The organism is Paenalcaligenes hominis, from assembly GCF_011927625.1.
GTDB lineage: Bacteria > Pseudomonadota > Gammaproteobacteria > Burkholderiales > Burkholderiaceae_B > Paenalcaligenes > Paenalcaligenes hominis.
This window is the reverse complement of the sequence record NZ_JAATIZ010000001.1, coordinates 172,375-287,717: the sequence shown is the minus strand read 5'-3', so window position 1 is coordinate 287,717 and position 115,343 is coordinate 172,375. Positions and strand designations below refer to the sequence as shown.

Below are 115,343 nucleotides of genomic sequence, written 5' to 3'. Positions count from 1 at the left end.
GGAGAATTCAGATATTTAGGTTCACCAGGAGCAATTAAGCGACCACCGAATGCAATCACATCACCTTTGCGATTGCGGATGGGGAACATAATACGCGCTCGAAAGCGGTCATATCTTCGCCCATCCTCGGCTTCTATCACCAACCCTGATTCAACTAATAATGGTTCTTCGTAGTTAGGATACACACGCGCTAAATCGCGACGATCGGCATTGGACCATCCTAAACCAAAACGTAACGCGGTTTGACCCGTTAAGCCTCGGCCTTTTAGGTATTCTTGGGCGGGTTTATGCTGTTTTAGCTGCCGCAGGTAATGTTCCTGCGCCGCATCAAGAATTTGCTGGTGTTGCGAACGTTGCTCTTTGCGTTGTTGATCCGCAATACGTTGACGTGGAGAACGATCAGATTCGGGCACAGTTAAACCGACCTCGCTTGCTAATGAGCGAACGGCCTCAGGGAAATTAGCCCCTGTATGTGCCATCAAAAAACTGATAGCGCTACCATGAGCCCCACACCCAAAGCAATGATAAAACTGCTTGGAGGGACTGACTGTAAAAGATGGGGATTTTTCGTTATGAAAGGGACATAGGCCAATTAGATTGGCCCCACCCTTGCGTAACTGTACGTAGCGCCCAACGACATCGACAACATCGACACGCGCTAGCAGTTCCTGAATAAAACTATCAGGAATCAATACAAACGCGGAGGCAACTGTTGGCTGCGAATACGTTTGTAGTGACGTTTAACAGCAGCAGCACGCTTGCGCTTGCGCTCAGCAGTCGGTTTTTCGTAGAATTCGCGTGAACGTAATTCGGTCAATAAACCAGTTTTTTCAATGGTGCGCTTAAAACGGCGCATTGCGACCTCGAAAGGCTCGTTTTCTTTCAGGCGAACAATTGGCATGTACTTTTGAAGCCTTGTGTAAAAAAATTAAACAATTCGTGCAGACACAAAACATGCACGATACGAAAAATAGGGTTAGACTCTGATACTAGCATGATTAAGCGCTAGTAGTCAAAATCAATCCTCTTGTTTAGTGCTCTTTCCCTTGCGGATCCAGGCCTCTAATTGCTGAGGACGAATCGTATCGTAGTCCTCGAAAGGCTGGTGAATCCATGGGTTAGTTGGCAGCTGCTCTACATAGTAGTCAGGGGTTACGGTAGAGTGTCCTTTCCACCACAATACACCGGTGCGTAACTCGGTGATGGCAGGAAATTGCGTACGCAAGTGATCGCGCACACGTTTGAAGGTCATCCCTGTGTCGACCATGTCGTCAATCAGCAACACATTGCCATCTAAGGTACCGCGAGTAATGGTAATAAACTGAGCAATATCTAGACTGCCTTGCTCGGTGCCAGCGGCTTCGCGGTAGCTGCTGGTCGCTAAAATGCCTAGTGGCACATCGTAAATACGCGAAATCACATCCCCTACGCGCATGCCGCCACGGGCTAGACAGACAATTTTGTCAAACTTCCAGCCTGACTCGTGTACCTGCAAAGCGAGTTTCTCGATTAATTCGTTGTACTGATCCCAGCTGACCCACAGGTCGCTGTCAGTATTGGGGGGCAGACTCATAGCCGATCCTAACTATTTGGTGAACAGAAGTATGGTGCATAATGTTAAACCAATCTGCCCTATATGGAAAGACGCTAACTAAAACAAAAGCGGCCCGTAGGCCGCTTTGTTGCGCATAAAGCTTGGTTAGCGTTATTTAGTGAAGGCGTCGCGCAATACAATGGTTTCATTGCGATCAGGACCGGTGGACACCATATCAATAGGCACCTCGCAGACCTCGGCAATGCGCTCTAGGTAGCGGCGCGCATTCACAGGCAGTTTATCGTACTCGGTGATACCCACTGTGGACTCGGTCCAACCTGGCATTTCCTCGAGGACGGGCTCGGCTTCGGCTACAGCGGCTGCGCCATAGGGAAGCACATCCAAAAACTCGCCTTTGTAACGGTAACCCACACCAATTTTAATGGTTTCTAAACCGTCTAATACGTCTAGTTTCGTTACGCATAAACCCGTGATGCCATTTAGCATGACCGTGCGTTTCATGGCAGCGCCATCAAACCAACCACAACGACGCGCACGACCGGTGACCGAACCAAACTCTTTACCGACTTCCGCTAAACGTGTACCAATTTCATCATGAAGTTCAGTAGGGAAAGGACCGGAACCCACACGTGTGGTGTAGCACTTGGCAATACCTAATACGTAGCTAAGTTGCTGCGGGCCTACGCCGGAACCGGCTGAAGCCGCACCTGCTAAACAGTTGCTGCTGGTCACAAAGGGGTAAGTACCGTGATCAATATCTAATAATGCGCCCTGCGCCCCTTCGAACAACAGTTTATGCCCAGCTTTAGAGGCCTGATATAAATTACTGGTGACGTCAGCAACCATTGGCTCTAAAGCCTCTGCGTAACGGACGGCTTGTTCTAGCACGTAGCCTGCATCCACGGTATCAGCATGAAGGTAATTCTTCAGAATGAAATTGTGGTAATCCAAGACCTCGATGAGCTTTTCTTCGAACAAAGGCATGTCGTAGAGATCTTGAACGCGCAACGCACGACGAGCTACTTTGTCTTCGTAAGCAGGACCAATACCACGGCCTGTTGTACCAATTTTTTTATCGGGACTTTTCTGAGCTTCGCGGGCCTGATCGACAGCAATGTGATAAGGCAGAATCAAGGGACACGCCACAGAGATCTGTAAACGCTCGCGCACGTTAATGCCCGCAGACTCTAACTCGTTGATTTCAGTTAAAAGTGCTTCGGGGGACAACACCACGCCATTGCCAATGTAGCACGTGACGTGGTCATGCATGATCCCAGAAGGAATTAAACGCAAAACGGTTTTGTGACCGTTAATCCATAAGGTATGACCGGCATTATGACCGCCCTGAAAGCGAACCACGCCTTTAGCTGACTCGGCGAGCCAGTCTACGATCTTACCTTTACCTTCGTCACCCCACTGGGTGCCAATCACCACAATGTTTCTGTTCATGTTACGTATCAATTAAAAAGGGCCGGATGTCTCTGGCCAGTTAATAGCTAAAAACCTGAAAATACGCTGCAACTACGCCTACAAAGGCCGTACCTGCCATTGTCCATCGATAGAAACAAGCTCTCTGTCAATGATGAACTCGTCTACCACTGGAGACTGGTCAGGCAACATTTGAATTACAACTTCACCCGACTCTCGTAAGCTATCTAGCTTGGCCTGCAACGCGTCGTCTACACCCCATGGGGCGCGAATAGCGAATACTGCTTTTGGCGCAGGCAAGCCAGCTGACAGCTTGCGTAAATCCATACTAAAACCCGTAGCAGGACGCTCTCGACCGTACATTTTTCCAATACCGTCATAACGCCCACCACGGACCAACGCATCATGCCAGCCATCGGCATAAATGCAGAAAACCACGCCTGTGTGGTAGCTAGAGCTACCACCCATATCTGCCAAATCAACGGTTAACTGATGCCCGTTTAGCGCCTCGACTAATGCTTGGAGTTGGTCAAGCGCAGCACTAATAGCGGCTTCGTTGGGCAAGGTGGCACGTGCTTTGGTTAGCACCGCCTGCGCATCACCATAGAGTGCGCACAAATCGAGCAAGGCCTTTAAGCTTTGCGTTTGTGTAGAGCCAAGTTGACGATGCAGCTCGATCAACCCAGGGATATCTTTAGCACTGAGTAAATCAAAAATATTTTCTGTATGGGAAACTAATACTGGATCCATTTGAATAATGGCCGACCCAATCGCTGGCACATTTAAATCCAACCGGGCATTTTTCACGCCAGCACGAGCCACACTAGCCAATGCCAAATGAATGATCTCAATGTCAGCTTCGACACCAGCGTAACCGAAGATTTCAGCACCAATTTGCAACAGTTCGCGATCAGCCAGCAGCCCTTGAGGTCGTGCGTGCAACACCGAGCCGCAATAGCATAAACGTGTTACCGTTTGGCGGTTTAACAAATGGGCATCAATGCGTGCCACCTGTGGGGTAATATCAGCGCGTATCCCCATGGTGCGACCAGACAGCTGATCAACGACTTTGGTCGTGCGCAAATTCAGTTTAGTCCCAGACACCGCTTGCAGTGACTCGAGGTACTCGGCGATAGGTGGTGCCACCTGCTCAAACCCATAAGTACGATATAAGTCCAATAAGTAGCGGCGTAACTCTTCGATACGACGTGCTTCGGCAGGCAACACATCCGCCAAACTTTCTGGCAGTAACCAATTTGACATAAGAATAGCCTTCGCTTTTTCTATGTTAAGGCAGTACAAAAAAAAACGACTTGGTTGGCGTAAGCCTTCCAAGTCGTCTGCGATATGGTGTAAAAACTTACACACTAGTATATACGAAGCAAATCGAAATAGCCAAGCCTAAAGCGCTTGGCCCCGTATTAATTCGCTGGCTGGGCCGCATCACTCTTCCAGAAGCGGAAGAATTCAGACTCAGGACTAATCACTAAAGTATCATTGCTAGAACCAAACGCGTTGCGGTAGGCTTCCAGACTACGATAGAAACGATAGAACTCTGGATCTTTAGAGTACGCTTTGGCATAAATATCCGCAGCTTCAGCCTCGCCCGTACCGCGAATGGCCTCGGCTTCAGCGTAAGCATCAGCAATAAGCTCTTCGCGTTGACGGTCGGCCTCAGCTCGAATGCGCTCACTTTCTGCAGCACCAGTAGCACGTAAACGGTTGGCTTCTTGTTTACGTTCGGCTTCCATACGGCGGAACACCGACTCAGAAATTTCAGGCGCAAAATCAATACGACGTAAGCGCACGTCAACCACACGCACCCCTAACGCCTCGGCTCGTTTTTGAACTGAGTTCAATACCTCGCGCATAATAGCGTCACGTTGGTCAGAAACCACCTCTTTTACAGTGCGAACGTTAACAGCCGCGTTGAGTGCATCACGAATTTGAGCCTGAAGACGCTCAATAGCACCGCGGTCAGACGCACCAAAGGTAACGTAGAACAGACGCGGATCCTCAATACGCCATTTGACGTACGAATCAATCAAGAGGTTTTTCTTTTCAGCCGTTTGAATGCGCTCGGGTTCTTTGGACTCGATGGTTTGCAAACGCTTATCTAAAAACACGACGTTTTGAAATGGCGGTGGCAATTTGAAATACAAGCCAGGAGCGGTCACACTTTCTTTGACCTCCCCCAGTGCAAATACCAGCGCCATATCACGCTCTTTGACAACAAACAGGGAAGACGACAGCACCGCTAGAGCAATAGCCAATGCGATCAGAGCAGGAAACAGACGTTGCATCATGACCTCCTAGCGGGAATAAGGTGAGTAGGGATTAGACAAGTTACCTAAATCGTTAGAGCTAGGTAAAGGCGTAGTTCGTGTAGGTGCAGAACGCGGAGTGCTAGCCGGCGTGGATGAGCTAGAGTTGCTCGATGCGTCCGATGCAGCGCCTGCCGCCGCTGCGTGTTCTGGATTAGAGCTCCGTGCAGCGTCACGAGCTACGTTCTTTGTGACTTGATCTAAAGGCAAGTACAGCATGTTGTTGTTCTTGCTATCTACCATTACCTTGTTCGTTCTGGACAAGATGTCTTCGAAGGTGCTGATGTAAAGACGATCGCGCATCACACCTGGCGCTTTAGCATATTCGGTAACGATACTATCGAAACGTGCGCTGTCCCCTCGGGCATCACCCAAGACTTTGGCCTTGTACCCTTCGGCTTGTTGCAGCATGCGAGCCACTTGACCGTGGGCCTCGGGCAAGACTTTGTTTGCGTACGCATTCCCTTCGTTAATTTGACGCTCTCGATCCTGACCGGCCTTGACCGCATCATCGAAAGCTGCCTGAACCTGCTCGGGCGGTTGCACGTTTTGAATGGCCACCGTGCTGATTTGAATACCTGTTTTGTAGCGATCCAATATGCGCTGTGCAAGCACCTGCACCTCGGAAGCTACCTCAGTACGACCAGAGTACAGCACAAAGTCCATTGGCTTGCGGCCTACGATCTCGCGCATGGCGGTTTCAGAAGCTTGGCGTACGGATTCGTCTGGGTTCACCGTATTAAAGAGGTAGTCAGGGGCACCATTTGGCTCTAGGCGATACTGCACCACAAACTGCACATCCACAATACTTTCATCCGCCGTCAGCATTAGTGACTCAGGCAATACTTTATTGCGTGAGCTGCCACGGAAACCAATTTCAAACGTACGCAACTGTGCAATATTTACCTCTTGGTGATGCTCAATAGGGCTAGGCAAGCGCCACTGTAAGCCTGGGTTTAGGGTCTTGGTGTATTTACCAAAGCGTGTCACTACCGCTACTTGACCCTCTTGGACGATCACAAAACCAGTGGCTAACCAAAAGCCAATGACTAGAATCATCAAGCCCGCGAATAATTTAGGGGAACCTTTGGGCACTTTTATGGGCGGTCGGTTTCCACCTGTGGGGGGTGGTGTTGGGCCACCGCCCTCTTTTTTGCCAAACATAGACCCTAGACGCTTGTTAAAGTCGCGCCATACCTCATCCAAATCAGGAGGCGAGTCTTGGTTATCAGGACGGCGTGGTGGTTGATTTTGATTACCACTCCCTTTGTTGTCACGCCCCCAACCGGGATCATTTAAGTTATAAATTTTCGTCATGGAATGTATTACTTTCCAGTGTTTGACCTGACTCAACAATTGCTGTGCGCAAGTCGTCTAAACCAGCTCTTTCTAGAGCGCTGACAAAAACTCGCACAATACGCCCATTTTCATCACGCTCTAAGCGTGGTGTGAGCCCTGCGGAGTCAATCTTGTTATAGACCAAAATGGTCGGCACTTGGTTCGCACCGATATCGGCAAGAACCTTGTTAACCTCGTGAACTTGTTCATCTTTTTGTGGACTAGATGCATCCACCACATGCAAAAGTATATCTGCATGGATGGTTTCTTCAAGCGTAGCTCTAAAGGCAGCGATTAACGTAGGCGGTAAATCGCGAATAAAGCCGACCGTATCCGATACGACGACTTGCCCTGCCCCTTCGATCCAGACTCGCCTGGTCGTGGTATCCAGCGTAGCAAACAATTGATCGGCGGCAAATGCACCAGCCTGAGTCAATGCATTAAATAGCGTTGACTTGCCGGCGTTAGTGTAGCCCACCAACGATACATTCAGTGTTTTACCACGCATACGAGCGCGACGCTGCGTTTGGCGCTGACGATTTAACTTTTCTAAGCGCTCGCGCAGTTTTCGCACCTTGATACCAATCATACGGCGATCTAGCTCAAGCTGCGACTCACCTGGCCCACGGATGCCGATTCCCCCCTGTTGTCGCTCGAGGTGAGTCCACATCCGGGTTAACCGGGTTGATAAATGCTGCAACTGAGCCAGCTCGACTTGAAGCTTTCCCTCGTGACTTTGGGCACGTAATGCAAAGATGTCCAAAATCAACAGCACACGATCAACGACACGGCGTTTAAACTCGCGCTCGAGGTTGCGCTGCTGAGCAGGACTAAGAGCTTGATCAAACAAAATCACTTCGACTTCATATTGATCAGCGAGCAGAACGGCTTCTTGGAGTTTTCCTTTTCCAATGAACAGGGCTGCATCGGGTCGCTCTCGCTTTACTACTACGGTGCCCATGATTTCCGCACCAGCCCCTTGGGCCAGCATATGGAACTCTTCGGAGTGGGCTTCGTAATCCAGCTCGCCCATGTTGACACTAATAATCAGCGCTTTCATGGGCTACTCCTACAAAAAAATAAATGCCCGCTCGACGCAAATTGCGTCTGAGCGGGTGTGCAAAAGGAAGTGCTCAACAATTTATTCAGTGTCTTCGTCCGCCTTGAGGTTAACAGGGCGTGCCGGAACCACTGTAGAAATGGCGTGCTTGTACACCATTTGCGTGACCGTGTTGCGTAAGAGCACAACATACTGGTCGAAGGATTCAATTTGGCCCTGAAGTTTGATGCCATTTACAAGATAAATAGAAACAGGGATATGTTCCTTGCGTAGGGCGTTTAAAAATGGGTCTTGTAGTATTTGCCCTTTATTACTCATTGGCTAGGCTCCAATTATGTTGTTATCTGAATTAGTTTTAATCAATTAGTGTAGAGTGGTTTTACTATACCACCCCACCAGCCAAGCTTGGCCTTTTCAATTAACTAGGCACTTAGTATTTCATGTACTGCAGTAAGTAGTGTAGCGCATTGCTCGGGGGTTCCGACGGTTATGCGCAAAAACTGTTCAATTCGTTCTTGTTTAAAGTGCCGAACCAAGATTTGACGCTCACGCAATGCCTGATGAAGATGGGCTGCATCAAACTCTGGATGTGAGGCAAACACGAAATTGGTCTTTGATGGCAGAACATGAAAACCTAAGGCCTGTAAGTCTTTTGTCAGTTTATCCCTGCTCGAGATAATAGCCAAACGTTTTTCATCAAAATAAGCATTATCTTGGATAGCGGCTAAGGCCCCCGCTTGAGCAAGGGTATCTAGCGGGTAAGAATTAAAACTGTCTTTAACTCGTTGCAAACCCACCACAATGTCTGCGCTAGCCACGGCGTAACCCACACGTAAGCCTGCTAATGCATAAGACTTAGACAGCGTATGAATGACAACAATATTGTCAAACTTTTTTAGTAATGCAATGGCACTGTCTGCACCGAAATCCACATAGGCCTCATCTACCACCACCGCACTGTCTGGATTAGCTTGGGCAATCTCAGCAATTTGGTCTAGGCTTAAGGCAATACCTGTCGGAGCATTGGGGTTAGCAAAAATAATCGCCGCAGGCTTGACTTCACGCGTACGGGTGTACTGGTCGACGTGAAGGGTAAAGTCATCAGCTAAAGGCTGTAGCTCGTAAGGGACGTTAAAATACGTGCAGTAAGTTTTATAAAAACTATAAGTAATGTCCGGCATCAGTAAAGGACGCCCGTCACGCAAGAACAACGTATTAAAAACGTGCGCCAGCACTTCGTCTGAGCCGTTACCTAGAAAAACCTGCTCGGGCTGCACCTGATGCAGCTCAGCTATAGCACGTCGTAGCTCGGTGCTATCTGCCGAAGGGTAAAGTCGTAAATCAGCCTGGTTTTTTGCCGCAATGGCCTCGAACACTTTGGGCGAAGGGCCATACGCATGTTCGTTTGTGTTCAGCTTCAACATCTTTTGCTGAGGTTGCTCGCCTGGCACATAAGGCTCTAAGGCGTGAATATGATCACTCCAAAAACGACTCAATTACTTATCCTCCACGTAGGGATTGCGTGATGATTTCAGCTCGACACGTAATGGTGTGCCTTCGAGGTCGAAGGCTTCGCGAATACGGCCTTCGAGGTAGCGTTTATAACTGTCAGAAACCGCCTCTAGGCCACTGCCATGCACCACCACAATGGGGGGGTTTTGGCCGCCTTGGTGGGCGTAGCGTAATTTAGGACGGAAGATGCCTTTGCGGGGCGGCTGTTGCTGCTCGACGGCATCATGAATAATACGTGTTAAGCGTGGTGTCGGCATGCGTCGATAAGCCGCAGCATGAGCCCCTTTCACAGCACGCATTACATGACTAATGCCCTGTCCTTTAAGCGCCGAGATCGTGCTGACTTTTGCAAAATCCAAAAAACGCAACTTACGCGCATACTCGCGTTTAGCCCACTCGCGCTTATAACTATCGAGATCATCCCATTTGTTAATAGCGACTACAAGTGCTCGGCCTGACTCCAGAATAAAGCCTGCGATGCTAGCGTCTTGATCTGAAATTTCCGTGGATGCATCAAGCATCAGCAGCACCACGTTTGAGGCTTCGATAGCCTGCAAGGTTTTAATCACAGAAAACTTTTCGATGGTTTCAAATACCTTGCCGCGCTTACGTAAGCCTGCCGTATCGATAAGTGTGTACGGCGTGCCTTTGTAATCGAACTCAATCTCGATGGCATCACGGGTGGTGCCAGGCATATCGAAGGCAATTACACGCTCTTCACCCATTAAGGCATTAATAAATGTGGATTTGCCCACATTAGGCCGCCCTACAATGGCCAGCTTGATACGGTGTGTTCTCCCTGCTTCTTCGGGTGCTTCGGGGTCGAACTCGGGCTCGGGCTCGACTTCAGGCTCGGGAATACATGCCAAGGCCGCCTCGATAAGATCAACTACCCCATCACCATGCGATGCAGAAATAATATGCGCTTCACCTAAGCCCAGCTCGTGGAACTCGAGCCCTGCTGTACCATAGCGCATGCCTTCGGCTTTATTAATGGCGAGGATAACCGGTTGTCCACTACGACGCAGTTGATTTGCAATATCAAAATCAAGGCGATTGAGACCTTCACGGGCATCAACCAGAAAAATAATGACATCTGACTCGGCAATAGCTTGTTCGGTTTGACGTGCCATTTCACGCACAATACCGTCTTTTACCACAGGCTCAAAGCCGCCCGTATCCACGATTAAATAGGGACGTGAACCCACACGACCCTCGCCGTAGTGCCGGTCTCGAGTTAAGCCGGGAAAATCAGCCACTAATGCTTGGCGCGATCGGGTCAGACGATTAAATAACGTCGATTTGCCTACGTTGGCACGCCCAACAATAGTGACTACAGGTTTAAAAGCAAGGCTTTTCAATTGACATCAACCAATACTAAATTACCATTGCCGCTTTGTACGAGCACACCAAAAGGAGTGCTAACTAAAGGCGAAACAATGGCTCCGGAACCAACGCCAACCCGACCTAACAGGCGGCCGTCGCTTCGAGATAAAAAATGAACATAGCCCTGGTAATCGCCCACGGCCACTTGATTATGAATTACAGCAGGCCCTGATAGTTTGCGATTACGCAACGCATCTTGGGACCACACCACAGTACCTTCCTCGAGTGCAAACGCTGTGACCACATCGCGTTGGTTTGAGCCAAATACCAAACGCCCATCAGTGGTAATACCGGTAGTGGTGGAGAAGTCGTTTTGCCACACTGGCACACCGCCATCTGATAAATCAAAACACACTACCCGACCTTGATACGACGAACCGCACAGCAAAGGCCCAACAATGACGGGCCCCCCTACTACGTCATTAATGCGCTCTAGGTCGGTCGCCCCACGGGATTGCGATACTACGCCCTCCCATTGCACCGCCCCAGACGCCGCATCAATCAGCATCATACGGCCATTAGGCATGCCAGCAACCACCAACCCATCAACAATTTCCATCTTGACGTTGGTTTTCAGGGCTAGCGCTGGGCCGGGTCGCTGGAGGCTCCAGAGCAGTTCGCCAGAGCGCACGTCAAAAGCTTGAATACGGTAATCAGAGCTACGCACCACCACTACACCGTGCCCGACGGCGGGCGGTACGTTCACTTCACTGCTGGCTTTCACCTGCCACAGCTCGTTGCCCGTATTATCAAAAGCCAGAACTGAACCGTCTTGAGAGGCGACAGCCACGGTAGTGCCATCTGCGCCCACCCCTGCGGATAAACGTTTAGCAACGTTCTTAGTCCAGAGCACACGACCGCTTTGCAAATCTATTTGGGAAAGCTGTCCTGATGGGGTGGCTGCGTATACTCGGTCTCCGGACACGGCTGGAATAAAACCAAAACCAGCGCCTTTACCAATTGACGTAGACCAACGGATTTGAGCGGCAGCACCTGCCTCGAAATCCACGAGCGGAGCGGGCTCAAACCGAGGGTCTTTAGCTGAAAACATAGAGCAAGCACCCAACAAGCTAACGCTTAGGGCTACTGCAGCAATACGAAACAAACGACGATTCAGAGATCTAGCCATCACTTTTCCTTGCTTAACGCATCTATTTTTAACTGTACGATTTGCACATAGGCCACATCAGCCAAGGCATTTACCGCACGCTCCCATTCCTTGCGCGCTTGCTCAAGCTGACCTTGAGCAAAATACACATCGCCACGACGATCTGCGTACAACCCCTCGTAAGCGGCTGTGGGCTGTTGCAATTGCTGCAAGGCCTCGTCATAGCTGCGCTGCTCTAATAACACCCCAGCAAGACGTAATTGAGCCACACCCACAATAGCGGGCTCGGGTGATTGGGTAGCAATCCAAGTTAATTGCTCTTTAGCTGCATCCAAATCGCCCTCTTTTTGCAAGAACTCAGCAGCAATCAACACACCTCGGCTTGTGTAAGCGGATTTAGCATGGTCTTTGCGTAACGCATCGCTAGCTGCTAGCAAACGCGTCTTGGACTGTTCGTCATTTTGCAATGCTGCTGTTTCTAACGCCTCGAAATACCCCATGGCTTTAGTGGCTTGATGTTGTTCGTACCATTGATAACCTCGCCATCCTAAAATGGAGGCGGCAATCAAAAAAGCAATAATGACGACGCGCGTGCCATTTTTATCCCACCAATCTTTTAGCGCGTCAATTTTTTCCTGTTCTTCTAGATCATATGCCATAACGAATTAGACCTTTGCGTGTAAGTAGGTGGCCAGTTGATCAAATGCAATGCTTTCCTGAGGCTGTTGTGTATCATCAGCGCGCAGCCATTTTACACTAGCGTGTTGCTGCTCGAGCTCTGACTCGCCTAGGATGACAGCCGCCACCGCACCGCTCGCATCGGCACGTTTAAATTGGGATTTAAAACCAGACGAGCCCGCATGCACTATGGTAGTTAAGCCTTGATCACGCAGCTGTTCCGCCAAGCGCATAGCCTGACGCTGGGCAGAGTCGCCTTGATGAATGACATAGACCTGACATTCTGGGACAGCTAGCTGATCTTGGTCTTGGGAGATCAAGTCAAGCAAACGTTCCATGCCGATAGCAAAACCCACCGCTGGAGCCGGTTTGCCGCCTAACACTTCGATCAAGCCATCATACCGACCACCACCACAAACAGTACCTTGCGCGCCGAGGCGATCAGTGACCCATTCAAATACTGTTAAATTGTAATAGTCTAAACCGCGCACCATACGTGGGTTAAGGGTATAAGCAATGCCCGCATCGTCTAAACGAGCACAAACAGCCTCGTAATGAGCCAGAGACTCTGGGCCTAAGTAATCAAACAGTTTGGGCGCGTTATTAGCCATGTCCTGCATGGACGGATTTTTTGTGTCCAACACTCGCAATGGATTGGTGTACATGCGGCGTTGTGCTTCTTCGTCTAACACGTCTTTGTGTTGCTCTAGGTACGCAATTAAGGCATCGCGGTGTGCAGCACGCTCGTCGGATTGGCCCAGCGAGTTTATCTCTAAACGCACATCGTTCAGGCCCAAAATACGCCAAAGGCGTGCCAACATAATAATGAGTTCGGCATCCACATCGGGCCCAGCAAAGCCTAATGCCTCAACGTCAATTTGATGAAATTGACGATAACGCCCACGTTGAGGACGCTCGTGTCGAAAGACAGGCCCAATCGAATAAATGCGATGCGGTCTATCGTAAAGCATATTGTGCTCGATGGAGGCGCGCACTAGACCTGCCGTGAACTCTGGACGCATCGTAAGCTTGTCACCGTTTAATGAATCCGTAAACGAATACATTTCTTTTTCTACAATATCGGTGACCTCACCAATACCGCGAGCAAACAGCTGCGTAAACTCCAACACTGGTGTGCGCATATTGCGGTAGCCATAGCTAGCTAACCACGTGCGCACGGTTTGTTCTAATTGTTCCCATTGGGCACTTTCACCGGGGAGTATATCCTTCATGCCGGTTAGGCCACGAAGTTTTTGTACAGACTTCGACATAAATCCTTTCCGTAGGCGCCAAGGCCTATTTTATAATTAAGGAGCGTACCTTTTTTGTACGTAATCCAATACTATTTGCTGAAACTCTTGTGCAATCGTATCACCTTTTAGCGTGACGACTCGTTGCCCATCCACATACACGGGAGCCGCGGGGGTCTCGCCTGTGCCAGGCAGGCTGATTCCAATATCGGCGTGCCGACTTTCACCGGGGCCATTGACTACACAGCCCATTACCGCCACGTTCATGGTTTCTACGCCAGGGTATTGATTCTTCCATACGGGCATTTGATCGCGCAAGTAGGCTTGAATGTCATTGGCTAGCTCTTGGAATACCGTGCTGCTTGTGCGGCCGCAACCAGGGCAAGCCACCACCATAGGAGTAAAGGCACGTAACCCCATGGTTTGTAAGATTTCTTGGGCAACAACAACCTCTTGCCGTCTATCACCACCGGGCTCAGGCGTTAATGAGATACGAATGGTATCGCCAATACCTTGTTGCAACAACACCGATAAAGCAGCTGTAGAGGCAACAATCCCTTTGCTGCCCATGCCGGCTTCGGTTAAACCCAAATGCAGAGGATAATCACAACGTGCAGATAAGTCTTGATAGACAGTAATGAGGTCTTGAACATGGCTGACTTTGCATGACAAGATGATTTTATCCCCTGCCAAGCCCAGCTGTTCAGCACGCTGTGCGTTTGAAATAGCGGACACCACCAGTGCCTCGCGCATCACGGCTTGCGCTTCCCACGGCTGGGCCATTTGTGCGTTTTGATCCATCATTTTCGCCATTAGCTCGTGATCTAAACTGCCCCAGTTCACCCCAATACGCACGGGCTTATCGTACTTGCACGCTACGTCAATCATTTGCGCAAAGTTATCATCACGCCGTTTCCCACCCCCCATATTGCCTGGGTTTATGCGGTATTTAGACAGGGCTTGCGCACACTCGGGGTAATCGGTGAGGAGCTTGTGGCCGTTGTAATGAAAGTCACCGACTAAGGGCACATGAATATTCATGCGATCCAGCTGTTCACGTATGGCGGGCACCTCTTTGGCTGCCGCCGGTGTATTTACCGTAATGCGTACCAGCTCTGAGCCAGCTAGCGCTAACTCTTTGACTTGGACTGCCGTCGCAATGGCTTCCTCGGTGGCGGTATTGGTCATGGATTGCACAACAACGGGGGCGCCGCCGCCCACCCTAACGTGATTGTGCTTCCATCCAATCGTCACCTGACGTGTGGATTTAGGGGCAGCAGCCCCTACAGGCAAGGCGCAACGACCTGACTGCGTGAATTCAAATAAATCAATCATGAACGAAACTCTTTAAGCCAGTCAAAGATCAGCCAGTCTTCAGGGATCCAGCCCTGATTTAAGGCATAAAACGCGGCAACCACAATGAGAATAAGAATAACTAACCACCATCCCCATGAGCGCGGTGCCGCATCTGAATATAACGGCCTGTCATTGCTACCCCAGTCAGCGCCTTGTCGTCTATCTGTGTGCAACACCTTAGGGGCTTGTCCTTGTTGCGGCCCTAACAAAGCTAACAATGCGTCGGCATCGGTATTTAAGACTCGCGCATAGCTTTTAACCATCCAGCGCAAAGGCACACCACTAGGTAATGCCTCCCAATCGTCTTGCTCTAGGGCCTCGAGTTGAGGAATGGAGTATTTGGTTTGAGTTGATACCTCGGCGAGACTTAACTGCTGCAATTGACGCAACTCGAATAATGCCTGCCCCAAGGTTTGTGAGGGAGTCTCTAGCGCTGCACTAGAGGTGGGAGAACTCATGCTCGCTCCGGTTTAATTAGAATCGTTCCTTGGTTAGGCAAGCGTTCGCGAATTCGAGTGCGATCACGAATATCGCCCGCTAATTGACCACATGCCGCATCAATGTCATCACCTCGAGTTTTGCGCACCGTGGTGACGACCCCACCCTCTTGTAAACGTTGAGCGAAGTCTCGTACCGTGGCAGCTGGCGAACGTTTAAGACCAGATTGAGGGAACGGATTAAAAGGAATTAAATTGAATTTACAACGGACTTGTTTAGCAATAGCTAGCAACTGCTGTGCGTGCTCGGGTTGATCATTGATGCCATCAAGCATAATGTATTCGAAGGTAATGAAATCACGCGGTGCGTACTGCAAGTAGTTATTACACGATGCAATGAGCTCGCGCAAGGGGTGCTTACGATTTAAAGGCACGAGCTTGTCGCGTAAGGCGTCATTCGGCGCATGTAAAGACACGGCTAACGCTACCGGGCAATCTTTAGCCAAACGATCCATCATGGGGACTACGCCCGACGTGGACACCGTAACACGGCGACGTGACAAACCATACGCGTTATCGTCAAGCATCAGCTGCAAGGCGATGAGCACTTGGTCGTAATTTAATAATGGCTCGCCCATGCCCATAAAGACCACATTCGAAATATAGCGATCGTCGACTACGGGCTGAGGGTTTGAGCCAACTCGCGCCTGCTCGGGGTTTTGGCGCAGTTGATCGCGTGCAAACCACAGTTGACCAATGATTTCGGCCGCACTGAGATTGCGGTTAAAGCCTTGATAGCCCGTAGAACAAAACGGGCAAGCTACGGTACAACCGGCCTGGCTGGAAATACATAATGTGCCACGGTCGTCTTCGGGGATATAGACCGCCTCGACAGAGTTATTTTGGCCTACATCAAAGAGCCATTTGCGTGTGCCATCCGCAGAGCGTTGCTCAACTTGGACCTCGGGAGTGCAAATTGAGCAGTGCTCTGCCAACTGCTCGCGAAACACGCGCGCCAAATCTGTCATTTGCTCAAAGTCGCGAATGCCGCGCTGGTGAATCCAACGTTGCAATTGTTTAGCCCGAAATGGTTTATTGCCCCATTGGGCGACCAGTTCGGCTAACTGTTCGGGCGTGTGACCCATGATATTCATACGAGTTTCTGACATAATGATTTGACGTGCGGTGGAGCAATTAACAATTAGCGGCTGTGAACTTCTGTTTCAGCAAAGAAATACGCAATTTCAACAGCTGCTGTTTCAGGCGCATCAGAGCCATGAACGGCGTTAGCATCAATGCTGTCAGCGAAATCAGCGCGAATCGTACCGGCAGCGGCTTCTTTGGGGTTAGTAGCACCCATAAGCTCGCGGTTTTTAGCAATAGCGTTATCGCCTTCGAGGACCTGAACAAATACAGGACCAGAAATCATGAACTCAACGAGATCATTAAAGAAAGGACGCTCTTTATGTACAGCGTAAAAGCCTTCGGCTTCGGCGCGTGATAGTTGGACTAAACGACCTGCTACGATCTTTAGGCCAGCAGCCTCAAAGCGAGCAATGATTTGACCGATTGCGTTTTTAGCAACAGCATCAGGCTTAATAATAGATAGGGTACGTTCAATAGCCATGTAAAATCCCAGTATAAACAAAAATAGATGTCGTGCCTGCATAGACAAAGACGACAATGACAAAGAAAATGTTGTTTTTATCAAAAAAAACAATCACTTTTGATGTTTTTAAGATAGCGAAGTATTTTAACATGCCCACAGCCTCATGCTGCATCTTAAAATACCGCTTTTAGACTTATATTTTTTTAATAGCGGCTTTTTGGGGGTAGCCCCCCAGATCCTGCCTTAACTCGCAACATAATGACCAACTCTTCCAATACCTCTCTACTTGATCAGCTCGCCAAAAGCTTTGAACCCAAAGACATTGAAAGTCAGCGTTATGCCCAATGGGAACAAGCCGGTTTATTTCGTAGTGGGCAGCATGTGCCTACTGCTGACGGCTCTAGCCCTGCTTTTGTGATTCAATGCCCCCCACCGAATGTCACTGGCACCTTGCATATGGGCCACGCTTTTAACCAAACCATCATGGACGGTTTAACGCGCTACCATCGCATGAAAGGCTTTGACACAGCGTTTATTCCTGGTACCGACCACGCGGGTATTGCCACCCAAATCATTGTAGAGCGCCAACTGGATCAACAAAATATTTCGCGCCACGATTTAGGACGCGAACGCTTTGTAGAAAAAGTATGGGAATGGAAAGAACAATCCGGCAGTGCCATTACCCAGCAAATTCGTCGTCTTGGGTCGTCATGTGACTGGGATCGCGAATACTTCACCATGGATGAAAACCTGACTCGCGGCGTCGCTGAAACCTTTGTGCGTTTGTATGAACAAGGCCTTATCTATCGCGGTAAACGCTTGGTGAACTGGGATCCCGTTTTAGGCACAGCCGTATCAGATCTTGAGGTAGAGAGCACCGAAGAGCAAGGTCATTTGTGGGAGATTCGCTACGCTTTAACTGAACCCACTGGCGAGTTAACCCATTTAGTGGTTGCCACTACACGTCCAGAAACTATGCTAGGCGATGTGGCCTTAATGGTACACCCCGAGGACGAACGCTACCAACACCTGATTGGGCAAAGTGTTATTCTGCCTTTAGTGGGCCGTGAGATCCCCATTATTGCTGATGATTACGTAGACAAAGACTTTGGCACAGGGGTGGTCAAAGTTACCCCAGCGCATGACTTCAACGACTATGCCGTGGGTGAACGCCATGGGTTAGAAAAAATCAGCATTCTTAGCCTGGATGCAAAAATCAACGAGAACGCACCTGAAAAATATCAAGGTATGGACCGTTTTGAGGCGCGCAAACGCATCGTAGAAGACCTCGAAGCCATGGGGGCTTTGCAGGCGGTTAAACCACACACACTAATGGTTCCACGCGGCGACCGCACCAACACCGTCATCGAGCCCATGCTTACCGATCAATGGTTTGTGGCCATGAGCAAACCTGCCCCTGAAGGCGCCATGAACCCAGGTAAAAGCATCACCGATGTCGCTCTCGAGGTCGTGGCCAATGGACAAGTTAAATTTGTTCCTGAAAACTGGAACACCACCTACAACCAGTGGTTAAACAATATTCAAGACTGGTGTATTTCGCGTCAGCTCTGGTGGGGGCATCAAATTCCGGCATGGTACGCCGAAGACGGCACCATCATCGTGGCGCGCAACGAAGCCGAAGCCCAAGAAAAAGCCAAGGCCCAAGGTATTACAGGCGAGCTACGCCGTGATGAAGACGTACTGGACACTTGGTTTTCTTCTGCATTGGTGCCTTTTACCGACTTAGGTTGGCCAGAGCAAACACCCGATTTAGCCAAATACTTGCCATCTAGCATCCTGGTTACCGGCTTTGATATTATTTTCTTTTGGGTAGCACGCATGGTCATGATGAGCATGCACATGACAGGCCAAGTCCCCTTTAACACCGTCTATGTTCACGGCTTAGTGTGTGACATGGAAGGTAAGAAAATGAGCAAGTCGCGCGGTAATACCATCGACCCCGTTGACTTAATTGACGGGATTGATTTGGAAACCCTAGTACAGAAACGCACTTTTGGGCTGATGAACCCCAAACAAGCCGACAGCATTGCTAAACGTACCCGCAAAGATTACCCCGATGGAGTTCCCGCCTATGGTACGGATGCCCTGCGCTTCACCATGGCCGCCTATGCCACGTTGGGTCGCAACATCAACTTTGATTTGAAACGGTGCGAAGGCTATCGCAATTTCAACAACAAGCTTTGGAATGCCACACGCTTTGTCTTAATGAATACCGAGGCCGACCTCCCGTTTGCCCAGCCAGAAGCCGCCGCCGAATACTCTACCGTTGACCTCTGGATCCGTAGCCAATTACAACGCTTAATTCAGCTAGTCGAACGCAACTTTGCGGAATACCGCTTTGATAATATTGCCAATGCTATCTATCATTTTGTGTGGGATGAGTACTGCGATTGGTACTTGGAAATGGCTAAAGTCCAAATCCAACAAGGCACGCCTGCTCAACGACTAGGCACGCAACGCACGCTAATTGAAGTGCTTGAAACGCTATTACGTTTAGCGCACCCTATCATCCCTTACATCACCGAAGAGCTCTGGCAAAAAGTTTCTTTAATTGCAGGGAAACGTCAGGTAGATCAAGAACAAAGCATCAGCGTTCAAGCCTATCCCGAGTTTATCGAAGCCGAGCTTAACGAGCAGGCTGAAAAACAAGTGAACGAGCTTAAAACTCAAGTTGATGCAATTCGCGCCTTACGTAGCGAAATGGGGTTGTCACCCTCTGAACGTGCGCCACTCTTGGCTCAAGGCGATGAAACCATGCTAGCGCAGCACACCCCTTACTTAAAAGCGCTAGCCAAGCTTACCGATGTGGAAATTCATGCGCAGCTTCCTGATTTAGGTGCACCAGTCCAAGTCGTGGGCACCACCCAGCTCATGCTGCATGTCGAAGTCGACATCGAGGCAGAAACCGCGCGTCTTACCAAAGAAATCGATCGTTTAACAACGGAAATCGCTAAAGCCAATGGCAAACTAACCAACGCTAGCTTTGTAGAGCGCGCCCCTGCTGCCGTGGTTCAACAAGAGCGTGATCGTTTAGCAGGTTTCACACAAACCTTAGAGAAAATTGAGCAACAACTACTGCGTTTACGTGCTTAAACTTATATAACAACGCAAAAAAAACGCCCCAAACGGGGCGTTTTTTTATTTTATTTGCGGCAGCCTAGTAAAAGCCCTTACTTGAAGCGTGAAGAGTTTACTTTTATCTTATGACTCTATCCTGCAATTCACATCAGGATATTTTTATAACATTAATAATATGTATCAAATCAGGAGACTCTTACATGCGCTATTTTTCTGGGCCTAAGAAAACTCTATTAGGCTTCAGCCTACTCGCTTGTTCGCTATTTCAACCAGTTAACGCTCAACTTCCAAATACAGTGACCATTCATCGTGATCACTATGGCATTCCTCATGTTTTTGCTGATCATCAATATGGTCTTTTCTATGGTTACGGGTATGCCGTCGCCCAAGACCGTCTTTTTCAAATTGATATGGCACGACGCTCTTTTGTAGGCACTACCGCTGAGGTCTTGGGTGCAGGAGAGAACGATATCTATTTAAATTACGACATCAGTGTGCGTAAGAACTTCAACCCCTCTTCTATTCATAAGCAAATTGCAGCTTTAAATAAAGACGACGCTGCTATTTTTCAGGGCTATGCCGATGGCTTTAATGCTTACCTAAAAAAAGTACAGCAAAATCCTGAGTTACTCCCAAAAGAGTATGTGGATTATGATTTTGAACCCACCCCATTAAGCAGCTTTGATGTGGTGATGATATGGGTTGGCTCCATGGCTAATCGTTTCTCTGACATCAACCTTGAAATGAGCGCTCTCAGCCTGCTACAAGACCTTGAGCAGCAGCATGGCAAGGAAAAAGCACAGCGCATTTTTAATGAGTTACGTTGGATTAATGATCCGGCCTCCCCCACTACCGTACCCACAGGCCATACGGCTGAGCTGAGCCAGGTAAGCCAACCCAAGCTTGCTCCAATCTCTACGCAATTAACTGCCGCAGTCCATGCACACCAGCAGCAACACTGGGGTGGCATCGGGCCAGACTTTGCTCCCAAAGCGAGTAACCTTTGGATTACCCAACCCCAACGTGTTACTGAAAACGCAACGGTGTTGATTAATGGCCCTCAGTTTGGTTGGTATAACCCCAGTTACACATATGGTATTGGTCTGCATGGCGCAGGCTTTGATGTCGTAGGAAACACCCCATTTGCCTATCCCATCATTTTATTTGGCACTAATGGCAAAATTGCCTGGGGCTCTACCGCAGGACCTCAGGACGTGGTGGACATGTACCAGCTTCAACTAAATCCTGCTCAGCCACACCAATATTTATTTAATGGGCGCTATGTAGATTTAACTGAACGCAAAGAACACATTCGCGTGCGCGATCAAGCAGATAAGACTATTTCAGTCTGGAGTGCACAGCACGGACTAATTAGTCATTTTGACAAAGAAAATCATGTCGCTTACAGCAAAAAAAGAAGCTGGGATGGCTACGAGGTTCAGTCGCTTTTGGCTTGGTTGCGGGTAGCTAAAGCACAAAACTGGGAACAATACCTAGAGCAAGCGGAAAAGATGGCCATCACGATTAACTGGTATTACGCTGATGCAAATGGCAATATTGGTTATGTGTCTCCGGGTTATCTTCCAAAACGTCCACCACACCAAGACATACGCATCCCCGCTAAAGGTGACGGTACGATGGAATGGGAAGGCATACAGGGCTTTGACGCTATTCCCAAAGCTTACAATCCGTCGCAAGGCTATTTAACTAACTGGAACAATCGTCCCGCTCCTGATAAGACCAATACAGATACGTATTTTTGGTCGTATGGCGATCGCGTTAACGAACTCAACGTTCAGTACGAGAAAAAAGATCGCTTCAGCTTAGAGGAAATTTGGGATTTTAACCGTATTGCCTCTTACGCTGACGTTAATTGGCGCTATTTTGCTTCACACCTAAAGCAGACTGTTGCCAGCATTGATGCAACCGCTCCCTACTTTGATATGGCCCAAGCCTTAATTCAATGGGATGGCGTGGAAAGAAATATAAATAGTCATAACAAAGGACCAGAACGACTGATTTTTCGCACTTGGCTAGAGGAAATGTACAAGTTAACTCTTGTGCCTCTTATCCCTAGCACCCATCAAGCTGCGTACACCAGTACCGGCTTTGCCTCAGAAACAGGCATGAATCCCGGTTCAATTAATTTGAGTATGGGTACCAAGGTCCTGTTACGCGCTTTAGATCTAGAGAAAAATCCGGATCCAAGTCGCTACGCTTTATTTGCAGACAAAAACTCCACTGCAGTGATGCGTGAAGCTTTAGCTAATACCTATGCACGCTTACAAGCCGAGCAAGGCTCTGACTTCTCTTCGTGGCAGCTTCCTACCTCAGTTCACCGTTTTAGTGATAAAAACTTTACTGGCACACCCCAAACCACATTGGGTAATACGTTTCAGTTCACAGGCTATCAAAATCGTGGCACACAAAATGATCGCGTCATCTTTTATGAAAATAAGGTGGAGTTTTGTGACGCCATGCCACCAGGACAAAGTGGCTTTATAGACCGAAACGGCAAACGCAGCCCACACTATGATGACCAACTAAGCCTATATGAAAACTTTGAATGTAAAATCGTCCACACAGACCCAAAAACCATTCAGGCCACTAGCATCAGCGATGCCGTACTGATTCTTCCCACCTCAAAGCCTTAAACTAAAAAGCCCCAGTCATCAAGGACTGGGGCTATATATGGCTCGCGTATTTTAATTACTTATTAACGCTGATTTGCCATTAATTCAGTTAAAAACAGTTCATCTTTTTTATCTAAAAGCCCTTGGGCACGTGCTTGCTCAATCAATTCCGGTCTACGTATAAAAGTGAGCCGTAATGATTGCTCTCTACGCCAACGTTCTATGTTTTTATGATTACCTGATTTCAGCACCTCAGGAATAGCCATGCCATTGTAGATCTCTGGCCGTGTGTAATGAGGGCTGTCTAATAAGCCATCTAGTCCCACATGAAATGAGTCACAGACGGCAGATTGCTGATCATTGAGGACGCCGGGCAAGAGACGGATAATGCTGTCCATCACAGCAAGTGCCGCAATTTCCCCACCAGACAACACAAAGTCACCTAGGGAGATCTCGTGGGTGACCCGAGTATCAATAAATCGCTGGTCAATTCCCTCGTAACGGCCACAAACGATGATAGCGCCATCGCTTTGAGCCCACTGCTGTGCAACGCGTTGATCAAAACGCTGCCCGGTAGGGCTCATTAAAATCACTGGCGAAGTTAATTGCTGTGCTTGCCGAGCAGCAATAGCTTCATCGACGGCCGCATCTAAGGGTTGCGCTAACATCACCATGCCCGGGCCACCCCCATAAGGGCGATCATCTACGGTGCGGTGTACATCCTGCGTATAAGAACGCGGATTCCAAAACTGTAAGTCCCAAATGTTTTTGTTACGCGCACGCGCGTTCACGCCATTATCAGTTAATGGGCTAAACATTTCAGGAAAAAGACTAACGACGTCGAAACGCATCGTTAATTAGGGATAAAAGGCCACGAGCTTAGAATCGTTTTTTTGCTCTGGTCGACCTCATTGATATAGGCCTCGACAAAAGGCACGAGTTCCACAACAGGACGTTGTTTAGCATCAAGCTGCGATATGAACTGGGCCTGATCGTTTAGGAAGCCGAGATGTACCTCGAGAACGGCGTGAGCTCCGTTATCAAAGACATTAGCAACTTGTCCTACCAACACGGACTGGCCATTGTGGTCGCCATACAATAGGCAGCCAATCAAGTCGACCCAGTAATGTTCGTCTTCATCCACTGAGGGAAACTCAGCACGCGATATCCAGACGGTATGCGCTTTGAGCTTTTCGGCTAGGTCACGGTCATCAAAGCCCTGAAACTGAGCAACAACTGTTGCACTATGAGGACGGGATTTAACCACCGTTAATAACTGCGCCGGAGCAGTTGCCAAGTCGCCCGCCTTGTTGGGAGGTACGGGCGCTCGGAGCCACCACTTTCTAACACTAAGCAATGCTTCGGCATCAGCTGAATAAGGTTGAACCTTGATCCAGCCACGAACCCCATAAGCAGATACCACACGTCCTACTTCAACCAAATCAGTAGGCAAATCCAATGACATCTGTTTTAAAGGCATAACGAAGCACTACCTAGGCAATTAAGCAGCTTGAGCTTTGGAGTATTCTTTTACTAGACGAGCTACAGCTGGAGATAGCTGAGCACCGTTGTCTACCCAGTACTGAACACGATCCAATTGTAGACGTAGGTTTTCTTGACCTTCACCACCAACTGGGTTGTAGAAACCTAAACGCTCAATGAAGCGACCATCGCGACGATCGCTAGAGTTGGCGGCTACTACAGTGTAAAACGGACGTTTCTTGGAGCCACCACGGGCTAGGCGAATTACCACCATTGATAATCCCTTCCTGTTAAAAAAGTGTAAAACCAAAGATTCTACCACTAAGACAGCCTTAGCGGAAATTGCTTGCCTATTTTACACGGTTTACGCGACAAATACACAACAACTTAGAATCTACCTTTATTAGCGACGACGAATGTAATGAATGACGCCGTCGCCCTCATCAAACTGACCAAGCAACGTGTTGCCTGTTTGATCAGTGAATGCTTGAAAGTCTTCTTTGGCACGTGGATCGGTGGTGATCACTTTCACCACCTGCCCACTTTGAACCTGAGCCAGTGCTTTTTTAGCACGTAAGATAGGCAGCGGACACAATAGCCCACTGGTGTCGACCTCTAGCTCAAATGAAATGGCATCTGACATATAAAACCCAGTAGTTAATTAAAGCTGAGACTCGACCCACGCTTGGACCGAACCGAGTGCAGCAGGCAAAGCGGCTGAGTCGCTGCCTCCGCCCATGGCCATATCAGGACGACCGCCCCCTTTACCCCCTACTTGGGCCGCAACCATACCAATTAACTCGCCTGCTTTGACCTTGGCATTGATATCTGCGGTTACGCCAGCAACCAAACTGATTTTATCGTCTTTAGCTGTGGCTAACAGCACCACGGCTGACTTGAGCTTGTCTTTAAGCTGATCTACGGTGGTACGTAATGATTTAGGATCGGCTGCAGGCAGATCGGCCACTAAAAGCTTGACCCCACCTGCTAACTCGATAGCCTGACTTACTAAATCTTGGCCTGCTGAGGCAGCTAATTTATCTTTAAGTTGATCGCGCTCGCGCTCTAATTCGCGCAATTGCGTTTGCAATTGCATTAAACGCTCGGCTAGTTTTTCTGGCTGAGTGCGTAGACTGGCGGCTGCGCCTTGTAAGGTGGCTTCGCGTTTTTGCACCCAAGCCAATGCATTTTCACCTGTGATGGCTTCGATACGACGTACCCCCGCCGCAACCCCACCTTCGGAGACGATTTTAAACAAACCGATATCACCGGTGCGCGCTACGTGGGTACCCCCACATAGTTCGCGTGAAAAACCAATGTCTAAAACACGTACCTCATCGCCGTATTTTTCCCCGAAGAGCGCCATCGCCCCACCACTGACGGCATCATCGAAGCTCATGAGTTGAGCTGCCACCGGCTGATTAGCGAGGATCTCTTGGTTAACAATGGCCTCGACCTGAGCAATTTGCTCGATGCTGAGCGCAGAGTCGTGAGCAAAGTCAAAGCGAGTTTTATCAGCGTCGACTAAGGAACCACGTTGTTGGACATGATCCCCTAATACTATTTTCAATGCTTTGTGCATTAAATGCGTAGCTGAATGATTGCGAATGGTATGCTGGCGATGATCGGCATCGACTTGAGCTTGGACTGAATCGCCGACCTTAAGATTGCCTTGAGTGACGACACCATGATGACCAAAGACCTGAGCCAGCAGTTTTTGTGTATCTTGAACCGTAAACGCAGCCGTTGCGCCTTGGAGCACACCCGTATCGCCTACCTGCCCCCCGGACTCAGCATAAAACGGTGTGCTATCTAACACAACGATGGCTTCCTGGCCTTCGTTGATTTGCTCTACAGCACTGCCATCTACGTACAAGGCCGTCACCGTAGCGGCTGTGGTTAGCTGCTCGTAGCCCTCGAATTGTGTTTCTACCCCGTCGTATTTCAGATCGGCAACGGCTGTTTTAAATTTACCTGAAGCCCGAGCCATTTCGCGTTGACGCTGCATGGCTTGATCGAAACCGGCTAGATCGACTTCGACCTCGCGCTCACGGCAAATATCGGCAGTTAAATCAACAGGGAACCCATAGGTGTCATACAACGTAAATAACGTTTGACCGTCAAGTACGCCGTCTTTGGGTAAGTTTGCCAACGCAGATTCAAGAATCTTCATGCCGTGCTCTAGGGTTTCACTAAAGCGCTCTTCCTCTTGTTTGAGAATTTGCTCGATACGGCTTTGCTGCTGGATGAGCTCTGGGTAGGCTTCACCCATATGCGTCGCTAAATCAGCGACCAAGCGGTAAAAAAAAGCTTGATTTTGACCGAGTTTATGGCCATGACGTAAAGCACGACGCACAATACGGCGCAAAACGTAGCCGCGCCCCTCGTTACTAGGGATCACACCGTCCACGATCATGAACGCACAGGCGCGAATGTGATCGGCAATGACTTTCAGCGAGTTATTACTGAGGTCTTGGGTGTGCGTTTCGCGCGCTGCTGCCTGAATTAAGTGTTGAAATAAATCAATCTCGTAATTGGAGTGAACATGTTGCAATACCGCAGAAATACGTTCTAAGCCCATACCGGTATCTACGCAGGGCTTGGGTAACGGGTTTAAATTTCCTTCAGCATCGCGGTCAAACTGCATAAAGACCAAGTTCCAGACTTCAATATAGCGATCGCCGTCTTCGTCCGGAGAGCCGGGAGGGCCGCCCCATACGTCTGGGCCGTGATCATAGAAGATTTCAGAACAAGGCCCACACGGCCCAGTATCTGCCATTTGCCAGAAGTTGTCAGAGACATAGCGCCCGCCTTTGTCACCTATACGGATAATGCGCTCGGCTGGCACACCAATCTGTTCATTCCAAATGGCATAGGCCTCATCATCCTCGTGATAAACAGTGACCCAGAGCTTTTCCGCAGGCAAGCCGTAAGTTTTGGTCAGCAGTTCCCAGGCGTACCGGATCGCATCCTCTTTGAAGTAATCCCCAAAGCTAAAATTGCCTAGCATTTCAAAGAAAGTGTGGTGACGGGCGGTATACCCTACGTTTTCGAGGTCATTGTGTTTACCACCAGCACGTACACAACGTTGCGAAGAGGTCGCGCTGGTATACGGACGGGTTTCCTTGCCCGTAAACACATCTTTAAACTGCACCATACCTGCGTTAGTAAACAGCAAAGTTGGGTCATTAGCTGGAATTAAAGAAGACGATGGCACGATTTCGTGACCACGTTCTTGGAAAAAAGATAAAAACTTTTGACGAATTTCGGATGTTTTCATTGAAAGCAGCACGACAAAAATAGGTAACAATCCATTATAGTAATAGATTAGTAAAACACCTAACAGCACAATTACGCTACGTCGCATTCCAACGACTTAGCTTTTGGCACAGCCATAAATTGAAATAGTCCGTGCCTCAGCTAAAAAACTGGTTGAGTGATAGCTTGGCAACGGCTTGGTTCCAATTAACATCGCGCCCGTCGAGGTCGGCGGACAGGCACAGGTTCCTACGAGTGGGTTGGCTAACCAACAAACGGGGGCTCTACGGGCTCCGACAGACAAACCATAATAGCCCCCTTGATATAAAGGCAAAGGGGGGTGGGTCATCTCTAATACCACCTCGAAAAACGCTTTAATTGTTAATGGGTCGGTTAACACATTTTTGGCGACCTGCACCCATTGACCCGCCTCACAGATAAACAAACGACTTTGTTCGCGACTCAATGCCCCTTCCTCTGTGCAGGGTGCCTGAGGCTGAGCCAATGGCGCTAAAAACAAAAACCCTTGCGTGTGAATATCTTGCTCTACCCGTAATGCCCCCGCTATGTCTACGTCTGCTTGAAAGTCAGGATTACGACGCTCTTTAAGCCGTAGATAGGCTGACTCTGCATTATCTGTAGTGGCTACTAGCGCTACACTGCCTACCGCTAATGCGTGAGTCATGTGAAAAGAAGGGTTAGCTAGACGACGCGCTGCCCCTGTTAGCCATTGGGGGCTATGCTCGTAGACCACGTAGCCTTTTCCTTGGGTTTTAGTTAACCACTGCGCTGTTGCTGCTAAATCTACCCCCCCTTTGTCCAATAGCAACGGGGCGTCGTAAACGATTAACGCTTCGATATGACACGTATCGGGACCACATCCTGCGGGTTCAATATAAATAGTAATGTGGTCACCGCCCTGAACCTCTGGCGCTAAAAATTGCGCCTGGATTAAATCAGCTATGGTTGGGCGCCAAGCTTGGCCGCCAGGCAGCTGTGTCTCTGAGCTAGAGGCGTGCAAAAGTTGGGTGGCATAGGTATCGATATAGCGTTGCACCCCCTGCTGCACCGTCAACATCAAATAAGCCAAATTTTCCGCTTTCTGCTGCTCTGCGGTGTGTTTTAGCCAGGTGCTTAACCCGGTGCCCAGCACAAGCAGTACAGCCAGTACGAGGCTCAACTCGATTAATAACGACCCCTGTTGCTTAGGCATAAGTCACCTAACTAATGACAAACTCAAAAGTGTTTGAATCACCGCGTTCGCACTGTTTTTGGGCATGAGCCGCGTTATACACCTTGCTCTCTGATTTGACGACCTCTGATCCTACGCTAATTGTGTTTGCAATACGCTGCAAGACTGACGATAAGCCAGGGCATGCCGCATGGCTTACCTTGTCTAGAGTGATTTTTAACTCTTGCCCACCTGTGATCTCTACCGTGCCCTCTTTACCTAAGCCATGCAGTATTTGTACCCCTGCACCACTGCCTATGATATTAAATACCCCAGCACTTTCTAGCTGCTGCGCAAACAAGGCATTATCTACCCCCTCGTAAGGTTGGGCTTCGTACAAAGGGGTATTTACATTGTGATTCACCACAAAACGCGCAATCCCTTCGCCTACCTTTGGCACACGGCTTTCTATAATAAAACTATTAATCGCAGGAATGCTGACAATAGCTATCAATAAAATAATGGCAGAAACCACGGATATTTCAATTAACGACAGGCCAGCTTGGCGTTGATTTTTAATTGGAGAGTGGACAAAAACAGGAAAAGCGAATGGAAAAGTTTTCATGGGTATGTCTCCGGCTTAATGGGAATAAAACATGAGCAATGCACGGCGCATTTCATCAATCACTACGTAATGCCATGCGCCGATAGCCAACATAACGCCCACACAAGTCAGTAAAAGCAACCACCGCCATACATGGGCTTTAATCAGTAATTCTTTTTTGAAGTGATCAAGCAGACGTTGATGCATTAGGCTGATGGCAGGCAGGAGACTTTGGCTTTGTTCTATGTCCTCGAAAAACCATTGCCAAGCACGCGGTAATAACCCCGTCGCAAACCCCCGAGCCCCGACCTCGCCTTGCAGCATACGGGTTTGAATTTTTTGCGCTTGCCAAGCCAGCCATCTGTCTGAGCCTTGAGCAATTTGCTGTATTGCTTGGCCAAGCCGTAGTTGAGCCACCTGCTGGTTGAGCAGTAACGACAGCAAGCCAAACAAATAAGTGACTTGAAATTTTTTATAGCTTGCCCAGGGCTCAAGGCAATCTACCTTGTCGCGCATGGGGCCGACTAACCAAGGCAGCGAGAGGAGCACTGCAGTAAAACCCAGACTGAAACATACCGCCATGATGAGCCCATACGAGCGCATTAAGTCAGCCATTTCAAATAATGCGCGAGTTTTAGCCCCATACAAGGCCGCAGGCAAGACAGCAAACGTAGACTTTAGCTCTGGCACGGTAAACAAAGGGATTAGGCTAAATACTGACCCCAGCAATAGCATGGCTAGAGCTACTGGCCACAAAATGTGGCTGAGTTGAGAGCGCAACGCTTTGAGCTCTTGGTGTTGCTGTGCCAGTAACTGAAGCGCAACGGCTAAGGCATTGTCGCCCCGTAACTGTCCTAGTTGAATAACGAGTTGGTCTACCGAAGACAACAGAGAGCCCCAAGTTTGGACTAAATCGCCCCCATTTTGCTCGTACTGCTGCCCCCAATAGGTAGCTAGCCGCCCTCTATAGGTGCTCAAGCCGTAGCGCTGACTCTCTAGGGCAAAAACTGCACGCAAGGTCAACTGCCCATTGGTCCCCTGTAAAAGCTGAGACAGGTAATTAAAATAATCAACACGTTGCCGCTTAAAACGACTGACGTCCCAATAACGTTGCCACCACATCCAGTATTGCTTTAGCATGGCCGCCCCTTCGGCCACCTGCCCTGCCAAGCAGGACTATCAAGCACATCAAAATAACGCTCTAAGTCAAAAGGATCTATTCGGCCTAGGCTTACTTGCTCTAAGGCATTAAAACGTAACGGTTTCCATCCGGCCTGCAGTAAGACGGGTAAAACGGGCTGGCGAGCCAATAGAGCAACTAGATAATCAGGATATAAAGCGGGGTCGAGAATCTCTGCACTGACTACACGTCCCTGCCAGCCTTTTAGTTCAGGTAACTCAGTATTAAAACAGTGCTCACACCCTGAGAGGCAACGCACCCGTACTTGGCTAAGATCCATGTTTTTCATTAAGCGCTTTAGTTGGCGAATCCATTGCGAAAAAGGATGGTGACGGCGTATAGCCTGAGGCGGATAATCCGTTAAGGTAATGAGCGGAATAGCGCAGTAAGAACATAAACGGGGCAATAAACACTGATGCACAAGTAGCTTTATGACGCTGGGTGCCGTTAGCAAATCCATTGATACTCCAATAAAATCAGAATGCAGACGGGCGGGAACCAATGCTGCGCTGGCGGCATGCACAGTGGTATACAAACGCACGCCAGATGAGCTTAAGTCAGTAAAGGCACGCCCTGTTTCCACATCGCGTATTTCCCCTAGCAACACATCTGTCATGGCGGCACGTTTCAAGGCGCGTAACTTGGCCCCAAAAACCTGATGCGACTCCTCGAAGAGGTCTCGGCTTAGAGCGACCTGAACGGCATTGGAAATTAAGTATTCAACGGGGTCTTCTAAACTGACTAATTTACGCCAAGCTGGCAACTGAGCAATGAGTGCGGCCAAGGTGGTGGACTTTCCCGACCCCACCGCACCAGAAAACACCACAGCCCCTCCGTCGCCTAGTAAACTGTTTTCCAGTTGCAATTGCTGTGCAGGCAAATACCCTAGCGATGCTAAATCTGGTAATACTGTGCCAAGCTGGCGTTGCAAAATGCGCAAGCAAATACTGGGACCGAGCTCTGCCGCTAACGAGCCCCAGCGCAGCATTACGCTTTTGCCTTCTATTTCGCAGTGCAGGCTTCCTTGTTGTTCTTTATGAGGATCAAAGACTGCGCCGTTGCCGCCACGAATACTCATCCAAACCACTGCCATCATATCAAGTAAAAAACGGGTGCTTATGCCCTGAAATTTAGGTGGGTGACTATAGCGCCCTGCAATAGAAAAACGCACCTCGGAATAGGGGCTGGCCGTTAAAATATTGATATGAATGTCTGTGGCGTGATGCAGTACCCCCCAACGCACTATTTCTAAAAAAGCATTAAATAAGTCGGCTTGAGCCCACAACGCGCCCGACCCTGCGGCTTGATTAGCCATGGGAGATGACGGAGCTGTTCGGACGAGCTCTAAAAGTAACGTCACCCCAACAACATAACAAGGCACCTTAGCCAGTTGGTAGCCTTTTTTTTGGATCAGGGCGTGCAAAGCGTCTATCGCATCGCCTACCTGATGTTCTTCAATAGCAAACACCGTCACCGATTGATCGGCTAACAGCACAGGACACAACCGACTGACTAGCTCGCCTAGCTCAAACTCTTGGATGAGTAATCTTTCGATCTTAGGTTGTAATTGCTGTATTTGCTCTAGATGGCTTAATACTGGCGCCGCAACGCGAGGGCTTAGGTCGTGGCTTGGGTTAATCAGCAACGGGGGTGCGCTTTGACGCCACAATGATAAAAAACGAGGCCACATTATTCACCCCCTGGGCTAGCTACACAAAGCTGATGCGTTTTGTCTTGATGAGCTAATGTGATGCAACGCCCCGCCATGCTTAGTAAACGTAAGGTGTTAGAGGAAGTGCTACCCAAAGGCCAAGTTTGCCCTTTTAAATAAATGTAATCACGGCCATTCCATTGCACCTCGGCCAAAACTCGTTTACCCACCCCGTACATGGCCTTTAGGCGTAGTTGGTCGGTGGGTTCAGTCTTTAAAGCTTTAGACTGACTGGTGGGCTTAGGCTGCAGTAGCTGCTCGGTTTCTAAGCGCATGAGCTCGTAAACGTGCTGCCTGTCAATATCAAAGGACGAGTTCCCTAGTGCTAAACTGGGGAACCACGCCAACAGCAACCAAACCATGGTGACCCCTAACCGAGATGAGGGCTTAATTGCGTACATAAGTCACCCCATGCAGTTGGGCCTGAAGCACGCTGTGCTTTAAACTGGCCTTGGCTTTTTTATTTACTGTTAAAGAGGCTTTTTCCCAATAAAAACGCTCGTCGAAATCCAATAACAATGCCACCGACCGTAAAGGCCCTTTTAGGTGTAGTGCCTGTTCGAATATAGGTACGGGTTGTGGAAAGGTGGCATTTGGGTCTGCTTGAGTTCGTGCTCGTTCGACCGCTGCTTTGCCATATACCACAGGGTCTTTCAGTACCATGCTTTGAAACGCCGGTTTTAGTCGTTGTAACTGGGCCAAAAATTGCTGTTGATGGGTGTGCATGTCGTGCCAAGCCCGCGCACCTGTTACGGTGAAGCTAACGGTATCTTGCGTTTGAATATGTTGTAGATCGGCTTGCGTTAGTCTCCAATGCTGAGGGTACTCTTGTTTAAAATCCATCACTGTGGCTGTTTCCGCTGCGGGCTTAAACTCATGCGTACAATTCCATGCACTCGTCTGAATTTGGCATGTCGAGGTGCTTAATTCCCACCGAGCCAAGCTAAGAGGCAACTGCTGCCAATAATGTAATAGGGCTTGTAATGCATGGTGGTTACTGACGGGGCGCGCCTGCTGCTGCCAATAGGTGGTGTATGGATCGACAATGACGACTGGAGGCTCGATAGCTGCCACCGAGACACGGGGGGTATAGCTCCAGTACAGGCCCCCGATCCCAATAACACACGCCGTAGCCCATGCCCACGATCGCTGACGTATTGGTTTTAACTGGGCCTTAGCTCGTAGCCTTGGGTTAATCAATGGCAGAAGGGCTTGAATAGACAATGTCTCGCCCTGCAATACGAGGGTGGTGTAATGACTTTTAAACTCATGGACCCGCTGCTGGGCTTGATCGAGAGTATGGAACAAGACGTCGCCCTGTCGTACAGGGGTGCCCTCGTGAACCACAACCAGCCAATACAGTTGCTCGGCTAGCTGATAAATCGCAGCATGAACCCCTCGGGGAAACAGATAAGCAAAACACACAGCGGCGGAAATACGGGTTGTTTTTTGGCCTAGCTCTTTTTGGCTGAGGCCTACACACATAAAGTGTCGTCCTATGACTACAGAGGCCCGAGCCCGGTATTGTTTACTCAGCACGCGTGCCTGTTGAGTGGTGGATGCGCCCAATAATGGAAACCAACGCAATCCAAAAACTAACTGGTAATGACTACAGATGTGTAGATGCTCTTGAGACATTACATCCCCTCCTCGACTTGGGCTGTGATCATTAAAAGGGTTCTAAACTTTTTATCCTGAAGGCGCTTGCCACCCCCAAAGAGCATAGACAGACCTGGTGCCATACTGCGCTCAGTCTGCTGCTGTTCGTTATGGTCAAAACCGGCAATAATCAATGGCTGTCCGGGACGCAGTAAAACCTGCTGGACCGTAGCAGACCCCTCTACGGTTAACTGTTGCACCTGCATGCCTTGGTCCTCTGAACCGACAGCAATTGTTTTTAAAGGTTGGGCTACGGTGTTGTCATAGGCCACTGATAGCAAGACCTGACCGTCGTCTTGAATATCTGGAACTAAAGTTAAAATAGAGCCTACTGTTTCTTCTTTTTGACTGAGGCTAATGGAATGCGTCATAGCACCATTGCCTATGCTGTAGGGTGTATTTTCCACTTTGTCGATATAACTAAACGTCGTACGTAACGCATGCGTGACTGGGCGCCGGTTGAGGCTTAGAACAGGAATACTGTTACGCCTGACGACTTGGGCGACCTCAGCTAATGCTTTTATAAAGGCCTCGCTCTGGCTAAAAGGGCCTTGTTTGATGGCTGCACCCAACTGCTGCACAGCAGGGTTAGCGATGCCGGTTAAGGTGGCCGAAGCGGCTAGTTGCGCACTTTCAAAAATCACATTCCAATCTATGTTGAAATCACTCTCGGTTTTTAACCCAAGGGTAATTTCCTCGAAGACTAATCGGACTCGACGTGTCAATGCTTGATTTTCAGACTCTAAGAACAAGGCGATTTGGTCTAGCGCAAATGGCGTATCACTAACGACTACCGTTTGGCTGCCTCCGTTTACCGCTACAATGCGCCCCGCCCCCGTCATGAATAATGCCAAACGCGCTTTGAGGTTTTGCCATTCATCCGTATCTGCCTGGTAGAGTTCGGTACCCGATTGACTACTAAAGCCAGTAGCCTCGTCGACCTGATTACCTACTCGGGCGTGGCTAGTTGCGGCTAACGACAAAGCTCGTACTTTGAAAGAGCGAGTTTCCACTTTATAAAATTCAATGAATTCGCCGCTAAAACGCCAACTTACATCAAAAAAAGCGCTGATTCGGTCGAGGCTTTGTGCCAAGGGCTCGGGATTGCCCATGAGTCGCAATCGTCGGGTGGCCGCCTGTCCGAGCTTTGCCTGCCCAGCAGGTAAAAAGCTTTCAGGGCTGAGCTTGGCTTCGGGTTGTACGCGTACGGGTATTTGTGTTGCCAACGCAATGCGTTCAGCAATTTGGTCTAGATCGAGCGCCTGTGTTTGAAAAATTAAAGTCGTTGATACATCCGCCTGAAAAGCAGGCGGTAAGATCAGTTCGCGAGCTAGAGGTTGAACCTTGCCCACCACCCAGGGTTGTTCTATGTGCTGAGTTGGTGCCTTGGTCTGAACGCTATGACGTACCGACTGCTGCAGAAAATCAATGTGTTCTTTTTCCTGCACAAATTTTTGTTGAGCGCGCTGCCATGGCTCGAAGAGCTGACAGCCACTTAGACACAAGACGCCTCCAAAGATAATGAATACTATGCGCATAGTCCTTTACCCTTGTGCTGCGACAGTACGGTGGTCGCTGGGATCACATGACTGGGCTAATGCAATCACACGCATGACTTTGTTACTGTAAAAACAGGCTTGTAAGGGGCGGCTACCTAATGCGGTGCTACGCATAAGTTGCTCGACCGCTTGGTTAAACGGCCCACTAAATGTGGCGGCAGACACCACCGGCAAATCGATTTCCAGTTCCCAATGCTGGTCTTGGAACTCCCAGCCTTCGCGTTGCGCCCACCGTTTTAAGGTATGTCGTAGGGTACGATCGCTGGGTTCCGCACGAAACGGCATGGATGACAAATCAAACGATGCAACGGCAGGCTCTGCTAGCACATCGAGGTCTGTATCTGGATAAAGCTGGCGTGCAGCACTGGGCTCGGTTGACTGAGCGACCGCGAGTTCTTGCGTTAGAACAGAGCCATTGGCATCAGAGAATGAAGAGACGGCAGGATGAGCTTGAGGACTGACCTCAGGGGAAACATAACGTGCTTGGGCCTCTCGGTGCGCCCCTTTAAACAGAAGCTGTTGCCAGTTTCCTTTGACAATGACGTATGGTTCTGAGCGTTGATAATGCAGGACACGATGGCGTCCCGCATCGAGAGCAAAAATAGCGGGTAAGGTTTGCTGCGGAGCAAACTGTAACCATATCTGATCTGGGGTACTAAAAAGCTGAATGGGAGCGACTTCTCTGGCACCAGATAACTGCCAATTAAAGTCAAATTGTTCTGCGCTGGATGGAGGAGACGCTAGGAAAGAAAAGCGCTGTGGCCATGAATGCGTGTGTTCACAGCCGCTTAAGCCCACCAAAAGCACAGTTGCTGCAATTGCTTTGTACACCATGCCTAGCTCCATAAAAAAATAGCACTCAAAAAGTCTTGAGTGCTATATTGGAGCGCTTTAGGCAGGCTGCCTAGATTGTATTTATACGTGTGTTGAGATTAGCCTACTTTGCATTAATGAGCTTGTTGGCCTCTGCTGCGGCTGACTGCAAAGCGGTCATCGCGGGCTGCTTGCCCTCGAGGGCGGACTCGAGGGTGGTATTAAACATCGCTCGAATTTGATGGTAGTTTTTAATTTTAAAGCCACGCGCTGTATTTTCTGGCTTTTGACTATACACCGCTACCAAACTACGCCAATCACCGAGGTTTTTATAATAGTCGGCCCCAGTGTTAGCAAACGCTTCCTGAGTTAACGGTAAAAAGCCGGTTTTTTGGAACCAGGTGGCCGCCGGTTCAGGTTGCGCTAACCAGGCTAAAAATTCGGCACTGGCCTGATCTGCTGCAGCGCCATGACCTTTAGTCAACCATAAGCCAGACCCAGTGACAAAAGGGCTTCCTGGTGTGGCTGTGACCTGAGGGTAATAGGGGATGCCGGTTACGGCAAAATCCAAACGGCGCTGATCTGCAAACTGGCCAATATTGCCAGAGTTTGACATAAACACGGCGCACTCCCCTTCGGCAAAACGAGTCGGGGACTGCACAAACTGAGAAGGATGCACTAGGATTTCACTACGCACCCAACTAATCATTGTCGACAAATGTCGAATGTACATGGTGTCGAAATTAAAGCCAACTTTGCCTTTACCTACGCCGGGGCCATAAATCTGTTTATTAACCGCCGCTAAATTCTCTAAATTAATCGACACAGGCTGATCTGACGTTAAAGGACAACGTCTAGAGCCGTTATTGGCGAGGGTAACCAACTGCCCCTGTAAGTCTTGCCAAGAACGTGAGGGCTGGGTGGGCGTTAAGCCGGCTTTTTTAAAAGCGTCAATGTTGTAATACATGACGGGGATCTCTGCCATAAACGGCAAAGCAAGCAGTCGGCCTTTGGCGTCATGCATAAAATTATTTTCGCTAGGCAAAAACCACTTTGTATTTTTAGCCGTGGTTTTATTCAAGGCCTGATAAAGCGGTTGAATATAAGCACGTGTCGCCACGTCATCCATGCCTGAGACCTCGGGCAGCTGCACGACATGAGGACGCTCTTTTTCAGCAGTTAAGCTAAGCGCAGCATCTAGGTCGTTTTGAGAATCAAATGCACGAGTCTTGACCGCAATATCTTTTTGCTGCTTGTTAAAGTCTTTCACCAATTGCTCAAACACTTTTTTATTGTGCGCGTTTAAGCTGTACCAAACTTGAATATCGGTGGCTGACCAAGCAGATGTGGAAACCAAACCAGCAAGGGCTGAAAACAAAACGCCACATAAACGTTTAGGCGTAAAAATAGTATAGCTAGTCATAAGTCCTTCAATGTAAAAAAGGAAACTCAGGTTCAGGATGGCGATTAGCCATAATATCGGCAAGCGCCCGCCCTGACCCCACGCCCATAGTCCACCCCAAGGTGCCATGGCCCGTATTCAAATAGAGGTTTTTGATATGAGTGCGTCCAATCAATGGCACATTTGATGGGGTTGCAGGACGCAAACCAGACCAAAACTGCACATTATCAAAATCAAGTTGATTTGGGAACAATTCTTTTGTGAGATTAACTATCTTTGCACATCGTTGGGGGCTGAGTGCGCGCCCATAACCGGTAAGCTCAGCTAGACCCGATACACGTAGTTTGGTACCTAAACTGGAAAAAACCAAGTGATTTTTGCTGTCCATGAGGCTAGCTTGGGGCGCTGCAGCGCCTTCGACCCAGTCAAATGTAGCCGAATACCCTTTAGCGGGGTAGACAGGACAAGAAATACCCAATGGGTTGACAAGCAGTGGGCTATAAGCCCCTAGTGCCACCACAAATGCATCAGCATGAAGCCGCTGATAGAGGCCTTGGTGATCAATCAGCTCAACCTCTTGTACTCTGCCATCTGCGCAATGCAGTTTTTTTACCTGGTGCTGATACATAAACTGTACGCCTTTTGCTTTGGCTAGCAGCGCAAGCTGTGTGGTAAAAGCATAGGCGTCGCCTGCCTCGTCATCACTGGAGTAATCACCACCCACTAGTTGGTCTTTAATGGCGTTTAGCGAAGGTTCTAAGGCTAACAGCTCGGGGACGCTCAGTAAACGGCGCTCTACCCCTACATCGCGCAGGCGATCTGCAATGGATTGCGACAAACTGAAGCTTTGCTCGTCGCGGTAAAAATTCAAAATACCATTTTGATGATAGGGGTATTTGATTTTTAGCTCTTGGCGTAACTGTGCTAAGAGCGAACGACTGTACTCGGCCAGCCGCACCATTGCCCGCATATTGTTTTCGAACCGAGACGCTTGGCACTCACGAAAAAAGGCCAGACTCCATAACCATTGTTTACTATCTAAAGACGGCTTAAAGAAAAGCGGTGCATCGTCTTTAAATAATGAACGTAATAAGTACCACGGGGCGTGAGGATTGGCCCACGGTTCGGCATACGAAGCAGAAACAATACCGCCACATGCGCGCGTTGTTTCAAGACCGGCAGCTGCTTGGCGGTCAATAACAATGACCTCGTGCCCTTCGTCCGCTAACCACCACGCTGTGGCTATACCGATAATTCCACCACCTAACACTACTATTTTCATGGGCCTCTCGCTTTTAGGCACGCCCTAAGACGTGCCTAGGACTGGCTATTAGTCAACTAAATCGGCTTCGGAGGTAAATGCATCAGCATAGAACACCGCAGCATCTAAGCCACAATGCTCGACGAAGTCTTTCTGCGCATTTTCAACCATTATAGGCGCACCACAGGCGTAGACTTCCCACCCTGATAAATCCGGTAAGTCTTGCATAACAGCATGATGCACAAAACCGGTGCGTCCACTCCATTGGTCTTCAGCCAGCGCATCGGAAACAACAGGAACAAAGGTGAAGTTAGGAATAGTTTGAGCCCATTGTTGCGCTAAATCCATCATATAAATGTCTTTAGGTCGACGGCCACCCCAATAAAAACGCACCTCGCGCTGAATGCCTTGGTTTTGCATGTGCTCTACAATGGCTTTAATGGGAGCAAAGCCTGTGCCACTGGCGACAAAGACCAGCGGCTTATCACTTTCCTCTCGTAAGAAAAATGAGCCATATGGCGCTTCGGTACGCAACATAGCACGTTCTTTCATTGCAGGCTCGGACGCACCAAAGACATAATCAGTAAAAGCACCACCTGGCATATGACGTACATGCAGCTCGATCTGATTGTTTTGTTGAGGAGGGTTAGCCATTGAATAGCTGCGACGACGGTTATCACGCAAGATAAATTCTATATATTGCCCAGCATAATACATTAAGGGTTGGCCAGGAGGTAACTGAACCACAAGGCGCATCACGTCATCGGTAAGCTTTTCCATCTCTAGAACACGAGCTGGCATTTTGCGAATTTGAATGTCTGTGGTTAAACGTGCTTGGGGCGACTCAATACGCATGTCAGTTTTGGGATGGGCCTGACACATGAGCGTAAAGCCTTGGTCAAGCTCGTCTTGCTCTAAGATATGCTGAGGCGCTTCACCGGCTTCGAACTCGCCCTCTAGCACCTTACCTTTACAGGTTGAGCAACCGCCGCCTCGGCAACTGTAAGGCAGCATCACATCGGCTTCTAAGGCCGCATCTAATACGCTTTGCCCAGGCTGAACCTCGAATGAATAGCCGGCTGGCTCGACAATCACTTTAAAACTCATTTTATTATTCCGTAACTGCAGAAAAAGGGGTTAACACCATTTCTATGATTTTGCGCTCAAGGCTTTTACCTTTACGAGCGCGTTTACCTAAATAGGACTCCAGCGTAGTGCCTTGAATGAGCCAATCTGTCGCTCGGCGACGGTATATACCTGAAATTACAAAACCATTTTCAGGCCCCGTGGCCCAGGCAACCACGTGGTCATCCTCGTCTAAATCAATTAGCTTTGTGCCTCGCCCCCCACCGCTTAGGGTTCTTAATTCATCAAGTGAAATCACTAAAAACCGCGATTTCGCAGTGAGAAGTGCCAACAAGACATGGTCTGGCTGCACATATACAGGACGCAAAAGTGTATCGTTTGCGGCGACAGAGACAAACTGTTTACCCGCTTTCTGACGCGTACTCATGTCACTAAGGTGACTGAGAAACCCATACCCACTTTCTGCACCCAGTAGAATCTTTTGTTGTGCTGAGCCCACCATCATATGACAGATTGGGGCGGCACTGTTAACCTCGGCCAGCGCGGTGATGGGTTGACCATCGCCCCGTGCTGAAGGCAAATCGCCTATCTGTACCGTGTAGGTGCGACCATCAGTCCCTAGTGCAATTAACTCGTCGGTGCTACGGGCTTCGCGTGCATCGTAGTAGGCATCCCCACTTTTAAAGCTGAACTGCTGTACATCATGGCCGTGGCCTTGACGACGTCGCAGCCACCCTTGTTGCGACATGATAACGGTAATGGGCTCATCCACCACACGAGTTTCTAATACTGCACGTTCTGCTTCTTGGATGAGAGTACGACGCGCATCAGAAAAGTTTTCCGCATCTTGGTTGATTTCTTTAATGAGTAATCGTTTGAATGCGGTTTTACTCTTTAACAACTTTTGCAATGCTGCCTGCTCTTTACGCTGCTTAGCTAACTCTTGCTCGATTTTAAAACCTTCTAGTCGAGCGAGCTGCCTTAACCTCATTTCCAGAATGTCTTCGGCTTGACGCTCACTTAAAGAAAAGCGCTTGATGAGTGCATCTTTTGGCTCGTCGGCATCACGAATCGTACGGATGACAGCGTCTACATCCAAATACACAATCATGCGCCCTTCAAGGATATGAATGCGATCCGTGACTTTGTCGAGACGGAACTGAGTGCGTTTACGTACGGTATCCGCCCTAAACTGTAGCCACTCCTCTAGCATTTGCCTGAGCGTACGTTGGCCTGGTCTGCCATCAATGCCAATGCTGACCAGGTTAATACTGACATTTCCCTCCATGCTGGTTTGCGCCAACAAGGTGGTAATAAATTCGTCTCTATCAATACGACTGGACTTAGGCTCAAAGACTAAGCGTACCGGAGCGTCTTTACCTGATTCGTCGCGCACCGTATCCAATAAACCTAAAAGCAATGCTCGAGTCTGCTGCTGCTCTGGGGTGAGCGCTTTGCGTCCTGCGCGAATTCGAGGATTTGTTTTCTCTTCGATTTCCTCTAAGATTTTTTGACTTGAAGCCCCGGGAGGCAGCTCATTAACAACTAATTGCCACTGACCGCGTGCTAGCTCTTCAATTTCCCAACGCGCGCGGACTTTAATCGAACCACGACCTTGTTTGTAAACCTGAGTGATGTCTGAGGGAGAGGTAATAATTTGGCCACCACCAGGAAAATCAGGCCCGGGTATGAGCTGATAAAACGTCTCATCATCTAAGTCAGGCTTTTCAAGCAGTTGAATACAAGCCTGGGCTACTTCAGTCAAATTGTGTGGTGGAATTTCAGTTGCCATCCCCACCGCAATCCCTGACGCCCCGTTTAACAGAACAATAGGCAAGCGGGCAGGTAACAGCACAGGCTCTTTTTGAGAGCCATCGTAATTGGGCTCGAAATCCACGGTACCTTCGCTTAATTCCTCTAGCAACAAATTAGCAAAAGGAGTAAGGCGCGCTTCGGTGTAGCGCATCGCGGCGGCATTATCACCATCGCGCGAGCCAAAGTTGCCCTGGCCTTCGATGAGGGGATAGCGCAACACGAAGTCTTGCGCCATTCGTACCATCGCATCGTAAGCGGCTTGGTCACCATGGGGATGGTATTTACCTAATACGTCTCCGACCACACGGGCTGACTTCACGGGTTTGGCCCCTGAGCGTAATCCCATTGCATTCATCGCATACAAAATACGACGCTGTACGGGCTTTTGGCCATCAGACACATCGGGCAGCGCACGCCCTTTTACTACTGAAACGGCATAGTCCAAATACGCTTGTTCGGCATATTGCGCTAGAGTGATTTCATCATTTTGCAATGATTCTGCCTGAGCAGAGGGTTCATTTGCACCAGACGCAAACAAATCGGATTGCATCATACTTATCCTGTTTAGTCTTTAGTTTCTAGAAGGTATTGCTGCGTTGTAGCGCATTTAAATGTCCACATCCGCTAAGTTACCTTTGGCTTCTAGCCAAGTACGGCGCTGTGCCGCTTCGCCTCGTGCCATGAGCATATCAAACATGTCGGTGGTGCCAGCAAGGCCTTGGGCCCCATACGCCACGGGCAAGAGACGGCGAGTATCTGGATTCATCGTGGTGTCCCACAGCTGTTCTGCACTCATTTCACCTAAGCCTTTAAATCGGCTGATGGACCATGAATCTTCTCGTACTTTTTCCTTGCGTAGCTTATCCATCGCAGCGTCTAATTCGGCTTGATCTAAGCAATATATCTTGCGTGCCGGGCGCTTTGCTACGGCAGGCACATCAAGACGGAATAAGGGAGGCCGAGCAATATAAATATGGCCTGCTTGGATCAATGCGGGAAAGTGGCGGAAAAACAAAGTCAAAAGCAAAACTTGAATATGCGAACCGTCCACATCCGCATCAGATAAAATGCAGATCTTGCCATAACGCAGTTGGCTTAGATCGGGCGTTTCCTTGGCAGTATGCGGATCTACCCCGATGGCAACGGAAATATCGTGAATTTCTTGGTTCGCAAATAAGCGATCACGATCGACTTCCCATGAGTTTAAAACCTTGCCTCGCAGCGGTAAAATGGCCTGAAATGATTTATCTCGTCCCATTTTGGCAGACCCACCTGCGGAGTCTCCCTCAACCAAAAACAACTCATTGCGGTTTACATCGTGGGATTCACAATCCGTTAGCTTGCCCGGCAACACCGCAACGCCTGAGCTTTTACGCTTTTCTATACGCTGGGTAGAACGCACACGGGCTTGAGCATGACGAATTACAAGCTCGGCAAGCTTTTTGCCTTCGTCTACCTCGGAGTTCAAGCGTAGCTCTAGCGCATTACGTACAAAGGTACTGATCATGCGCACCGCATCGCGACTGTTTAATCGTTCTTTGATTTGACCTTGGAACTGTGGGTCTAATATTTTTGCGGAAAGCACAAAACTAACACGAGCAAACACGTCCTCGGGCAATAGACGTAACCCTTTTGGTAATAAGCTATGGAGCTCGGCAAAGTTTTTAACGGCTTGGTAAAGCCCATCGCGCAACCCGGCTTCGTGCGTCCCTCCCGCAGGAGTCGCAATTAAATTCACAAAGGATTCGCGCATGACATTGCCCTCAAGTGTCCACGCTACGACCCATTCTGCTCCTTCGCCTAGGGCGTAATTCTCGTCGTCCTCGAGGGCAAACTGCGCACCTTGAAATAACGGCAGATAAAGCTCTTGATCAGCCAGCGCCTCTTGGAGGTAACCGGCTAGGCCATTCTCGTAACACCACTGGAGCTGCTCGTTAGTTTTTTCATTAATTAAGGTAACCGTCGTTCCACTTAATAACACCGCTTTGCTACGTAATACGTGCTTAAGCTCAGCTAAAGGAATCTGAGCGGAATCAAAATACGTTGGGTCAGGCCAAGCACGTACTCGTGTTCCTGTTTTCCTTTTTGGTGCTGAACCCGCTATATACAAAGCCTTGAGCACATTTCCATCAGCAAAATCAATTTGATGAATTTCGCCCTGACGCCACACCTGCACCTCTAGGCGCGTAGATAGCGCATTAGTGACTGAAACACCTACGCCATGTAGACCACCTGAAAAGGCATAAGCGCCTCCATCTTTTTTATCAAACTTTCCTCCGGCATGAAGCCGAGTAAAGACTAGCTCTACCACTGGGGCTTTTTCTTCGGGGTGTAGGCCCACCGGAATACCTCGCCCGTCATCCTCGACGGAGATGCTTTGATCTTTATGTAAGGTCAACGTAATATGTTTTGCATGTCCGGCTAGGGCTTCATCTGCCGCATTATCAATAACCTCTTGTATAATATGTAAAGGGTTATCGGTACGGGTGTACATGCCCGGACGTTGACGCACTGGCTCTAAGCCTTTCAACACCCGAATTGATGATTCATCGTAATTGGACTTAGACACTCTCTAATCTCTATCAATCGGTAAAAAATCTATTTTACGAACTATGGGTGCAAACCCCAAATAAATCTAGCAACTGAATTGCTTGATTTTTTTGAAATAAGGCTATGCCCACAGCTCACAGCCTGTAGAAAAAGCACAACACAGACAAAAATGTCTTGCGCATACATTGTGCTTGCTGCATGCGATCTCGTATAGTGTATTTATTCGATCACCTTTATACTCAGACATTTTAGCCATGAGCCAATTCATTAAAAATGTATCCGATGCGTCTTTTTCTGAAGACGTACTTAACGCCGACCAACCTGTACTCGTCGATTACTGGGCAGCTTGGTGTGGTCCATGTAAAGCGATTGCACCTATTTTGGATGAAGTTGCTGAACAATACGCAGGTCGTGTTACTATTGCTAAATTAAACGTAGATGACAATCCCGAAACCGCCTCAAAGTTTGGCATCCGTGGTATTCCTACATTAATGCTGTTTAAAAATGGCCAACCTACTGAAACCAAAGTCGGTGCTATTACTAAAACACAGCTCCAAGAATTTCTCGACAATTCCTTATAAACAACAATCTCTGCGCGAGCCATGTCCTTGGCTCGCCGCCATTGGCTGATTCCCTTCTTTTCTTCTCATGCACCTCAACGAACTCAAAGCGCTGCACGTTTCGCAGCTGCTAGAAATGGCTGCCAGCCTAGAAATAGATAATGCTAACCGTATGCGCAAACAAGAACTCATGTTTGCCATTATGAAAAAGCGCGCTAAACAAGGCGAACAAATCTTCGGAGACGGCGTACTCGAAGTCTTACCTGATGGGTTTGGTTTTTTACGCTCTCCCGAGACCTCCTATCTAGCTAGTACTGACGACATCTATATTTCACCCTCACAAATTCGTCGTTTTAATTTGCATACAGGGGATTCCATCGAGGGCGAGGTTCGCACTCCTAAAGATGGGGAACGTTACTTTGCTCTAGTGAAAGTAGACAAAGTAAATGGTATGCAGCCCGAGGTCATCAAACATCGTATTATGTTTGAAAACCTCACCCCGCTTCACCCTAATCAACCCATGCGCCTAGAGCGCGACATTAAAAGTGAAGAAAACATCACTGGTCGCATTCTGGATATCTTTGCCCCTATTGGTAAAGGCCAACGCGCACTGATCGTGGCCAGCCCCAAGTCGGGTAAAACCGTGATAATGCAGCACATGGCGCACGCCATTACGACCAATTACCCCGACTCGACTCTCATCGTGCTTTTGGTTGACGAGCGCCCCGAAGAGGTCACAGAAATGCAGCGTACCGTACGCGGCGAAGTCGTAGCCTCTACGTTTGATGAGCCAGCTACCCGTCACGTTCAAGTGGCTGAAATGGTGATTGAAAAAGCCAAACGTTTAGTCGAGCTTAAAAAAGATGTGGTGATTCTTTTAGACTCTATTACTCGTCTAGCACGTGCTTACAATACAGTCGTCCCCGCCTCGGGCAAAGTCTTGACTGGCGGTGTCGATGCCAACGCATTACAACGCCCTAAACGCTTTTTTGGTGCAGCCAGGAACTTAGAAGAAGGTGGCTCTTTAACCATCATTGGTACTGCTCTGATCGAAACAGGCAGCCGTATGGACGAAGTGATCTACGAAGAGTTCAAAGGAACGGGTAACTCTGAAATCCACCTTGAGCGTCGCTTGGCTGAGAAACGCATTTACCCTGCTATTAATCTCAACAAAACCGGTACACGACGTGAAGAGCTGCTTATTAAGCCAGACCTACTGCAAAAGGTTTGGGTATTACGCAAGTTTATTCATGACATGGACGAAGTCGAGGCCATGGACTTTATTTTAGATAAAGTCAAAGCCACCAAGAACAACGCCGAGTTCTTTGACATGATGAAAAAATAAGTACCGACGGTATGGCAAAACACTCTAATGGTTACGCCTTAGAGTGTTTTTTTATGGGCCTTTTAAAGGTGCCGCTTTGGTTTCTATGTGGTCCCAAGGGCCCGTTAAGTGATAGCGCATGGTCATGGCTTTAGCTAATGGATCTTTTAATAACCACTGGGTTAAAAACGCACTGACCCCTACCACGGGGTTCAATGCCAGCCCTGCTGCCAACGCCGCCCCACTCATTTCCATACGCGGTACCACCAGCGCATACATATCCACCTGCTCGGCCTCTAAGTCGGCTTTGCCCTCTATGACTACAGCACCGACAGGGCCAAGCACTTTAAAATCATGAGTGCGAGCCATTGCGTTCTCTAAACGAATTTTTCCCTGTATGTCGTCGAACGGAAAACCGTTTTGCAATAGTCCACGTAGATCTGTACCCAAAGTGGTTAGGCGTGAAATGGACTGCAAGGATAAAAACTCAAGCCATTTACCCGTGTGTGAGTGTAATTGATGCAATCGCCCACGTTGCAGCGAAAGCTCCATCGTGCCTTGGAGTGACTGCAACGAGGTTTGCCAAGGAAAATGTTGCCAATTGAGCTGCGTTGCAATATGTCCTTGGCCCTCTGCCATCACATCCTCAAAACCGACATAATCCAATAGTGCGCCCAGTGTGGGGCTGCTTAATGTGGTTTCTAGTTGCAAACCGCGCGCTGGGCCACCGAGCTGCCACCCCCCTTTTCCTTGAAGCTGACCATACGGCGTGGTGAGCTGTAGATGAGGAATTTGCCACCATGAGGTGCCATGAGTGCTACGTCGACCCTGGAGTTCCGCCTGACCTAAACGCCAAGGGCCATACCTGAAATCGCTGACTTTAAGATCCAAACTGGGCCAGTCTAATACGGGTTCTAAATGATTTTCTTTGGATTCTGCAACGCTATCAGCTGGCACGGGCTGCCAGTGAATTCGTTGAAAATCAGCATGAACCGTCCCTTGGATAGCGCCATGTGCTTGCTCTTGCCATTGCATCGTTCCAGCGACCTGCTCAGAACTAATGTCCATGCGCCAATGATGAGGCTGAACCTGCTGTGACGTGTAGGTGAGCTGATTAATTTGCCCATCAAACACCACCGCTTGATCCGCCTTGATACGCACGCTATTCAGTTGTAGGTGACTAGACGCCGCATCCGAGGCCAACGCCTGAGTCAAGGTCTTGATAACGCCTTGCCAAGCGTCCAGATCCAATTGACTTTCCTCCACATCAACCCAAAAGCCGGGCCGAGTGGAGGTAGGCTGAGGGCGCTTCCACGTCAGATAACCCGACTCAAATTGAGCGGAGCGCTGCGTATTTTGCTGCAAATACCCTTGCAACTCAGACCCTAGCTGAACGCGTAATGCATTATTTTCCTGCCCAGCATTCCAACTAAGCTGCAACGGCCACGTCTGCTCGGCTCGCTTTTGTAAGGGAGCAGGTAAGTGCAGCGCCAAGCCTTTAAGTGGACTTTGAACATGAATCGCAAATTGATTTTTTTCATCAAAACCGATTTGAGCCTGATAAGGGGCTGTGCCCTGTGCATAGAGGGTTAACGGTTTGAGATCATAGAATGTGGCGAGCGCATCCATTTTAAGCTGCCCTTCAAGCTGTAAAGCATGATTGGCTGTCCCTATGGACTGGCTGAACTGAACAGGCCCCCCTAACCATTGCGCTTTTAGCTGTGCCTCTGCGCTTTTTTCTGAGAAAAGCAACTGCCCTTGAATCTGTGACAGCGGAGGCAGTTGGGGCCAAAGCTGCAGCGTATTCTGATTAAACTGGATATGCCCTTGGACTTCGGTTTGCTCGCCCTGTTCTAGATTGACTTTTAAGGCAAAAGGAACGATCCAATCCCCCGTCGCGCTGGCTTGGTCAAACGTACCATCAAGCAAAGCGCCTAAATCGCTGTGGGTCATTAAACCTAAATAGGCTTGAGCTGGCCCGTGTGTTTCTGCCGCCACTGTTAAATAAGGCTCATCCGCAGCGAAATCATCAATTGCCACGTTAATAGCAGGAGCCAACACTACGTCTTTACCATTCGGTTTTATGTTTCCTGTTGCGCTCTGTAAACGCAACTGGTTTCCCACAATACTCAATGCCCCTGCTACCTTTTCCACCTTGGGCCAGCCTTTTTCTGCGCCTTGTGCCGGGTAATAATCCACTGTGGCATCCTCGATGGCTGCTCCCACATAAAAAAGCCCTTGGGCAGGATCTTTATATGGATACTGGTCTAGACGCCCTTGCCAGCGCAACACCGCCTCCGAGGCTTGACCAGCAGGCAAGCCATGCTGTAGCCAATCTACTACTGTTTGGGGGATAAGGGGGGTGGGGAAATACGTATACAAACGATTTAATTGAATACGTTGTGCACGAGCCGTTAGATCAAGCCGACTTTGACGCCAGTCGGTGCCTTGCGGTGTCCATGAACCAGCCAAATCTAACTGAACGTCCGCATTACGTATAAAAAATCGGCTGAGATCAATCTGTGAATCGGGGGTCTGAGCCGAACGCGACGCAGCGAGGCTGACTTGATCAAACTGCCATGCTTGTGCAAAAAAAGGACTGTGTTGCCACTTTGCTTCGGTCGCATAAAGCTCTAGCGTAAAAGCATCCTCTTGTAAGCGCTCGTAGAGGGCTCGTTCTTGGATAAAATGGTTAAAGCTGCTCCAAGGCCCTTGAGCAAACACGCGTACCTGCTGTGCCGATAACGTTCCTAGCTCTTGAGTGCGCCATTTAGGCTCTTGTAAACGCACATCTACGGTCACTTCCTCAACCTGACTTTGCTCAATCTGTAGCCAAATCTGGCTGTCTACCTGAGCCTGATCTAGGCCGGTGGGTAAATCTACCCATTGGTGCCAAGCGTGTGCGCTCAGGTTAGCAATATGGATATAGGCATCACCACTGATTTTTTGTGTTATTAAGGCATCTCGCTCTAAAGCCCCTTTCAATTGAATCTGTTGACCTAAGTCTTGGGGTGGCGTAGCCGTGAGTGCATAGTGCAAGACCCCATCGCGTTGCTGTAAAACACCCTGGACCTGCGAAAGTTGAATGGGATCGGCACCACGTTGTAGGTCTTCCCAGTGAATAGTGGCTTGTTGTAGCTCAATGTGATCTTGCTGAGTTAACCAATGCCAAAATCCGGTTGACGAGGACGCTTCACCCCCTGCTGACCCTGGCTGCCCCGCAATGCGCCACTGATTTTGTGCATCACGTTGTAGGTTCAGCTCGAGCCCATCAATACGCAAATAGGAAAAATGGGCTTGGGCGTGCCAAAGGCTACTGAGCTTCAACCGTGCGCTGAGGCGCGGTATGACAAGGGATTGGGGCGAGGCGGGATCCCCTAAAGTGATGTGTTCCACATGGATTTCTGGGTATAAGCCCTGCCATTGTGCTTGAATCGAGCCAATACGTATTTCGCTTTGAGTGACAGCGCTAAGGGTCTGAGCAATGGGCACACGCCACTGATCGATAGTAGGGATTAGCCAATACCGCAAGCCAAGCACTACAATTAAGAAAACGACATAAATAGCAAGTAGTCCCCGCCCTGTCCAGCGTAACAAAGGCCCCATTTTCTTTCTTTGATTTAGTTATGAATTTAACACGCACATTAAACTGGTCTGGTGCTCTGCGACGTCAATTGAATGCCACCCCTGAACTGGCTGAGTGGCTTGAAGAGCATAGTACGCATCCTATTAATCCTGAGCGGATTTCAGATTGGTTTGATGTGCTCCAGACCGCTTCGGGTAATCCTAGCGACCCAGAACAGCTTAAACAACACTTACGCATACTGCGACGCTATGTCTTTTTTACCCTAATGCAAAGAGACCTGCAGGCAAAAGCTAGTTTAGCCGAAGTTGGCACCGCCATGAGTTTTTTAGCTGACTTGAGTGTGAGTAAAGCTTATCAATGTGTAAGCCACGAGCTCAGTCGAGCACATGGTATTCCACGTGACGCTAAAACAGGGGCTCCTCTAGAAATGCTGATTGTGGCTATGGGCAAATGGGGTGGGTCCGAGTTAAATGTCTCTTCTGATATTGATATCATTACTTTATACGCCGAAGATGGAGACACCGATGGGCCACGACCGCGTAGCCATCACGAGTATTTTGGCCGTCTGACGCAACGCATGTTGCCATTGCTTTCCCAAACCACCGCTGCAGGCCACGTATTTAGGACAGATGTACGCCTACGCCCAGATGGCGATGCCGGCGCATTAGCGTGGAGCCTTAACGCGCTTGAGCACTATTTTATGTACCAAGGGCGTGAATGGGAACGCTATGCATGGATTAAAGCACGAGTACTGCCTGTCCAAGCCTTTGCAGGAAGCCGCCCTGTGCTCGCTGCTCAACGCTTAGAACAGCTTCGCGTCCCGTTTGTTTATAGAAAGTATTTTGACTTTGATGCGCTAGCCGCTTTACGCGAGTTACGAGAGCGCATTCGGCAAGATTGGGAACGTAAAGTCGTTGCCAAAGACAGTCTAGAAAGTACGCATAACATTAAATTGGGCGACGGCGGCATTCGTGAAATTGAATTCGTGGTGCAGCTCAACCAACTGATTCGAGGGGGGCGCTGGCCTTCACTGCAACAGCAAAACTTACACGCTGCCGTCCACGCCCAAGTGCAAGCCGATGTGATGGACGCAGAACTCGCCCAACCACTTTTAAATGCTTATGAGTTTTTACGGCGTACCGAACACTTTTTACAGTACCGCGAGGATCAGCAAACTCACTTATTACCGACTGACCCAGAGCAAATAGCCCTGCTTGCAGATAGCTTAGGCATGGATACAGCTCGATTTAACGCAGAGCTGCATCAGCATCGATCCTTTGTACAACAAAGCTTTCACGATGCCTTTAGAATTGCAGGCGTAGATAAAAAAAGCGTGAGCCGATCCGTAACACCTAACACCCAATTAGATTTGCCCGCCCCCTGTGCGGAGACAGACCCGCATTTGCTAGAAATTGAAAGCCAACGTTTATTACAAAGCCATCGCATTCAACGTCTACCTTCCTTTAGTTTAAGTCGCTTACAACAACTGCTTCCCCTAGTGCGTGCTGCCGCCTCGCAAACCGAGGACCCTATCGAAACCAATAAACGTGTTCATGGTATTTTGGAGCACATCTCTAACCGCAGCTCGTACTTGGCGCTTTTATTGGAGTATCCTGAAACCATTCACCGCCTAACCGCCATGGCGGGTGCCAGTCCATGGGCAGCGCATTACCTTAGTCAATACCCATTGGTACTGGACAGCTTAATTGAATGGAAACACTTATTAGAAAGCCCCGATTTTCTGAGCCTTGGCGAACAGTTGCGCTTAGAGTTAGACGCTTGTGTGCTCCCTAACGGTCAGGCCGATGTGGAACGCCAAATGAATTTGATGCGTGATCTACAACACCAAGTTAGCTTTCAGCTTTTAGCTCAGGACTTAGCGGGGCTGCTGACAGTTGAACGCTTAGCCGATCAACTGTCAGCCCTTGCTGATATGCTTTTGGCCGAGACCATCTATCGCACTTGGCCTTTAGCCCAGCCTCGAAACACCAGCTCTTATACCGACCAACCTCACTTTGCGGTGGTGGCGTATGGCAAACTAGGAGGCAAAGAGCTGGGTTATGCGTCCGACTTGGACTTAGTGTTTCTTTATGACGACCCTGATCAAGATGCGGTAGAAACCTACGTACGTTTAGGCCGACGCATGGTGTCTTGGCTCACTACGCTTACCTCATCGGGGCGCTTATATGAAGTCGATATGCGGCTGCGTCCTGATGGTGATGCCGGACTAATTGCTGTGTCTATTGATGGCTTTGAAAAATACCAAAGTCAACAGGCGTGGTCATGGGAACACCAAGCCATTACGCGGGCACGCTTTGTGGCTGGCGACCCAAATATTGGTGCTCGTTTTGAAAAAGTACGACAAGCCATTTTGCTGCGTGAACGCGATCCATTACAATTTAAACATCAAGTGATTGATATGCGTGCCAAGATTGCTCAAGCGCATCCCAATCCTAGCGGTTTATTCGATATAAAGCACGACCAAGGCGGTATGGTGGATATCGAGTTCATCACACAGTATTTAGTGTTGTGTTATGCTCATCACCATCCCGCTCTATTAAATAATTTAGGCAATATTGCTCTGTTGGGCATTGCCGCCGATTACGGTTTGATCCCTACTGCTCTGACCGAGCCCGCCATTCAGGCGTACCGAACTTTCAGGCGCTACCAACATAACTTACGTCTTCAAGGGGCAACGGTAGCTCGCTTACCTCAAGCTCAAGTCCAGAAAGAACGTGACGCCGTTTGTGCGTTATGGCAAACCGTCATGGATTAATTCTCGTTACCTACAATGAAACCTACAGAATTTACTCGTCCTATACTGACCCCCCCTAACAATAGTAAAAAGGTGTTGTTGCACTCATGTTGTGCACCTTGCTCGGGCGAGGTCATGGAGGCCATGACTGCATCGGGTATTGATTACACTATTTTCTTTTACAATCCAAACATTCATCCTCTGCGCGAATACGAAATTCGCAAAGAGGAAAACATGCGGTTTGCCGAGCAGCATAACATTCCATTTATTGACGCCGACTACGACGCCGATAACTGGTTTGAGCGGGTAAAAGGTATGGAAAATGAACCCGAGCGTGGTATTCGCTGCACTGAATGTTTTGATATGCGCTTTGAGCGCACTGCACTGTATGCGTATGAAAATGGTTTTGATACTATTTCTAGCTCGCTTGCAATTTCGCGTTGGAAAGACATGGATCAAATTAACGGCTGTGGCGAGCGAGCCGCAGCGCGCTACCCCAACATGCTGTACTGGACTTACAATTGGCGCAAAGACGGAGGCTCACAGCGTATGTTGGAAATCAGCAAACAAGAGCAGTTTTATCAACAAGAATACTGTGGCTGTGTGTATTCTTTGCGTGACACCAACAATTGGCGTTTGTCTAAAGGGCGCCCACGTATTGAGTTTGGTGTAAAGTTTTATGGTGTTAACGACACTGCTACCCTAAAGAAAACAGAAAAATAATTTTTCATGCTTGTCACGTACCCGAATTGTTGCTCGGGTACGTGTTGATTAGATGGGTTAAATCACACGCCCAGATAGCGCTCCCACAAGCTTGTATCAGCCGCTAAACCAGCCGAATCCCCCTGCCACACCACGCGCCCTTTTTCTAAAATAATATGATGATCAGCCAATTTCATTAGGCGTTCCACGTATTTATCAATAATTAAAATGGTTTGACCTTGAGCGCGCAGTACATCCAAGCACTGCCAAATTTCCTCGCGAATTTTAGGTGCTAAGCCCTCTGAGGCTTCGTCGAGGATTAACAGCTTGGGATTCGTCACCAATGCCCGACCTATGGCAAGCATTTGCTGCTCGCCCCCTGAGAGCTGGTTGCCCATGTTGTGTTGACGCTCGCGTAAGCGAGGGAAAAAGTCAAAGACCTTGTCTGGCGTCCATTCTTGAGTGGCTTTAGGGTTGCGTTGAGCCACAAATGCTGTCAAGTGCTCTTTGACAGTCAAATTAGGGAAACACATACGGCCTTCGGGTACGATCGCCACCCCAGCCCGTGCAATTTTATCGGTGCTCCACCCTTTGGTGTCTTGCCCTTCGAATCGTACCGACCCACCTCGTACTGGTAGCATGCCCAATAAAGTCTTTAGTAAAGTGCTTTTCCCCATGCCATTACGGCCCAGCACAGTAACAACTTGACCCGCTTGTATTTGTAGGTCTACCCCAAATAACACCTGACTGGCCCCGTAGCCGCTTTCTAAGTGCTCAATTTGCAGAATCATGCGGCCTCCGTTGATTCATCGCCTAAATAGGCGTTTTTGACGGCTTCATCGTGACGAATTTGCTCGGGCGTGCCTGAGGCAATGATTTGCCCTGCCACCAGTACTGAAATACGATCTGCCAGTCTAAAAACAGCTTGCATATCGTGTTCGACCAAAAGCATACTGGTTTTACCCCGCATGGATTCGATGAGTTCAGTTAAGCGTAAACTTTCGTCTGGACCCATCCCAGCCATGGGCTCATCTAGCAACATGACCACCGGATCAGCAGCTAATGACAAAGCAAACTCTAGCTTGCGCTGTTCACCATGCGGCAAATGCTTGGCTTGGCTGTGCCAGGCACTCGTATCAATAGCACACTCGGTTGCCAGCTGTTTTGCTCGATCGAATAGCTGTTTTTCACTATCACGCGCTTTCCAAAAGCTGTAGCTACTGCCTGTAGCAGCTTGAACCGCTAGCACTAGATTTTCTAATACTGTGTAGTCGTTAAAGATATTAGTGACCTGAAATGAACGCGCTAGCCCCTGAGCCACCCGTTGATGGGCTTTTAAGCCCGTAATGTTTTGTGTTTGCAAAAACAGTTCGCCTTGATCAGGACGTAAGGTGCCTGCTAACAGATGGATCAGCGTTGACTTGCCAGCGCCGTTTGGCCCAATTAAGCCATGAATCTCACCCTGATGAAGCTCAATAGAGACCCCATTTGTAGCCTTTAAGGCCCCAAAGCGCTTGTGTAAGTTTTGGGCTTGAAATACCACGGGTGTTGAGATGAGGTCTTTATGTATTGTCATTGCTTACCCTTTTTTTATCAAACCAACTGGCTAAGCCCTGGGGCGCAGCAAATACAACGATCAGAAGCAGAACACCTAAGGGCAAATGCCAGAATTCGGTCCAATTACGTAGGATTTCCTCGAGCACTAGCAACACGGCAGCCCCTGCCACCCCCCCAAACATAAGCCCCATACCCCCTACAAGCACCATAATGATGAGATCAGCGGACTGAGTCCAATGCATAAGGCTAGGTGATACAAATAGATTGTGGTTGGCTAATAACGCCCCTGCTAGCCCCATTAAAGCACCGCTTAGAGTGTAAGCCACCAGCTGAATACCATATACGGGATAACCTAATGCTTGCATGCGACTAGGATTTTCTTTGGCCCCACGTAAAGCATGCCCGAAACGGGATTCCATGAGCTGTTTAAACACAAGAAACGCCACCACCACAATGGCTAGCACTACGTAATAAAACTGCACATCATTGCTGAGATCTAAGCCCGGCAAGGAGGAATAATCGTAAAGATTCATGCCATCCTCGCCACCATACTGGCGCAAAGAAATGAACAGGTAATAGATCATTTGCGCAAACGCCAGGGTGATCATAATGAAATACACCCCTTTAGTACGTAATGAAATGGCGCCTGTGATGCAGGCCAGTAATGCTGCCAAAGCCATCGCTACAGGCCAGACTACCCACGCCGCGTAAATACCGGCATCGGCCATAATGCCCACCACATACGCCCCTGCACCGAAAAATGCAGCATGGCCTAACGCAACTAAGCCGCCATACCCTAAGACCAAATTCAGCGCACTTGCTGCCAAAGCAAAAATTAAAATACGCCGTACAAACGAGACGTAAAACTCAAAACCAAAGCTAGGTGCGACCAAAGGAAAAGCAATGAGCAGCCCTAGCACCAAAAAAATGCCTAAACGTGTTTTTGTCATGATTAGCCTCGCGCTGGAAATAATCCGGCGGGTTTCACTACCAAAACCACGGCCATTAAAAGATAAATTGACATAGCAGCCAATGTGGGACCTACACTGGATGCCACATCAGCAGGGAAAACGGTGCGTAGCAACATAGGTAAAAAAGCACGCCCAGCGGTATCAACCATACCCACCAGCAACGCCCCCACAAATGCCCCCCGTATTGAGCCAATACCGCCAATTACAATACACACCAGCACGAGAATGAGGATGTCCTCGCCCATACCAATTTGTACAGCATTGATAGGCCCAAGCATCGCGCCAGCTAGCGCAGCTAACGCCGCACCCAGTGTAAAAATACCGAGGAAAAGCACGGGGACACGGACACCCATCAATGTTGCCATTTGACGATTTGAGGCCCCAGCTCGTACTAGCACCCCAGCCCGTGTGCGCGTCACAAACGCATATAAGCCCACTGCGACGACGAGGCCTACGGCAATAATCATAAGTCTAAAAGCCGGGTATAAAAAACCAGGAACGAGTTCTACAGGACCTGATAGGGTAGCCGGCATATTGAACATAATCGGGGCAGGCCCCCAGATCATTTTGACAATATCATTAGCGATGAGAATGATGGCATACGTACCTAATACTTGAGCGAGATGGTCACGAAGCACTAAGCGGCGCATTAACGCTAACTCTAAAACAATGCCAACTAAAGCGGTGACTCCAACGGCAATCAGCACCGCTGAAGTAAATGAGCCTGTACGCTGCATGATTTCTGCAGCCACATAGGCCCCTGCCATATACAGGGACCCATGGGCCAAGTTCATGATATCCATAATGCCAAAGACCAACGTTAGGCCAGCGGCAATTAAAAACAACATCAACCCGAATTGCAAACCATTTAACAGCTGCTCAGTAACTAAGATGAGCGACATTCTGTTATCAACCTTTTAATACTTATAGTTTGCATTCATCAACATAGGCGTCTTGGTAAGAGTCGAACACCGTACCTACCAATTTGTTAGTTAAAACCCCGTCTGCATCACGCTCGACTACGCGAACATAATAAGGTTGAATGGGGAAATTATTTTTCCCATAGGTAAATTCGCCACGCACGGATTCGTAATTGGCGGATTTTAGGGCTTCGAGCACTTTAGCGCGGTCTTTCACGTTGCCGTCTACCTGAGCCACGGCAGCATCCATTGCCATAATGACGTCATAGGCCTGAGCGGCATATACAGACGGGTAACGGCCATCGTATTCTTTGCGGTAAGCTTCTACGAATTTTTTGTTAGCCGGTACATCTAGGTCGTGCGCCCATTGTGCGGTATTAAACATGCCTTCGATGGGGTCGCCAACAGCTTGAATAATATCGGTATCGCCCGAGAAGCCCGGCCCTAAGAGCACAGTATCTTTATTTAAACCAGCGGCAACGAATTGTTTAATGAAATTAATGCCCATCCCGCCGGGTAAAAAGAAGAACACAGCTTCGGGTTTGTTGGCACGAATTTGAGCAAGCTCGGCGGCGTAATCAATTTGGCCTAATTTCGTGTAAATTTCCTCGCTAGGTGTTTTGCCGTAACCCCGTTTAAAACCATTTAGTGAGTCTTTGCCTGCAGGATAATCGGGAGCAAGAATGAACACCTTTTCGTAGTTACGGTCAGCAGCTACTTTACCAGCGGCCTCGTGGAAAGCATCATTTTGGTAAGACACACCAAAAAAATAAGGGTTGCACTGTTTACCTGCCAGTTGGCTAGGACCGGGGTTGGCTGTTAAATAAGGAACTTCAGCTTTAAATAAAGCTGGCCCAACGGCTAAAGCCACATTCGAACCCACGGGGCCGGTGAAAAAGTCAATCTTATCGCGTTGAATATAGCGGTTTACTAATTGACGCGCTTGGTCTGGGTTGCCCGCCATATCTTGTTGAATGAACTCGGCTGGCTGCCCCCCTAGCTTGCCATCTAATTGTTTAATGGCTAGGTTTAACCCATCGCGAATTTCAGCCCCCACTGCTGAAAAGGGCCCAGAATTATCATTGGCGATCCCTACCTTAATGGTGTCAGCGACAGCTGCGGTACCCAAACCGACAGATGTTAAAGCCAAAGCAGCTACTACACGTTTCATATATGTCTCCTCGTTATTCTTATTTTCGCTGATTCACGAAAATCACTTGTAAATAGTTTAGTTGTAAATTACTTTTGAATACACGAGGGATATCACTTAGAGGGTTAGCCCCCATGCTACGTTTGAACACAAAAAAAGCCCCACCGAAGTGGGGCCAATCAATAAAAAAGAATTATTTAGTGAAAGCAAACGCATCATCAGCAAAATTGACATGAACTGTGTCACCATCGGCAAAATCACCTTGTAAGATGGCTTTAGCTACAGGGTTTTCAATACTTTGCTGTATAGCACGTTTCAAAGGACGCGCCCCAAATACAGGGTCAAAGCCAACTTTAGCGATCTCAGCCAAAGCCGCTTCGGATACATCTAATTCTAAGCCGCGGTCTTGTAAACGCTGCTCTAACCGTTGTAATTGAATTTTTGCAATGGCTTGAATGTGCTGTGCGTCTAGGCTATGGAATACCACCACCTCATCAATACGGTTTAAGAATTCGGGACGGAAATGTTGTTTAACTTCTTCCCACACGACTTCTTTGATTGTCTCGTAGGGCTCGTCTTGCATCATTTGAATATGCTGCGACCCTAAGTTCGAGGTCATAATAACAACCGTATTGCGGAAGTCCACCGTACGCCCTTGGCCATCTGTTAAGCGCCCATCGTCCAGTACCTGAAGCAACACGTTAAACACATCAGGATGCGCTTTCTCCACTTCGTCCAACAAAATCACACTGTAAGGTTTACGACGTACGGCTTCGGTTAAGTAACCGCCCTGTTCGTACCCGACATACCCTGGAGGCGCCCCAATTAACCGTGCCACAGAGTGTTTTTCCATGAACTCAGACATATCGACGCGTATCAAGTGATCTTCCGAGTCAAACAGAAAACCAGCCAAAGCTTTTGTGAGCTCTGTTTTACCCACACCGGTAGGTCCAAGGAACAAGAACGAACCGTAAGGACGATCTGGGTCAGCTAAACCGGCGCGTGAGCGACGGATGGCATCGGCCACTAGGGTGACGGCCTCGTCTTGACCCACCACGCGTTGATGCAGGTGCGATTCCATCTGTAGCAGCTTTTCCCGCTCGCCTTGCATCATCCGCGACACAGGAATACCCGTTGCGCGTGACACAACCTCTGCGATTTCCTCTACACCCACCTGAGTTCGTAGCAGCTTAGGACGCTCGGCTTCCTCATCCACGCTTTCTTTGGCATGCTCAGCGGACCGTAAGCGCTCTTCGAGTTGAGGTAGTTTGCCATATTGCAACTCGGCTAATTGCTCGAATTGACCTTTACGCTGATACTCGGCCATTTCTGCACGTAGTGCTTCGATTTCCTCTTTGATGGATTGAGTGCCTTGGACAGCAGCTTTTTCTGCTTTCCAAATATGATCATAGTCATCGTATTGACGCTGCAATGACTCAAGCTCGTCCTCAATCACTTGCAAGCGTTTCTTAGACGCATCGTCTTCTTCGCGGCGCACCGCTTCGCGCTCAATTTTAAGCTGAATCATACGACGTTCGAGCTTGTCCATGACCTCGGGCTTTGAATCAATCTCCATACGGATACGGGCCGCAGCCTCATCAATTAAGTCGATGGCTTTGTCGGGCAAAAAGCGATCGGTAATGTAGCGATGAGACAACTCCGCTGCAGCCACGATTGCAGGGTCTGTAATGGCCACTCCGTGGTGCAGCTCATAACGCTCTTGAAGACCACGTAAGATCGCAATGGTTGACGGCACATCGGGCTCGTCGACCTGAACGCGTTGGAAACGACGTTCTAGCGCTGCGTCTTTTTCTATGTACTGACGATACTCATCAAGAGTAGTAGCCCCAATACAATGGATTTCGCCACGTGCTAAGGCGGGCTTAAGCATGTTCCCAGCATCCATTGCTCCGTCGGCCTTACCAGCGCCCACCACCATATGAATTTCATCAATGAAAAGAATGGTCTGACCTTCGTCTTGGGCGAGTTCCTTTAAAACGGCTTTTAGACGCTCTTCAAATTCGCCACGGAATTTAGCACCTGCTAATAGCGCCGCTAAGTCCAAAACTAATAGACGTTTTCCTTTGAGACTTTCTGGGACTTCGTTATTGACGATACGTTGTGCTAAGCCCTCAACAATAGCGGTTTTACCCACCCCTGGCTCACCAATTAAAACCGGGTTATTTTTAGTGCGGCGTTGCAGTATTTGAATGGCACGGCGGATTTCGTCATCACGCCCAATCACGGGATCTAGCTTGCCTAAACGGGCACGTTCAGTAAAGTCGGTCGTGTACTTAGAGAGAGCCTCGCGGTTTGACTCGCCTTCGGCATCGGTGACTGTGGCCCCACCACGGACGGCCTCAATCGCTGCCTCAAGCGCTTTGTCTTGCACGCCAGCATCACGTAACAGCTGGCTAGCGCGCCCCTTATCTTTTAATACCGCCAACAAAAATAGCTCGCTAGCCACGTAGGTGTCACCCCGTTGAGTCGCCTCTTTGTCTGCTTGGGCTAAAGCTGTTTGTAGCTCGCGACTGGCGCGTAAATTGGCTTCGCCGCCTTCTACTTGGGGCTGAGCGGCTAAGTAATTGCTGAGCTCACTTTTTAACCGCGGCACAGCAGCCCCTGCCCGAGCTAATAAACTGCTAGCCCCCGAATCTGGGTCTTCGAGTAGTGCCAAGAGCACATGAGCTGGCTCAAGGTAGGCATGTTTGCCTTGAATGGCTAAGGTTTGTGCGGTGCCTAAAGCCATTTGAAATTGTGTTGTTAATTTATCTATACGCATGGAATAGTTGGCCTTTTAAAAAAGCACAGTCTTAAACACAGAAAATCAGCTTTAGCGCGTTATTTAAGCCGTGCCATATATCAATCGTTAAGTTATAGATACTGTCACTTTCTTTTATTTCAAGGGAATCTAAGAAATACTTTACTTATATCGTCTACACTACGTAACAAAAATACAACAAAACCATGCCAAGCTCCCAAGCTAGGCCATTTAGCGGTTTAACCACTGCGTCGATTAGCAAATCTAAACAAATGTAATTCGTGCTCTAGCTCAGAAAAAGCTACAATCATTATTGATTTGCCTCAAAGCAAACCTTTTTCTTTTCTGTACCCAGAATCAACTATGCAAAAACGTATTCCCGTCACGGCTAATTCAATGCGTTGCTCTACCTGCATGTTAAGCGAACTTTGCTTACCACTAGGTATGCCCGAGCCCGAACTGAATAAGCTAGATGATCTTATTCAGGAGCGCATCCGTCTTAAAAAAGGCGCCCCTTTATTTCATCTTTCCGACCCCGTAGAGGCCGTTTATGCTTTGCGCTCTGGCAGTTTAAAAACACAGCTCGAAGACGCAACCGGCCAAGTACAAATCACTGGCTTTCTACTGCCTGGCGAAATTGCAGGAATGGACGGTTTGCTTAATAACACGCATGTTTCTCACGCTATTGCGCTGGAAGACAGCGAGGTCTGCGTCATGCGCCTAGATGATTTTGATCATCTGTCCACCCAACTGCCCATGTTGCAAACCCAGTTGCGACGCCTCATGAGCAAAGAAATCAACCGCTCTCATAGTATTATGATGACACTCGGTGCTTTGCGCTCTGAACAGCGCTTAGCTGCTTTTCTCTTGAACATGTCTGACCGCTTAACGGCACTGGGCTATTCGCCTTACGAATTTCTGCTACGCATGAGTCGCGAGGAAATTGGCAACTTTTTGGGTCTAACACTTGAAACTGTTAGCCGACTATTTTCCCGCTTTGCCCGTGAAGGCTTGCTGGAAATCCAGCAGCGCGAAGTCAAACTTTTAAACTTGCCTGTTTTGCATCAATTAGCCGGTACTGCCTGCCCAAGCCATGCGTATTAACGGCTTGTATTTCTAGCCCAACCCACACACAAAATACAAAAAAAGCTAAGTTGAAATAACTTAGCTTTTTTTACCTTTACTTTTGCTTAGCCTCGGCTTTATCGACTTGCCCACTAGGCACAATTTGCAGCCCTTTTTTTACTGCCCCTGACATGGGCTGATCATAATGGGAAACGGCTAAATAAATAGTAATAATACACGCCACTACCACGATGGCAGGACCAGACATTAGAATCCATGGCCACGGTTCTTTATACCAAGGCTGGGTATCTTCACGCAAAGGTGCTGAGCTCATAATGACTCCTTATTGGGGAATATAAAAATTAGAGGTGTCTTTGGCATGTGTATTTTGACGCTGCCCAGCGACGGAATCGGCACGAATTTCTATTGCATGCATCCCAGTGCTCAGACCACTATCAGACGGAATTTGCACCACCACAGGAACAAGCTCGGTTGATGAGGCAGGCAACACAATCGTGTCTTTGCCATTATCTGCGCGCTTGATTTTAATTTGGGCGATACCGTCTGCGGACAACTGAATAGTAAGAGGCTCTTCAGCAGCATTAACAAGCTGCAAACGATATACGTTTTCTATTAAGCCGCCAGCGACTTCACGCCCTAACAACCCCCGGTCACGAATAATGTTCATTTTCAAGGTATCACGTAACGCCATAGACACCACTAAAGCCACACTGACTAGAACTAACAAGCTGATGTAGATCAGTACACGTGGACGGAACATGCGCTTGCGGGCTTCGTCTTGGGTTAATCGCTCGCTAATCGCACGACCTGAGGTATAGCGGATCAAGTCAGGCTCGTAGCCCATTTTGTCCATCACTTGGTTACAGACGTCCACACACGCGCCACAGCCAATGCACATATATTGAAGACCTTCGCGAATATCGATACCGGTCGGACAAACCTGAACGCATAAACTGCAGTTAATACAGTCGCCTTTGCCCTCAGCTTTATGGTCGACCTTTTTAGAACGTGCCCCTCGTGGTTCACCTCGTACATAGTCGTAACTGACCACAAAAGTATCATCGTCCACCATCACGCTTTGGAAGCGTGCGTAAGGACAGGCATAACGACAAATGGACTCGCGCAAAAAGCCAGCAAAGCTTAATGTGGCTGCGCTATACAACCAAAACCACACCCACTGCCATGTGCTTAGAGTGAGATGAATGAATTCACCAGGTAGCTCTCGGATAGGAGCAAAATACCCAATAAAGGTAAAGCCTGTCCAAAGCGAAAACAATACCCATACCGTGTGTTTGGTTAGTTTGATGCGAAATTTTCGCCATGTCCAAGGGGCTTCGGCCAGACGGATACGAGCCACACGATCCCCTTCGATCTTGTGCTCGAACCACATCATGATTTTGGTGTAGACCGACTGCGGACAGGCATAACCACAAAATAAACGCCCTGCAATGGCTGTAAATAAGAACAAGGCATAGGCTGAAATAATCAGCAAAACGGCCAGATAAATAATATCTTGAGGCCATAACACCATGCCAAATAAATAGAATTTTCTGGCCCCTAGGTCAAAGAGAACGGCTTGACGTCCATTCCACTGCAACCAAGGCAAACCAAAAAAGAGAATTTGTGTAATCCATACTAATGCAATCCGTATACGGTCAAAGTGTCCCGTAACGGAGCGCATGACAATTTTGCCATGCGCATCTTGGAGGATTTTTTCTAGTTGTGGTGAAGCTCCCACAACTGCCTGTTTTTCAATTCGAGGCGGCTGCCAAGCAGGTACTTGATCAGCGTCTTGACCCGTTTGATCGGGTCTTTTAGGAGCTTCACTACTCATGATACAAACCTTCAGTCAATTTATAAAAAGGCTCCTGACCTAACCTAGGTACGGAGCCCTTAACTGCTATTACTGCTCTACATTCGAGAGGCCCCAAACCCAACCTGCTAAGAGGCGGATTTGCTCTTGGGACAGATGATCTTTTTGAGCAGGCATTTGGTTATCACGACCATTTAAAATGCCGTACACAATTGTGTCTTCTGAGCTACCGTAGAGCCAAGCACTATCTGTTAGGTTAGGAGCGCCTAACATTTGATTGCCTTTACCTTCAGCACCATGACATGCAACACAGAACTGATCGTAAAGTTTTTTCCCTGGCACCACACGCGTTTGATCATGGGCCAAGTTGCTTAGGGAACGCACGTACTGTGCGATTTCTGAAGCCTGAGCAGGCGTCATCAGCGCTTTATGTGCAGGCATAATGCCACGACGACCATTAGTGATGGTGTGCAAAATTTGCTCGGGCTCACCACCCCATAACCAGGAATCATCAGACAGGTTCGGGAAAGACGGGCTGCCTTGAGCATCTGAGCCATGACACTGAGCACAGTTGTTTAAGAATAAACGCTGGCCAATAGCACGGGCTTCGTCGTCTTTGGCAATATCAGGAATAGGCATTTCTGCATATTTCTGAAAAACCGGCTGAACACGAGCTTCGATTTCCTCTTGGGCTAAACGGACCTCTTTGGCTTGGTTAGTCCCCAAAAAGCCGTCGAAAGAACCTAAAGCCGGATAGAGAAACATATAGGCTAAAGCAATGGCACTGAGAATTAAGTACATCGATACCCACCAACGTGGTAGCGGTGTATCGTATTCAGTAATTCCGTCCCAAGAGTGACCTGTGTCACTGATGACCTCACCCTTTTTGGGTTGGCCTTTTAGTTGGCTGATCAGCACGAATAAACAGAACACTACCCCGCCAAGGGCAATGGCCGTAATCCAAATGCTCCAGCCTACGCTGAAAAATTCATTCATTCGAATCCCCTACTTTCTGCCTTACGACCTCCTCTTCATCGGGAAGGTCAAAAGGCAGCCTAGACGCCTCATCGTTTGCTTTAGCACGGCCCTTAGACCATGCCCAAACAATGATTCCTAAAAAGGTTATTAAAGCTAATGCTGTGGCAATACCATTTAAGATGCCAATCATTAGTATCTCCCTTCGGCTACAGCTGCTTCAGCAGCGGCGCGCCCTTGGACTCCTAAACCTTGTAAATAAGCTACCAATGCATCTTCTTCTGTTTTGCCTTTTAGGGCCTCAGGAGCTTTAGCAATTTCTTCGTCAGTGTAAGGAACACCCAGTTTACGTAATACTTCCATACGTGTTTGGATATTTGCCCCTTCGACTGTATTGCGTTGCAACCAAGGATAAGCAGGCATATTGGACTCACGCACCACATCGCGTGGATTGCGTAAGTGAATACGATGCCATTCATCGGTATAGCGCTGACCTACACGAGCCAAGTCAGGACCGGTACGCTTGGAGCCCCATAAGAAGGGGTGATCATAAACGGACTCACCCGCTAATGAGTAAGGACCGTAACGACGTACTTCGGATTCCAACATACGAATTTGTTGGGAGTGACAGCCTACACAGCCTTCGCGGATGTAGATGTCACGCCCCATCAAACGTAGCGGCTCGTATGGGGTCACGCCTTCGGTTGGAGTAGTAGTTGAATGTTGGAAGAACAAAGGCACGATTTGTACCAACCCTGCCATCGCAATAACGATGAGAGTACAAATCATCAATAAGCCAACGTTCGTTTCCACCGTTGCATGTGAAAAAAACTTTTTCTTCTCGTTAGACATGGATCTATCCTTAACCTGCAGCAATTTCGCTAGCACCTACTAGACCTGCATCGCGTGCGTCAGGGCTTTTTAGAGGTACTACAGGATTAACACGGGGCTGACCTTTAATTGTCAGTAGGGTGTTAACCAACATAATGATTGCACCAGACAAGAACATAATGCCGCCTAGCGCTCGGATTGCATAGAACGGATAGGTGGCTTTTACACCTTCGACGAAGCTGTAAATTAACATGCCGTCTTCGCCCGTTGCACGCCACATTAGGCCTTGCATAACACCGGAAATCCACATAGCGGAGATATACAACACCACGCCTAATGTCGCTAGCCAGAAGTGCAATTCAACCCATTGAGGTCTTGCCATGCCCACACGACCATACAAACGTGGAAGCATGTAGTACAAGGAACCAAATGTCACCATGGCTACCCAGCCTAATGCACCTGAGTGAACGTGGCCTACTGTCCAGTCGGTGTAGTGAGACAAAGAGTTCACTGTACGAATAGCCATCATAGAACCTTCAAAGGTAGACATACCGTAGAAGGAAATAGCGACTACCAAGAATTTCAAAATAGGATCTGTACGCAGACGGTTCCAAGCACCTGATAAGGTCATGATTCCGTTGATCATACCGCCCCAAGAAGGAGCCAATAGAATCAAGGAGAAGGCCATACCTAAAGACTGAGTCCAGTCAGGCAAGGAAGTAAAGTGCAAGTGATGCGAACCGGCCCACATGTACGTAAATGCCAAGGCCCAAAAGTGCACAATAGACAAGCGGTACGAATAAATAGGACGCTGAGCTTGCTTGGGCACGAAGTAATACATCATCCCTAAGAAGCTGGTAGTTAAGAAGAAACCCACCGCATTGTGACCATACCACCACTGTACCATCGCGTCTTGTACGCCTGCATAGGCTGAGTAAGACTTCCATAGAGACACAGGTAGCTCTACGTTGTTAAAGATGTGTAACACGGCGATCACAATAATGAACGCACCAAAGAACCAGTTGGCGACGTAGATATGGTTAACACGACGTTTTACTAATGTGCCAAAGAACACAATTAGGTAGCTGACCCATACTGCAAGGATCAACAAGTCGATTGGCCATTCGAGCTCGGCGTATTCTTTGCTACTAGTAAAACCTTGTGGCAAAGTTAGCAAAGCCCCTACCATAGCGAGCTGCCAGCCCCAAAATGTGAACGATGCCAAAGGCCCTGCAAACAAACGTGTTTGACAGGTACGTTGCGCCACATAGTAGGACGTAGCAAAAAGCGCGCTACCACCAAAGGCAAAAATCACCAAGTTGGTATGCAAAGGACGAATACGTCCATATGTAAACCACGGCGTCTCAAAGTTAAGTTCAGGCCAGATGAGTTGTAAGGCGATCAGTACCCCAACCCCCATACCCACTACAGCCCAGACTACGGACATGACGGCAAACTGTCGTACTACTCCGTAGTTGAAGGCTTCGGCCTGTTTTCCGACTACATCGGAAGTGCCCATTTGCTTCCCCTCATTTTAAACAAATGTTAATTACAAACTGTTTTACCGAATGGTATTGCCCACTATTCGGCAAGGTTACGTGCACCGCATCATAACACTTTCATATAAGCATATAACCCATTAGTTGGTAGTAAGCAAAAACCCCCTTGACTATTAGATTATCTTTGACAAATACGCCAACACATTACTTTTGGTTTGTGTCGGTGCTATCGTCATCCTCGAGTATGGACTCGCCTTTTTTATTGGTGTCCTCGAACTGGCCGGAAAAAACAGCCCACCATAATGCCACTGCAATAAATAAAACAAACAGCAACGACAGAGGAATCAATAAGAACATCGAGTCAAGCATGTTTACACCACGGCATTAAGCGCTTGTTGTGTAGCTTGAGCCAAACGCTGGCGATAAAGTCGCCACGAATTATACGCAACCAGAAGCGAGGATAACAGCATAGAAATCGCGGCTACCCATGGTGCGACCAAACCTATAGCCGCTAAGGGCGTCATTAAAAGATGCCAGGCTATAGAGCCATATAAGTTTTGTTTAGAAATGGAAGTGGTTTTCTGAGCGACCACGTCAAGCTCAGATTGAGTCTCGGCCGGCTTAATGCTGACCCCCGCATGCGCTGAGGCTACCGCCGTAGGCACTGCCATAGATAAGGCACAGGGACAACTCATGACAAATAAGGCAACGACAACGGCTATAGCGTGCTCAGGTTTATAATAAAACCAAACCACGCCCAAGCCAATAGCCAGTACCACTTGAATTAACACGAACCAGAATGCGAGTTTATTAGAATCTCGTGTTAGAGCAGTACGTAACTGTTCAATATACGCATGTGCTTGGCCTTGGTGGATTGACTGGCGTGCGCACAGCTCTAGATACCTAGCTGTTAATAGAAAGGCCACGAACATGGTAACAGAATCGAAATAAACTTCGCCTGCCCCTGTCCAGGTAGTGATAACGCTAGGAATAAATGCGACGATAATACCGAGGGCTACGGGTACATCCATACCAATACGCCCTTTTTTTAGGCTGTTGATTGCGCCCTGCCAGATGGGGATGGCGCAATATAAAATGACGGGTACAGTCAGTACTAATGCTGCCCAATTCATTAAATAAATAGCAGCGTCTAAGGTTTCTAACGTATCAGGCTGCATGGAGTCGGATCGCAAATAACCTGGAAATGCTAGAGTCATTACCTGCATCATCATGAGCCACGCTAGCCCAAGACGAGCTAGCATACGCCGACGATGCAAACGGTCGGCAGTGGATAGCTCGGCAGGAATGGTAAAAATAGAATAGGCGCGCATAAGAAACACTATATTATAGCAGCAAATAATATAGTCTTTAGACCTAAGTCAAAGAAAATTGCAACTGGGACAATCCACCTAAAAAGAAGCCCCTACACCTATAGTGTAAGGGCTTCTAGACTAAGACTACAACTCGCTTTCCATTTTGTCGCTATTCGACACCACTTAAGCTTGTGCTTCAGCCTCTGCCGCGTAGAACTGAGCTTCCTCTGTGGAGCCGACTAATGCTGTGGTCGAAGACTGACCACCCTCGATAGTTTGAGTTACGGCATCAAAGTAGCCTGTACCAACTTCACGCTGGTGACGAACTGCGGTAAAGCCACGTTCAGCTGCAGCAAACTCACGCTCTTGGAGATTCACAAAAGCAGTCATGTTTTCACGAGCATAACCATAAGCCAAATCAAACATACCGTAGTTCAAGGAGTGGAAGCCAGCTAAAGTAATAAACTGGTACTTATAACCCATTGCGCCTAATTCGCGCTGGAACTTAGCAATCGTGGCATCGTCTAAGTTTTTCTTCCAGTTAAAGGAAGGTGAACAGTTATAAGCAAGTAGCTTGCCAGGGAACTGACGGTGAATGGCTTCTGCAAACTGACGGGCGTATTCGAGGTCAGGCGTTGCTGTCTCGCACCAGATTAGATCTGCATACGGGGCGTAGGCCAAACCACGTGAAATAGCTTGCTCGATGCCGGGACGTGTACGGAAGAAACCCTCTACCGTACGCTCGCCTGTAATAAAGGGGCGATCGTTTTCATCCACATCACTGGTTACCAAATCTGCCGCATCAGCATCTGTACGGGCGAGTAGCAAAGCGGGTACGTTTAATACGTCAGCAGCTAAACGCGCAGCGGTGAGCTTAGAAATAGCCTCACGTGTGGGCACTAATACTTTACCACCTAGGTGACCACATTTCTTTACGGCAGCCAATTGGTCTTCGAAATGCACACCTGAGGCGCCAGCTGTGATCATGGCTTTCATTAGCTCAAATGCATTAAGCACACCGCCAAAACCAGCTTCGGCATCAGCTACGATAGGAGCAAAATAATCGGTGTAGCCTTCGTCACCAGGGTTTACGCCTTCGGACCACTGAATTTGATCGCAACGACGTAACGCGTTATTAATACGGTTTACTACTTGAGGAACCGAGTTAATAGGATACAAAGACTGGTCTGGGTACATTTCACCCGCTAAGTTGGCATCGCCAGCGACTTGCCACCCAGATAGGTAAATCGCTTTCAAGCCCGCTTTAACTTGTTGCATGGCCTGGTTACCGGACAGCGCACCTAGGCTATTAATGAAGGGTTCTTCATTCAGTAGGCGCCATAGTTTTTCAGCGCCACGTCGTGCTAAGGTATGCTCTTCAACCATGGAACCGCGCAAACGTACTACGTCTTCAGCACTGTAGTTGCGCTTAATACCTTGCCAACGTGGGTTTTCAGCCCATTCTTTTTGTAGATTGCGAATCTCTGTTTCTCGGTTGCTCATGTGTATCTCCGTATGTAATAAGCTAGTTAAATCTGCATTAGGTATGATTTAAATTCTACGTAAATAGCCCCGTGCAATCTACACTTATATCTTATATAAGACTATTTATTAATTCATTTAAAAACAAAGACTTAGAACATCCATTTCGTGATATGAAACAAAAGATCTTATTGTGGAAATTTTTATGCGGCAGTGCAGCAGCCTATTTTCACAATGCAGGATACCGTTTTCACATTATGAAATAAGTGCACTTTTTCATTCTATTTAGACTTTCTGTTATGCGCTCATCTCACTCTATTTCTGATTCACCTTTAGGTAACGAGGTGCACTACCCTACTCGTTATGATCCCAACGTACTATTTGCTATAGAAAGAGCCCCAAATCGTACGCACTTAACTCTTCCTGAAAACTGGTTAGGTGAAGACATTTGGTACGCGTATGAACTTTCATGGCTTAACGAGAAAGGTAAGCCTATTGTGGCGATAGGTCGTTTTTCTTTTCCATGGCATAGCCCTTTTCTGGTAGAGTCCAAGTCGTTTAAATTGTATTTGAACTCGTTAAACGAAACGCACTTTGCTGCACAAGAGGATGTAAAAACGCTTTTGGTACGCGATCTGTCTGCGCTTACGCAGTCTGAGGTTGACGTCCAACTGTATTTATTAGAGCACTACGAAGGCCCACGCGCGCAACCGCTTGAAGGTACCTGCATTGATCAATTGGATGTGGCGATTACGCATTACCAGCCAGCTCCCGAGCTACTAACCTGCAATGCAGAACAAGGCACGAGAACTGAAACCCTGGTATCCCATCTACTTAAATCAAATTGCCCTGTCACTGGGCAGCCTGACTGGGGTACGGTTCAAATCAGCTACACAGGCACGGCGATAGATCACGCTGCCTTGTTGCGGTATATCGTGTCTTTTAGAAAACATACCGAATTTCATGAGCATTGCGTAGAACGTATCTATCACGACTTAATGCAGCGATGCCAACCAGAAGAGCTCTTTGTTATGGCTCGATATACGCGTCGGGGTGGGCTTGACATTAACCCATGGCGTAGCAATTACGTGAAAGCAGTTCCTAACCAGCGCACTGAGCGGCAATAATTAAAAAAGCACTTTAACATTTCTAGTTAAAGTGCTTTTTTGTTTGGATAAGTTTAGGCTTTTTGCCGAGCTGCCCCTTTTGCCACCGCCACGGCTAATACCGCCGAGAAAACGAAGGCTACGGCCCCACCGTACCAGGGCGCGCGCTCAAATTGGGCATCAATCAAATGCCCAAAGACAACGGGGGCAATTGCTGCCCCTACATCCATACCCGAATACACCAACCCATACACTGAGCCGGTCGCCCCTTTAGGTGTCACACGACGAATTAACATGTCACGTGACGGCGCTGCTACGCCTGAACACACCCCACCTAGTACAACTAGAACGATTGCTACGGAAGCATTCACGACATGGAGCGCAAGTAAAAGCATACACGCGCCCGCTAAACACAACATAACAAAAATAATACGTTCTGTTTTTTTACTGGCTCCGACTAAAAAGCCTCCCCCGATCATGCCAATTGCCGCCGCCACCATATAAGCAGATAAAGTTGAGCCGGCCAGAACCTGGCTTAGGCCATACACGCTAGACAATAAGGGAATGGAATAGTTTTGAATGGCTGACAGCGCCGCTGAGCTAAAGGCAAAAAATAAAAAAGCACACCATAAGGCGGGTTGGCGTAATAGGAAAACCAACGTTTGACCGATGCTTTGGGAAGCGATGTGTTTGCTGTCACTACTTTGCGGGGCTGTCCCCCATAATTCACGTTGCCAAATACTAACGGCTAATAGCACCCCAATAAGGACGGCGGCCATCATAACAGCAAAGCGCCACCCGTAGGCTGAGCCTAATACGGTGATAAACAGAGGAGTGGCTGCCCAGCCTAAATACCCGGTAAAACCATGCACACTGTAGGCATGACCCAAGCGCGCAGCGCTTATGCGGTGATTGATAATGGTGTAGTCAACAGGATGAAAGATGGAATTGCCTGCACCACCGACAATAGCAGCCAACACCAAAACACCGTAATTAGGCGCTAATGCCATAAGACTGGCTGAGGCCACAAAAGCGCCCAAGCCAAAATACATAACGGGAGCTGGACCAATGCGATCCACAATAAACCCTGAGGACGCTTGGCCTAGGCCAGACACCAAATAAAAACAGGACACCAAAAAACCAAGCTGAACATAGTCATAGCCATAATCGTGGTGCAGGTATACGAATAAAGTGGGGAGAATCAGCTGAAAAAAATGGGAACTGGAATGAATTAAGCCTAGAAGCGTGATGATAGCCCAGTCACGATTTTTAACTTGGGCTGAACCCAGCGCAGTACTTGTCATGGTTAAAGGCTCCGCTTTAGAATTTCAGGCCACGCCTTGCGCAAGTAATACAGCATAGACCAGACAGTTAAAATGGCAGCCACAATAATAAGAATTTGCCCAACCCAACGCGCTGACACACCATATACATTTTCGTAGTAGAGCAAGCAGGGAATAGCTACCATCTGCGCTGCCGTTTTAAACTTTCCTAGCCAACTAACCGCGACACTGGCACTAGCTCCTATTTGAGCCATCCACTCGCGTAGAGCGGAAATCGTAATCTCACGCCCAATAATAATAAAGGCAATCACGGCATCGACTCGACCGATACTTAATAAAATCAGTAGTGCTGCTGACACCATGAGCTTATCCGCCACTGGATCTAAAAAAGCGCCAAATGCCGAGGTCTGGTTCCAGCGTCGAGCCAGCCAACCATCAAACCAGTCGGTAATGGCCGCAATAATAAACACCCATGCCGCAATATTATCGCGTGTTATATCGGTCCACCATGCGTGCGGCACATAATACAACAGCAAAATCAGCGGTATGAAAACAATACGGAGCCAAGTTAGGGCGATAGGTAAATTAAATGGCATAACTCTGACTTCTGAATAGTAACGGGGTATATGCTTAGCGTAACGCAAAATAGATACGCTCTGCTAGCGCTGCTGAAATTCCTTCGACGGAGGCGAGCTCTTCGATACTGGCATTTGACACCCCAGATAAGCCCCCAAAACGCATCAAAAGCCGCTGCCTGCGTTTAGGACCCACGCCATCAATGTCTTCTAGTCGCGATACTGAGCGAGCTTTAGCCCGTTTGGCACGCATGCCTGTAATAGCAAAGCGATGCGCTTCGTCCCGAATTTCAGCCACTAACATCAAGGCAGCAGACTCTACACCAAGCTGCACAGGCACTCGGTGATCCGCAAAAAACAAGGTCTCTAGCCCGACTTTACGGCCTTCACCTTTAGCGACGCCCACCAGAACCCGCGTATCTAACCCAAGATCAGCAAATACCTCTATGGCAATATTGAGTTGCCCTTTGCCACCGTCAATTAACACCACATCAGGTAAGGCTGCCAGACCTTCAGCAACGCGTTCAAAGCGGCGCCGCAATACCTGACGCATTGCGGCATAGTCGTCGCCCTCTGTAATGCCCACAATATTGTAGCGTCTATACAACGATGGCTGAAGCGCATGATTTTTATACACTACACAAGAGGCTTGTGTGGCCTCGCCTGCCGTATGGCTAATGTCAAAGCACTCGATGTGCAATTGCTCTAGGGCTTCGGGTTCGGTATCTAAACCTAAAAGTTCGGCCAAGGCCAAGGTGCGGGCAGCTCGACTGATGGATTCATTTAAGAAACGTCCAAGTGCTAAATTAGCATTTGTTTCGGCTTGTTCTAGCCACTTTTTACGCGTTCCTTGGGGCCGATTAATAAGGCGTGTTTTCATCCCTGTTTGCTCGGCCAACATAGCAAAAAGCTCGTTATCGACAATGGGTTGATTCGTTACCAACAAGGCGGGCAGAGGACGTTCGATGTAGTGTTGACTAATAAATGCCTCGAGCACCTCTGTGAGTGACATGTCACTGACTTGAGTCGGAAAAAAGGCGCGGTCACCCAGATGACGCCCACCTCGCACCATAGCTAAGTTCACGCACACGCGTCCCCCTGCTGCGACTACCGCAATAATATCGGCGTCCTCGTTACTGTGGTTTTCCATAGACTGCTGCTGCAAAATAGTAGCTAATGCTTTCATCTGGTCGCGGTATAAGGCCGCTTGCTCGAATTCTAAGTTATCTGAAGCATGCTGCATTTTACGCTCGATCTGTCCCATGACCCCTGAAGCATCACCATCGAGAAACTGCTGGGCTCGCGCCACATCTGCGGTGTAGTCCTCAGGACTAATTAGCCCCACACACGGGCCCGAACACCGTTTAATCTGATAAAGAAGGCAGGGACGTGAACGATTGGCATAGACCCCATCCTCGCAGCTACGAAGTCTAAATACACGCTGAAGTATTTGCATACTTTCACGAACCGCCCATGCATTAGGGTATGGCCCATAAAAACTGCCCGGCTGATTGGTATTGCCACGAAAGTACGCAATTCGGGGAACCTCGTGCGCACTAAACATTAAGTATGGGTACGACTTATCGTCTCTGAACAGAATGTTGTAGCGAGGCTGCAGGCGTTTGATGAGGTTGTTTTCTAGTATCAACGCTTCAGCCTCGGTGCGCGTCACTGTAATATCAATACGAGCGATTTGCTTTACCATCTGCGCTATGCGTGGGCTGCTGAGATTTTTTTGAAAATACGAGGAAACCCGTTTTTTTAAATCGCGCGCTTTGCCTACATACAGCACATCGTCATCGGCACTAATGTGCCGATACACACCGGGTAAATTAGGTAGCTGACGAAGAAAAGTATTGAGATCGAAGTTGCTGGGCTTGTTGGTAGTGCTCATCGGCTTGTAGGGATTCCCACACTAAGGCATTGTCAATAGGATACAAATCAAGTAAACGCTGCATAGATTGAGCTGGCATCGTCCATGTTAAACGCGTCAAGAGCTCATCGGCCAAATCAGGACGATTACACACTAAAACCATATCACATCCGGCGTGTAGTGCGGCCTCGGCACGCGCTAGGATATCGCCAGCCACGGTGGCGCCTTCCATGGTTAAGTCATCGGAAAACACCATACCGTTATAGGCTAAGGCTTGACGCAGCACCCGCTGAATCCAGAAAGAAGAAAAGCCAGCAGGTTGTGGATCGACTTGTGGATAAATGACATGCGCTGGCATAACGGCTTGGATTACCGTACCCCCTAGCCAGCCATAAGGTGCGGCATCATTGTCTAAAATGGTTTGTAAGTCGCGGTTATCAATAGGAACTTCGTGATGGGAGTCAGCCTCTACAGCGCCATGACCCGGAAAATGTTTGCCACAGGCACCCATGCCCGCCTGCTGTAAACCATGCGCAAGAGCCTCTGCTAGACGTGCTACGGTTTGTGGTTGAGTGTGGAAGGCTCGGCTGCCAATGACCTGACTGCACTCGTAATCCAAATCTAAAACCGGTGTAAAGCTAAAATCAACCCCACAGGCGCGTAGCTCGGCTGCCAAGATATAGCCAATGGCTGTGGCCAGTTTAACGGCAAGCGCTGGGTCGCTATCCCAGACGCGGCCTAATTCGCGCATCGCAGGTAAATGCGTAAACCCATCTTCTTTGAAACGTTGCACGCGACCGCCTTCGTGATCCACTGCGATTAAGAGCGGAGGTTGACGTAACGCATGAATCTCTGCACAGAGTTGTTGTAATTGAGCTCGACTTTGGTAGTTACGGGCAAACAAAATGACCCCTCCAACCAAGGGGTGCTGTAAACGTTTTTTTTCTTGTTCGGTTAACTCTAAACCAGCCACATCTACCATAACTGGGCCAAGAGCAAGCTGCTGTTCTACCATTTTAATCCTTAGTTAATCGTTGTTGAGGCTGAGGGCAATGACTCAACCACTGCAAAAGCCATGACCAAATCTGACTCATCAGTAAGCGTAATATGAGCCGCACCAAAACGTGTCTGGTACCATGCCTGGAGTTCGGGGCTTAAAACCACCATCGGTTTACCACTGGGTGCATTTAAGGTTTGCATTCTTGACCAAGCCATAGGCATACGCATGCCTAAACCAATGGCCTTAGAGAAAGCCTCTTTTGCAGCAAATCGGGTAGCAAGAAAGCGCATACCACGCTTTGGGTCGCGCGCATAACGACGCTGAAAAACGAGCTTCTCGTGCTCACCAAGAATACGCGTTAAAAAACGCTCCCCAAAGCGATCATAAGACGCTTGGATTCGGGAAATATACATAATATCCGTTCCAATGCCTGCTATGGCTGCCATTGTGACTCCATCCTAAATCTCAAACCCTCATCATACCCTGCACCCAAAAAAAAACCGATATGCGAATGAAGGCATATCGGCAAACAACCGTGCATGACAGCAGGGTTAAACTAGTTTTTTTGGCGCAGATCCACAACACGACGCGCTTTACCTGTTACGGTACGCTCGACCTGACCTGGTTCACGCAATTGGATACGAGCGCTGACCCCAATGTTGTTTTTGATGGCTTGACGTAAGCGCGAACAAAGGGCATCGCGACGGTCTTGATCAAAGTGTTCGAACTCGGATCGAATCTCTGCTAAGACCTCGAGCTCGTCCATATTTCCATTACGAGACACAATAAGCTGATACTGAGCGGCTAACTCAGGAATAGCCAAAACCAGCTCTTCGACTTGGGTAGGGAATAAATTTACCCCGCGAATGATAAGCATGTCATCAGTACGCCCCGTAATCTTGCCCATGCGACGCATATTACGTGCCGTCGGTGGTAATAAACGGCTGAGGTCGCGGGTACGATAACGGATAATCGGCATAGCCTCTTTGGTTAGCGAGGTAAATACAAGCTCGCCTTCCTCGCCGTCGGCCACAGGCTCACCGGTTTCAGGGTTGATAATTTCAGGGTAAAAGTGGTCTTCCCAGATGACCGGGCCGTCTTTGGTTTCTGCACACTCCATAGCAACGCCAGGCCCCATAACCTCGGACAGACCATAAATATCCACTGCATCTAAACCACCTCGGGCTTCAATATCAGCGCGCATTTGCCCAGTCCAAGGCTCTGCACCAAACACCCCTATACGTAACGAGCTGTCATGGGGATCCATGCCTTGACGTTCCATTTCCTCGAGAATATTACAAAAATAAGAAGGCGTCACCATAATGGTGCTGGGTTGGAAATCGCGGATGAGTTGAACCTGTTTTTCAGTCTGGCCGCCTGACATAGGAACGACAGAACATCCTAATCGTTCGGCGCCATAATGGGCTCCTAAGCCCCCAGTAAATAAGCCATAGCCATAGGCCACGTGGACAATATCACCAGGACGGGTGCCCGCTGCCCATAAAGAGCGCGCGACCAAATCGGCCCAATTGGAAATATCTTGGGCCGTATATCCCACCACAGTAGGTTTACCCGTGGTGCCACTTGAAGCATGAATACGTGATACTTGTTCGCGGGGGACAGCAAACATGCCAAATGGGTAGTTCTCACGTAAATCGTTTTTAGTGGTGAAAGGAAATTTAGCTAGATCAGAAAGCTGCTTTAAGTCGCTAGGGTGTACGCCGGCCTCATCGAACTTTTTACGGTAATACGGCACGTTGTCATAGGCGTGCTGCAGACTCCACTTTAAACGCTCAAGCTGCAAGGCTTGAATTTCATCACGACTTGCGTGTTCTATACGGTCTTTACCGACGTGCTGTGTTGATACTGACATTTAGAGTCTCCTGCCCTACTTTACTGATTGGCTTGAGGGTCCTCTACCACTGCACCACGCAAGCGATAGGAACGACCTCGAAATATAGCAATACGTTGTCCTTGCTGATTTGTGACTTCGACATCATACACACCGGTGCGACCGGCTAAGTGGTATTCTGTCGCATTGGCCTCTAGCTGATCCCCTTCGAATGCTGGTGCTACATAATCAATAGAACAGCCAGCTGCCACCGTGGGAAGATTGCGGGAATTACAAGCGAATGCAAAGGTGCTATCTGCTAACGCAAAAATAAAACCACCATGACAGGTTTTGTGCCCATTCAGCATGTCAGCACGTACTGTCATGCTCATGCGCGCCGCCCCTGGTGCTACGTGGGTAATACGAGCTCCTAAGGCTTGGGAGGCAGGATCATTGTTATACATATACGTCGTAACGTGTTCGGCCAAAGCTTGTGGGTCCGTCGGTAGCGCCATGCTATTTTCCTTTGAACTGAGGTTGACGTTTATTCATAAATGCGTCTACACCTTCGGCATAGTCAGCGCTTTGACCTAATTGACGCATGGTGTCGCGCTCTAGGTCCAACTGCTGATCTAAAGTGTGATCTAAGCTGACCTGTATGGCGTGTTTGCTTGCAGCTAAACCTTTAGTCGGGGCCGTAGCAAAGTGCTCGCATAAGGAGTTTAAACGCGCCTCAAAAGCATCATCTGCCACGCACTCCCAGATGAGCCCCCACTGCGCGGCCTGCGTCGCTGTTAGTTTTTCGCCAAGCAGGGCTAGACCTTTAGCACGAGCCTCGCCGACCAAACGCGGTAAAAAGTAAGTACCACCCGTATCAGGCAGCAAGCCTAAACGACAAAATGGTTGAATAAAGCTGGCTGATTCTGTGGCAATCACAATATCGCCAGCCAAAGCTAAATTAGCGCCGGCCCCTGCTGCCACCCCATTCACCCCCACCACCACAGGCCAAGGCATAGCGCGCAGACGACGCACTAAGGGTGCGTAGTAAGTATCTACAGTATGACCCAAGTCGATCTCGCCACTGTTCATTTGACGTTCAGATAGATCTTGACCGGCACAAAAGCCTCGCCCTTCGCCTGAAAGAACCAATACACGTACCCCTTGCGCCTCGACACGATTTAAGGCATCGGCTAACTCTTCGTGCATTTGTACCGTAAAACTGTTGAGCTTGTCGGGGCGGTTTAAGCGGATATGAGCAGTGCTCTCTGTCAACTCGAATTTAATGCATACGTAATTCATCGTTATTTCCTTAGAGAGTTTGCTCAGTATGCCAACGCGTTTGCACTACGCGGAAGCGATTGGCCACATAGGCAGCATCCGATAAGGCGGCATTTGCAGCTGGGTTTGCACCGGTTCCATGGAAATCACTGTAGGCAGCTGTTTGATTAATGAAAACAGCCCCTGTCAAATTTAACGATAAGGACACCCCACTGCGCTCAGCCATCTTGCGGATAGCGGTTGCGGTGTCTTTATTAGTGGTGTAGGCCGATAAAGTTAATGCACCATGCTCGATAACGGTTGACCCAGCCAGCTCAATACTATGCTCGGTGGAGTCCGTAGCCACTACAAAAATAATAGGGCCAAACCATTCTTGCATGATATGGGGGTTAGACGCATCGGTTTTCAGTAAGAGGGGGGTTGCTGTGCGAGCCTGCTCGTAAACCGGATGGGCTAGGGGCTGGCTATCTACAATCACCTCTAAGCCTAGCGCTTTGGCCTCTGCCACGCGCTGTGCGGTGAGATCATTTTGTAGCGCCCCCGTAATTTCTACCGCACGGGCTGGATCTGAGCATAAGCGTTCCACGGCGTGCCCCAGAGCGGCACACACCTCGTCAAAGCTTAGATGACCTGCATCGGTTTGTATTCCCGTGCGAGGCACGTAAATATTTTGTGGTGCAGTACACATTTGCCCAGAGTATAAGGCAAAAGAAAAAGCCAAATTGCGCGCCACAGCTTTGATATCAGGGGCTGAATCAATAATAATTTGGTTAACGCCAGCCTTTTCGGTATAGACCAAAGCTTGACGTGCATGCTGCTCTAAATAGTTTCCTGTGGCACTGCTACCTGTGTAGTCGATAATTTTAACAGCAGGATGTAACGACAACTGCTGTGCGACCTGATCATCGGCCTCGTGTGCAGCCAACAACACCACATTTGGGTTAAAGCCGGCTTCGCTTAGCACCTCGCGCAATACCGATACCGTTATAGCTAATGGCAAGATTGCACCGGGGTGGGGCTTTACAATGACCGTGTTTCCTGTAGCTAACGACGCAAATAAACCTGGGTAACTATTCCACGTTGGGAAGGTTGAGCAGCCAATGACCAAACCAATGCCGCGGGGCACCACGGTAAATTGCTTTTGCATATCGATAGGATCGTGCTTGCCTTGTGGCTTGACCCAATTTGCTAAAGCTGGCGTGCGGGACATTTCTTGCCACGCGTAGGTGACGGCCTCGAGGCCACGATCTTGAGCGTGTGGGCCACCGGCCTGAAAAGCCATCATAAAGGCTTGACCGCTGGTGTGTTGCACAGCATTCGCAATTTCAAAGCTACGTTTATTGAGACGGCTTAGTGCCTCTAAACACACTCCTACCCAGGCCTCAGGGCCTGCTTCGCGCCAGCTATCTAAAGCCAAAGACGATTGCTCTATAAGTTGGTTAGCTTCTACAAATGGGTAACGGATATTCAGATCAAACCCATAAGGAGAACGCTCTTGGCCTACGGTTTTGGTGGCCCCATCTAGCTGCAACGGATAATTGGTGTTCCGAAACGCTTCGAAAGCAGCTTGACCTTGGCTTGCTGCCTCTTCGCCATACACACGTGGGCTGGGCATTTCTGGAAAAGGGGTCCAGTATTCGCGTGTGGCTATCGCCTCTAAAGCGCGATCTAAAGTAGCTTTATGGGCGGTAAAAAAATCATTAGCCATGCAATATCTCCTTTGGACGTTAACTATTTATATTTCAATAAATATAAAGGCAGAATGGGGCAACCGTGTGCCCCACTCAGAGATTAGGTTTCTTGATCGAAGTCGATAACCACTTTGTCAGTAACAGGGAAACTCTGGCAACTGAGTACAAAGCCCATATTGACCTCGTAGTCTTCTAAAGCAAAGTTAGCATCCATATCTACTTCACCTTCAACGACTTTACAGCGGCAGGTAGAACAGACACCGCCCTTGCACGAGTAAGGGAGCTCGATGCCTTGTTCCATCGCCGCATCAACCAAGCTTAAATGGTTTTTCTTGATCGTAATATCACGCGTAAAACCGTCTTGAATGATCGTCAACTGACAGTCTTCTGCACCAGGTGCTTGTCGTGGTGCTGCTCCGGATGCCGTAGTACGTGGCCCTTTAGGCGCACCAAAGAGTTCATATTTGATTTGATCCTTGGTTAACCCTTTGGCCTTAAGCGTGGACACCACCTGTTCGGTCATGTCGTGCGGACCACAGACAAACGCATAATCAATTTTTTCAGGAGGCAACCAAACAGAAAGCAGCTGATCTACTTTTTCAGCGTCCAGACGGCCGTTAAATAAATCAATGTCTTGTAACTCGCGGCTCATGATGTAAACCACCGAGAATCGATTCATATAACGATTTTTTAAGTCTTCAATTTCCTCGCGGAACATAATCGATGACGAAGCCCGATTAGCATAAAACAACGTAAAAGTGCTGTTTGGCTCGGTATCGAGAGCGGTCTTAACCAACGATAAAATAGGCGTAATACCACTGCCCACAGCAAATGCTGCATAGCCGCGTTGGTTTTCAGGGTCAAAATCTACTGTAAAGCTGCCATCGGGCGGCATCACGTCTAAAGTGCTGCCTACCTCAAGATGGGCGTTAGCCCAACTAGAAAACGCTCCGTCAGCGACGCGTTTTACAGCCACACGCAATAAATTATCATGAGGGGCGGCACAAATAGAATACGAGCGACGCAACTCTTCGCCATTGACTTGGGTACGTACGTTCAAATACTGCCCAGGACGAAAAAGAAATTTCTCTGTTAGGTCGTTAGGTACCTCGAAGGCCACCACGACGGCATCACGTGTGGTGCGCTCTATGGACGAGACTTTTAATGGATAAAACTGACTCATGGTTAATGCGCCTTGAAATAATCAAACGGTTCACCGCATTGCATACAGCGATATAAGGCTTTGCAAGGGGTAGACCCAAACTGACTGACGACTCGTGTGTTCAAGGAATGACAGAGTGGACAGTCCACAGCGGGCTCTGTACGACGCAATAAGCCTGATACATCAATGGCTTTTTCCTTTGGGGGAGCAATACCATAGTTTTTTAACGCTTCACGCCCTTTTGCACTGATCCAATCGGTGGTCCAAGCTGGACTTAAGCTTGTCTTTACCTTGGCCTTAACCCCCTGCTTTTCTAGTGTCTGTACGATACTTTGTTCCATCTCGTACATCGCAGGACAGCCCGAATAAGTGGGCGTGATAGTGATGACACAGGTGTTATCTTCCCAGGCAATATCACGCACAATGCCTAAGTCAACCAATGAAATAACTGGTATTTCTGGGTCTGGCACAGTGTCTAACCATTGCATCACAGTTTGTGCGTCGATCATAAGCTACCTCTTTACCACGTAGCACCGGGATAGGTGCGCTGTAACACCTGCATTTCCGCTAATAAAAAGCCGAGTGCTTCGGTATGATGACCGTGGGTGCCACCACGATGCGCCTTATGGAATGCATCCTCTTTAGCAGGAATGGTTAAGGTGGCTTCAGTTAATACCTCAGAAACTTGCTCGAACCACTCGTCCCACAACGAAGCGTGCAACGTCGCAATGCCTTGCTCGTGTAAAACACGCGTTACCTCATCATCTAAGAACAACTCGCCCACGTGCTTCCACGCATCGTTAATCGACTCTTGCATTCGCGCGTGGCTTTGCTCGGTACCGTCGCCCAACCTCACAATTAAATCCATAGAACGTCGCACGTGATAGGTGACTTCTTTTAGCGACTTCACAGCAATCTCTTGCACACGCTCGTTAGAAGATTGAGTTAAGCGACGCAAGAGAAAGTAATGCCATACATCAAATAAAAACTGACGGGCCATGGTGTCGCCATAATGACCATTTGGGCGCTCTACGATTAGATAGTTAAAGTAATCGTGCGTATCGCGTAGGTAGGCCAATGCATCTTCATCACGGCCTTTGCCTTCGATTTCACCCGCAAAGGTTAACCACATACGCGCTTGACCGATCAGATCTAAAGCCGTGTTAGCTGTGGCCAGCTCCTCTTCCAGCGCAGGACCATGACCTGTCCACTCACAGAGACGTTGTGACAGTACCATGGCACTATCACCTAAACGCAGCGCGTAATTGAATAATTCCTGACTCATGCCTGCTCCTACATTTTAATGCCGTCAGGCATAGGGAAAAACGTAGGGTGGCGATAGACTTTGCTTTGGGCAGGATCAAACAAGGGATCTTTATCATCAGGGCTACTGGCCACGATATCCATGGCTTTGACTACCCAAATACTGACCCCTTCGTTACGACGGGTGTAAACGTCGCGGGCATTATTAATCGCCATTTGCTCATCAGACGCATGAAGGCTGCCCACGTGTTTATGAGCCAAACCATGTTGGCTACGAATAAACACTTCCCACAATGGCCAATTTTTTTGACTCATTTTATTCTCCTAGTTACGCAACCTGCTTGGCTTTTCTCTGCTCTTGCTTTTCGGCATAGGCCATAAAAGCGTCTCGCACCCAAGCCCCGTTTTCATGGGCATCAACGCGTGTTTGTAAGCGTTCTTTGTTGCAGGGCCCATTGCCGGCCAATACCGCCCAAAACTCGTCCCAATCAATTTCACCAAAATCATAATGACCTCGCTCTTCGTTCCAGCGAAGATCAGGGTCTGGCACAGTTAAGCCCAGATACTCTGCTTGAGGCACGGTTTGGTCCACCATTTTTTGACGTAGCTCGTCATTTGAAAAAAGTTTAATGCGCCATTTCATGGATTGCGCACTGTGGACGGACTCGCCATCAGAAGGCCCAAACATCATGAGCGCTGGCCACCACCAGCGGTTAAAAGCGTCTTGGCACATGGCTTTTTGCTCGGGCGTACCGTTTAAGCACATTTCTAATAGCAAATCGTATCCCTGACGCTGATGGAAAGACTCCTCTTTACAGACACGCACCATTGCGCGTGCATAGGGGCCATATGAACAACGACATAATGGCACCTGGTTAATAATGGCCGAGCCATCCACTAACCAGCCAATCATGCCAATGTCCGCCCAATTTAGCGTGGGATAGTTAAAAATACTGGAATATTTAGCGCGCCCTGCGTGCAGTTCTGCAATCAGATCCTCACGCTCTACGCCTAAGGTCTCGGCCGCACTGTATAAATACAAACCATGCCCTGCCTCATCTTGAATTTTGGCAAGCAAAATCGCTTTACGCTTTAAAGAAGGCGCACGCGTCACCCAGTTGCCTTCGGGTAACATGCCGACTACTTCGGAATGCGCATGTTGGGAGATTTGGCGTACCAAAGTACGACGATACGCGTCGGGCATCCAATCTTGGGGCTCCATGCGTATACCCGCATCAATACGCTCTTGAAACTGTTTTTCCAATGCGGACAAATCAGCGTCGCTTTGCACGCGACTTAATCCGGTATCTACTAGTTGGGCATACATATACGCCTCCGTTTATATCTATGAAATTTAATACTATACAGTTTTACTGATAGTAGTTAATAATTAGTATCATATTAACGCGTAAAAAGACGCCCTGATGCTAGGATTTTCCCTTAGCATCGGGCGTCCAGAGGGTGGACTGTTAGAAACCCAGTCCTTTAATTTTGTGCTGTCGGCTCTAAATTTAAAAAATGCTCGCGGTAATGTTTGAGCTCATTAATGGACTCATAAATATCAGCCAGGGCTTCGTGTTTGTTTTGTTTTACAAAGCTTTTCACCACAGCAGGTTTCCACCGTAGCGCAATTTCCTTTAAGGTGCTGACATCCAGATTACGGTAATGAAAGAACTGCTCTAAACGTGGCATGTATTTGTACATAAACCGACGGTCTTGGCTGATGGTGTTACCACATAAAGGAGATTTACCACTAGGCACGTGTTTTTTAAGGAATTCCAGTAAAATGTCCTCAGCTTCGGCTTCCGTTAACGTTGATGCCTTGACCTTATCAATTAGACCGCTATTCCCGTGCGTGCCTTTATTCCAGTTATCCATTGCGTCCAGTAACGCATTACTTTGGTGTATAACAAGTACAGGCCCTTCGGCAACCAAGGTCAAATCGGCTTCGGTTACCACAACGGCCACCTCAATAATGCGCTCTTTTTCAGGGTCTAATCCCGTCATTTCCATGTCTAACCACACTAGGCGTTGGTCCTTGACTGTCATTACTAGTAAATCCTTAAAAATAATTTAGGCACTGCCTTATGACACTGCTCGTTTTGTTCGTTATTTTTCTCGTTGCTGATTTCAGCGTACGTAATTATCTGGCGTTACGTCAAATACGCCATGTACGTGCCTACCAAGATCAGGTACCAGCCGAGTTCAGCCACCATATTAGCTTACGTAGCCACCAACGTGCAGCAAAATATACCTCTGCCCGCGCGCAACTTTCGCTGTTAGAAAGCACGGTTGATACCGCTCTGCTAGTCGGGTTGTTATTACTGGGCGGACTACAATGGTTAGACACATTTTGGGCTCGTACCCTAGACAATGACTGGCTCAGGCAACTGGCTTTAATTGGTAGCGTATTTTTTTTGGGCGGGCTAGTGCAGTTGCCTTTTACTGTGTGGCGCACCTTTGTACTTGAACAACGTTTTGGTTTTAACCGTATGACCCCCCGGTTATTTGTTAGCGATTTAATTAAAACCTTACTTCTTAGTGTACTGTTAGGCGTACCCCTAATCAGCGCTGTGCTGTGGCTAATGGCGTCAACCGGTAGCGCTTGGCCATGGTGGGCCTGGCTAATTTGGGTTAGCTTTAGCCTTTGTGTAATGTGGTTATTCCCCAGTGTGATCGCACCATTATTTAATCAATTTAAACCCCTAGAGCGCGCTGACTTGAAGCACCGTATTGAACAACTCGCACAGCGATGTGGTTTTACCCTGAGCGGGTTATTTGTGATGGATGGCTCCAAGCGCTCTGCCCATGGCAACGCCTACTTTACTGGCATAGGCAACAACAAGCGTATTGTATTTTTTGACACCTTGCTAAATAAACTTAATGAAGATGAGATTGAAGCCGTTTTGGCTCATGAGCTAGGGCACTTTAAGTTCCATCACATACGCAAACGTATGGTGCTTTCTTTTGGGCTGTCGTTGGTGTTGCTGCTTTGCCTGGGCTGGTTATCGCAACATGTCTGGTTTTATACTGAATTAGGCGTACTGCCCCAGTTAAGTCGTCCTAATGATGGCCTCGCTTTAATTTTATTTTTTCTCACCGTCCCTATTTTTACCTTTTGGGCTGGGCCATTATTTAGCTTTTTGTCACGCAAAGACGAGTACCAAGCGGATGCGTTTGCGGCGCAACAGTCCAGACCCGAGTTTCTGGTTCAAGCCTTGATCAAACTGTATGACGACAATGCCGCTACCCTCACGCCCGACCCGTTGTATTCTGCGTATTACGCTAGCCATCCGGCCGCTGTTCAACGTGTGCACTATCTAAAGCAATTTTATGAAAAAAACTAAACCTCATCGCCAGCAGCTTGGTACTCAAGCGGCGACCACGGCAACTCAAACTGGTCAAATCATTGCTGGTCACGGTCGCCATTATTTTGTAGAGCTGGCTTCTGGTGAGATCATAAAATGCTTTCCTAGAGGAAAACGCGGTGGTATTTGCGTAGGAGACTGGGTAGATCTTAGCACCCAAGGCGAACGGGCCGCTATTGAACGGCTGCACGAGCGGCGCAACCTGCTTTACCGCTCAGATGAAATGCGCTCTAAGCAATTTGCGGCCAATATCGATCAGTTGTTTATTGTGCTGGCGTCTGAGCCCATGTTTTCTGATGACTTGACCGGACGCGCTTTAGTAGCTGCTGAGACAGCTGGTATTACGCCATTTATTTTGCTTAACAAAGCTGACTTAGCCACTACTCCCTTAGCTAGGGAGCGCTTACAACCGCTGATAAAAATTGGTGTCCCTGTTATCGAAGTCCACGCTTTAGACACCGACCAAGTTCACACCGCACTTGATGCCCTCTTACACGACAAGACCACGTTACTTTTAGGACAAAGTGGCATGGGTAAGTCGACGATTTTAAATGCACTGGTTCCCGAGGCTCAAGCCCACACCCAAGCACACTCTGAAGCCTTAGGGACAGGGCGTCATACCACCACTAGTACCAAGCTCTATCATATTCCGGGTAGCACAGGAAAAATCATTGATTCGCCGGGCTTTCAAGCATTTGGTATTGCCCACCTTACCGCTGAAGACTTAGTGCGTGGCTTTACCGAGTTTCACGAACCAATTCAACACTGCCGTTTTTATAATTGTAGTCATCGCCATGAACCAGGGTGTGGCGTGGTGGCAGCCTTTGAAAGCGGCCAGATCCACCCTGATCGTTACGCTTTATACCAACGCTTGTTACATGAACTGGAAAGTCAGCCTAAATACTAAGGCTTTGTCGCCTCGACGTGTTGAACTAAAGCCGCTAGATGGTGGTACAAATTACGTATCACTAACGCAGTAGCACCCCAAATAAAGTAGTGCTGCCAGCGCATAGAAAAATAATAGCGCACAGGCTGCTCGGGTTTTTGTAAGCGATGAAGTTGATGGTGTGTAGGATCCATCAGTACCGTTAACGGGACCTCGAACACCTCTGCGACTTCGGCTGGGTCGGTATGAATTTGGAAATCGGGCCGTACAAGAGCCACCACCGGTCGCATGGCAAAGCGAGAGCTAGTAATAAAATAGGTTCTTCACTGAGCGCTTGAATAAAGTGCGGAGCAATGCCGACTTCTTCGTGGGTTTCACGCAGGGCGGTATGAATTGCACTTTGATCAGTATGCTCTACCCGCCCCCCAGGAAAACAAATTTGACCGGCGTGATGCACTAGATGACCTGCACGCCGTGTTAAGAGCACTGACAAACCATGCTCTCGTTCAATTAAAGGCACACAGACTGCCGCTTGACGTGCATCTGGGTAGGCAGCAAACGTATGGACAAATTCCTGTGCAAATAAAGGCTCTACTGCCCAATCAATGGGCTGAGCTAAGCGCTGCCGTAAAAAGCCTGGACGCAAATAGCGAGAAGGGATGCGAGGCAAGCGAGGTAAATGATGTAGCGGCTGTTGATCTGGAATATACCCAAGACGTGATGCTTCGATCGCAGCCAAATCGGTTGTTTGCATAGCTCCTTTCACCTATAAAAAAAGACACCCTTTCGGGTGTCTTTTTATTAAACCGGAGCTATTAGGCAACGGTTTTACGTACCAATTTTTCTTTGATACGTGCAGCTTTACCCGAACGGTTACGTAGGTAGTATAGCTTAGCACGACGTACAGCACCGCGACGTTTCACTTCGATAGTAGCGATTTGAGGAGAGTACAATTGGAATGTACGCTCTACGGCTTCGCCTGAAGAGATTTTACGCACGATAAAAGAAGAGTTTAAACCACGGTTGCGTTTGGCAATGACAACGCCTTCGTATGCCTGTACACGTTTACGTGTACCTTCAACTACGTTAACGTTAACAACGACGGTGTCACCAGGGTTGAATTCAGGACGTGGATTGTCAGCGGTTAGACGCTGCATTTCTTCCTGTTCTAGGATATCAATAATATTCACAATAAGCTCCAGATTACATCGTATACGGGCAAAGGATTGTTATATACAGCCCGACAGAGGATGAATCCGGTATTTTATCATTAAATAGAGTAATTAAGAAAATTATTAGGAATAATTTGTTGAAGAACGACGCCAAATACATAAAGAGGCCGGCCAACGCGAACGTAATGCTAGGCGCTGATAACTTTTATAGAGTTCAAACGCACTTTTTTGAGCTAACACAGGGTGAGATCGACTTTGTAAAAGATATTGGGCAAAAGAAGGCTTGGTCATAAGGACTCCGTTAGCGAGTAGGATCAATAAATGTACTGTATATCCATACAGCATTATTCTCAAGCCCAAGTGCATCCTATTTACCACAAAAAAGCCCTTGGTTTGTTACCAAGGGCTGTGATTACGTCGATGAGAAATTAATAACAACTGGATTGATCTAAAAATACCCCCGCTTGAATCGACTGCGCATGCGCTTGTGCTCGTGGCAGAATATAGGCGGCGTGAAACACGGCTGTGCTAAATTTTTTTCGTAGAAACTCGGTATCTGCACTAACACTTGCCTGCGCCGCACGTGCCATCATCCAGCCCCCTAGCACTACCCCAGCCAGCATCAAAAATGGCACACTTCCAAAGTATACGGCTCGAGGTTTCTGCGCCGCATGTTGCTGTAATAAATCGGTGATTGCCTGCTCATAGGCTTGGCAGGCTTGCTCTAGGCGTTGAGCAATAAAAGCGAGCTCTGTGTTATTTGGGTGCTGCTGCAATTGGTTAATCGTGGCACGAACCGGAGTTAAGCACGCGAGTGCCTGCTGCCCGTGGTCTCGTAACACTTTGCGGCCTATTAAGTCATTCGCTTGAATAGCGGTGGTTCCCTCATAAATGGCAAACACACGACAATCACGAGCATGCTGTGCTGCGCCTGTTTCTTCGATGAAACCCATACCACCATGTACTTGTATGCCTAAGCTTGTTACCTCGTTTACCATCTCTGTTGCAAAGCCTTTAACTATAGGCACTAAAAACTCATGCTGACGTTGAAAGTCTGCCGCCTGATCTGGATTCGTATGATGTAAAGCCATGTCTTTCAGCCAAGCGGCATGATAGCTTAAGGCGCGTGTGCTTTCCGTTAATGCGCGCATGGTTTGCAGCATTCGCTCTACATCGGGATGATGATGAAGGGGAACAGGGCTAGTAAAACGGCGTGCTAAATCGGGCCCTTGTCGGCGTTCCGCGGCATAGTGCTCTGCTTGGTATAAGGCGCGATCCGCCACGCCTAAGCCCTGAATGCCAATGGCAAAGCGTGCAGCATTCATAGTGATGAACATATAGTTCAGGCCCTGATGAAGCTCTCCTACTAGATACGCAATGGCCCCAGTCCCAACGTCGCCACCCGCGTCGCCATAACGCATGACCGCCGTCGGACTGCCATGCAAACCCATCTTTTCCTCTAAGGACGCACACATGACATCGTTACGTGCGCCTTTGGCATAATCACCCTGATCATGAGCGAGATAGTGTGGTACCAAAAATAATGAAAGCCCAGCGATACCTGGCGCTGCATCAGGGGTACGTGCTAGCACTAAGTGAATAATATTCTCTGCTAAGTCATGCTCGCCGTAAGAAATAAAAATCTTTTCTCCTCGGAGACGGTAACTGCCGTCTGATTGAGGCGTAGCAAGGCATTGCACCAAAGACAGGTCTGAACCGGCTTGAGGTTCAGTGAGGTTCATGGTGCCAGTCCATGCCCCTGACATCAACGAGGGTAAATAATGCTCTTGTTGACTGGGTGTACCCGCCAAAATCAGGGTCTCAATTACTGAGTCGGTTAAGATCGGACACAGCGCAAACGCAGCACAGGCTGCGCTCATGCTTTCACCAAATGCCGCCCCGACCAGTTTGGGTAGCCCTTGTCCTCCGAACTCGCTGCTATGCTGCAAGCCTTGCCATCCCGACTGCTGAAACGCAGCATACGCGGCTTTAAAACCGGGCGTGGTCTTTACACCTTCTGCCGTTTTTTTGGGGGGATATTGATCAGACGCTCGATTTAATGGGGCCACTTCATGCTCTATGTAGCGGGCGCCCTCATCCAGCACAGCTTGCAGTAGATCACTGGAGAGATCCTCGTTACCAGGCAAGCTTAATAAAGCAGGCACATCGACTAAGTGTTCGAACACAAACTGAATATCAGCACGAGGGACGTGATAAGTCATAGTTTTTCCTCAGGCAAAGATGACCATAAAAAAAGCCTGTAGCAGAACTACAGGCTTTGATTTGGATTAAAGCGCGTTGGTCAGTTCGGGGAGGACCTCGAACAGGTCACCAACTAAGCCGTAATCGGCGACACTAAAGATGGGTGCCTCTGGGTCTTTGTTGATGGCAACAATCACTTTGGAGTCCTTCATACCCGCCAAGTGTTGAATGGCACCCGATACGCCTACAGCAATATAAAGCTGCGGTGCAACGATTTTGCCTGTTTGCCCCACCTGCCAGTCATTGGGTGCATAACCTGCGTCTACCGCGGCACGAGAAGCGCCCACTGCAGCGCCTAGTTTGTCTGCTAAGGTTTCAATCAAGGCAAAATTTTCTTTGCTGCCTAGGCCACGACCACCCGATACCACCACAGTAGCATCTGCTAAATCTGGACGATCACTTTTTGCCATCTCGCGACTGACGAAGCTGGACTTTCCACTGTCGTTTTGCGCAGCTACGGTTTCTACTACTGCAGTGCCCCCTGTGGGCTCAGCCCCATCAAAAGCAGTAGTGCGCACAGTAAGTACTAGCTTAGGATCGGTACACTGTACGGTAGCAATCGCGTTACCAGCATAAATAGGACGAGTGAAGGTATCCGCAGACTCAACCGACAATATATCTGAAATTTGTGCCACGTCTAATTTGGCTGCCACGCGTGGAGCTACGTTTTTTCCAGCTGCCGTAGCGGGAAACAAGATATGACTGTATGCATCCGCTACGCTAAGCACTTGAGCCGCTACATTTTCAGCTAAGCCATTAGCTAAGGCGTCATCTTCAGCCAAAAGGACTTTGGTAACACCCTGAATTTGAGCCGCTGCCTCTGCAACCGTCGTCGCATTGGCTCCGGCCACCAATACATGAACATCGTTTCCAAGTTGTGAGGCGGCAGCCACAGTATTTAAGGTCGCGCTTTTAAGCTCTACGTTATCGTGTTCAGCAATCACTAGTATCGACATTTAGATCACCTTTGCTTCATTTTTAAGTTTTGCGACAAGCGTTGCAACATCCGCTACCATTTCACCCGCTGCACGAGCGGCAGGCTCGGTGACTTTAAGGGTTTTAATACGTGGAGTCACATCTACGCCTAGGCCTTCGGGTGTCAATACATCAATGGTTTTCTTTTTTGCTTTCATGATGTTCGGTAAGGTCACATAACGCGGTTCATTCAGGCGTAAGTCGGTGGTGATCACCGCAGGTAGGGTAAGTGAAATCGTTTCTAGTCCTCCATCTACCTCGCGTGTTACTTTTACCTGAGCGCCATCAAGCTCTATTGCACTGGCAAAAGTAGCTTGGGGCCAATCCAATAACGCCGCCAACATTTGACCGGTCTGATTGGCATCATCATCAATGGCTTGTTTACCCAAGATGACAAGCTGAGGCTGTTCAGTATCGACAACGCCTTTCAGGAGTTTGGCTACAGCTAGCGGCTGTAACTCAACATCAGTTTCAACCTGAATGGAACGATCAGCACCAATTGCCATTGCCGTGCGTAAGGTTTCTTGGCAGGGCTTTTCGCCACACGATACCGCTACGACCTCAGTTACCACCCCTTTCTCTTTAAGACGAATGGCCTCTTCGACCGCAATCTCATCAAAGGGGTTCATGGACATTTTTACGTTTGCTATGTCTACACCAGTTTGGTCAGACTTTACGCGTACCTTGACGTTATGGTCAACTACACGTTTCACAGGCACCAACACCTTCATCAGGCAATCTCCAATTTAGCTAAAAATAGATTGTGCAATGACTAATCATAAAGCATTTTGTGTGTTGCACAAAAGCGGACTTACTTAGTGGCTAATCCGGCCAGCACCTTTATATGTGCCGCCACACTGCGCGCTAAAGCGTCTAACGCATAGCCTCCTTCAAGCATACTAATCACTCGACCATGGGTACTGATGGCGGTTGCCTGCATGACCTGATCGGTAATCCAAGCAAAATCGGCTTCAGTTAAATGCATCTGTGCCATGGCGTCTTCGGTATGCGCATCAAACCCAGCAGAAAAAAACAGTAATTTGGGCTTAAGCTGGCGCAATCGAGGCAACCAGCTTTGCGTTACTAGGTCGCGAATAGCAGTAGATTCGGTTCCCGCTGGCACCGCTTCATTGTACATATTTGGAGCTTCGGGTAAATGACGAGCATGGGGGTAAAAAGGATGCTGATAAAAACCGAACATCTGCACTTGGTCTTGATGAGCGAATATGTCTTCGGTTCCATTACCGTGATGCACATCAAAATCCACGATGACCACTTGATCTAACTGATATCTTTCAATGGCATACGCTGCGGCTACGGCGACATTATTAAAAAAGCAAAACCCCATGGCTTGGTCAAAGCAGGCATGATGACCTGGAGGGCGTACGGCACAAAAAGCCCGTTGAGCGTGGCCCGCCATGACTTGATCTACCGCTAAAATTCCGGCTCCGGCTGCATAATAGGCGGCCTCGAGGGTATGAGGGTTTAAAACCGTATCACTATCAATGCTGAAGTAGCCCGTTTCAGGTGCATATTGCTGCATAGTAGCGATATGATGTAGGCTGTGTACACGCGACAAATCCTCCTCTTTGGCTTTAAGAGCAGTCATTTCATGCAGCATGTTTGTTAGACCCGTTTGCGCTAGATGTTTTTGTATAGCTTGTAAGCGCAACGGCGACTCGGGGTGCCCTGCTCCCATCTCATGCTGATAAAAAGAAGGATGAGTTATAAATATTGTCTCCATAAGGTTTGATTATGTTCAGAAAAACGCGCTTAGTGCAAGCTTGTTTTTGCAGTTTATTAATAATGGGTTGCGCGACCTCCCAAACCAACAACCCTCAATCTAACCATCATGTGCCGGTTGGAGGCGCTACGCCATCGGCCTTAACCCTAAATAAAGAGGCTCATCCTAAATCGGGTTCGTCCGTACAGGGCCGACAGGATTATTTTCAAGCCGATGGCAGTCTCAGTCCTTACTTATACGAATGGGCCCAGGAATTAGCCCAATTACAAGGCATCCCTTTTACGCGTATCGAGGCATTATTAAAAACTGCTCATTACAATGCGAAAGCCGCTCAGCTTATGGCGCCTAATAAAGGGCAGATCAAGCGTAGCTGGAACACCTATAAAAATCGCTTTATTGAACCCATCCGCATTAAAGCTGGTCTAGACTTCTGGAACCAACATGCCGAGATCCTTCAACGGACTGCTCAAGAATATGGGGTTCCCCCCGAGATCTTGGTGTCTATTATTGGCGTAGAAACTATTTATGGCCGCTATACGGGCGATTTCCGAGTCCTTGATGCCTTGTTAACCTTAGGCTTTAGCTACCCTGACAATAGTCGCCCGGAACGCGGAAAACTATTTAGAGACCAGCTCGCTGATTTAATTGTGCTTGATTACCAAGGCAAGATTGATGCCAACACGATCACAGGTTCTTTTGCTGGCGCGGTTGGTTTGCCTCAGTTTATGCCTGGAAGCTTAATGCGCTATGCCGTAGATGCGGATCACGATGGCAAAATTGATTTGTTTCACTCCATGCCAGATATCTTAGCGTCTGTTGCCAACTTTTTAATTGAGCATGGCTGGCAACCTGGGTTACCTGTTTTTGCGCCCGTCCAGTTAAACGACCAAAAGGCTAAAAGATTCGTAGATGGCGGTTTAATCCCTCAATCCAATTGGGAAGGGTTATTACAAGCGCAAGCCGTACAGGCTCCTAACAGTCGTGCCGTTGCGGCGTGGATGTCAAAGCCACTAGGGGTAATTAACTTAATTGAAGAAAGTCGAGGTACCGCTGAGTACCGTTTGGCTACCCCTAACTTTTACGCCATTACGTCTTATAACCGTAGTTACTTTTATGCCAGTACCGTGTCTGATTTTGCGGATCTGCTCGCCCGGCGTCGTGCGCAATAATGGCTACTTACTACACTTGACATCCTCCCCCGCTTAAAGGCCGGGGATTCCTACGGCGTTCAAGGGAGGCATTGAGCCGCCTCTATGTCGCTTCGGTGGGTTCCTGCTGCTGGCGGCCTGACTGCACCACTCACTTCACAGGCGAACCGGGCGTGCCCCACTCTTAATACATTGATCGCACCGACCACATCGGCGTTTTCCTTAACGCCACATGCTACGCACACAAATTGCGCTTGCGTAGGGCGATTTCGTGCCGCTTGAAACGGTTGAGCGGTGCATAGTACGTGCCGTCCGATAGCGTGGCAAACCGTGCCACACCCATATCGATGCCAACCGCTGACGTGCCTTGCGACTGTTGCGGTAGCGTACCCAGCCCAGTTTGGGCAGAAAGATACGGCTGTTTTCCTGATCGAGTTTGCAGCCTTGCGGGTAACGGAAGCTGTCTGACTGCCCTTTTTTCTTGAAGCGTGGGAAAGCAGCGCGTTTGGCAAAGAAATTCTTGTAGGCACGCTCGAGGTCTTTAAGCGCTTGCTGCAAACATTGACTTGGCGCGTGTTTCAGCCACTCTGTTTCCTTATCCTTCTTCCAAGCGGGCAGGAAATTAGCCAGAACGGTATAACTGAATTTCGTCGTGCTGTCGGCGGCATAACGGTCTTTTTGCCATGCCAACGCCCTATTGAACACGAAACGACATGCACCGGCAAAGCCGCGCATATTGCGTCGCTGAGCACCGTTGGGCTTGAGTTCGTATTGATAGGCTTGACGTCGTTTCATGCTAAGAATTATACTTAGTCTATGAAGAAAAACAACGACATTCGACGCGGTAGACACTGTGTTTTTAACATGCACGTTCACTTGGTCTTTGTGACAAAGTACCGCGGTGGTGTGTTCACCAAAGAAATTCTTGACGACTTGCGTGACCTCTTTGCGGGCGTCTGTTCGGACTTTGAGGCAGAATTGGTAGAGTTCGACGGTGAGGACGACCATGTTCACTTGTTGGTCAACTATCCCCCCAAGGTCGCCGTGTCGGCACTGGTAAATAGTTTGAAATGCGTATCAAGCCGGATGATTCGCAAAAAGACGTATCCGAGCATTCACAACAAACTATGGGGTGGCGCCCTCTGGTCGCCTAGCTACTTTGCCGGAAGCTGTGGCGGTGCGCCTATCGAGATCGTCCGACAATACATTAAGCAACAACAGACGCCAAGCTGATACGAAGACGCTAGCGCGTCCGCGCTATTCATCTCCGCCCTAACGGCGGGGTTTTCCGCGCGATTTGATAAAAAAACCCTCTGTGCCGCCATGCGCCAGAGGGTTTTTTATTGCACCGTTTGCGCCCTAGGGATTGAATACCCCAGTAGAAAGGTAACGATCGCCGCGGTCGCACACAATAAATGCAATGGTTGCATTTTCAACGCGTTGAGCCACACGCAGCGCCGCCACCAGCGCGCCTGCAGAGGATATGCCAGCAAAGATGCCTTCTTGTGAGGCTAAAGTACGCGCCATGGCCTCGGCTTCGTCTTGGCCAATGGACTCTAGAGCAGAAATTTGGTCAGGGTCATAGATTTTGGGGAGGTATTCCTGAGGCCATTTACGAATGCCTGGGATTTGTGCCCCCTCGGCAGGCTGTGCCCCAATGATTTGAACGGCGGGGTTTTTTGAGCGCAAGTAATTGCCTACCCCCATAATGGTTCCCGTTGTACCCATAGCGCTTACGAAATGGGTGATTTGACCCTCTGTTTGCTGCCAGAGCTCTGGACCTGTGCCCTGAATATGCGCTAGGGGGTTATCCTGATTAGCGAATTGATCCAGTACGATGCCTTTACCCTCGGACTGCATTTGTAAGGCGAGGTCACGTGCGTATTCCATGCCACCGGCGGCGGCAGGAGTTAGGATAAGCTCGGCCCCATAGGCTGTCATGGAAGCACGACGCTCTAGAGATAAGTTGTCTGGCATGATCAAAATCATTTTATAACCACGCACCGCAGCGATCATGGCTAGCGCAATACCTGTGTTGCCACTAGTGGCTTCGATAAGTGTATCGCCGGGTTTAATTACGCCTCGGGCTTCGGCCATTTTGATCATGGAGCTAGCGGCACGGTCTTTGACTGAACCAGCCGGGTTATTGCCTTCGAGTTTGGCTAAGATGACATTACCGCGTCCGATTTGGTAAAGCTCGGGCAAACGCTGTAAGCGCACCAGCGGAGTCATTCCTATCGTATCTTCTATCGTTGGATAATTTTTCATACCACCTCTTTTAATCACATAGAGCTCAGAAGACTGAGCTCAACCTGTATAAGTCTATGATACTGATTGCCTTGTGACTTAGGTTATTTTTTTGGCTTTTTATCTGAAGGCGGCGCGGCAGGCGTAGGCTCTGCAGTCAAGCCCGCCTCGTGCAGGCCACTAAGACGCTTGGGCCCAATGCCTTTCACCCGATCAGATAGGTCTTGCAAAGAGCTAAACGGCCCTGCTCGATCGCGTTCGTGAATGATACGCTCGGCTGTTTTTGGCCCAATGCCTTTGATTTGTTGTAACTGCTGTAAAGATGCCTGATTTAAATTGACGGCTTGGGCCTGCCACGCCCACCCTAAAAGCACTAAGCAAACAATAAAACGCCCCCATTGCTTGGGCTGCGATAGAGTACGAAGCAAACACATACTGTTCTCCTTGGAATGATGGCCATTTAGCATCCATCAAATCTTTGAATGTGCCTAGCTCGTAATGCTACGCAAGAACGAACCCTTGCGTAGTTTTCACAGTATTTTAAAGATGTGGCTTTTGCTTTAATACGTAATCACGCACCCCTGTTTGCACATCCACAAAGGGCTTCGTGTAGCCCGCTGCTCGCAACTGAGTTAGATCAGCTTGGGTATGGCTTTGATAGCGCCCTTTTAAATCATCAGGAAAGTCGATGTAGTGCAGTATGTTTTTTTGCACTAACTCCTCTAGACCAAGCGCTGCATCGCCCTCAAGCTCGCGCATGGTATTTACTACAGTTTGCGCTACATCATTAAACGGTTGAGCGCGCCCTGTACCACAATTAAATATCCCTGACACAGAGCTCTGTAAAAAGTGCAAATTCACATCCACTACGTCATCAATATAAACAAAGTCACGCTGCTGACCGCCGTTATCATACCCATCCCACGCCCCAAACAGGCGCACACAGCCCTCGGCTTTGTATTGGTGCATATTATGCAGAGCCACTGATGCCATGCGACCCTTATGGTTTTCTTGGGGGCCGTACACATTAAAATACCGCAAACCGACTACCGGTGCCGTCAATTTTTGCATGTGTTTTCGAATAACTTGGTCAAAAAGAAACTTAGAGTAGCCATACACATTTAACGGCGACTCGTTGTGTATGTCTTCCGCATAACGTGGGCCTGCGCCGTAAACGGCAGCCGATGAGGCATAAATAAAAGGCGTATTGTGTTTTTGACAATATTCAAATAGCTCGAGGCTAACGCGGTAGTTGTTATCCATCATATAACGACCATCACGCTCGGTGGTGGCAGAGCAAGCGCCTTGGTGTAATACCGCCTGGATGCGTGGCAGCCCGCCTGATAAGACCAGTCGTCTAAAGTCATCTTTATCCATATAGTCCGCAATATCAGCACGCACTAAGTTATGGAACTTGTCGCCCTCTAGTAAATCGTCCACTACTAAAATGTCATTGATGCCCAGTTTATTTAAGCCCAATAATAAATTACTGCCTATAAACCCTGCACCACCAGTGACTACTATCATCGCAATTCCTCTGCTGTAACGGTTGAAGTCCCTAACTTACCAACGACTATGCTGCCTGCTTTATTAGCCCAATGCATGGCGTCTACCCAACTTAATCCAGCAGCGCGGGTGACGGCTAGCGTTGCTAAAACGGTATCCCCTGCCCCAGACACATCAAACACCTCTTGGGCCTCAGCGGCCGCATGAGCACGCCCCTGTGCGGTATACATGGTCATCCCTTGTTCAGAGCGTGTAATGAGCAGGGCCTCTAGATTCAGACGTTGCCGTAGCGCCTGAGCTCGTGCGGTTAAATCGTCTTCAGATGCCCACTTGCCTACAGCTTGTTCCATTTCCAACCGATTCGGCGTAATGCTAGCCGCACCGGTATAGCGACTGTATTGATCGCCTTTTGGGTCGACTAACACAGGCACTCCTTGTTTGTGAGCAGTCTGAATAAGTGTTTCCACACGATTGAGTGCACCTTTTGCATAATCGGACAACACAACAATATGGTGCTGTGCCACCAAGTCAGAAAAATAAGTTTCTAGTTGGGTCAAAACCGCTGGACTAGGCGCTTGCTCAAAGTCTACGCGTAGCAACTGCTGTTGACGCCCTAAAATGCGCAATTTTAAGATCGTTGGGAGATCGTTATCTATACATAGATACGGCTCGACGTGTTCCGCCTGACACATTTGCTGTATGGATGTACCCGCTTCATCATTGCCTATGAAGCCAATAAGGCTTGCTTGAGCCCCTAATGCCACACAGTTGCGTGCAACGTTAGCGGCCCCTCCTAAGCGGTCCTCTTTACGTGTTACTTTCACAATAGGAACAGGTGCCTCGGGAGAAATACGGTTTACGGCCCCAAACCAATACCGATCCACCATGACATCCCCGACCACAAGAATTTTTAACGCAGCAATGTGCTCTTTAGTTGGGAATGGACTCATTGCATTTCCTCGAGTCGTTTCGGGGCATACGTTTCCCAATGCGTGCACCCTGGGCATTGCCAGTAGAAATGTTTGGCCTCAAAACCGCAGTTTTGACACGCGTAGCGATCTAAACGCTGGGTATGCTTATGAACCAAGGTCCGTAAAAGCGTGAGATCACCACCTAAGACATGAGCGGCTTCGGGGTTATCGGGATGCTGTAACTCAAGCTGCAAGCTACGGTCCAATCCCAACAAAGAAGGGTATTGGTGTAGGGCTTCACGTGCAAAGGTCCAAGCGGTCGTCGCGCCTTGATGGATGCGCAATGCTTTAAACACCTGAGTAAACACGTCGACTGATGGGTATTGCTCGTAATGTTTCTGTAGTACACGCAATGCCTGATCAGCTAAACCCTGCGCCTCGTAACACTGCATGAGTTGATCAGCAATTAATCCGGCATAGAGCGGCGCGACTCTTAGCACCTCTTGGAGATAAAACTGCTGTAAGGCTAAATTTTGTTCTAATTGGGCGACCTGAGCTCGTAGCATAAAGATACGTGCGGTTGCGGCTCGGCTCCCCTCTTTAGCGCCTAGCTCTTTGGCAGCCCGCTCTGCCTCATTAAGCGCCTGCTCGGCCTGCTCAAGTTGAGGCTCACGTCTTTTTAATGCCGTTTCAGCCTGCTCACATTGGTAATGGATCAACTGAGGTACTGGCTCATCGACCAGATGGCGTAGACGCTTTACCGTCGCAATGGCCTGAGGCCAATCGTGCCCTGACTCATAAATATGGATTAAAGCACGCACAGCAGCTATCGCATGACGCCCTTGAGATACTGCCTCAAACGCTGCCTCGGCTCGGTCCAGCATGCCTGCCTTTAAAAAGTCTTGGGCTATTTCAAACTGTGCATTTTCTCTTTCGATTTCTGGTAAGTCAGTGCGCGCAAGCAAACTTTGATGCACCCGTATAGCACGTTCCATTTCGCCACGCCGTCTGAATAAGCTACCCAAAGCAAAGTGTAGCTCTGTGGTTTCTGGATCTAATTTAGCCACCTCTATAAATGCATCAATGGCTTGATCAGGCTCTTCGTTTAAGAGAAAGTTTAGCCCTTTAAAATAGGAGTCGGGTAACTGTTTGCTTTCAGAAAGCATTTGCTTGAAATCAAAACGTGCTGCCAACCAGCCCAAACCAAACAACACAGGCACAATAATGAGCCACCATGGTTCAAAATCCACTCTGCACCTCGATTACAGGGGAGCCAACGGAGCAATAATTTCTACTGCTGCAGGATCGGTGGGCTTGGCGGGATTTTGAATTTGGTCTTCTAAGCGAGCGACGTCACGCTTAAGTTTCGCTATTTCTCGTTTTTTACGCATAATGTTTAAAATCATGAGTAGCAACCCCAGCACCAGACCTAATAAAAACGTGACCAGCATCACTACTATTAATGGAACATTAGCTAAGGCGTAGTCAGCAAAAAAACTAACGTGAACGGGCTCTGTGTTTTTGAGGGCGAACAATAACACCACGACAAAAACCAGTAATCGCAATACCCAGACGAGATAACGCATAAATGGCTCCAACGAATTAAAGGATGCCTTGATTGTAAAGGCAAAAGGGGTAATTAGCCCAGACGCAAAAACAGGCTCATAGTGAGCCTGTTTTTGAGACATGTACAGTTAGCTACGAGTTAGGCTGTTGTGCTAAAAAAGCATTATCAACCCGTTCGCGGAGCTCTTTACCTGCCTTAAAGTGTGGTACTTGTTTTGCGGGCACATGGACTTTTTCGCCAGAGCGAGGGTTGCGCCCTATACGTGATGCCCGTGTAGACAGGGAAAAACTACCAAACCCCCTGATTTCTATACGATGACCGTTTTCTAATGCTGTGGTCATGGCATCAAGAATAGTCTTTACCGTCAGCTCTGTGTCCTTTGGGGCTAGCTGCGTATTGCGGCTGGCCAACAGTGCAATAAGCTCAGACTTCGTCACACTTTATTCAGCGTCTTCACGCTGCTGTTCAAGTTGAGCACGTAGTAACGCACCCAAGTTAGTCGTACCAGCAGAAGCGCTTGCATCGGAAATACGTTGCATACTTTGTGCGGTTTCTGCGCTGTCAATAGCCTTGATAGACAACTGGATAGAACGCGCTTTGCGGTCTACGTTGATGATCATGGCTTCAACTTCGTCGCCTTCGTTGATTGCAGTGGTTGCATCTTCAACACGGCCAGCAGAGATTTCAGAAGCACGCAGGTAGCCTTCAACGTCTACAGATAAAGTCACCACAGCGCCTTTAGGCTCTACGGATTTTACTGTGCCTTTAACTACAGCACCTTTATCGTTAGCAGACACATAGTTGTTGAAAGGATCGCCTTCGAGTTGTTTGATACCGAGAGAGATACGCTCTTTTTCGGTGTCAATACCAAGAACGATAGCATCCACTTCGTCGCCTTTCTTGTAGTTGCGAACGGCTTCTTCGCCACTGTCAGTCCAAGAGAGGTCAGATAAGTGAACTAGACCATCAATACCGCCATCTAGACCAACGAACACGCCAAAGTCAGTGATGGATTTGATAGCGCCACGTACTTTATCGCCACGTTTGAAGTTCAATGCGAACTCTTCCCATGGGTTAGGACGACACTGCTTCATGCCTAAAGAGATACGACGACGGTCTTCGTCAATGTCTAGAACCATGACTTCGACTTCTTCACCCAAAGTAACAACTTTGCGTGGGTCTACGTTTTTGTTGGTCCAGTCCATTTCGGAAACGTGTACTAAACCTTCGATACCGTCTTCAACCTCGACGAAAGCACCGTAGTCGGTTAGGTTTGTCACTTTACCGAACAAACGTGTACTTTGTGGGTAACGACGGGATAGGCCGATCCAAGGATCTTCGCCTAGTTGTTTAACGCCCAAGGAAACGCGGCTGCGGTCTTGGTCGAATTTAAGTACTTTGGCTTCGATTTCTTCACCCACTTGAAGAACTTCGGATGGGTGACGTACACGACGCCATGCCATATCAGTGATATGCAATAGACCATCGATACCACCCAAGTCCACAAACGCACCGTAATCAGTAATGTTTTTAACAATACCTTTAACAACGATACCTTCGGTGAGGGTTTCGAGTAGTTTCTGACGCTCTTCGCCCATGCTGGCTTCGAGTACAGCACGACGGGACAAGACGACGTTGTTACGTTTGCGATCGAGTTTGATCACTTTGAACTCAACGGTTTTGCCTTCGTATGGAGTGGTGTCTTTTACGGGACGTAGGTCAACCAAAGAACCAGGCAAGAAAGCACGGATACCGTTAGTCATAACAGTCATACCGCCTTTTACTTTGCCAGTAATGGTACCGGTAACTAGCTCGCCAGACTCTAGAGCTTGCTCTAGGGATAGCCATGCTGATAGGCGTTTAGCGCGATCGCGAGATAGGATTGTGTCGCCGTAACCGTTTTCAAATGCGTCGATAGCAACAGAAACGTAATCACCGGGTTCCACTTCGAGTTCGCCTTGATCGTTCAAGAACTCTTCGAGAGGAATCAAGGACTCGGATTTCAAGCCTGCGTTAACCAACACGTAGTTGTGGTCAATGCGCAAGACTTCGGCAGAGATAACTTCGCCGGCTTTTAGGTCTTGGGACTGAAGGCTTTCTGCAAATAAATCGGCAAAGCTTTCGCCGCCTAATACTTCGGTAGTAGAGATGGAGGACATTAAATAAGATCCATCAGCCATTACTGGCTTTGTCAAGAACACACGGGGCGTAAGGCCCAGTGGAGTGAACACACGTTGCTTAAGGCACTAAAAGCGCTTAAACAACACCTTTAATTTTGGGTAGCAGCCCAGTAGGCCAATACCTGATTCACGGTTTCTTCAATGGTGAGATGAGAAGAATCCAATAGAATTGCGTCTTTAGCAGGCTTTAAGGGCGCGATTGAACGGGTCGTATCGCGTAAATCTCGTGCCTGTAAATCAGCTAATAGTTCTGAAAGATTAGCAGATATACCCTTGTCTATCAACTGTTTATAACGGCGTTCAGCCCGGGATTGCGCATCCGCAACAAGATAAATCTTTAAAGGGGCGGAGGGAAAAACTACCGTTCCCATATCACGACCATCTGCGATCAGACCGGGAGGTTGCTGAAAGTCGCGCTGCCGTGCTAGCAAAGCGGCACGTACCGGTTCGTAGGCGGCAACTTGAGACGCCAACAAGCCCACTTGTTCGGTTCGCAAGACATCAGCCACATTTTCACCGTCCAGTACACACTGACCTTGACCAAAGCGCACATTCAGCTGACGCGCAAGCTGTGCGACCTGCTCTTGTTGGGTGGTATCGACCGCTTGGCGTAAACACGCCAATGCCGTTAAGCGGTAGAGCGCTCCGCTATCCAAAACATGCCAACCCAAATGGTTAGCGACAAGGTGACTAACAGTTCCTTTACCTGATGCGGTTGGGCCATCAATGGTAATTACAGGGGGAATAGGATGGGGAGCCACCATGGACATCTAGCCTTTTATCAGTTGTTCAAAAATAGAGAAGTATTCAGGGAAGGTTTTACTCACGCAGTTAGGGTCTAGAATAGTTTGCGACATGCCACCAAAGCGCATAAGCGATAAACACATGGCCATGCGGTGATCGTCATACGTTTCTATTCGAGCTGAGCGCCATCCGCCTTCGGGGATGGGGTAAATGGTGATCCAATCTGGACCGGACTCGACTTCAGCCCCGACCTGGCGCAATTCATTTTGCATGGCGTCGATGCGGTCGGTTTCCTTGACGCGCCAACTTGCAATGTTGCGTAACGTACACGGCCCATCGGCGTACACGGCTAAGGCTGCGGCTGTCATAGCCGCATCTGGGATTAAATTAAAGTCCAAATCGAACGCTTTCAGTCTTTGGCCCTGCGCAACATTAACCCCGGTGACCTCCATGGAGTTAGCTAGATACGTCACCTGAGCTCCCATGTATTCCATGACTTTAGCAAACTGCACATCGCCTTGAACCGATAAAGCCCCTACCCCTTGGATATCAATTGGCCCCCCTGCAATCGTACCTAAAGCTAAAAAATACGATGCCGACGACGCGTCGCCCTCAACGTGAAACTCGCCGGGTGACACATACTGCGCATCACTTTGGATAACAAAGCGTTGCCAATGTTCATCGTGACGAACTAAGACCCCAAACTTCTCCATCATATCGAGCGTGATGGCAATATAAGGTTGGGAAATCAGCGTGCCCTCTACCTCGATGACTAGCTCGGTCTGCGTTTGAGCAACGGCAATGGGCGCAGCCATCAATAAGGCAGTTAAAAATTGGCTAGACACAGACCCTTTAACCCGTATAGGCTGGCTTAGGTCAATCGTAGGCTGGCCAATTTTTAGGGGCGGATAGCCAGAGGTTTCCAAGTAGTCTATGCGAGCCCCAGCGCCTTGCAATGCCTCGACTAAATCACCAATGGGCCGCTCATGCATACGTGGAATGCCGCTTAAGGTATAGTCGCCACCTAAAAAAGCCAATGCAGCCGTTAACGAACGAAAAGCGGTACCTGCATTGCCTAAAAATAAATCTGCGTGTGCATGGTTAAAAGGCGTTCCACCATGGATTTGGTAGACGCTCTCCGAAACCTTGATGGCCTCCACCCCTAGTTGATTTAACGCGTCAATCATGACGCGCGTGTCATCGGAGGCCAACACGCCCGTTAAGCTTGTTATGCCTGGGGTCAACGCCGCTAAGAGCAAAGCGCGATTAGAAATACTTTTAGAACCTGGCAAGTGCACAGTACCACTGGCATGGGTTGCGGGCTCTAGGGTAATTTGCTCAAGACTCATTCCAATCCACTCCTGCTGCCCCATAAACGACGGGCCAAGGCAGCTTTTTCTAAAAATTCATATAAAGCTGTTCCGTCGGACTCTAACAATGCCGTTTCCGCTTGTTCAAACGCGGCACGAACCTGCTTTAGCTCTGACAAGACAGCAGCACGATTACTGAGAAAAATATCACGCCATACTTCTGCCGACCCCGCAGCAATGCGAGTAAAGTCTCTGAACCCACTTCCTGCCACATGTAAACGCACATCGGCATCAGCAGCACTGGCCACTTGCCACATGAACACAGAAGAAAGAAAGTGGGGCACATGGCTAATAGATGCTAGTACCCTGTCGTGTTCCTCTGCTGACATGAGCATAACCCGCGCGCCGCACTGTTCCCATAATTGAATGATCTTCGCCTTAGCGCTAGGGGCAGTTTCTTTGTGGGGAGTTAAGATAACAATGCGGTTACGGTAGAGGTCAGCCAATGCGGCTTCTGGCCCAGCCTTTTCCGCTCCTGCAATCGGATGACCAGGAATAAACTGCCCTATTTGCCCCCCTAGTACCTCAGTAGCAGCGCGCAGTACATCCGCTTTGGTGCTGCCCGCATCAGTAATCAAAGTATGAGGCTGTAAATGGGGTTTTATTTGTTGCAGTAAGCTTCGTGTAGCGCCTACTGGCGTAGCCAATACGATGATATCTGCGCGTTGAGCTGCCGTAGTGATATCAACGATCTCATCGATTAGCCCTAGCTGCAACGCATGGTGCGTGGTGCTGACCTGACGGCTGACACCAAGCACGCGACCTACGCACCCTGCTTGCTTTAATGCCGCCGCTAGAGAACCACCAATTAGGCCTGGTCCTACCACGGCTAGGACAGGAATAGTAAAAGCTGTTGGGGTAGCCATGGTGACTAGGCCTGCTGAGGGTATGAGCCCAACACTTTAAAAAAAGCCACTTGGTGCTTGAGCTGATCTAAGGCACTTTGTACCGCTGCATCCTCTTTATGACCCACCAAGTCAATATAAAAGTAGTATTCCCATTGACCGGTGCGTGCAGGTCGAGACTCAAGACGCGTCATTGACACCTGATGTTCAGCAAACGGCGCTAGCATTTCATGCACAGCCCCAGCGCGATTAGGCACAGCTAATATGAGACTGGTTTTATCATTGCCTGAGGGTAATGACTCGATATTACCAATGGCTAAAAAGCGAGTGCGGTTTTGGGCGTCATCCTGAATCCCGGTTTGGACTAGTTTGAGCTGCCAGAAGTCGGCCGCATGTTGACCAGCAATAGCCGCTACGGTGGGGTCTTCGGCAGCTAAACGTGCGGCTTCTGCGTTGCTTGAGGCCGCATCGCGTTGGAGATTAGGGTAATGACGCGATAGCCAGGCTTGGCACTGTGCTAAGGCCTGTGGATGAGCCATAACGCGCGTGACCCCATCCATGGCGCCACTTTGCGTCATCAAACAATGATGTACCGCAATAGAACGCTCGCCTAAGACTTTTAAAGAGGAATTCAGTAACAAGTCTAAGGTGCGGTTGACTGCGCCCTCGGTGGAGTTTTCCACTGGCACCATGCCTACATCTGCCTCGCCGACCTCGACCAAACGAAATACCTCGTCAAAGCTAGCACAAGGTAAAGACTCAACAAAATGCCCAAAATGACTTAAGGCGGCCTGCTCGGAAAAAGAACCCTGAGGCCCCAAAAAGGCAACACGCATTTGACGCTCTAAGCCTCGGCAAGCAGAAATGACTTCGCTCCATACTGCTTGAACAGAAGCCCCTGTAATAGGCCCCGTATTCATTGCCTGTAAGTGAGCAACGATTTGAGCTTCGCGTTCAGGTTTTAAAATACTATCTGTGGCGTTGTATTGCTCTTTGATTTTACCGATCTCTAGTGCTGCATTAGCACGCTGATTTAAAAGCTGCAAAATTTGCAAATCTAGCGTGTCGATTTGTTCGCGCCACGGGCGCAACTGTTCTAAAAGCGCTTTAGCCATGGCGTGCTTCAAACCCCTTCATGAAATCAACCAGCGCCTGCACGCCTTCGAGAGGCATGGCATTATAAATCGAAGCACGCATGCCACCTACACTTTTGTGTCCGCGTAATTGCAATAAACCCGCTGCGGCGGCCTCGGTTAAAAATAATTCATCTAGCTGAGGCTGATTCAGCAAGAAAGGAATGTTCATACGCGAACGCACTGCCTTAGCTACTGTATTTCTGTAAAAATCAGATTGATCTAAATAGCTATATAACAGATCTGCCTTAGCCTGATTGGCTTTTTCAATAGCTACCACGCCCCCTTGCTCTTTCAACCACTTAAAAACCAAGCCTGCTAAGTAAATAGAATACGTAGGTGGCGTGTTGAGCATGGAGTTATTTTTTGCTACGAGCTCGTAGTTGAATGCATTAGGACAGTGAGGGTTACTGAAGCCCAAAAGATCTTTACGCACAATGACTACAGTCAGCCCGGCTGGACCTGCGTTTTTTTGTGCACCCGCATATGCCACATCTACTTTAGTGAAATCAATAGGACGCGAAAGAATATTGGATGAGACATCGACCACCAGGGGTACATCCAAACGGGGCCAATCATTAAACTCTACACCACCTATGGTTTCATTCGAGCAGACATGCACATAGGAGCTGTCAGGACGCACCTGCCATGTACTGGGCTCGGGGAACCAGGTTAGTGCCCCCTGTTCTGTACCATGGATTTGGGTGATAGCGTCTGATGTAGCAGCAAGTTGGATATCACCGAAATGCTGCGCCTCTTGGAATGATTTCTTTGACCAACTACCTGAAACGACGTAGTCCGCCTTGGCAGCGGGTTTTAGACCAAGCAAGTTCAATGGCACCAACGCGTTTTGTGCTTGTGCGCCGCCCTGCATAAAGAGCACAGCAAAATTATCAGGCACCTGCAGTAGATCGCGCAAATCTTGCTCTGCCTCGTCGCGTATTTGCATGAACTCTTTACCACGATGGCTCATTTCCATCACGGACATGCCCGAGCCATGCCAGTCCAACATTTCTGTGGCGGCTTTGTGCAGTACCGCCTCTGGAAACTTGGAGGGACCAGCAGAAAAATTCCAAGGACGCATAGTTGTATTTCCTAATTCCAATAATTACTCGTCTGTTTGAGGACCATGAGCCTCTGGATCCATGGCGGTGTCTTCGGCGTCCTCGTTATCTAGGGCCTCTTCGTCCACATCAATATCAATATCGACATCCACATCGCTTTCTACCACACGGTAAACACCGGATAGCTTGCTGCTTTCGTCTACATTAATAAGGGTTACGCCTTGAGTAGCACGACCCATTTCGCGGATCTCGTCCACGCGAGTACGCACCAACACCCCAGCATTGGTAATGAGCATGATTTCATCGCTTTCGCGTACAAGCACAGCGCCCACTAGGCAACCATTTCGATCTGAAGTTTGAATCGCAATCATGCCCTTTGTGCCGCGCCCATGACGGGTGTATTCAGAGATAGAAGTACGCTTACCAAAGCCATTTTCTGTTGCGGTAAGCACCGACTGAGACTCGTCTTCGGCAACCAATAAGGAAATGACGCTTTGGCCTTCGTCTAAGTTCATGCCGCGCACACCACGCGCAGTACGACCCATCGGGCGCACGTCAGTCTCGCAGAAGCGTACGGCTTTACCTGCATCAGAGAACAGCATGACATCGTGATCACCTGCTGTGATCTGAGCACCAATTAAGTAGTCGTCTTCATCTAAGCCTACGGCAATAATGCCGGCTTTACGTGGGTTAGCAAAATGTGACAACTGGGTTTTTTTAACCGTGCCTTGGGAAGTCGCCATAAATACAAACTGATCATCGCTGAATTCCTTTACGGTCAATACGACAGTGATCTTTTCGCCTTGCTCTAGGGGGAACATATTCACAATAGGACGGCCGCGAGAGTTACGAGAACCTTGGGGGACTTCCCAGACCTTGAGCCAGTACACTCGTCCCCGATCGGAGAAACACAGAAGATAATCGTGGGTATTAGCAATAAAGAGGTTATCGATCCAATCGTCCTCTTTCATGGTGGTGGCTTGTTTGCCTCGACCACCACGGCGTTGCGCACGGTATTCTGACAAAGGCTGGCTTTTAATGTAGCCCTCGTGCGACAAAGTCACCACCATATCCATGGGGGTGATTAAGTCCTCGGTATCTAATTCGGTGGCGTTAAATTCGATCTCAGAACGACGTACGTCTTTTTCTGAAGAGAACTCCTCTTTCAGGGCAATGAGTTCATCCGAAATAATCTGCGTCACACGCTCTGGACGCGCCAAAATGTCTAGAAGATCGGCAATGCGCTCCATGACGTCTTTGTATTCGCCGACAATTTTGTCTTGCTCGAGGCCAGTTAAGCGCTGTAAGCGCATATTAAGGATTTCTTGGGCCTGAGTTTCACTGAGACGATACATACCGTCTGCTTGCAGTCCGAACTCTGCCTCGAGATGATCAGGACGATAGGCGAGACGCCCCCCAGGAATAGCGCTCTCGTCGGCACGAGCCAACATATCGCGCACAATTTGGGCATCCCAACTACGCGCTAAAAGTTCACGACGAGCATCAGGGGGCGTGGGGGCAGCACGGATGATACGAATGAATTCATCAATATTGGCTAATGCGACTGCCAAGCCCTCGAGCACGTGGCCGCGCTCGCGTGCTTTACGCAACTGGAATACAGTGCGTCGTGTTACAACCTCGCGACGATGGAATAAGAAATACTCCACCAATTGTTTTAAATTAAGCAAACGCGGCTGACCATCAACCAGCGCCACGATATTCATGCCAAACGTTTCTTGAAGCTGAGTGTTCTTATAGAGATTGTTTAACACGACTTCGGGCACTTCGCCCCGCTTCAGCTCGATGACCAAACGCATCCCGTCTTTATCTGACTCGTCACGAATATCAGAAATACCCTCGATTTTCTTTTCATTAACCAAATCGGCAATGCGTTCTTGGAGGGATTTTTTATTGACCTGATAGGGTAAGGCATCAATCACAATGGCTTGGCGAGAGCCACGCTCCATGTCTTCGAAGTGAGCTTTAGCGCGCATAATGACACGACCACGACCGGTGCGGTAGCCTTCGCGCACCCCAGACATGCCATAAATAATGCCGCCTGTAGGAAAGTCAGGAGCTGGAATAAACTCGAACAAATCATCGACCGTACAGTCGGGATTGCGTAAGCAGTATAAACAGCCGTCCACCACCTCGGAGAGGTTGTGTGGGGGAATATTGGTTGCCATCCCTACAGCAATACCTGAGCTGCCGTTAACCAGCAGATTAGGCAAGCGAGAAGGCAAGATAGCAGGCTCTAGCTCGCTACCATCATAGTTAGGCACGAAGTCGACCGTTTCCTGATCGATGTCTGCCAACATTTCGTGGGATATTTTTGCCAAGCGCACTTCGGTATATCGCATGGCTGCAGCACTGTCGCCATCAATGGAGCCAAAGTTACCTTGACCGTCGACTAACATATACCGCATAGAGAAGTCTTGGGCCAACCGCACAATTGTGTCATACACCGCAGAATCACCGTGTGGGTGGTATTTACCAATGACGTCACCAACAATACGCGCAGATTTCTTGTAGGCGCGATTCCAGTCATTATTGAGCTCGTGCATTGCGAATAAAACGCGACGATGTACGGGCTTTAAGCCATCACGCACATCGGGTAAGGCACGCCCCACGATTACACTCATGGCGTAATCTAAATAACTGCGACGCATTTCCTCTTCCAGGGAAATTGGAAGGGTCTCCTTAGCAAAGGAATCCATATTAAATTGTCTTTTTAGATGAGTTAAGCAAGATGCAAACCGTAGAAGGGCGAATAGGAAATTCTACCATCACCCTAAGAGATCATTGTACTACGCCCAGCCTTTGCATTAAAAATGGATTGGTGTAGGCAAAAAACACCAAAAAAAATGAATAAGCGCTCGGATGAGAAGCATTGCTTGCCTTGTTGCCTAAAACCAACAATAATGCCATTTATCGACCTCTATTCGGTCGATCTGCACGATAAATCGCCCTTGCTCTTAGCGCATTGGACAGAAATGTCTTAACATTCTGGCTAACACGCACAGAAACCCAGCGTCGCGTTTTGATGAAAATCTAAGCGTTGCCGACTAGGCTCTGATCAACGATAATCTTAGTTAAGCGGCAGGGGTTCGCTGCGGTCACTTAACAGCATCAGCTCAAACGAGGAGAAACATGAATAAACCCTCCAAAATCGCACTTGCACTCGCCTTTGCGGCAGCCACAGCCACTGGTGCTGTGTCAGCTCAAACTAGCGGCGAAGTAAACAACTGGCAAAGTAACTTTGGCGAAGTATGGAAAAACGGCACAAACGAATTGTGCTGGCGTAATAACTTCTGGACACCTGCCACAGGCATCGCTGGTTGTGATGGCGTTCCTGTAGCTCAAGCTCCAGAAGCTCCTGTAGTTGCACCTACTAGCACTAAAGTTGTTCTAAACGCTGACACCTTCTTTGACTTCGATAAAGCCACACTGAAGCCTGAAGGCCGTCAAGTTTTGGATCAGGTTGCTGACCAAGCTTCCAATCTAGAACTAGAAACACTCATTGCTGTGGGTCACACCGACTCCACCGGTCCAGAAGCTTACAACCAGAAGCTATCTGAGCGTCGTGCAAACTCTGTTAAAGAATACCTCGTGTCTAAAGGTATTGCTGCCGACCGCATCTACACCGAAGGTAAAGGTGAGTTAGATCCTATCGCTACTAACGCAACCCGTGAAGGTCGCGCACAAAACCGTCGCGTAGAAATCGAAATCGTGGGTTCACGCAAACAGTAATCCTTTGATTTATTCAAAGCTTACTGATTCAGCGTAAAGCGATACAATAAAGGCTCCTGTTACAGGAGCCTTTATTTTTTTTAGGTCTAATGCATATGTCTACCGTAAACGTTGATCCTGCCGAAATTGAAAAATTTAGTGCGCTCGCTTCTAAATGGTGGGACCCCACTAGCGAGTTCAAACCCTTACATGAAATCAACCCGTTACGTTTGGGATGGATTCAAAATCATGTAGGCAGCTTACAAAACAAGAAAGTGCTTGATGTGGGTTGCGGCGGTGGTATTTTGGCCGAAGCCATGGCGGCTCAGGGTGCCCACGTCACCGGTATTGATCTTGCCCAACGCTCACTAAAAATTGCGCGACTGCATAGTTTAGAAACGGGCATTGCTGTGGATTACCAGCATATTAGCGCAGAAACGCTTGCTCATGATCAGCCCGCCTCCTTTGATGTGGTGACCTGCATGGAAATGCTAGAACATGTGCCTGATCCCGCTTCCATTATTCATGCGTGCGCTAAATTAGTTAAGCCCGGTGGATGGGTCTTTTTTTCTACGTTAAACCGCAATCCCAAATCATTTTTATTTGCGATTATTGGAGCGGAATATACACTTAATCTGGTGCCTAAAGGCACACATCGCTACGAGAGCTTTATCAAGCCTAGCGAGTTAATTCGTAGTGCACGCCAAGCGCAATTAAACCCAGTTCAAATCAATGGGCTTGAGTACAACCCCATCACTAAGCATTACACTCTCAGCAATGACAGCTCTGTTAATTATTTAATCGCAACAAAAAAGGACGCCTAAATGCTTAACAAACTGGTTTTGTTTGATTTTGATGGCACGCTAGTAGACTCCGCGCCTGACTTAGCAACCAGTGCTAATTATTTACGTACTCTTCAAGGGTTAGATCCGCTGCCCCTGTCTTATTTACGGCCTTATGCGTCTAAAGGGGCGCGTGGTTTGCTGCAGGCGTCTTTACAGCTTGAGACCGACCACCCTGATTACGAAATACAGAAAGACCTTTTTCTGACGCACTATGCCGCAAACTCTACGGTATTGAGTCAGCCTTTTGATGGGATTGAAACCCTTATCGAGCAACTCAATGACTTGGGCTTGCCTTGGGGGGTGGTAACAAATAAGGTCGTGCATCTGACTCAGCCTATTATGGATCATTTTGGTTTTAGCCAAAGCAGTAAAGTCTTAGTGGGCGGCGACTCAACCCCTTATATTAAGCCCCACCCCGCTCCACTGTTTTTAGCCTGTGAATTAACCGGTATTGCTCCAGAAAACTGCATTTATGTTGGCGACGACGAGCGCGATATCGTAGCAGGTAAAGCCGCCGGTATGGCTACCCTTGTGGCGGCTTATGGGTATTGTGATTTTGACCCCGCCATCGCCTCTTGGGAAGCTGACTACGTCAGCCAGCACGCCAGTGAAATCCTGCCGTCGATATTGGACTGGACGCAAAAATAAACGGCGCTCCCCAATGCCAGGACGGCCACGTCATTTACACGACTCACCCCCGTCCTGAGCGGTGGCGTTTTTTCGTGCAAAAAGAATAAAAAAAGCTAAGTACACACTTAGCTTTTTTACGGTTTACCAAAATGCGCATAAGACTTCGTCGTTTAGGGCAAGGAGGAATAGCGCGGACGCCTAGGGCGTCCTTTAGGCCCGTGAGGGCGTTAAGAGTGATGATCGTGGTGGATCGATGCTGCCGCGGTAAACAACACGTCAGTGGACGAGTTCAATGCGGTTTCCGCTGAGTCTTGCACCACACCAATAACAAAACCCACCCCTACAATTTGCATAGCGACATCATTAGGCATACCAAATAGGCTAGCAGCTAATGGAATAAGTAATAGTGAACCGCCTGCTACGCCCGAGGCACCGCATGCAGCTACAGCAGCTACAACACTTAATAAAAGCGCACTACCGAAATCTACACTGATCCCTAGGGTATGCACAGCCGCAAGTGTGAGCACTGTAATAGTAATCGCAGCGCCGCCCATATTAATAGTAGCCCCTAATGGAATAGAGACTGAGTAAATATCCTCGTTCACATTGATTTTTTTCGCTAGCGCCATATTAACGGGGATATTTGCTGCCGAGCTTCGAGTAAAGAACGCTGTCACCCCACTTTCACGTAGACAAGCGAAGACCAATGGATAAGGATTTTGACGGATTTGCGTCCATACAATGAGTGGGTTAATAACTAATGCCACTATCGCCATACAACCAACAAGCAAACCAAGTAAGCGCGCATAATCTGCCAACACGCCAAAACCCGTCGTAGCAATGGTGCCCGCCACAATACCCATAATACCCAACGGCGCAAAACGGATGACAATACGCACTAATGCAGATACGGCGTGACTAAAGTCAGCTAAGACTTTTTTTGTGCTGTCATTGGCATGACGCAACGCTACCCCCAAACCAATGCCCCACGCTAGAACCCCCATATAATTTGCCTTTAACAACGCGTTAACGGGGTTATCGACAATATTAAGCACTAGAGTAAATAGGACTTCGATAACGTTATCTGGCGGATTCATGGCTTCTACAGACGGCTGCAACTGAATGGTCACAGGAAAAAGAAAGCTCGCTAGCACAGCCAGTACAGCAGCTAAAAACGTACCGACTAAATATAAAGCAATAACACGCCCCATTTTGCTTTGAGTACCATGACGATGGTTAGCAATAGAGGCCATCACCAAAATAAATACCAACACCGGTGCGACGGCTTTTAATGCATTGACGAAAATATCGCCCAACAAGGCCAAGGAGCGAGCAAACTCAGGCGCAACGGCTGCTATCACCGCCCCTGCCAATAAGCCCACAATAATTTGACCCACTAAACTGGTAGACATGATCCACCGCATTAGCCCTCCTGATTGAGCAGAACTACTCATCGTTCAGATCCTTTATTTAAAAAATGTTGCCTATGGCTAATTTTACTCACTAAAAACCGCCTAATGCACCGCATAGTACTCTATTCACTTCGACAAATCATCTCATATGCCGTATAATGAAATCACTGTTAAAGTTAATTGAACACTTGGGGCCGATCTGGCTTCGACGTGGGTCAAGAAACAGAGTAGGGCATGTCGAGCACCAGTCAGCTCGTAAATCCACTGGAAAACTATAAACGCCAACGATGAGCGTTTCGCTCTAGCCGCCTAAAAAACGGTCTTAGAGTCGTTGCACTGGTTTGTCTTTGGGCCAGGCTAGGTTCCTAGCAGCAACGTCATTTACAAAGAATCGGTCGGGTTCGGGCCACACGAATCAGACCTAAAACTACGTGGATCGCTAAGAGATGGCCTGTCGAATGGCATGGCTCAAGGCTAAAAAATAAAGTTATTCGACTAAACATGTAGAACTGCCTGTGGACGGCTTGCGGACGGGGGTTCAATTCCCCCCGGCTCCACCAAGACTTCTAACACTCCAAACTCTGAAAAAATCGCCAACTCTAAAAGTTGGCTTTTTTTTGGACTTTTTGAGGTGGTTTAGTCAGCATTTTGGTCAGCTTTTCTACCTCGCCTAGGTAGCAGCCCGCGCTTAAAGGTATTATAGAGGCATTCCCTCTTTATTTACCGTATGGAAAAATACCAATGAACCCTATTGTTGAAACGGGTCGCGCTCATAACAATCTAAAGCAGTTAACCATGATCATCTACATTTTGTATTTGCTTTCTGCTTTCGTGGGAGTTACAGCGCTTGCTGCTATTATTATTAATTACTTAAAACGTGATGAGGTTGCAGGCACGTATCTAGAGACGCATTTCCGTTGGCAAATACGTACTT

Annotated in this window: 104 protein-coding genes, 1 other RNA gene and 2 pseudogenes (2 of these 107 only partly in view); 17 read left to right on the top strand and 90 right to left on the bottom strand. The window is 48.6% G+C overall.

The annotated features are described in order from the left end of the window. The 18 genes from dnaG to ndk all read right to left on the bottom strand — a co-directional run. Positions 1 to 692, bottom strand: the 5' portion of a protein-coding gene (gene dnaG / locus GGR41_RS01375; RefSeq protein ID WP_167660305.1) for a DNA primase. Its footprint begins 1,189 nt before the window's first position; 692 of the gene's 1,881 nt are visible here — the first part of the coding sequence; its start codon is at positions 690 to 692; its stop codon lies off the left edge, out of view. Further along, entirely contained in the window at positions 689 to 901 is a 213-nt protein-coding gene (gene rpsU / locus GGR41_RS01370; RefSeq protein WP_077733504.1) for a 30S ribosomal protein S21, read from the bottom strand. The genes dnaG and rpsU overlap by 4 nt, the downstream gene beginning before the upstream one ends. A 117-nt stretch (positions 902 to 1,018) precedes the next feature. After that, positions 1,019 to 1,573 carry a phosphoribosyltransferase gene (locus GGR41_RS01365; protein WP_167660304.1) on the bottom strand — a complete coding sequence of 185 codons (555 nt, stop codon included), beginning with the start codon at positions 1,571 to 1,573 and terminating at the stop codon, positions 1,019 to 1,021. Positions 1,574 to 1,705: 132 nt separating this feature from the next. Continuing rightward, a complete protein-coding gene (locus GGR41_RS01360; protein ID WP_077733505.1) occupies positions 1,706 to 3,004 on the bottom strand; it encodes an adenylosuccinate synthase in 1,299 nt (432 codons plus the stop codon). A gap of 78 nt (positions 3,005 to 3,082) precedes the next feature. Further along, a complete protein-coding gene (locus tag GGR41_RS01355; protein WP_167660303.1) occupies positions 3,083 to 4,246 on the bottom strand; it encodes an ATP phosphoribosyltransferase regulatory subunit in 1,164 nt (387 codons plus the stop codon). 158 nt (positions 4,247 to 4,404) lie between these two features. After that, positions 4,405 to 5,286 (bottom strand): protease modulator HflC, encoded by an 882-nt coding sequence (gene hflC / locus GGR41_RS01350; RefSeq protein ID WP_167660756.1) that lies wholly within the window; start codon positions 5,284 to 5,286, stop codon positions 4,405 to 4,407. A 9-nt stretch (positions 5,287 to 5,295) separates the two neighbouring features. Next, complete coding sequence (hflK, locus tag GGR41_RS01345; protein WP_167660755.1) at positions 5,296 to 6,633, bottom strand: FtsH protease activity modulator HflK; 1,338 nt, start codon at positions 6,631 to 6,633, stop codon at positions 5,296 to 5,298. Continuing rightward, on the bottom strand, positions 6,608 to 7,705 hold the full coding sequence (hflX, locus tag GGR41_RS01340; RefSeq protein ID WP_167660302.1) for a GTPase HflX: 1,098 nt from the start codon (positions 7,703 to 7,705) through the stop codon (positions 6,608 to 6,610). The genes hflK and hflX overlap by 26 nt, the downstream gene beginning before the upstream one ends. A gap of 81 nt (positions 7,706 to 7,786) precedes the next feature. Continuing rightward, entirely contained in the window at positions 7,787 to 8,023 is a 237-nt protein-coding gene (hfq, locus tag GGR41_RS01335) for an RNA chaperone Hfq (RefSeq protein ID WP_077733507.1), read from the bottom strand. A gap of 104 nt (positions 8,024 to 8,127) precedes the next feature. Beyond that, a complete protein-coding gene (hisC, locus tag GGR41_RS01330; RefSeq protein WP_167660301.1) occupies positions 8,128 to 9,201 on the bottom strand; it encodes a histidinol-phosphate transaminase in 1,074 nt (357 codons plus the stop codon). After that, positions 9,202 to 10,578: a ribosome biogenesis GTPase Der gene (gene der / locus GGR41_RS01325; protein WP_077733509.1), complete on the bottom strand. Its 1,377-nt coding sequence runs from the start codon at positions 10,576 to 10,578 to the stop codon at positions 9,202 to 9,204. After that, positions 10,575 to 11,735 (bottom strand): outer membrane protein assembly factor BamB, encoded by a 1,161-nt coding sequence (gene bamB / locus GGR41_RS01320; RefSeq protein WP_371019817.1) that lies wholly within the window; start codon positions 11,733 to 11,735, stop codon positions 10,575 to 10,577. Before bamB ends, der begins: the two co-directional genes overlap by 4 nt. Further along, a complete protein-coding gene (locus GGR41_RS01315; RefSeq protein ID WP_167660299.1) occupies positions 11,732 to 12,370 on the bottom strand; it encodes a YfgM family protein in 639 nt (212 codons plus the stop codon). Before GGR41_RS01315 ends, bamB begins: the two co-directional genes overlap by 4 nt. Before the next feature lie 6 nt (positions 12,371 to 12,376). Next, positions 12,377 to 13,660 carry a histidine--tRNA ligase gene (gene hisS / locus GGR41_RS01310; protein ID WP_077733511.1) on the bottom strand — a complete coding sequence of 428 codons (1,284 nt, stop codon included), beginning with the start codon at positions 13,658 to 13,660 and terminating at the stop codon, positions 12,377 to 12,379. Positions 13,661 to 13,696: 36 nt separating this feature from the next. Beyond that, positions 13,697 to 14,974 carry a flavodoxin-dependent (E)-4-hydroxy-3-methylbut-2-enyl-diphosphate synthase gene (gene ispG / locus GGR41_RS01305; RefSeq protein WP_167660298.1) on the bottom strand — a complete coding sequence of 426 codons (1,278 nt, stop codon included), beginning with the start codon at positions 14,972 to 14,974 and terminating at the stop codon, positions 13,697 to 13,699. Next, positions 14,971 to 15,453 (bottom strand): helix-turn-helix domain-containing protein, encoded by a 483-nt coding sequence (locus GGR41_RS01300; RefSeq protein WP_077733513.1) that lies wholly within the window; start codon positions 15,451 to 15,453, stop codon positions 14,971 to 14,973. Before GGR41_RS01300 ends, ispG begins: the two co-directional genes overlap by 4 nt. Beyond that, positions 15,450 to 16,601 carry a dual-specificity RNA methyltransferase RlmN gene (gene rlmN / locus GGR41_RS01295; RefSeq protein ID WP_077733514.1) on the bottom strand — a complete coding sequence of 384 codons (1,152 nt, stop codon included), beginning with the start codon at positions 16,599 to 16,601 and terminating at the stop codon, positions 15,450 to 15,452. The genes GGR41_RS01300 and rlmN overlap by 4 nt, the downstream gene beginning before the upstream one ends. Positions 16,602 to 16,633: 32 nt before the next feature. Further along, a complete protein-coding gene (ndk, locus tag GGR41_RS01290) occupies positions 16,634 to 17,059 on the bottom strand; it encodes a nucleoside-diphosphate kinase (protein ID WP_167660297.1) in 426 nt (141 codons plus the stop codon). A gap of 240 nt (positions 17,060 to 17,299) precedes the next feature. Between ndk and GGR41_RS01285 the strand changes: the two genes are divergently transcribed. Next, positions 17,300 to 20,155 carry a valine--tRNA ligase gene (locus tag GGR41_RS01285; RefSeq protein ID WP_167660296.1) on the top strand — a complete coding sequence of 952 codons (2,856 nt, stop codon included), beginning with the start codon at positions 17,300 to 17,302 and terminating at the stop codon, positions 20,153 to 20,155. Positions 20,156 to 20,340: 185 nt separating this feature from the next. Beyond that, positions 20,341 to 22,794 carry a penicillin acylase family protein gene (locus tag GGR41_RS01280; RefSeq protein ID WP_167660295.1) on the top strand — a complete coding sequence of 818 codons (2,454 nt, stop codon included), beginning with the start codon at positions 20,341 to 20,343 and terminating at the stop codon, positions 22,792 to 22,794. A 62-nt stretch (positions 22,795 to 22,856) separates the two neighbouring features. Here GGR41_RS01280 and trmD read toward each other — a convergent pair whose 3' ends face one another. From trmD to GGR41_RS01190, 18 genes are all read right to left on the bottom strand, one after another. Further along, the gene (gene trmD / locus GGR41_RS01275; RefSeq protein ID WP_167660294.1) at positions 22,857 to 23,624 is read right to left on the bottom strand and encodes a tRNA (guanosine(37)-N1)-methyltransferase TrmD; all 768 of its coding nucleotides are present in this window, start codon (positions 23,622 to 23,624) and stop codon (positions 22,857 to 22,859) included. A gap of 2 nt (positions 23,625 to 23,626) precedes the next feature. Then, positions 23,627 to 24,253 carry a ribosome maturation factor RimM gene (gene rimM, locus GGR41_RS01270; protein ID WP_167660293.1) on the bottom strand — a complete coding sequence of 209 codons (627 nt, stop codon included), beginning with the start codon at positions 24,251 to 24,253 and terminating at the stop codon, positions 23,627 to 23,629. A gap of 21 nt (positions 24,254 to 24,274) precedes the next feature. Continuing rightward, positions 24,275 to 24,529 (bottom strand): 30S ribosomal protein S16, encoded by a 255-nt coding sequence (gene rpsP, locus GGR41_RS01265; RefSeq protein WP_077733518.1) that lies wholly within the window; start codon positions 24,527 to 24,529, stop codon positions 24,275 to 24,277. 129 nt (positions 24,530 to 24,658) lie between these two features. Then, positions 24,659 to 24,898, bottom strand: a complete 240-nt coding sequence (locus tag GGR41_RS01260) for a sulfurtransferase TusA family protein (RefSeq protein WP_077733519.1) — start codon at positions 24,896 to 24,898, stop codon at positions 24,659 to 24,661. An 18-nt stretch (positions 24,899 to 24,916) separates the two neighbouring features. After that, a complete protein-coding gene (gene alaS / locus GGR41_RS01255; RefSeq protein WP_167660292.1) occupies positions 24,917 to 27,535 on the bottom strand; it encodes an alanine--tRNA ligase in 2,619 nt (872 codons plus the stop codon). A gap of 96 nt (positions 27,536 to 27,631) precedes the next feature. Continuing rightward, positions 27,632 to 28,726: a hypothetical protein gene (locus GGR41_RS01250; RefSeq protein WP_167660291.1), complete on the bottom strand. Its 1,095-nt coding sequence runs from the start codon at positions 28,724 to 28,726 to the stop codon at positions 27,632 to 27,634. A 7-nt stretch (positions 28,727 to 28,733) separates the two neighbouring features. Next, positions 28,734 to 29,309, bottom strand: a complete 576-nt coding sequence (locus tag GGR41_RS01245) for a pilus assembly FimT family protein (RefSeq protein WP_077733521.1) — start codon at positions 29,307 to 29,309, stop codon at positions 28,734 to 28,736. 15 nt (positions 29,310 to 29,324) lie between these two features. Next, entirely contained in the window at positions 29,325 to 30,428 is a 1,104-nt protein-coding gene (locus GGR41_RS01240) for a hypothetical protein (protein WP_167660290.1), read from the bottom strand. Continuing rightward, the gene (locus GGR41_RS01235) at positions 30,422 to 32,158 is read right to left on the bottom strand and encodes an ATPase, T2SS/T4P/T4SS family (RefSeq protein ID WP_167660289.1); all 1,737 of its coding nucleotides are present in this window, start codon (positions 32,156 to 32,158) and stop codon (positions 30,422 to 30,424) included. The genes GGR41_RS01240 and GGR41_RS01235 overlap by 7 nt, the downstream gene beginning before the upstream one ends. Then, on the bottom strand, positions 32,158 to 32,580 hold the full coding sequence (locus GGR41_RS01230) for a hypothetical protein (protein WP_167660288.1): 423 nt from the start codon (positions 32,578 to 32,580) through the stop codon (positions 32,158 to 32,160). Before GGR41_RS01230 ends, GGR41_RS01235 begins: the two co-directional genes overlap by 1 nt. Next, positions 32,567 to 33,817, bottom strand: a complete 1,251-nt coding sequence (pilO2, locus tag GGR41_RS01225; protein ID WP_167660287.1) for a type 4b pilus protein PilO2 — start codon at positions 33,815 to 33,817, stop codon at positions 32,567 to 32,569. Before pilO2 ends, GGR41_RS01230 begins: the two co-directional genes overlap by 14 nt. Then, on the bottom strand, positions 33,817 to 35,376 hold the full coding sequence (locus GGR41_RS01220) for a type II secretion system protein GspD (RefSeq protein ID WP_167660286.1): 1,560 nt from the start codon (positions 35,374 to 35,376) through the stop codon (positions 33,817 to 33,819). Before GGR41_RS01220 ends, pilO2 begins: the two co-directional genes overlap by 1 nt. A gap of 6 nt (positions 35,377 to 35,382) precedes the next feature. Then, complete coding sequence (locus GGR41_RS01215; RefSeq protein ID WP_167660285.1) at positions 35,383 to 36,231, bottom strand: TrbG/VirB9 family P-type conjugative transfer protein; 849 nt, start codon at positions 36,229 to 36,231, stop codon at positions 35,383 to 35,385. Between the two features lie 103 nt (positions 36,232 to 36,334). After that, positions 36,335 to 37,633, bottom strand: coding sequence for an extracellular solute-binding protein (locus GGR41_RS01210; RefSeq protein ID WP_167660284.1), 1,299 nt, complete (start codon positions 37,631 to 37,633; stop codon positions 36,335 to 36,337). 7 nt (positions 37,634 to 37,640) lie between these two features. Then, entirely contained in the window at positions 37,641 to 38,894 is a 1,254-nt protein-coding gene (locus tag GGR41_RS01205) for a D-amino acid dehydrogenase (RefSeq protein ID WP_167660283.1), read from the bottom strand. A gap of 48 nt (positions 38,895 to 38,942) precedes the next feature. Further along, positions 38,943 to 39,980: a CDP-6-deoxy-delta-3,4-glucoseen reductase gene (locus tag GGR41_RS01200; RefSeq protein WP_167660282.1), complete on the bottom strand. Its 1,038-nt coding sequence runs from the start codon at positions 39,978 to 39,980 to the stop codon at positions 38,943 to 38,945. A 4-nt stretch (positions 39,981 to 39,984) separates the two neighbouring features. Beyond that, positions 39,985 to 42,324 (bottom strand): DNA topoisomerase IV subunit A, encoded by a 2,340-nt coding sequence (gene parC, locus GGR41_RS01195; RefSeq protein ID WP_373868044.1) that lies wholly within the window; start codon positions 42,322 to 42,324, stop codon positions 39,985 to 39,987. Between the two features lie 57 nt (positions 42,325 to 42,381). Beyond that, a complete protein-coding gene (locus GGR41_RS01190; protein WP_373868043.1) occupies positions 42,382 to 44,343 on the bottom strand; it encodes a DNA topoisomerase IV subunit B in 1,962 nt (653 codons plus the stop codon). A 235-nt stretch (positions 44,344 to 44,578) separates the two neighbouring features. Between GGR41_RS01190 and trxA the strand changes: the two genes are divergently transcribed. After that, complete coding sequence (trxA, locus tag GGR41_RS01185) at positions 44,579 to 44,905, top strand: thioredoxin TrxA (RefSeq protein ID WP_077733532.1); 327 nt, start codon at positions 44,579 to 44,581, stop codon at positions 44,903 to 44,905. A 67-nt stretch (positions 44,906 to 44,972) separates the two neighbouring features. Then, positions 44,973 to 46,229, top strand: coding sequence for a transcription termination factor Rho (rho, locus tag GGR41_RS01180; RefSeq protein ID WP_167660280.1), 1,257 nt, complete (start codon positions 44,973 to 44,975; stop codon positions 46,227 to 46,229). Positions 46,230 to 46,280: 51 nt separating this feature from the next. Here rho and GGR41_RS01175 read toward each other — a convergent pair whose 3' ends face one another. Next, positions 46,281 to 49,814 (bottom strand): YhdP family protein, encoded by a 3,534-nt coding sequence (locus GGR41_RS01175; protein WP_167660279.1) that lies wholly within the window; start codon positions 49,812 to 49,814, stop codon positions 46,281 to 46,283. Between the two features lie 20 nt (positions 49,815 to 49,834). Between GGR41_RS01175 and glnE the strand changes: the two genes are divergently transcribed. After that, positions 49,835 to 52,570 (top strand): bifunctional [glutamate--ammonia ligase]-adenylyl-L-tyrosine phosphorylase/[glutamate--ammonia-ligase] adenylyltransferase, encoded by a 2,736-nt coding sequence (glnE, locus tag GGR41_RS01170; protein WP_167660278.1) that lies wholly within the window; start codon positions 49,835 to 49,837, stop codon positions 52,568 to 52,570. A gap of 15 nt (positions 52,571 to 52,585) precedes the next feature. Continuing rightward, positions 52,586 to 53,272 carry an epoxyqueuosine reductase QueH gene (locus tag GGR41_RS01165; RefSeq protein ID WP_167660277.1) on the top strand — a complete coding sequence of 229 codons (687 nt, stop codon included), beginning with the start codon at positions 52,586 to 52,588 and terminating at the stop codon, positions 53,270 to 53,272. Between the two features lie 62 nt (positions 53,273 to 53,334). Here the strand turns inward: GGR41_RS01165 and GGR41_RS01160 are convergent, their stop codons facing one another. The 6 genes from GGR41_RS01160 to clpB form a co-directional block, all read right to left on the bottom strand. Continuing rightward, complete coding sequence (locus GGR41_RS01160) at positions 53,335 to 54,042, bottom strand: ABC transporter ATP-binding protein (protein ID WP_209279708.1); 708 nt, start codon at positions 54,040 to 54,042, stop codon at positions 53,335 to 53,337. Then, the gene (locus GGR41_RS01155; RefSeq protein WP_167660276.1) at positions 54,039 to 54,827 is read right to left on the bottom strand and encodes an ABC transporter ATP-binding protein; all 789 of its coding nucleotides are present in this window, start codon (positions 54,825 to 54,827) and stop codon (positions 54,039 to 54,041) included. The genes GGR41_RS01160 and GGR41_RS01155 overlap by 4 nt, the downstream gene beginning before the upstream one ends. Beyond that, the gene (locus GGR41_RS01150) at positions 54,814 to 55,758 is read right to left on the bottom strand and encodes a branched-chain amino acid ABC transporter permease (protein ID WP_167660275.1); all 945 of its coding nucleotides are present in this window, start codon (positions 55,756 to 55,758) and stop codon (positions 54,814 to 54,816) included. The genes GGR41_RS01155 and GGR41_RS01150 overlap by 14 nt, the downstream gene beginning before the upstream one ends. 2 nt (positions 55,759 to 55,760) lie before the next feature. Further along, positions 55,761 to 56,681: a branched-chain amino acid ABC transporter permease gene (locus tag GGR41_RS01145; RefSeq protein ID WP_167660274.1), complete on the bottom strand. Its 921-nt coding sequence runs from the start codon at positions 56,679 to 56,681 to the stop codon at positions 55,761 to 55,763. Positions 56,682 to 56,703: 22 nt separating this feature from the next. Continuing rightward, complete coding sequence (locus GGR41_RS01140) at positions 56,704 to 57,870, bottom strand: ABC transporter substrate-binding protein (RefSeq protein WP_167660273.1); 1,167 nt, start codon at positions 57,868 to 57,870, stop codon at positions 56,704 to 56,706. A 172-nt stretch (positions 57,871 to 58,042) separates the two neighbouring features. After that, positions 58,043 to 60,631, bottom strand: a complete 2,589-nt coding sequence (gene clpB, locus GGR41_RS01135; RefSeq protein ID WP_167660272.1) for an ATP-dependent chaperone ClpB — start codon at positions 60,629 to 60,631, stop codon at positions 58,043 to 58,045. Positions 60,632 to 60,973: 342 nt separating this feature from the next. On the opposite strand from clpB, the gene GGR41_RS01130 reads away from it, so the two are divergent. Beyond that, entirely contained in the window at positions 60,974 to 61,714 is a 741-nt protein-coding gene (locus GGR41_RS01130; RefSeq protein ID WP_077733542.1) for a helix-turn-helix domain-containing protein, read from the top strand. A gap of 76 nt (positions 61,715 to 61,790) precedes the next feature. Here GGR41_RS01130 and GGR41_RS01125 read toward each other — a convergent pair whose 3' ends face one another. The 9 genes from GGR41_RS01125 to aceA form a co-directional block, all read right to left on the bottom strand. Beyond that, positions 61,791 to 62,009, bottom strand: coding sequence for a FixH family protein (locus GGR41_RS01125; protein WP_077733543.1), 219 nt, complete (start codon positions 62,007 to 62,009; stop codon positions 61,791 to 61,793). A gap of 9 nt (positions 62,010 to 62,018) precedes the next feature. Next, on the bottom strand, positions 62,019 to 63,530 hold the full coding sequence (gene ccoG, locus GGR41_RS01120) for a cytochrome c oxidase accessory protein CcoG (protein WP_167660271.1): 1,512 nt from the start codon (positions 63,528 to 63,530) through the stop codon (positions 62,019 to 62,021). 69 nt (positions 63,531 to 63,599) lie between these two features. Further along, the gene (gene ccoP, locus GGR41_RS01115; protein WP_167660270.1) at positions 63,600 to 64,505 is read right to left on the bottom strand and encodes a cytochrome-c oxidase, cbb3-type subunit III; all 906 of its coding nucleotides are present in this window, start codon (positions 64,503 to 64,505) and stop codon (positions 63,600 to 63,602) included. Then, the gene (locus tag GGR41_RS01110) at positions 64,498 to 64,677 is read right to left on the bottom strand and encodes a cbb3-type cytochrome oxidase subunit 3 (RefSeq protein WP_077733546.1); all 180 of its coding nucleotides are present in this window, start codon (positions 64,675 to 64,677) and stop codon (positions 64,498 to 64,500) included. The genes ccoP and GGR41_RS01110 overlap by 8 nt, the downstream gene beginning before the upstream one ends. Continuing rightward, a complete protein-coding gene (gene ccoO, locus GGR41_RS01105; protein ID WP_077733547.1) occupies positions 64,677 to 65,336 on the bottom strand; it encodes a cytochrome-c oxidase, cbb3-type subunit II in 660 nt (219 codons plus the stop codon). The genes GGR41_RS01110 and ccoO overlap by 1 nt, the downstream gene beginning before the upstream one ends. Before the next feature lie 10 nt (positions 65,337 to 65,346). Further along, complete coding sequence (ccoN, locus tag GGR41_RS01100; protein WP_167660269.1) at positions 65,347 to 66,834, bottom strand: cytochrome-c oxidase, cbb3-type subunit I; 1,488 nt, start codon at positions 66,832 to 66,834, stop codon at positions 65,347 to 65,349. Positions 66,835 to 67,018: 184 nt separating this feature from the next. Continuing rightward, the gene (gene ccoS / locus GGR41_RS01095) at positions 67,019 to 67,183 is read right to left on the bottom strand and encodes a cbb3-type cytochrome oxidase assembly protein CcoS (protein WP_077733549.1); all 165 of its coding nucleotides are present in this window, start codon (positions 67,181 to 67,183) and stop codon (positions 67,019 to 67,021) included. A 2-nt stretch (positions 67,184 to 67,185) separates the two neighbouring features. Then, on the bottom strand, positions 67,186 to 68,145 hold the full coding sequence (locus GGR41_RS01090; protein ID WP_077733550.1) for a P-type ATPase actuator domain-containing protein: 960 nt from the start codon (positions 68,143 to 68,145) through the stop codon (positions 67,186 to 67,188). Between the two features lie 165 nt (positions 68,146 to 68,310). Continuing rightward, positions 68,311 to 69,630 (bottom strand): isocitrate lyase, encoded by a 1,320-nt coding sequence (gene aceA, locus GGR41_RS01085; RefSeq protein ID WP_167660268.1) that lies wholly within the window; start codon positions 69,628 to 69,630, stop codon positions 68,311 to 68,313. Between the two features lie 278 nt (positions 69,631 to 69,908). Here aceA and queF point away from each other — a divergent pair, with 278 nt between their 5' ends. Then, the gene (queF, locus tag GGR41_RS01080) at positions 69,909 to 70,736 is read left to right on the top strand and encodes an NADPH-dependent 7-cyano-7-deazaguanine reductase QueF (RefSeq protein WP_167660267.1); all 828 of its coding nucleotides are present in this window, start codon (positions 69,909 to 69,911) and stop codon (positions 70,734 to 70,736) included. A 53-nt stretch (positions 70,737 to 70,789) separates the two neighbouring features. On the opposite strand, the gene GGR41_RS01075 is transcribed toward queF, so the two are convergent. The 15 genes from GGR41_RS01075 to orn form a co-directional block, all read right to left on the bottom strand. Further along, complete coding sequence (locus GGR41_RS01075; protein ID WP_167660266.1) at positions 70,790 to 72,019, bottom strand: MFS transporter; 1,230 nt, start codon at positions 72,017 to 72,019, stop codon at positions 70,790 to 70,792. A gap of 2 nt (positions 72,020 to 72,021) precedes the next feature. Further along, positions 72,022 to 72,594 carry a CDP-diacylglycerol--glycerol-3-phosphate 3-phosphatidyltransferase gene (gene pgsA, locus GGR41_RS01070; RefSeq protein ID WP_167660265.1) on the bottom strand — a complete coding sequence of 191 codons (573 nt, stop codon included), beginning with the start codon at positions 72,592 to 72,594 and terminating at the stop codon, positions 72,022 to 72,024. Between the two features lie 34 nt (positions 72,595 to 72,628). Continuing rightward, a complete protein-coding gene (uvrC, locus tag GGR41_RS01065; protein ID WP_167660264.1) occupies positions 72,629 to 74,467 on the bottom strand; it encodes an excinuclease ABC subunit UvrC in 1,839 nt (612 codons plus the stop codon). Further along, entirely contained in the window at positions 74,406 to 75,461 is a 1,056-nt protein-coding gene (gene nagZ / locus GGR41_RS01060) for a beta-N-acetylhexosaminidase (protein WP_229711101.1), read from the bottom strand. The genes uvrC and nagZ overlap by 62 nt, the downstream gene beginning before the upstream one ends. An 8-nt stretch (positions 75,462 to 75,469) precedes the next feature. Continuing rightward, entirely contained in the window at positions 75,470 to 75,892 is a 423-nt protein-coding gene (gene acpS, locus GGR41_RS01055) for a holo-ACP synthase (RefSeq protein ID WP_167660263.1), read from the bottom strand. Positions 75,893 to 76,002: 110 nt separating this feature from the next. Beyond that, the gene (gene paaK / locus GGR41_RS01050) at positions 76,003 to 77,319 is read right to left on the bottom strand and encodes a phenylacetate--CoA ligase PaaK (protein WP_167660262.1); all 1,317 of its coding nucleotides are present in this window, start codon (positions 77,317 to 77,319) and stop codon (positions 76,003 to 76,005) included. Positions 77,320 to 77,339: 20 nt separating this feature from the next. Beyond that, complete coding sequence (paaI, locus tag GGR41_RS01045; protein WP_077733557.1) at positions 77,340 to 77,792, bottom strand: hydroxyphenylacetyl-CoA thioesterase PaaI; 453 nt, start codon at positions 77,790 to 77,792, stop codon at positions 77,340 to 77,342. Position 77,793: 1 nt separating this feature from the next. Further along, positions 77,794 to 78,576, bottom strand: coding sequence for a 2-(1,2-epoxy-1,2-dihydrophenyl)acetyl-CoA isomerase PaaG (paaG, locus tag GGR41_RS01040; protein WP_167660261.1), 783 nt, complete (start codon positions 78,574 to 78,576; stop codon positions 77,794 to 77,796). 10 nt (positions 78,577 to 78,586) lie between these two features. Next, positions 78,587 to 80,263, bottom strand: coding sequence for a phenylacetic acid degradation protein PaaN (gene paaN / locus GGR41_RS01035; protein WP_167660260.1), 1,677 nt, complete (start codon positions 80,261 to 80,263; stop codon positions 78,587 to 78,589). 83 nt (positions 80,264 to 80,346) lie between these two features. Then, positions 80,347 to 81,429, bottom strand: coding sequence for a 1,2-phenylacetyl-CoA epoxidase subunit PaaE (gene paaE, locus GGR41_RS01030; RefSeq protein WP_167660259.1), 1,083 nt, complete (start codon positions 81,427 to 81,429; stop codon positions 80,347 to 80,349). Positions 81,430 to 81,431: 2 nt separating this feature from the next. After that, entirely contained in the window at positions 81,432 to 81,917 is a 486-nt protein-coding gene (paaD, locus tag GGR41_RS01025; protein ID WP_229711099.1) for a 1,2-phenylacetyl-CoA epoxidase subunit PaaD, read from the bottom strand. Between the two features lie 11 nt (positions 81,918 to 81,928). Then, positions 81,929 to 82,693, bottom strand: a complete 765-nt coding sequence (gene paaC, locus GGR41_RS01020) for a 1,2-phenylacetyl-CoA epoxidase subunit PaaC (protein WP_167660258.1) — start codon at positions 82,691 to 82,693, stop codon at positions 81,929 to 81,931. 8 nt (positions 82,694 to 82,701) lie between these two features. Beyond that, positions 82,702 to 82,986 (bottom strand): 1,2-phenylacetyl-CoA epoxidase subunit PaaB, encoded by a 285-nt coding sequence (paaB, locus tag GGR41_RS01015; RefSeq protein WP_077733562.1) that lies wholly within the window; start codon positions 82,984 to 82,986, stop codon positions 82,702 to 82,704. A gap of 13 nt (positions 82,987 to 82,999) precedes the next feature. Beyond that, positions 83,000 to 83,998, bottom strand: a complete 999-nt coding sequence (gene paaA / locus GGR41_RS01010; protein ID WP_167660257.1) for a 1,2-phenylacetyl-CoA epoxidase subunit PaaA — start codon at positions 83,996 to 83,998, stop codon at positions 83,000 to 83,002. 158 nt (positions 83,999 to 84,156) lie between these two features. Then, positions 84,157 to 84,720, bottom strand: a complete 564-nt coding sequence (gene orn / locus GGR41_RS01005) for an oligoribonuclease (protein WP_167660256.1) — start codon at positions 84,718 to 84,720, stop codon at positions 84,157 to 84,159. Positions 84,721 to 84,758: 38 nt separating this feature from the next. Between orn and GGR41_RS01000 the strand changes: the two genes are divergently transcribed. Next, on the top strand, positions 84,759 to 86,018 hold the full coding sequence (locus GGR41_RS01000) for a M48 family metallopeptidase (RefSeq protein WP_167660255.1): 1,260 nt from the start codon (positions 84,759 to 84,761) through the stop codon (positions 86,016 to 86,018). Then, positions 86,005 to 86,946, top strand: coding sequence for a ribosome small subunit-dependent GTPase A (rsgA, locus tag GGR41_RS00995; protein ID WP_167660254.1), 942 nt, complete (start codon positions 86,005 to 86,007; stop codon positions 86,944 to 86,946). The genes GGR41_RS01000 and rsgA overlap by 14 nt, the downstream gene beginning before the upstream one ends. On the opposite strand, the pseudogene GGR41_RS00990 reads toward rsgA, so the two are convergent. The 7 genes and pseudogenes from GGR41_RS00990 to GGR41_RS00960 all read right to left on the bottom strand — a co-directional run bounded on the left by GGR41_RS00990 (position 86,943) and on the right by GGR41_RS00960 (position 93,078). After that, a pseudogene (locus GGR41_RS00990) lies at positions 86,943 to 87,595 on the bottom strand (CoA pyrophosphatase). The gene rsgA and the pseudogene GGR41_RS00990 sit on opposite strands and share 4 nt — an antisense overlap. 145 nt (positions 87,596 to 87,740) lie before the next feature. Beyond that, positions 87,741 to 88,115 (bottom strand): 50S ribosomal protein L19, encoded by a 375-nt coding sequence (gene rplS, locus GGR41_RS00985; protein WP_077733568.1) that lies wholly within the window; start codon positions 88,113 to 88,115, stop codon positions 87,741 to 87,743. Between the two features lie 105 nt (positions 88,116 to 88,220). After that, a complete protein-coding gene (locus GGR41_RS00980; RefSeq protein ID WP_159436828.1) occupies positions 88,221 to 88,388 on the bottom strand; it encodes a hypothetical protein in 168 nt (55 codons plus the stop codon). Between the two features lie 137 nt (positions 88,389 to 88,525). Beyond that, the gene (locus GGR41_RS00975; protein ID WP_167660253.1) at positions 88,526 to 90,319 is read right to left on the bottom strand and encodes an acyl-CoA dehydrogenase; all 1,794 of its coding nucleotides are present in this window, start codon (positions 90,317 to 90,319) and stop codon (positions 88,526 to 88,528) included. Positions 90,320 to 90,385: 66 nt separating this feature from the next. Beyond that, positions 90,386 to 91,315: an electron transfer flavoprotein subunit alpha/FixB family protein gene (locus GGR41_RS00970; RefSeq protein ID WP_167660252.1), complete on the bottom strand. Its 930-nt coding sequence runs from the start codon at positions 91,313 to 91,315 to the stop codon at positions 90,386 to 90,388. After that, entirely contained in the window at positions 91,316 to 92,065 is a 750-nt protein-coding gene (locus GGR41_RS00965; RefSeq protein WP_167660251.1) for an electron transfer flavoprotein subunit beta/FixA family protein, read from the bottom strand. Positions 92,066 to 92,145: 80 nt separating this feature from the next. Further along, positions 92,146 to 93,078 carry a histone deacetylase family protein gene (locus tag GGR41_RS00960; RefSeq protein WP_167660250.1) on the bottom strand — a complete coding sequence of 311 codons (933 nt, stop codon included), beginning with the start codon at positions 93,076 to 93,078 and terminating at the stop codon, positions 92,146 to 92,148. 11 nt (positions 93,079 to 93,089) lie between these two features. Between GGR41_RS00960 and mltB the strand changes: the two genes are divergently transcribed. Beyond that, positions 93,090 to 94,247, top strand: a complete 1,158-nt coding sequence (gene mltB / locus GGR41_RS00955; RefSeq protein ID WP_167660249.1) for a lytic murein transglycosylase B — start codon at positions 93,090 to 93,092, stop codon at positions 94,245 to 94,247. Positions 94,248 to 94,479: 232 nt separating this feature from the next. Here the strand turns inward: mltB and GGR41_RS00950 are convergent. After that, positions 94,480 to 95,021, bottom strand: a pseudogene (locus tag GGR41_RS00950) (RNA-guided endonuclease InsQ/TnpB family protein); the annotation flags it as partial. Between the two features lie 21 nt (positions 95,022 to 95,042). On the opposite strand from GGR41_RS00950, the gene tnpA reads away from it, so the two are divergent. Then, complete coding sequence (gene tnpA, locus GGR41_RS00945; RefSeq protein WP_167660248.1) at positions 95,043 to 95,459, top strand: IS200/IS605 family transposase; 417 nt, start codon at positions 95,043 to 95,045, stop codon at positions 95,457 to 95,459. A 126-nt stretch (positions 95,460 to 95,585) separates the two neighbouring features. Here tnpA and cysM read toward each other — a convergent pair whose 3' ends face one another. From cysM to gyrA, 14 genes are all read right to left on the bottom strand, one after another. Continuing rightward, the gene (gene cysM, locus GGR41_RS00940; protein ID WP_167660247.1) at positions 95,586 to 96,494 is read right to left on the bottom strand and encodes a cysteine synthase CysM; all 909 of its coding nucleotides are present in this window, start codon (positions 96,492 to 96,494) and stop codon (positions 95,586 to 95,588) included. 83 nt (positions 96,495 to 96,577) lie between these two features. After that, positions 96,578 to 96,907, bottom strand: a complete 330-nt coding sequence (locus tag GGR41_RS00935) for a ComEA family DNA-binding protein (RefSeq protein WP_167660246.1) — start codon at positions 96,905 to 96,907, stop codon at positions 96,578 to 96,580. 106 nt (positions 96,908 to 97,013) lie between these two features. Next, positions 97,014 to 98,000, bottom strand: a complete 987-nt coding sequence (rfaD, locus tag GGR41_RS00930; RefSeq protein WP_167660245.1) for an ADP-glyceromanno-heptose 6-epimerase — start codon at positions 97,998 to 98,000, stop codon at positions 97,014 to 97,016. Then, complete coding sequence (gene rfaE1 / locus GGR41_RS00925) at positions 97,997 to 98,929, bottom strand: D-glycero-beta-D-manno-heptose-7-phosphate kinase (RefSeq protein ID WP_167660244.1); 933 nt, start codon at positions 98,927 to 98,929, stop codon at positions 97,997 to 97,999. Before rfaE1 ends, rfaD begins: the two co-directional genes overlap by 4 nt. Further along, positions 98,926 to 100,140: a lipopolysaccharide assembly protein LapB gene (gene lapB, locus GGR41_RS00920; protein WP_167660243.1), complete on the bottom strand. Its 1,215-nt coding sequence runs from the start codon at positions 100,138 to 100,140 to the stop codon at positions 98,926 to 98,928. Before lapB ends, rfaE1 begins: the two co-directional genes overlap by 4 nt. Positions 100,141 to 100,152: 12 nt before the next feature. Next, positions 100,153 to 100,476 carry a lipopolysaccharide assembly protein LapA domain-containing protein gene (locus GGR41_RS00915; RefSeq protein WP_077734963.1) on the bottom strand — a complete coding sequence of 108 codons (324 nt, stop codon included), beginning with the start codon at positions 100,474 to 100,476 and terminating at the stop codon, positions 100,153 to 100,155. A 112-nt stretch (positions 100,477 to 100,588) separates the two neighbouring features. After that, positions 100,589 to 100,894, bottom strand: a complete 306-nt coding sequence (locus GGR41_RS00910; RefSeq protein ID WP_077733576.1) for an integration host factor subunit beta — start codon at positions 100,892 to 100,894, stop codon at positions 100,589 to 100,591. Positions 100,895 to 100,897: 3 nt separating this feature from the next. Then, on the bottom strand, positions 100,898 to 102,616 hold the full coding sequence (gene rpsA / locus GGR41_RS00905) for a 30S ribosomal protein S1 (protein WP_077734964.1): 1,719 nt from the start codon (positions 102,614 to 102,616) through the stop codon (positions 100,898 to 100,900). A gap of 110 nt (positions 102,617 to 102,726) precedes the next feature. Next, positions 102,727 to 103,407: a (d)CMP kinase gene (cmk, locus tag GGR41_RS00900; RefSeq protein WP_167660242.1), complete on the bottom strand. Its 681-nt coding sequence runs from the start codon at positions 103,405 to 103,407 to the stop codon at positions 102,727 to 102,729. Continuing rightward, positions 103,408 to 104,730, bottom strand: coding sequence for a 3-phosphoshikimate 1-carboxyvinyltransferase (gene aroA, locus GGR41_RS00895; RefSeq protein ID WP_167660241.1), 1,323 nt, complete (start codon positions 104,728 to 104,730; stop codon positions 103,408 to 103,410). Next, the gene (locus GGR41_RS00890; RefSeq protein WP_077733578.1) at positions 104,727 to 105,617 is read right to left on the bottom strand and encodes a prephenate dehydrogenase; all 891 of its coding nucleotides are present in this window, start codon (positions 105,615 to 105,617) and stop codon (positions 104,727 to 104,729) included. Before GGR41_RS00890 ends, aroA begins: the two co-directional genes overlap by 4 nt. 5 nt (positions 105,618 to 105,622) lie before the next feature. Then, positions 105,623 to 106,711, bottom strand: coding sequence for a prephenate dehydratase (gene pheA / locus GGR41_RS00885; RefSeq protein ID WP_167660240.1), 1,089 nt, complete (start codon positions 106,709 to 106,711; stop codon positions 105,623 to 105,625). Further along, entirely contained in the window at positions 106,704 to 107,813 is a 1,110-nt protein-coding gene (gene serC, locus GGR41_RS00880; RefSeq protein WP_167660239.1) for a 3-phosphoserine/phosphohydroxythreonine transaminase, read from the bottom strand. Before serC ends, pheA begins: the two co-directional genes overlap by 8 nt. Before the next feature lie 24 nt (positions 107,814 to 107,837). After that, complete coding sequence (gene gyrA, locus GGR41_RS00875; RefSeq protein ID WP_167660238.1) at positions 107,838 to 110,510, bottom strand: DNA gyrase subunit A; 2,673 nt, start codon at positions 110,508 to 110,510, stop codon at positions 107,838 to 107,840. A 433-nt stretch (positions 110,511 to 110,943) separates the two neighbouring features. Here gyrA and ompA point away from each other — a divergent pair, with 433 nt between their 5' ends. The 3 genes from ompA to gph all read left to right on the top strand — a co-directional run bounded on the left by ompA (position 110,944) and on the right by gph (position 113,015). After that, on the top strand, positions 110,944 to 111,543 hold the full coding sequence (gene ompA, locus GGR41_RS00870; RefSeq protein ID WP_077733580.1) for an outer membrane protein OmpA: 600 nt from the start codon (positions 110,944 to 110,946) through the stop codon (positions 111,541 to 111,543). Positions 111,544 to 111,638: 95 nt separating this feature from the next. Next, a complete protein-coding gene (ubiG, locus tag GGR41_RS00865; RefSeq protein WP_229711095.1) occupies positions 111,639 to 112,346 on the top strand; it encodes a bifunctional 2-polyprenyl-6-hydroxyphenol methylase/3-demethylubiquinol 3-O-methyltransferase UbiG in 708 nt (235 codons plus the stop codon). Then, on the top strand, positions 112,347 to 113,015 hold the full coding sequence (gene gph / locus GGR41_RS00860) for a phosphoglycolate phosphatase (RefSeq protein ID WP_167660236.1): 669 nt from the start codon (positions 112,347 to 112,349) through the stop codon (positions 113,013 to 113,015). 209 nt (positions 113,016 to 113,224) lie between these two features. Here gph and sstT read toward each other — a convergent pair whose 3' ends face one another. Continuing rightward, positions 113,225 to 114,451: a serine/threonine transporter SstT gene (sstT, locus tag GGR41_RS00855; RefSeq protein ID WP_167660235.1), complete on the bottom strand. Its 1,227-nt coding sequence runs from the start codon at positions 114,449 to 114,451 to the stop codon at positions 113,225 to 113,227. Positions 114,452 to 114,599: 148 nt separating this feature from the next. On the opposite strand from sstT, the gene ssrA reads away from it, so the two are divergent. Continuing rightward, positions 114,600 to 114,969, top strand: a transfer-messenger RNA (tmRNA) gene (gene ssrA / locus GGR41_RS00850). Positions 114,970 to 115,150: 181 nt separating this feature from the next. After that, a protein-coding gene (locus GGR41_RS00845; protein WP_167660234.1) for a DUF4870 family protein crosses the window boundary here: on the top strand, positions 115,151 to 115,343 show its 5' portion. The gene runs 158 nt beyond the window's last position; only the first 193 of its 351 coding nucleotides appear in the window; its start codon is at positions 115,151 to 115,153; its stop codon lies off the right edge, out of view.

Coding starts and splice junctions, on each gene's coding strand:
- rpsU (WP_077733504.1), bottom strand. CDS start 901: ATGCCAATTGTTCGCCTGAAAGAAAACGAGCCTTTCGAGGTCGCAATG.
- GGR41_RS01365 (WP_167660304.1), bottom strand. CDS start 1,573: ATGAGTCTGCCCCCCAATACTGACAGCGACCTGTGGGTCAGCTGGGAT.
- GGR41_RS01360 (WP_077733505.1), bottom strand. CDS start 3,004: ATGAACAGAAACATTGTGGTGATTGGCACCCAGTGGGGTGACGAAGGT.
- GGR41_RS01355 (WP_167660303.1), bottom strand. CDS start 4,246: ATGTCAAATTGGTTACTGCCAGAAAGTTTGGCGGATGTGTTGCCTGCC.
- hflC (WP_167660756.1), bottom strand. CDS start 5,286: ATGCAACGTCTGTTTCCTGCTCTGATCGCATTGGCTATTGCTCTAGCG.
- hflX (WP_167660302.1), bottom strand. CDS start 7,705: ATGAAAGCGCTGATTATTAGTGTCAACATGGGCGAGCTGGATTACGAA.
- hfq (WP_077733507.1), bottom strand. CDS start 8,023: ATGAGTAATAAAGGGCAAATACTACAAGACCCATTTTTAAACGCCCTA.
- GGR41_RS01315 (WP_167660299.1), bottom strand. CDS start 12,370: ATGGCATATGATCTAGAAGAACAGGAAAAAATTGACGCGCTAAAAGAT.
- hisS (WP_077733511.1), bottom strand. CDS start 13,660: ATGTCGAAGTCTGTACAAAAACTTCGTGGCCTAACCGGCATGAAGGAT.
- ispG (WP_167660298.1), bottom strand. CDS start 14,974: ATGATTGATTTATTTGAATTCACGCAGTCAGGTCGTTGCGCCTTGCCT.
- GGR41_RS01300 (WP_077733513.1), bottom strand. CDS start 15,453: ATGAGTTCTCCCACCTCTAGTGCAGCGCTAGAGACTCCCTCACAAACC.
- rlmN (WP_077733514.1), bottom strand. CDS start 16,601: ATGTCAGAAACTCGTATGAATATCATGGGTCACACGCCCGAACAGTTA.
- ndk (WP_167660297.1), bottom strand. CDS start 17,059: ATGGCTATTGAACGTACCCTATCTATTATTAAGCCTGATGCTGTTGCT.
- GGR41_RS01285 (WP_167660296.1), top strand. CDS start 17,300: ATGACCAACTCTTCCAATACCTCTCTACTTGATCAGCTCGCCAAAAGC.
- GGR41_RS01280 (WP_167660295.1), top strand. CDS start 20,341: ATGCGCTATTTTTCTGGGCCTAAGAAAACTCTATTAGGCTTCAGCCTA.
- trmD (WP_167660294.1), bottom strand. CDS start 23,624: ATGCGTTTCGACGTCGTTAGTCTTTTTCCTGAAATGTTTAGCCCATTA.
- rimM (WP_167660293.1), bottom strand. CDS start 24,253: ATGCCTTTAAAACAGATGTCATTGGATTTGCCTACTGATTTGGTTGAA.
- rpsP (WP_077733518.1), bottom strand. CDS start 24,529: ATGGTGGTAATTCGCCTAGCCCGTGGTGGCTCCAAGAAACGTCCGTTT.
- GGR41_RS01260 (WP_077733519.1), bottom strand. CDS start 24,898: ATGTCAGATGCCATTTCATTTGAGCTAGAGGTCGACACCAGTGGGCTA.
- alaS (WP_167660292.1), bottom strand. CDS start 27,535: ATGAAAACATCCGAAATTCGTCAAAAGTTTTTATCTTTTTTCCAAGAA.
- GGR41_RS01250 (WP_167660291.1), bottom strand. CDS start 28,726: ATGCCTAAGCAACAGGGGTCGTTATTAATCGAGTTGAGCCTCGTACTG.
- GGR41_RS01245 (WP_077733521.1), bottom strand. CDS start 29,309: ATGAAAACTTTTCCATTCGCTTTTCCTGTTTTTGTCCACTCTCCAATT.
- GGR41_RS01240 (WP_167660290.1), bottom strand. CDS start 30,428: ATGCTAAAGCAATACTGGATGTGGTGGCAACGTTATTGGGACGTCAGT.
- GGR41_RS01235 (WP_167660289.1), bottom strand. CDS start 32,158: ATGTGGCCTCGTTTTTTATCATTGTGGCGTCAAAGCGCACCCCCGTTG.
- GGR41_RS01230 (WP_167660288.1), bottom strand. CDS start 32,580: ATGTACGCAATTAAGCCCTCATCTCGGTTAGGGGTCACCATGGTTTGG.
- pilO2 (WP_167660287.1), bottom strand. CDS start 33,817: ATGTCTCAAGAGCATCTACACATCTGTAGTCATTACCAGTTAGTTTTT.
- GGR41_RS01220 (WP_167660286.1), bottom strand. CDS start 35,376: ATGCGCATAGTATTCATTATCTTTGGAGGCGTCTTGTGTCTAAGTGGC.
- GGR41_RS01215 (WP_167660285.1), bottom strand. CDS start 36,231: ATGGTGTACAAAGCAATTGCAGCAACTGTGCTTTTGGTGGGCTTAAGC.
- GGR41_RS01210 (WP_167660284.1), bottom strand. CDS start 37,633: ATGACTAGCTATACTATTTTTACGCCTAAACGTTTATGTGGCGTTTTG.
- GGR41_RS01205 (WP_167660283.1), bottom strand. CDS start 38,894: ATGAAAATAGTAGTGTTAGGTGGTGGAATTATCGGTATAGCCACAGCG.
- GGR41_RS01200 (WP_167660282.1), bottom strand. CDS start 39,980: ATGAGTTTTAAAGTGATTGTCGAGCCAGCCGGCTATTCATTCGAGGTT.
- parC (WP_373868044.1), bottom strand. CDS start 42,324: ATGCAATCCGATTTGTTTGCGTCTGGTGCAAATGAACCCTCTGCTCAG.
- trxA (WP_077733532.1), top strand. CDS start 44,579: ATGAGCCAATTCATTAAAAATGTATCCGATGCGTCTTTTTCTGAAGAC.
- rho (WP_167660280.1), top strand. CDS start 44,973: ATGCACCTCAACGAACTCAAAGCGCTGCACGTTTCGCAGCTGCTAGAA.
- GGR41_RS01175 (WP_167660279.1), bottom strand. CDS start 49,814: ATGGGGCCTTTGTTACGCTGGACAGGGCGGGGACTACTTGCTATTTAT.
- glnE (WP_167660278.1), top strand. CDS start 49,835: ATGAATTTAACACGCACATTAAACTGGTCTGGTGCTCTGCGACGTCAA.
- GGR41_RS01165 (WP_167660277.1), top strand. CDS start 52,586: ATGAAACCTACAGAATTTACTCGTCCTATACTGACCCCCCCTAACAAT.
- GGR41_RS01160 (WP_209279708.1), bottom strand. CDS start 54,042: ATGATTCTGCAAATTGAGCACTTAGAAAGCGGCTACGGGGCCAGTCAG.
- GGR41_RS01155 (WP_167660276.1), bottom strand. CDS start 54,827: ATGACAATACATAAAGACCTCATCTCAACACCCGTGGTATTTCAAGCC.
- GGR41_RS01150 (WP_167660275.1), bottom strand. CDS start 55,758: ATGACAAAAACACGTTTAGGCATTTTTTTGGTGCTAGGGCTGCTCATT.
- GGR41_RS01145 (WP_167660274.1), bottom strand. CDS start 56,681: ATGTCGCTCATCTTAGTTACTGAGCAGCTGTTAAATGGTTTGCAATTC.
- GGR41_RS01140 (WP_167660273.1), bottom strand. CDS start 57,870: ATGAAACGTGTAGTAGCTGCTTTGGCTTTAACATCTGTCGGTTTGGGT.
- clpB (WP_167660272.1), bottom strand. CDS start 60,631: ATGCGTATAGATAAATTAACAACACAATTTCAAATGGCTTTAGGCACC.
- GGR41_RS01130 (WP_077733542.1), top strand. CDS start 60,974: ATGCAAAAACGTATTCCCGTCACGGCTAATTCAATGCGTTGCTCTACC.
- GGR41_RS01125 (WP_077733543.1), bottom strand. CDS start 62,009: ATGAGCTCAGCACCTTTGCGTGAAGATACCCAGCCTTGGTATAAAGAA.
- ccoG (WP_167660271.1), bottom strand. CDS start 63,530: ATGAGTAGTGAAGCTCCTAAAAGACCCGATCAAACGGGTCAAGACGCT.
- ccoP (WP_167660270.1), bottom strand. CDS start 64,505: ATGAATGAATTTTTCAGCGTAGGCTGGAGCATTTGGATTACGGCCATT.
- GGR41_RS01110 (WP_077733546.1), bottom strand. CDS start 64,677: ATGATTGGCATCTTAAATGGTATTGCCACAGCATTAGCTTTAATAACC.
- ccoO (WP_077733547.1), bottom strand. CDS start 65,336: ATGTCTAACGAGAAGAAAAAGTTTTTTTCACATGCAACGGTGGAAACG.
- ccoN (WP_167660269.1), bottom strand. CDS start 66,834: ATGGGCACTTCCGATGTAGTCGGAAAACAGGCCGAAGCCTTCAACTAC.
- ccoS (WP_077733549.1), bottom strand. CDS start 67,183: ATGCTTGACTCGATGTTCTTATTGATTCCTCTGTCGTTGCTGTTTGTT.
- GGR41_RS01090 (WP_077733550.1), bottom strand. CDS start 68,145: ATGCGCGCCTATTCTATTTTTACCATTCCTGCCGAGCTATCCACTGCC.
- aceA (WP_167660268.1), bottom strand. CDS start 69,630: ATGAGCAACCGAGAAACAGAGATTCGCAATCTACAAAAAGAATGGGCT.
- queF (WP_167660267.1), top strand. CDS start 69,909: ATGCGCTCATCTCACTCTATTTCTGATTCACCTTTAGGTAACGAGGTG.
- GGR41_RS01075 (WP_167660266.1), bottom strand. CDS start 72,019: ATGACAAGTACTGCGCTGGGTTCAGCCCAAGTTAAAAATCGTGACTGG.
- pgsA (WP_167660265.1), bottom strand. CDS start 72,594: ATGCCATTTAATTTACCTATCGCCCTAACTTGGCTCCGTATTGTTTTC.
- uvrC (WP_167660264.1), bottom strand. CDS start 74,467: ATGAGCACTACCAACAAGCCCAGCAACTTCGATCTCAATACTTTTCTT.
- nagZ (WP_229711101.1), bottom strand. CDS start 75,461: ATGGTAGAACAGCAGCTTGCTCTTGGCCCAGTTATGGTAGATGTGGCT.
- acpS (WP_167660263.1), bottom strand. CDS start 75,892: ATGGCAGCCATAGCAGGCATTGGAACGGATATTATGTATATTTCCCGA.
- paaK (WP_167660262.1), bottom strand. CDS start 77,319: ATGTCAGTATCAACACAGCACGTCGGTAAAGACCGTATAGAACACGCA.
- paaI (WP_077733557.1), bottom strand. CDS start 77,792: ATGGCGCTACCGACGGACCCACAAGCTTTGGCCGAACACGTTACGACG.
- paaG (WP_167660261.1), bottom strand. CDS start 78,576: ATGAATTACGTATGCATTAAATTCGAGTTGACAGAGAGCACTGCTCAT.
- paaN (WP_167660260.1), bottom strand. CDS start 80,263: ATGGCTAATGATTTTTTTACCGCCCATAAAGCTACTTTAGATCGCGCT.
- paaE (WP_167660259.1), bottom strand. CDS start 81,429: ATGAGTCAGTTTTATCCATTAAAAGTCTCGTCCATAGAGCGCACCACA.
- paaD (WP_229711099.1), bottom strand. CDS start 81,917: ATGATCGACGCACAAACTGTGATGCAATGGTTAGACACTGTGCCAGAC.
- paaC (WP_167660258.1), bottom strand. CDS start 82,693: ATGAGTCAGGAATTATTCAATTACGCGCTGCGTTTAGGTGATAGTGCC.
- paaB (WP_077733562.1), bottom strand. CDS start 82,986: ATGAGTCAAAAAAATTGGCCATTGTGGGAAGTGTTTATTCGTAGCCAA.
- paaA (WP_167660257.1), bottom strand. CDS start 83,998: ATGTATGCCCAACTAGTAGATACCGGATTAAGTCGCGTGCAAAGCGAC.
- orn (WP_167660256.1), bottom strand. CDS start 84,720: ATGACAGTCAAGGACCAACGCCTAGTGTGGTTAGACATGGAAATGACG.
- GGR41_RS01000 (WP_167660255.1), top strand. CDS start 84,759: ATGACACTGCTCGTTTTGTTCGTTATTTTTCTCGTTGCTGATTTCAGC.
- rsgA (WP_167660254.1), top strand. CDS start 86,005: ATGAAAAAAACTAAACCTCATCGCCAGCAGCTTGGTACTCAAGCGGCG.
- GGR41_RS00980 (WP_159436828.1), bottom strand. CDS start 88,388: ATGACCAAGCCTTCTTTTGCCCAATATCTTTTACAAAGTCGATCTCAC.
- GGR41_RS00975 (WP_167660253.1), bottom strand. CDS start 90,319: ATGACTTATCACGTCCCTCGTGCTGATATTCAGTTTGTGTTCGAACAC.
- GGR41_RS00970 (WP_167660252.1), bottom strand. CDS start 91,315: ATGTCGATACTAGTGATTGCTGAACACGATAACGTAGAGCTTAAAAGC.
- GGR41_RS00965 (WP_167660251.1), bottom strand. CDS start 92,065: ATGAAGGTGTTGGTGCCTGTGAAACGTGTAGTTGACCATAACGTCAAG.
- GGR41_RS00960 (WP_167660250.1), bottom strand. CDS start 93,078: ATGGAGACAATATTTATAACTCATCCTTCTTTTTATCAGCATGAGATG.
- mltB (WP_167660249.1), top strand. CDS start 93,090: ATGTTCAGAAAAACGCGCTTAGTGCAAGCTTGTTTTTGCAGTTTATTA.
- tnpA (WP_167660248.1), top strand. CDS start 95,043: ATGAAGAAAAACAACGACATTCGACGCGGTAGACACTGTGTTTTTAAC.
- cysM (WP_167660247.1), bottom strand. CDS start 96,494: ATGAAAAATTATCCAACGATAGAAGATACGATAGGAATGACTCCGCTG.
- GGR41_RS00935 (WP_167660246.1), bottom strand. CDS start 96,907: ATGTGTTTGCTTCGTACTCTATCGCAGCCCAAGCAATGGGGGCGTTTT.
- rfaD (WP_167660245.1), bottom strand. CDS start 98,000: ATGATAGTAGTCACTGGTGGTGCAGGGTTTATAGGCAGTAATTTATTA.
- rfaE1 (WP_167660244.1), bottom strand. CDS start 98,929: ATGAGTCCATTCCCAACTAAAGAGCACATTGCTGCGTTAAAAATTCTT.
- GGR41_RS00915 (WP_077734963.1), bottom strand. CDS start 100,476: ATGCGTTATCTCGTCTGGGTATTGCGATTACTGGTTTTTGTCGTGGTG.
- rpsA (WP_077734964.1), bottom strand. CDS start 102,616: ATGTCCTCCATCTCTACTACCGAAGTATTAGGCGGCGAAAGCTTTGCC.
- cmk (WP_167660242.1), bottom strand. CDS start 103,407: ATGTCCATGGTGGCTCCCCATCCTATTCCCCCTGTAATTACCATTGAT.
- aroA (WP_167660241.1), bottom strand. CDS start 104,730: ATGAGTCTTGAGCAAATTACCCTAGAGCCCGCAACCCATGCCAGTGGT.
- GGR41_RS00890 (WP_077733578.1), bottom strand. CDS start 105,617: ATGGCTACCCCAACAGCTTTTACTATTCCTGTCCTAGCCGTGGTAGGA.
- pheA (WP_167660240.1), bottom strand. CDS start 106,711: ATGGCTAAAGCGCTTTTAGAACAGTTGCGCCCGTGGCGCGAACAAATC.
- serC (WP_167660239.1), bottom strand. CDS start 107,813: ATGCGTCCTTGGAATTTTTCTGCTGGTCCCTCCAAGTTTCCAGAGGCG.
- gyrA (WP_167660238.1), bottom strand. CDS start 110,510: ATGGATTCCTTTGCTAAGGAGACCCTTCCAATTTCCCTGGAAGAGGAA.
- ompA (WP_077733580.1), top strand. CDS start 110,944: ATGAATAAACCCTCCAAAATCGCACTTGCACTCGCCTTTGCGGCAGCC.
- ubiG (WP_229711095.1), top strand. CDS start 111,639: ATGTCTACCGTAAACGTTGATCCTGCCGAAATTGAAAAATTTAGTGCG.
- gph (WP_167660236.1), top strand. CDS start 112,347: ATGCTTAACAAACTGGTTTTGTTTGATTTTGATGGCACGCTAGTAGAC.
- sstT (WP_167660235.1), bottom strand. CDS start 114,451: ATGAGTAGTTCTGCTCAATCAGGAGGGCTAATGCGGTGGATCATGTCT.